Source organism: Pantoea sp. R13S299, assembly GCF_048515925.1.
Lineage (GTDB): Bacteria > Pseudomonadota > Gammaproteobacteria > Enterobacterales > Enterobacteriaceae > Pantoea.
Genome location: NZ_JBLYEF010000005.1, coordinates 56,299 through 170,104 on the forward strand (window position 1 = coordinate 56,299; position 113,806 = coordinate 170,104).

Here is a 113,806-nt window from a genome sequence, read left to right on the forward strand (position 1 = left end):
CCATATCGAAGCGAACCATGGCCGTTTCCCTGCCGAGGTCAATGCGCAGGTGGAAGAGGTGGCACGCGGTGGCGGCACGCCGCTGGTGGTGTCAGAGGGCGCGAACGTGCTGGGCGTGGTGGCGCTGAAAGATATCGTAAAAGGCGGCATCAAAGAGCGTTTTGCCGAGCTGCGCAAAATGGGCATCAAAACGGTGATGATCACCGGCGATAACCCGCTAACCGCCGCGGCGATTGCTGCAGAAGCGGGCGTGGATGACTTCCTGTCGGAGGCCACACCCGAAGCCAAACTGGCACTAATCCGCCAGTATCAGGCAGAAGGACGTTTAGTGGCGATGACCGGCGACGGCACCAACGATGCGCCTGCCCTGGCGCAGGCGGATGTGGCGGTAGCGATGAACTCCGGTACGCAGGCGGCGAAAGAGGCGGGCAACATGGTCGATCTCGACTCGAACCCGACCAAGCTGCTGGAAGTGGTGCACATCGGTAAACAGATGCTGATGACGCGCGGGTCGCTGACCACTTTCAGTATCGCCAACGACGTGGCGAAATATTTCGCCATTATTCCGGCGGCGTTTGCGGCGACCTATCCGCAGCTCAACATGCTCAACGTGATGCATCTGCACTCGCCCGCCAGCGCGATTCTGTCAGCGGTTATTTTTAATGCCCTGGTGATTGTGTTCCTGATCCCGCTGGCCCTGAAAGGCGTCAGCTACCGCCCACTGAGTGCTGCTGCGCTGCTGCGCCGTAACCTGCTGATTTACGGTCTGGGTGGCCTGCTGGTGCCGTTTATCGGCATCAAAGCGATCGATCTGCTGTTAGTGCTTTCAGGCATGGCCTGAGGAGAAAAAAATGAGTCAGTTACGTCCGGCAATTTTACTGTTGTTGCTGCTTACGCTTGTCACCGGCGTGGTTTATCCTTTGCTCACCACCGGTCTGGCACAGTGGCTGTTTCCATCACAGTCCAGCGGCTCGCTGCTGGAGGAAGATGGCGTGGCGCGCGGGTCAGCACTGATTGGCCAGAACTTTACCCAGCCCAACTATTTCTGGGGCCGTCCTTCAGCCACCGGTGATAAACCCTATAACCCGCTCTCCTCAGGCGGCAGCAACCTGGCCGCCAGCAACCCGACGCTGGATAAAGCGGTAGCCGACCGCGTCGCTGCGCTGCGGGCCGCGAACCCGCAGGCACCGGCAGCCGTACCGGTTGAGCTGGTCACTGCTTCTGCCAGCGGGCTGGACCCGGATATTTCGCCACAGGCGGCTCTCTGGCAGGCTCCCCGTGTCGCCGCCAGCCGCAAGGTGCCGGTGGAGCAGGTCGAGGCGCTGATTGAGAAGATGACGCATCGTCCACTGATGCCATTCCTCGGCACACCGACCGTCAACGTGTTGCAGCTGAATATGGAGCTCAACGAACTGTAATGGTGTTAAGAGCCTATCCCATTAGGCTATTTTATTTGTCAGTCTGAACCTGGGCAGTGCTCACAATCCTCACGTACTACGTGTACGCTCCGGTTGTTCCGCGCTGTCCGTGTCCAGACTGTCTGCAACAATTACGCCTACTGGCATAGGCTCTAAGGAAGCGATGAACCACGACGAACCCCAGCGTCCCGATCCCGACGCGCTGCTGCAGGCTAACCGCGAAACGCATCGCGGGCAGCTGAAAATTTACTTTGGTGCCTGTGCCGGCGTGGGCAAAACCTACGCCATGCTGCAGGAGGCACAGCGGCTGCGTGCGCAGGGTCTGGATGTGCTGATCGGCGTGGTAGAGACCCATGAACGGCCGGAAACCGCTCAGCTACTGACAGGATTAACCCTGCTGCCGCGTCGCGCGACCGGCCGTTCGCGTCATGCGGAGTTTGATCTCGATGCCGCGCTGGCCCGCCATCCGGCGGTGATCCTGATGGATGAGCTGGCGCACACCAACGTCAAAGGCTCGCGCCATCCCAAGCGCTGGCAGGATATCGAGGAGCTGCTGGAAGCGGGCATCGACGTCCTGACCACCGTCAACGTACAGCACCTTGAGAGCCTCAACGATGTGGTCGGCGGCGTCACCGGCATTCAGGTGCGCGAAACCGTGCCCGATCCCTTTTTCGACAGCGCCGACGAAGTGGTGCTGGTCGATCTGCCACCCGACGATCTGCGGCAGCGGCTGAAAGAGGGCAAAGTCTATATTGGTGACCGCGCTGAGCGCGCCATCGAAAACTTTTTCCGCAAAGGTAACCTGTTCGCCCTGCGCGAGCTGGCCCTGCGCCGCACTGCTGACCGGGTCGATGATCAGATGCGCGCCTGGCGCGATCAGCAGGGACGGGAACGCGTCTGGCACACCCGCGACGCCATTCTGCTCTGCATTGGCGACGACAGCGGCAGTGAAAAACTGGTGCGCACCGCCGCCCGGCTGGCAGCGCGACTCGGCAGTGAATGGCACGCGGTCTATGTCGAAACGCCCCGGCTCAACCGGCTGCCGGAAGCGCGGCGACGGGCAATCCTGCGCACGTTACAGCTGGCGCAGGAGCTGGGCGCGGAAACCGCCACCCTCTCTGAACCGGATGAAGCGGAAGCGGTACTGGGCTACGCCCGCGAACACAATCTGGGCAAAATCGTCACCGGTCGCCGCCCGCTGCGGCGCTGGCGGCGTGACAGTTTTGCCGAACGACTGGGTCAGCTGGGCCCGGATCTCGATCTGCTGGTCGTCGCACTGGATGAGCCGCTGAAGGATGCGCCGCATCCGCTGCCGGATGGCCGCGTCAACAGCGAGAAATGGCGTATTCAGCTGCGCGGCGTAATGATGGCGCTGGTGCTCTGTATCCTTGTGACCGCCGCCGGACAGTCTGTGCTGATCGGTTTCGATCCCGCCAACTGCGTGATGATCTACCTGCTGGCAGTGGTGATCGTGGCGCTGCGCTACGGGCGCTGGCCGTCGGTGATCGCCACGGTGATGAACATCATCGCCTTCGACCTCTTCTTTGTGGCCCCTACGGGCACGGTGGCCGTCTCCGACCTGCAATACCTGGTGACCTTTGGCGTGATGCTGGCGGTCGGCGTGATCGTCGGCAATCTCACGGCAGGCGTGCGTTATCAGGCACGGGTGGCGCGCTACCGCGAGCAGCGGGCGCGCCAGCTCTATGAGATGGCGAAATCGCTGGGCAGCGCGTTGACGCCGCAGGATATCGCCGCCACCAGCCAGCGGGTGCTCGACGCCACCTTACAGGCACGCTGCCTGCTGCTGCTGCCGGATGATCAGGGCGAGCTGAAGCCGGTGGGCGATGCGCTACCGGCCAGCGAGCCGGATCGCGCGATTGCGAAATGGAGTTACAGCAAAGGCCAGCCGGCGGGTGCGGGCACCGATACCTTACCCGCGGTGCCTTATCAGATCCTGCCGCTGAAAAGCGGGGCTCACTGCCGGGGATTGCTGGTGGTGGAGCCGCAGAACCTGCGTCAGCTGATGATCCCCGAACAGCAGCGGCTGGTAGAAACCTTTACCGTGCTGATCGCCAACGCCCTGGAGCGGATGGCGCTGTCGCACAGCGAGGCGGCCTCCCGTCTCTCGGCTGAGCGTGAACAGCTGCGCAATGCGCTGCTGTCGGCGCTGTCTCACGACCTTCGCACCCCGCTGACCGTGCTGTTTGGTCAGGCGGAAATGCTGATGCTCGACCTGGCCAGCGACAACTCAAAATATGTGCCGCAGGCCAGCCAGATCCGCGAGCAGACGCTGAGCACCATCCGGCTGGTGAGCAACATGCTGGATATGGCGCGCATTCAGTCGGGTGGCCTTAATCTGCGGGAAGAGTGGCTGGCGCTGGAAGAGGTGATTGGCGGCGCGCTGAGCAGCATGGCACCGTCGCTGAAAGGGCATGAGGTCCAGCTCGATCTGCCGGACGACATCGTGCTGATCAAAGGCGACAGCACGCTGCTGGAGCGGGTCTTCACTAACCTGATCGAGAACAGCCTGAAGTATGCCGGTAACAGCGCCCCTCGCGGCATCCGCGCCTGGCGGGCAGCGACACGGCTGGAGATTGCGGTCTGGGACAGCGGACCGGGGATTGCGGAAGAGGATTTAACCCGGATATTCGATAAGTTCTGGCGCGGCAATAAAGAGTCGGCGGTGCCGGGCGTCGGGCTGGGTCTGGCGATCTGTAAAACCATTGTCGAGAGCCACGGCGGTCAGATCTGGGCCGAAAACCGGCCCGAAGGTGGCGCGGCATTTCGTCTCTCGCTGCCGCTGCCGCCCGCCCCTGAAATTTCTGACGAAGGGCTGAAATAACTTCACAGTTGATCGGTTATACTCCCGGACCTGTTTGATTATTCGTGGGATTGTATGGAACGTTTTACCGAAAACCTGATGTATGCATCGCGCTGGTTGCTGGCCCCGGTTTACATTGGACTTTCGCTGGGATTGCTGGCGCTGACCATTAAATTTTTCCAGGAAATTTTCCACCTGCTGCCCAACATTTTCAGCATTGCGGAAAACGATCTGATCCTGCTGCTGCTGTCGCTGGTCGACATGACACTGGTGGGCGGTCTGCTGGTGATGGTGATGCTGTCGGGTTATGAGAACTTCATCTCTAAACTCGATATCGACGAAGACAAAGAGAAGCTGAGCTGGCTGGGCAAGATGGACTCCGGCTCGCTGAAAAACAAAGTCGCTGCCTCCATCGTCGCCATCTCCTCGATTCACCTGCTGCGGGTGTTTATGGAAGCGCGCAACGTCGAAAACGACAAGTTGATGTGGTACGTGATTATCCACCTGACCTTTGTGCTTTCCGCCTTTGTGATGGGCTGGCTGGATCAGATGTCGCGCGGCGACAAAAAACTGAAGTAACCCCTCTGGCGGCCCGCTGACGCGGGCGCCTGCTTTATCCTTTCCGCTCTGTTCCCCCTGAACGACCGGCTGGCTGCGAGGCCGGGCGCGTGCCCGCCAGTTGCGGCATCACCTCTTTGATCATCGCAAAAAAATGCTGCAGCCTGGCCGGGTAGTAACTCGCCCAGGGATAGGTCAGCCACACCGGCAGCGGTGGTGCCTGCCACGCGGGCATCAGCTGAACCAGACCGCCATCCGCTAAATCTTCCTGCACCGCCCATGATGAGACAATCGCCGCGCCCATACCGGCCAGCGCCGCTTTGCGCACCGCATATAAGCTGTCGCTGCTCAGCCGGGGCGTAATCGCCAGATTCACCGGCTGGCCGTCGTCAATCTTCTGCAACGCCACTTCGTTACGGTAAAAGCTGGTCAGCGCCAGCCACGGCAGATCGCGCAGCTGTTCAATCTGTTCTATCGGCGAATGCTGCGCCAGCAGGTGCGGTGCCGCCACCACAATCCGCGGCACTTCTGCCAGCAGAACCGCTACCACCGAGGGATCGGTTGGCGCGCCGACCTGAATGGCGCAGTCTACGTTCTCCGCCATAAAGTCGGGCGTGCGGTCATTCAGCATCCACTCGATATTGAGCCGGGGATAGCGGTGCAGATAATCCACCAGCGGGGCGATCAGCTGATCCTGACCAAAGGCGTGCGGGGCGCGCACCCGCAGCGTACCAACCGGGTCGGCACTGGCCCCGGTCAGCTCATCTTCCAGCGCATGCCAGGTCGCCAGCAGCTGCCGTGCCTGGGCATAGCAGCGTTCGCCATCATCGGTAAGCTTCAGCGCATGGGTGGTGCGCAGGATCAGCTTTAGCCCCAGCCGCTGCTCCAGGGTCTGCAGCCGACGGCTGACGGTGGGCTGTGTCGTACCGAGCTGGGCGGCGGCGGCGGATAAGCTGCCGCTCTCGACGATACGGATAAAGGTCTGCATCAGGTCGATGCGATCGCTGCTGTTAGGATTGTTCATACGTACCACGCATAACGGTTTTGCCTGTTGTCAGTCTACCGCGTATAACCGCGATGCGCTTTAATGGTGGTACGAAATGATGAGGATTACAGCATGTCAGCCATACAAACCCAGACTCAAAATGAATCGCTCTCTACGCCGCTGGTGTTTACCCTGGCCGCCGGTGCCGGACTCAGCGTTGCGTCGATTTACTACAGCCAGCCGATGCTGGATATCATCAGCAGGCAGTTTAACGCTGGCATTGGCGCAGTCGGCATGGTGCCGATGCTGACCCAGGCGGGCTATGCGCTGGGTATTCTGCTGCTGGCCCCGCTGGGCGATCGCCACGACCGCCGCACCATTATCTTTATCAAAGGTTTACTGCTGGTCGCGGCGCTGCTGCTGTGTGGTTTTTCCGGCGGACTCAGCGCGCTGCTGGTTGCCAGTTTTATCACCGGCCTGACTGCCACCGTGGCGCAGGATATTGTGCCCGCCTCGGCGGCGCTGGCCCCGGAACGCAGCCGGGGTAAAATCGTCGGCACGGTGATGACCGGGCTGCTGGTAGGCATCCTCTTGTCACGGGTAGTCAGTGGGGTGGTGGCGGAGTATTTCGGCTGGCGCACCATGTATATGATCGCCGCGCTGGCGGTGCTGCTGATTACGCTGACGCTGTGGCGGGTGCTGCCGCGCTTTGCACCCGGCACCTCGGTGAGCTATCCGCGCCTGTTGCTGTCTCTGGTGCATCTGTGGCGTCACCATCAGACGCTGCGCCGCGCCGCGCTGGCCCAGGGTCTGCTCTCCGTCGCTTTCAGCGCCTTCTGGTCAACGCTGGCGTTGATGCTCAGCGACCGCTTTCATCTCGACAGTGCGGTGGCTGGTGCCTTTGGCTTAGCCGGGGCAGCAGGCGCGATGGCGGCACCGCTGGCGGGCAGTTTTTCTGACCGCATCGGTCCGGCAAGAGTGACGCAGGCCGGTGCCGCGCTGGTGACGATCTCTTTTGCGCTGATGTTCCTGCTGCCGCTGCTGCCCATGCCGGCGCAGCTGGCGCTGATAGTCCTCTGTACCATCGGCTTTGATTTAGGGGTGCAGGCCACGCTGGTGGCACATCAGACGCTGGTCTACGGTCTGGCACCGGAAGCACGTAGTCGCCTGAATGCACTGCTGTTTACCGTGGTGTTTATCGGTATGGCGACCGGTGCGGCGTTGGGCAGTCTGGCGCTGGCTCACTGGGGCTGGAATGGCGTGGTTGCGCTCGCCACTTTAGCCGGTGCCGCGGCTCTCGCGGTCCGCTTCGCCAGTCGCCACCTGAAAAACTGACACCTCGCCCGTCAAAAAATGTGCCAGGCTTATTCATAAACCCGAAATATTGTGGAGTGTTATGAACTTTTTAGCCTGGACAGCAGCGACGGGCGGCCTTCTGCTGCTGATGTCGCTGGCTTCCGGTTGGATTCACCGGGGGCCAGTCACCTCATTTGGTCTGTTCCTGATCGCGGGCATGCTGTGCGGCCCGTGGGGATTTGATGTTATCCATCTCGATATCGTCACCCATTCCGAAGCCGTGGCCCATATCACTGAAATCACCATGGCGGCCTCGCTGTTTATCACCGGTCTCAAGCTGCGTCAGCCGCTGCAGAACAACTGCTGGCACACCGGGCTGAAACTGGCTTTTCCCGCCATGCTGCTCACCGTCGGCGCGATGACCCTGCTGGCGCACTTCCTGGTAGGATTAGACTGGCCGGTTGCGCTGGCGTTTGGGGCCATTGTCGCGCCCACCGATCCGGTGCTGGCGAGCTTAATCTCGGTCAACGATGCGCAGGATGATGACTCGCTGCGGGTGGCGATCTCCAGTGAAGCGGGCATGAACGATGGCTCCGCATTACCCCTGCTGATGCTGGCGCTGCTGCTGTTTAATGGCGAGAGCCTGAGTGGCGCGATGCTGGCGCACTGGGGCGCGGTCGAAGTGCTCTGGGCGATTGGCGGCGGTCTGATCATTGGCTTTGTTCTGGGGCAATTGATCGGCATGCTGGCGACCCGGCTGCGCAATGCGAATGGCGACGTTGCGCCCAATGATTTCCTGGCGCTGGCGCTGATTGCGCTGAGTTATTCGCTGGTGGAGTACCTGGGTGCCTCCGGCTTCCTGGCCGCCTTTGCCGCCGGACTGGGGTTACGCCGTGCCGAGCTGGGCGTGTTCCGTCGCCATCAGCCTGACGATCTCTCTGACGACGAGCGCGTGTTGCCCTCTGAGGCGCTGGTGAACCCTAACAAACGTCTGGCGCATCAGGGCGACAACAATATGGTGAAGTCGATTGGGTTTGTAGTAGGCGATGCCCTCTCTTTTGGCGATACTATTGAACGTTTACTGGCGGCTGGCATGATGGTGGTGCTGGGCGTCACACTGGCGCAGCACTGGAACATCTATGGCGTGCTGATTGGCCTGGTGCTGTTTGCGGTGGTGCGACCGCTGGCCGTCTGGCTGGTGACCGTGCGCGCCGGACTGCCACTGGGGCAGCGTCTGCTGATTGGCTGGCTGGGCATCCGGGGAATTGGCAGCCTGAACTACATCGCCTATGCCTGGACGCACGGCATGCAAGGCCCGCAGATGGAAATTATGACGAATATAGCGTTAACGCTGGTGGTCTGCAGCGTGGTGGTTCACGGCACCACCGTGACGCCGCTGCTGAACTGGCGTCAGAAGCGCCTCGAAGCCCGTCAGCGCAAGGTTTAACCCGAACGAACAGGAGTTAATAATGAAAGTGACTCAGATAGTGCTGCTGAGCATCCTCGCCACCGGCAGCGCGCTGGCAGCGGACGACACTGATACTGAGCAGAATGTTTATGCCAGTCAGTTGTGCCACATTGTCAGTGGCGAGAAAAAGGTCGCGAGTGCGGATCAATATGTTGAACAGATGAAATCTTCAGTGGCGAGCAGTCAGTCGTCATCGGCGATGAATCAGCCCGAATTCGATGAAGAGTCTGCGCGTGAAGTCGCCAGTGCCTGGCTGCAACTGGGTGACGATGAGCGTGCCAAACTGCGCGTTAACGAACAGCAGTGTGAGCAGGCCGTGATGGCGCAGTTCCAGCAGGAAGATTAACCACACGGAATGAAATAAAAACGCGCCTGCCGGGCGCGTTTTTTTATGGCTTTCCTGGGTCCATTGCGTACATAATCGCCAGCCATGGCACCAGACTTGCATTTGTTCATACTTCTTTAGCCTACCGCAACGGTTTGCTGACACTTCAGGCATCACACAACAGGCATTATGATTACGCGTCGACGCTTTATTCTCGGCACGGGAGCGCTCGGGCTCTCCATGACCACCGGCAAATTATTTGCCCGCGATGATATTATTCCCCTCTGGCCGGATGATCCGCCCGGCGGTGGCGGCCCATCCGGCCAGTTGCATATTAACAGCACCGGTTCCTGGTCAAATATCGTCAGCCCGGCAATTCAGCGCTTTAAACCGGAAAATCCGAATGGCGAAGCGGTATTAATTGCGGCGGGTGGCGGTTATCGCTGGATCGGCATGGGACGCGAAGCCTGGCCGGTGGCGCGCTGGCTCAATGCCAGTGGCTATACCGCCTATGTGCTCAGCTACCGGTTGCCGCATGAGAAGTGGCAGGCGGGTCGGCTGGCACCGCTACAGGATGCGCAGCGCGCCATCCGACTGGTGCGCTCTTTTGAGCGCAAGGTGCATGTGCTGGGCTTCTCGGCAGGTGGACATCTGCTGGGGCTGGCAGCGGCGCGGCCGGATTTTGAATCTTATCCGGCCATCGATCCGCTGGATGAAGTGGTGCCGAAAGTCGACAGCGTCGGCCTGATCTATCCGGTTATTACGCTGGAAGCGCCTTATCAGCATACCAACACACATCTGATGATGGTGGGCAAAAATGCCACCCCGCAGGATGAGGCGAACTGGTCAGTGCAGAACTTCGTGACCCGGCAATATCCGCCGACATTTCTGGCGCAGGCCGAGGACGATCACACCTCCAATCCCTTTAACACCGAGCTGATGCGTGACACCTGTCGCCGCAACCGCGTGCCGGTTGAGCTGATTCAGATTAGCAAAGGCGGGCATGGCTTTGGTCTTGGCAAGGCGGGAACGCCCGCGGCGCTATGGGATCAGGCGTATGTTCGCTGGCTGGATCGGGTTAGCTGAGTTGCACTGGCACGGTGCGTCACTGCACGTTACGGCCTGAAAACGGTTGTGAATACGGCAAAAAAACAGGCGACCTGAGTCGCCTGTCTTGTTTCTGAAGTCTGGTGCGGATTAACGCATTGTCACAAACTCTTCCGCTGCGGTCGGGTGGATCGCCACGGTGTTATCGAAGTCTTTCTTGGTGGCACCCATTTTCAGCGCCACGGCGAAGCCCTGCAGCATCTCATCCATACCGAATCCGATTCCATGAATGCCGACAATCTTCTCATCAGCGCCCACACAGACCAGCTTCATGCGGCACGGCTGACGATGCTGGGTGACCGCGGTGTACATGGCGGTAAACGACGATTTATAGACCTTCACCTGATCGTCGCCATACTGTTCGCGCGCCTGCGGCTCGGTCAGTCCCACGGTGCCAATCGGCGGATGGCTGAACACCACGGTCGGCACATTGCTGTAATCCAGATGCTCGTCCGGCTTGTTATTAAACAGACGCTCAGAGAGACGACGGCCTGCAGCAACCGCCACCGGCGTAAGCTCAACCGCACCGGTGTTGTCGCCCACGGCATAGACGCCTGACACGCTGGTGTTCTGGAATTTATCGACTTTGATATAGCCTTTGTCGTTCAGCGCCACGCCCGCGGCCTGAATATTGAGATTATCCGTTTCTGGCTCACGGCCAATCGCCCAGACCAGACAGTCGACGGTATAGTCATTGCCGTTTTCCAGCTGCAGCGTCAGGCTGCCATCGCTGTTTTTAATCACAGCTTTTGGAACAGATTCGGTGTGCAGCGCCGGGCCTTCGGTGTTCATCACTTCGACCAGCGTCTCGGTGAGCAGCGGATCGAAGCTGCGCAGCGGCGCATGTTTACGCACGAACAGGAGGGTTTCTGAACCCAGCGCATTTACCACGCCCGCCAGTTCGACCGCAATGTAGCCTGCGCCGATCACGGCGGTGCGTTTTGGCAGGGCATCCAGCTCGAAGAAGCCATCGGAATCAATACCGTACTCCGCACCCGGAATGTTGGGGTGAACCGGACGACCGCCGGTGGCGATCAGAATATGGTTAGCCGTGATAATCTCGCCGTTAACTTCAACGCTGTGCGCATCGACAAAGCGGGCAAAGCCTTTGATCACTTCGACTTTGTTTTTACCCAGCACGTTGTCGTAAGAGTTGTGGATGCGATCGATGTAGGCGCTGCGGTTTTTCACGAGCGTGGCCCAGTCGAAGCAGTTCACGGTGGTGTCGAAGCCATAGTCCGGCCCGTAGAGATGGATAGCTTCGGCGATTTGCGCGGCGTGCCACATGATTTTTTTCGGCACGCAACCCACGTTCACGCAGGTGCCGCCCAGCTCTTTCGCTTCAATCAGGGCACATTTCTGGCCATACATAGCTGCACGGTTAATCGAGGCGATGCCGCCGCTGCCGCCGCCAATGGCGAGATAGTCGAAATGTCGGGTCATTGAAGTATCCATCCGGTTGCATAAAAAATTGGGGTTGAGTGTAACGCTGCGGGTCGAAATGACGCAAAGTTTGCGCCTATGATTGTAATAGGGTTCTGTTTTTTATTCGCTTACAGGGAAGCATACCATGCACCTTACTTTTCTCGGCACCGGCGGCGGTGCTCCCAGCCTGCAACGTAACGTGACGTCCATTGCTTTTACCCGCGCGCTGAGTGGTGAAACCTGGCTGTTCGACTGCGGGGAAGGCACGCAATTACAGTTTATGCGCTCCAGCCTGAAACCAGGCAAGCTGGATAAGATTTTTATCACCCATCTGCATGGCGATCATATTTTCGGGCTGCCGGGATTACTCACCAGCCGGTCGATGGCCGGACTGGCCTCACCGATGACGGTTTATGGCCCCAAAGGATTAAAAACCTTTGTTGAGACGGCGCTGTCGATCAGCGGCTCCTACACCGACTATCCGCTGACCATTGTTGAGATTGAGGCGGGCTGGACGCTGGATGATGGTGAGTTTCGTATCAGTGCCTGGCCGCTGAGCCATCCGGTGGAGTGCTTTGGCTATCGCATTGAACAGCACGACAAACCCGGCCTGCTGAATGCCGCGCGGCTGAAAGCGGAAGGGGTACCACGCGGTCCGTGGTTCCAGCAGCTGAAGCAGGGGGAATGTGTGACGCTGGAGGATGGACGGGTCGTTAACGGTGCTGACTATCTTGGCCCGGCGACGCCCGGCAAAAAGCTGGCTATCTTTGGCGATACGGCACCCACGGAGGTCGCGCTGAAACTGGCGGCGGATGTTGACCTGATGGTGCATGAAACCACGCTGGAGGCGGCGATGATGGAAAAAGCCAACGGACGCGGGCACTCCACAACGCTGCAGGCAGCGGAAGTGGCAAAGCGCGCCGGGGCAAAACGGCTGATCGCCACCCATTTCAGCTCCCGCTATCTGGCAAAGGACATGAGCCGCCTGCTGGCAGAGTGCCAGACCATTTTCCCCTGCACCGAACTGGCCTCGGACCTGGCCGTATTCACTGTTTAGTGATGCAGTGCCGGATAAGTAAACAGCAACAGATGGGTGATATTCAGGGCAAAGTGCAGGGCGGTCGCCAGCCATAACCGGCCGCTCCAGTGCCACGCCAGACCGTAAAGCAGGCCAGCCAGGGAGGCGAACACCACCAGCAGCACGCCACCCTGGACATGGGCCAGTCCAAACAGCAGCGCGCTAATCAGCAGCGCGGGCATGCCGCCCAGCACCGCTCTCAGCCGCTGTTGCAGATAGCCCCGGAACAGCGCCTCTTCGGCCAGCGAGACAAAGAACAGATTCGCCAGCATAAACGCGGGCAGCCATGGTGGATTGTGAGGCTCAAAAGCCAGGCCACCCAGCAGCACCGCGCTACCCAGCAGCAGCGGCACGGCGGCGATTAACGCCAGCGCGGCGATCCACGGATAACGCGGCGGGCAGGCACGGGCGCGGAACAGCGTCGGCAGGCAGGCCAGCAGCACAAAGGGGATCAGCGCTTTATCGAAGTTGAAGGAAAAACTGAACGGCACGCTCTGCGCGCCAGCCTTCACCTCATCGACCTGCAGGGAGCTGTTAAAGCCGGGAAAGAGATGGAGAAACAATCCCAGCGAAATCAGCACCAGCAGTGCTTCGCTCAGTATTTGCTTTCGGGAATGAATCGGGTCAAAGCGGCGCAGTGCGACCAGTGCGGCGATCCCCGCCAGCAGGGGTAACACCGGCCACGTCAGGACCTGATGATAAAATCCCAGCAGCGCGGCGAGCGCTAACAGCAGTAGCGCCAGCCGCCGGGCGGGTTGCAGCGCGCCGAGCGCGCCTGCCAGCAGAATCCACATGGTGGTTTATTCAGGAACGATCTGGTTCACCACGAAGTGACCGGTACCGGCCGGAACCAGTTTTTTGTGCAGCCAAGGCAGCAGGGTATTCATCTGCTGGGCCAGCTTCCACGGCGGGTTAATCACGATCATGCCGGAGGCGGTCATGCCGCGCTGATCGCTGTCCGGACGGGCCGCCAGTTCGATCTGCAGAATATTTCGGATGCCAGTCGCTTCCAGGTCGCGCAACATATGTTTGATCTGCTGGCGTAACACCACCGGATACCACAGCGCAAAGACGCCGGTGCCAAAACGCTTATGGCCTTCCTGAATGCCTTTCACTACCGCCTGGTAGTCGCTTTTCATCTCATACGGCGGATCGATCAGCACCAGACCGCGACGCGACGGAGGTGGCAGTTTCGATTTTAACTGCTGATAGCCGTCGGCACGATCGACGCGCGCGCGGTCATCTTTGCTGAATTCGTTACGCAGCAGCGGGTAGTCGCTGGAGTGCAGCTCAGTGAGTTGCAGTCTGTCATCTTCACGCAGCAGATGACGGGCAATCAGTGGCGAGCCGGGATAGTAGCGCAGCGTGCCGCTACGGTTCAGCGTACGAATCGCATCAAAATAGGGTTGCAGCAATTCCGGCGCATCGGGCTGCTGCCAGATACGTGAGATGCCTTCCAGATATTCACCGGTACGCTCGGCGTGCTCGCCACTCAGCTGGTAGCGGCCTGCGCCCGCATGGGTATCCAGGTAGAAAAACGGTTTCTCTTTCTCTTTCAGCGCCGTGATGATCAGGCTCAGAACGGTGTGCTTCAGCACGTCGGCGTGGTTGCCAGCATGGAAGCTATGGCGATAACTCAGCATTGTTTATCCTGTTGAATGTATAAGGTTTTAATTGATGGAAAATCAATTTATACCAATTATTACCCCACGTATTACCCACAGAACGACGCACAGCAACCGACGCAGGAAAAGCATGAGAATCCGCGATTATATCAGGGATGACCCGCTGATGGGCCAGAAGCGTGATAACAAATCGGGATTGCAGGGCGGGGAGTTTAGTTTGTGGTTTTCTGGCGCGAAAAGCAGCCGCAAAACCTGCCCGGTGCACCAGCCAGATTTCGGGCATCAGACAAAAGCAGGCATCTTCCGTGCGGTGATCCGCGCGTTTCTTCCCCACCTCATCCTGGCTGCCATTGATTTTCGCTACACTAAGCCGCATGTTACTTAGATTGCGTTGCGCGACCCGCTGCGCCCCATACATCGATAAAGGACTGCGCTATGACCAATCCGCTACTGACATCTTTTACGCTACCCCCTTTTTCTGCCATTAAGCCTGAACATGCGGTGCCTGCCGTGACGGAAGTGCTGAGCCACTGTCGCGCTGAAGTCGAAAAAGTCGTGGCGCAGGGTGCGCCGTACACCTGGGATAATCTGGTTCAGCCGCTGGCGGAAACCGACGATCGCCTGAGCCGTATTTTCTCACCGGTCAGCCATCTTAACGCGGTAAAAAACAGCCCGGAACTGCGTGAAGCCTATGAGCAGACGCTGCCGCTGCTCTCTGAATACAGCACCTGGGTCGGTCAGCATGAAGGCCTCTATCAGGCGTATCGCAACCTCAAAGAGGGTGAACAGTACGCGGCTCTGGATCTGGCGCAGAAGAAAGCGGTCGATAACGCCCTGCGTGATTTCGAACTCTCCGGTATCGGCCTGCCAAAAGATAAACAGCAGCGCTTTGGCGAAATTGCCGCGCGCCTCTCTGAGCTGGGTTCGGCTTACAGCAACAACGTGCTCGATGCGACCATGGGCTGGAGCAAGCTGATCACCGATGAAAGCGAGCTGGCCGGTATGCCGGAAAGCGCGATGGCGGCGGCGAAAGCTCAGGCTGAGGCCAAAGAGCAGGAAGGCTGGTTGCTGACGCTGGATATCCCAAGCTATCTGCCGGTCATGACCTACTGCGACAACGCCGCGCTGCGCGAAGAGATGTATCGCGCCTATGCGACGCGCGCTTCCGATCAGGGCCCGAATGCCGGTAAGTGGGATAACGGTCCGATCATGGCGGAAGAGCTGGCGCTGCGTCATGAGCTGGCACAGCTGCTGGGCTTCGACACCTACGCCGATAAATCGCTGGCGACTAAGATGGCGCAAAGCCCGTCTCAGGTCATCGACTTCCTGAATGACCTGGCTGAGCGCGCCCGTCCGCAGGGTGAAAAAGAGCTGGAGCAGCTGCGCGCCTTTGCGCAGAAAGAACATGGCGTTGAGCAGCTTAATCCGTGGGATCTCACTTATTACGGTGAAAAGCAGAAGCAGCATCTTTATACCATCAGCGATGAGCAGCTGCGTCCTTACTTCCCGGAAGAACGTGCGGTCGCCGGTCTGTTTGAAGTGGTAAAACGCATTTACGGTATCACTGCGAAGCAGCGTACCGATGTCGAGGTTTACCATCCTGATGTGAAGTTCTTCGATCTGTTCGACGAAACCGGCGAACTGCGCGGCAGCTTCTATCTCGACCTCTATGCCCGCGAGCACAAACGTGGCGGTGCGTGGATGGATGACTGCGTTGGGCAGATGCGTAAAGCCGATGGCAGCCTGCAGAAGCCTGTTGCCTACCTGACCTGTAACTTTAACCGTCCGGTGAAAGGCAAACCTGCGCTGTTCACCCATGACGAAGTGATCACCCTGTTCCATGAGTTTGGTCATGGCCTGCACCACATGCTGACCCGCATCGAAGCGCCTGGCGTTTCCGGTATCAGCGGTGTGCCATGGGATGCGGTCGAACTGCCAAGCCAGTTTATGGAAAACTGGTGCTGGGAACCGGATGCGCTGGCATTTATCTCGGGTCACTTTGAAACTGGCGAACCCCTGCCGAAAGCGTTGCTGGATAAAATGCTGGCCGCCAAGAACTATCAGGCCGCGCTGTTTATCCTTCGTCAGCTGGAGTTCGGCCTGTTCGATTTCCGTCTGCACACCGAGTTTAACCCGGAGAAAGGCGCTCAGATTCTGGAAACCCTGCGCGAAGTGAAAAGCCGCGTGGCAGTCGTTCCGAGTCCGGAATGGGGCCGTTTCCCGCACGCTTTCAGCCACATCTTTGCCGGTGGCTATGCGGCGGGTTACTACAGCTATCTCTGGGCAGACGTGCTGGCGGCAGATGCTTACTCCCGCTTCGAAGAGGAGGGCATCTTCAACCGCGAAACCGGTCAGTCCTTCCTGGATAACATCCTGACGCGTGGCGGTTCTGAAGAACCGATGGAGCTGTTCAAACGCTTCCGTGGGCGTGAGCCGCAGCTCGATGCGATGCTGGAACATTACGGCATTCAGGGATAAGTCAGTTTGTGAAAATCTGTTTACTCGATGAATCAGGCGCCGGAGACGGCGCCTTATCACTTTTAGCGCAGCGCTGGCAGCTGGAGCACGATGAAGAGTCGCTGCTGGCGCTGGTGCAGACCCCAACGCACCTTGAACTGCGCAAGCGTGATGAGCCTAAGCTGGGCGGTATTTTTGTTGATTTCGTCACTGGCGCGATGGCACATCGCCGTCGCTTCGGTGGTGGACGCGGTGAGGCCGTCGCCAAAGCGGTTGGCATTAAAGGCGGTTATCTGCCGGATGTGGTTGATGCGACTGCGGGACTGGGCCGTGATGCGTTTGTGCTGGCGGCGCTCGGCTGCCGGGTGCGGATGCTCGAGCGTCATCCGGTGGTGGCAGCGCTACTGGAAGATGGTTTGCAGCGTGGTTATCAGGATGCGGAAATTGGCCCCTGGCTGCGTGATCGCCTGACGCTGATTCATGCGGCCAGCGCGCAGGCGCTGGGGGATATCACGCCGCAGCCGGATGTGGTTTATCTCGATCCGATGTATCCCCATCGCCAGAAAAGTGCGCTGGTGAAAAAGGAGATGCGGGTATTCCAGTCGCTGGTCGGGCCGGATGAAGATGCAGATGCATTACTGGAACCAGCGCGTCGGCTGGCGAAGAAACGGATTGTGGTAAAACGTCCAGACTATGCTCCGCCGCTTGCGGGTGTGGTAACGCAGGCGGCCGTGGTCACGAAAAGTCATCGCTTCGATATTTATCCCCCGCTGGTCGGTTCGGTTTAAGCGAATGATAATCTGAAGCGGTTGCTTCAGATCATAATATCTGGCCTGGATATTCACGGGTACGTGATCTGAAAGCGAACGGTTTATACTATTACGCTAAAACTATTGCGCTAAATAAAAAGCCTGCCTGAAAGAGTATCAGGCAGGCTTTAATTAACCGCATTTAAAATAATACGGTGACGCTGATTCTATCAGGCAGCTAATTTAGTCAGGAAACCTGAAAATGCGCTCAGGAAGCCTTTGGCAAAATTCAGGCCAATCGCTTTGTAAGTCAGACCCAGAGTCTGGCCCAGATCAGTGCTTTCCTTGATTGATGCGAAGGTGCTGTCGTATAAACCTGAAACCTCAGTCAGTGCAGTATTAACTTCACCCAGGAATTCAGTCAGGCCCGCGCCGCTAACTGCAGCAATTTCTGTCTGGTTGATTTCTCTCATTTTTAATATCCTTATTGGTTTTTTAAAATAATGGGGATCATTATTCTGCTTTATCTGTTGCCTGCGCAGCAGATAAGCCAGTGAAAGATAACGGATGCATTAACCTTTTCCTATAGTAAAGTTTTGATAAATCCCGCATTGCTATTAATAAAATTTTTCTCATTAGCGACTGGATGAATCAGCAATGTAACGATTGCTTTGGATTTATGTAGAGGGTTGTAAGTCAAAGCGCTAAAGGGAGAGGGTGTTAATGTATTTCAGGAATTAAAAATAAGTGTGTTCTTAGTTTTATTTTAATTCAGGCGGAGCTGATCAGGAATTAAAAGTTTAAATAGCGGATGTGAGAAAAGCGTAAATCTATTCAGGCCGATAAAAAAGCCGGCTTGCACCGGCTTTAATAACAGCGATTACTCGTCGTCTTCATCGCGCAGCGGCACGATCAGCATGTCGATGTGCACGGTGTTGATCAACTGACGGGCTGAGGACATCAGCTTGCTCCAGAAATCCTGATGATAACCACACACCACCAGGTCAACGTCATATTTCTTGATCGCATCAACCAGAACCTGGCCGAGGTCGCCACTGCCGCTCAGCGTTTCACTGATCGGATAGCCCGCCGCATCTGATAACCCTTTCAGCGCCGCATGCGTCTCTTCAGAGATGCGCTTCTGCATATCCCCTAAGTTGACATCAATCAGACCGGTGTAGAGGTCGGAGTAATTCACATCAACGTGAATCAGGGAAATTCTGGCATCGTACGGACGAGCCAGTGAGACGGCCTTATCCACCAGCAACTGGCTTTCGGGAGAAAGGTCGACTGCAATCAGGATGTGTTTATAAGCCATGATAAAACTCCTTTCACGAGATTAAGGATGGCATCCGGTGTTCCTGCCGCGTCACAGCTTAGCGAAATCCTTTGCGCGAGCGGGCGATGAGCGCCACCAAAGTGTTTACCTGCGATACAGGTGATGATGTTGTTATGTCCTGAGTATAGCCTTCTCTGACTGCAAATGCTGCCGTTGCCGCCTGGCTTATGAATAAGATCAAGGCTATGCCGGATTTACTCGCGCTGAACGAAAATCATCGTTGGAAAAAATGTAAAGAAATCTCCTACACTGAAAAAAGGCGGACCGGTTCACAGCCGCTCAGGGGGTCGAAAACTTTCGCAGTCCGGTGATTCAGTGGCTGGTTTTTTCTGCAGGCGGGCACAGTGTCTGACGCTGAGTCTGTTGCTGCGATGCCAGCCGGGAGGGGAGAATATGATCAGCACTATTGCGCTTTTTTGGGCTCTTTGTGTGGTGTGTATCGTGAATATGGCGCGCTATTTTTCGTCTCTGCGCGCGCTGCTGGCGGTATTACGGGGTTGTGATCCACTGCTGTATCAGTATGTCGATGGGGCAGGTTTTTTCACCTCTCACGGTCAGCCGAGCAAGCAGGTGCGTCTGGTGACCTATATCTGGGCAAAACGCTATCTTGATCATCACGACGATGAGTTTATCCGGCGCTGCGAGCGGGTGCGGGGGCAGTTTGTTCTGACCAGTGCGCTGTGTGGACTGGTGGTCATCAGTCTGGTCGCGCTGGCGATCTGGCATTAAAAAAGGGCGACTTGCGTCGCCCTCTGTTTTGCTGGCATCACACCAGTTTTAAAGCAATCCAGTAGAGCGAACCTGACAGCAGAATACAAACCGGCAGGGTGAAGATCCACGCCATGGCGATGTTCTTGATGGTCCGGCTCTGCAATCCGCCACCGTCAACCAGCATAGTACCGGCTACCGATGAAGAGAGGATGTGCGTGGTGGAAACAGGCATGCCGGTATAGCTGGCAACGCCAATCGACAGCGCTGCGGTTACCTGTGCTGACATTCCCTGTGCATAGGTCATGCCTTTTTTACCAATCTTCTCACCGATGGTGGTGGCAACACGACGCCAGCCAATCATGGTGCCGATGCCCAGCGCCAGTGCCACGGCCACAATAATCCAGATCGGCGCATACTCGATGGTGCCAAGCAGGTCGCTTTTCAGCTTATTGAGGAAGCGTTTGTCATCTGGCGAGGTCTCTTCCAGACGGGCTGCTTTATCGGCGGTATCGGAGATACACAGCAGCAGACGACGCATCTGACCGCGCTGATCAACCGTCAGCTGATCGTAGCTCTGCAGGTTATTCAGCAACACCTGCGCACCCTGTACCGCCTGCAATGCGCGCGCGCTGTCACAGTGGAACTCTTTCGGGCTGGTCGCTGGCACTTCTTCCGGCGTTGGCAGCTTAGGTGGTGCCATCTGGATGATGTGGTTCAGCGAGGCGTTGTGCTGCTGATAATACTGCTCCAGGTGATTGACCGCATCGCGGGTACGCGTGATGTCATAACCGGAGGCATTCATATTCACCACGAAACCGGCCGGTGCCACGCCGATCAGGACCAGCATGATCAGGCCAATGCCTTTCTGACCGTCATTCGCACCGTGCGAATAGCTCACGCCAATTGCCGAAACAATCAGGGCAATCCGGGTCCAGAACGGCGGCTTTTTCTTGCCGTCGATCTTCTCGCGGTCAGCAGGCGTCATATGAATACGCGCACGCTTTTTGGTATTGCTCCAGTAGCGACGCAGAATAAAGATTAAGCCGCCCGCCATCACCAGGCCGACAATTGGCGACAGGATCAGAGAAAGGAAGATGTTCAGGACTTTCGGGATGTTGAGCGCATCAACCACCGAGGTTCCGCTCATCAGGGCGTTGGTCAGACCGATACCAATAATGGCGCCGATCAGGGTATGGGAGCTGGAGGCCGGCAGACCGAGATACCAGGTGCCGAGGTTCCAGATAATCGCCGCCAGCAGCATAGAAAACACCATGGCGAGACCGTGAGCCGATCCAACATTTAACAACAGATCGGTGGGAAGCATATGAACAATAGCGTAAGCGACACTCAATCCACCGAGCAGCACGCCAAGGAAGTTGAATACACCCGCCATCACCACAGCAAGCTGGGCACGCATGGCACGCGTATAGATGACCGTCGCAACTGCGTTGGCCGTGTCGTGGAAACCGTTGATTGCTTCGTAAAACAATACAAACAGCAGGGCAAGAACCAATAACAGGCTAGTACTGAGGTCTAGACCAGCAAACAGATGTAGCATAAACGTTACGCCATTTTTGGAGGACATGAACGCGGCGCATTATCCGCGACAACGTGCTGTATGGGAAAGGAAAATATAGCGCTAATTTAACCTTTCGTCGTAAGGCTTAAGGGTAACTCAGCGAAAAAGGGTTAGATATTAGACAGATACAATATGACACATTTACGGCAATTTTTTGACGCTGGCGTCTCAGTGAGCAGATCACTACAATCTGCGCCTTTCCAGTTAAGTGAGTGAACCGCAGTGGAACAGTTTGACGTTATCATCATTGGTGCCGGAGCCGCAGGGCTGTTCTGTGCCGCGCAGGCCGGACAGCGCGGGCGCCGCGTGTTACTGCTGGATAACGGCAAAAAGCCAGGACGCAAGATTCTGATGTCTGGCGGTGGCCGCTGCAACTTCACCAACCTCTATACCGAACCGGCGGCGTATCTGTCGCACAATCCGCATTTCTGTAAATCGGCGCTGGCGCGTTATACCCAGTGGGATTTTATCGATCTGGTTAATCGCCACGGTATCGCCTGGCATGAGAAAACCCTGGGCCAGCTTTTCTGTGACGACTCTGCCCAGCAGATGGTCGATCTGCTGCTGGCCGAATGTGACAAAGGCAATGTCACCCTGCGACTGCGCAGTGAAGTGCTCAGCGTGGCGCGCGATGAAAGCGGTTATACCCTCCAGCTCAACGGCAGCACGGTTCAGGCAGAGAAGCTGGTCATCGCCAGTGGCGGTCTGTCGATGCCTGGCCTGGGCGCTTCGCCGTTTGGTTACAAAATTGCGGAGCAGTTCGGACTAAGCGTCTTTCCGACGCGGGCGGCGCTGGTACCCTTTACTCTGCACAAGCCGCTGCTGGAGCAGTTGCAGACGCTGTCAGGCGTCGCGCTGGAAACCACGATCGATGCGCAGGATGGCACCCGCTTCAAAGAGGCGATGCTCTTTACCCACCGTGGTCTCTCCGGCCCGGCGGTATTGCAGATTTCCAGCTACTGGCTGCCGGGTGAGTTCGTCACCATCGATCTCTCGCCCGCCACGCCACTTGAGGCGTTTCTGGCGGCGCAGCGTGAAGCACATCCGAATCTCAGCCTGAAAAACAGCCTGGCGAAAATCCTGCCGAAGCGTCTGGTGGAAGTTCTGCAGGCGCTGAATGTGGTGCCGGATATCACCCTGAAGCAGCTCAACAGCAAACAGCAAACCGAGCTGGTGCAGACGCTGCACGCCTGGCGTATCCAGCCAAATGGCACCGAGGGATATCGGACTGCGGAAGTGACGCTGGGCGGTGTGGATACCACGCAGCTCTCCTCGAAAACGATGGAGGCGCGCGCGGTGCCGGGGCTTTACTTTATTGGTGAGGTGGCCGATGTCACCGGCTGGCTGGGGGGATATAACTTCCAGTGGGCGTGGAGTTCCGCCTGGGCCTGCGCCCAGGCGTTGTAACGCGCAATTACCAGCGCTGATGGACGTGAGGCGCGATCTTCTCCTGATAGATCTGCTTCAGCGCCGCCATCGACTCTGCAGACAGCGCATCGACGTCGCTGGCGCGGGCATTGGCTTCAGCCTGTTCACGGTTTTTCGCGCCAGGAATGACCACGCTGACATCCTCGTTCATCAGGATCCAGCGCAGCGCAAACATTGCCATGGTAGTGTCGCCGGTGACAAAGCGGCGAATCTCCTCGACCGCTTCCAGCGCCACCTCATAAGGCACGCCGGAAAAGGTCTCGCCTTTATCGAACGCTTCGCCATTACGGTTAAAGGTGCGATGGTCGTCAGCGGCAAACACGCTGTCGGCGCGCATTTTGCCGGTCAGCAGGCCAGATGCCAGCGGTACACGGGCGATGATCGCCACATCACGGCGTTTCGCTTCACGCAGCAGCAGTTCCGCCGGACGCTGACGGAAAATGTTGTAGATCAGCTGAATCGACGAGACGTTGGGAAATTCCAGCGCCTTGAGACCTTCCTCGACTTTCTCAACGGAAACGCCGTAGTGACGGATTTTTCCGGCAGCGACCATCTCATCCATCACGGCAAACACATCCGGGTTGTAGTAGACCTCGGTCGGCGGGCAATGCAGCTGCACCAGATCCAGCGTTTCGGTCTGCAGATTTTCCCGTGAGCGTTCGATAAACGCGTTGAGGTTTTCGGCGTTGTAGCCCTCCGCGACGTGCGGAGAAAGACGACGCCCCAGTTTGGTCGCCACAAACGGGCGTTCCCCGCCGCGCTGATTCAGCACCTCTGCGATGATCTTTTCGGAGCGGCCATCGCCATAAACATCGGCGGTATCAATAAAGGTGATGCCTGCATCCAGCGCGGCGTTCAGCGCGGCTTTGGCATCCTCCATGCTCACTTCTCCCCAGGTTCCGCCAATAGCCCATGCGCCAAAGCCAATTTCAGAGACGCGCTGACCGGTACGGCCCAGTGTTCGTAGTTTCATGCAAACATTCCTCGATGCGTTTCAGACAGGGTGACAGAAAGCGGCTAACCATTGAGCTTAGCGCTTCCTGGCGGAGAGGCGATTTCACGTCGACGCAGGCCTGCACGGTAAAAATGCGATGCCGCGACGCCAGGCTGCTGGTTACGTTGAAGATTTCAGCGAGAAACGGCTGCGGCTATGTGGCTACCGCTTCGCTAATCAATTGATTTTAAGATATTTCACCCGAAATTAAACAGGCGAGAGTGTCGATTCGGTCACATACTTCAATTTTCAGGCCAACAATGGGATCGCTATGTTCAAATTTGTTAAGTCGGTCTTTGCCAGTCCCGAGAAATTCCTGCAGATCATGACCCGTCAGGATATCAACGACTCAATCGCTGAGGGTGAGCGCATCATTATTGATGAAAACGGCAATATCTCGGTCAACACGCTGAGCGAGGAAGTCCACGAAGATTTTGCCCGGCATGTGAATATGTTAAAGGGAGTGTGAGGTGGGTACCGCAATATTTATGGTGCTGATGGTCAGTGGTTACTGGTACACCAGCCGCGATTTAAACAGCCGCTTTAAAATCCGCCGCTCGTCGGGCTGGGATGTCTATTTCCTGGTCGCGCTCTACGGCTGTATTTTCGTTCTGCAGGGTGTATTCGCGACCGGCATCATCTGGTTGCTGCTGCTCTGCATCTCCGGCATCGCCAATGCCGTCCAGATGATCCCTGGTGTTCATCTGAAGTGGCAGGTCGAGTTTATGAACTGGAGCTTCCTGGGCATTCAGGCGCCGGTTGTGATCATGCTCTTCTTTGCCATTCTGCTCTGCCTCTATCGCTCAAACTGGGCAGGCAGCGCACGACTCAACGTCTCCGGTCGTAAAGACCTCTATCAGCAGCTGTCGCGCTCCAATGGCGTGGAGCAACTGCTGTTTCAGTGCATGGAAGAGGGCGAGCTGGCGTGGATTACCCTGAAGTCGCGCCGTATTTACATCGGCATGGTGCATGCCTCGACCTTTGAATATGAGAGCACCAAAAATATCGTGCTGATCCCGATGCTGAGCGGCTACCGCGACAGCAAGACGCTGAAGCTGGCGGTGGAACATAACTACAGCAAGTGGTACGCAGAGCATGGCATTACGCTCGACTCTAAACCCAAAGATGCGATGTCGTTCCGTAAAGTGATCATGGTTGACCAGATTGAGAGTCTGTCACTGTTCGATCCGGCCAGCGCCACGGCGCTTTCGATGGGGCATCCGCAGGAAGTGGAGAAGAGTCAGGGCAAAGACGATGGTGACAGCCCGGACGATAAAAGCCGGGACGAGCAGGATTAAAAAGCCTGATCGGTTTCCCCTGATGATGTGACTTCATCAGGGGAAACCGATCCCCCCTCACACCATATTTTCCGCCGTAAACAGCCGAAACGCGACTTTACCCGCCTGATACACATCCGGTTCATAGCCGGTTTCCAGATGCCTCAGTATCAGATCAATCGCCAGCCGGGCATGCTGTTGAGCATGCTGATCCAGCGTAAACGCTACTTCATCGTTCAGTAGCAGCTGGCGGGTCACATCATAAAGCTCATGGGTAATGTAAGTGCATTTACCCAGCAGTTGATGGGCGCGCAGGGTGTCGCTGACATCGGTATTACCCATGCCGGTGTTATAGACGCCCGCAATCGCCTGCGACGATTTCAGGTTGCGGGCCAGCACGCTGCGAATCGTTTCCCGCTGGTCCTGACCCGACAGCACCTCACGCAGATGACGCTGCGGCGCGCGCTGCTCCATCGCCTCACGGAAACCGGCAATACGCTGACGGTGGGCGCGATAATCAAAGCGACCGCTGACCATTAGTATGTCGCCAGGCTGATTTACTGTTTTGCTCATCAGCAGTCCCGCCGTGCGGCCCGCCTGATACTGGTCAATGCCGACATGACAAAGGCGGTCGGCATCGGGCAGATCGGTGACGATAGTAATCACCGGCACATTGCGGCTGCGGCACAGCGCCAGTGCGCGATAAATGGGCGGCGAGTCGTGTGCAAACACAATGATGCCGTCACGGTTACTGCTGCGGGCGATAATGCTTTGCGCCAGCTGCTCAGGCTGCGCTTCGGCCACCAGAGTTTTGTGCAGTTTCAGGCGGCGATAGCCAAGCTGACTGGCGACCTCGCTGAAATGGGTGGTGAGCTGCTGAAAAAAGGATGAGCCGTTATTGCTGAGGAACACCTCGATTTGCCACGGATGCTGGTACTCCTCTGGCAGCAGACGCTTCAATCCCACTTCGCGCGCGGCTTTCAGGACTTTGCGGCTGGTCTCCAGCGACACGCCACCGCGCTCATTCAGCACCCGATCGACCGTCGCAATCCCGACGCCCGCCATTTTTGCCACCACTTCTAAGGTGAGCTTCTTCATTCCGACTCCACGCGAAAAATGGCGATTAGCTGCTGCCTGCCCGACTGTTTATCTCTTCTAACCGGTTAAAAGTAAAAGATAAAGCGATTTATTGATGGAAAACCATCAACAACGCTGTGCCGCCATGTTTTTACCGACAGTGCGGTCGTCAGGCTAAAAAGCACAGCGGGCCGCTGTCCTGGCGGAATAGCCGTTAAGCTTGTAGCGAGACAATTAACGAGGAATGAATATGGCTCAGCAAAAAGAGGTTCTGATTATTGGTGCTTCGCGCGGTATCGGTCTGGCGGTGGCACAGGCGTTTGCCGGTGAGGGCTGGCAGGTCACGGCTACGCATCGCAGTGGCATCCCGGAGCAGGGCAAACAGCCAGATATTCACTGGCATGCGCTGGATATGACCCACGCATCCGCGGTTCAGCAGCTTGCCAGCCAGCTCAGTGGCAAAACGTTCGATGCGATTCTTATCAACGCCGGGATTTCCGGGCCTTCACATCAGAAGGTGTCGCAGAGTGACGATCAGGAACTGGCACAGCTATTCCTGACCAATGCGATAGCGCCGGTTCGCAGCGCAGAGATTTTGCTGCCGCTGCTGAAGCCGGAAGGTGTGCTGGCGCTGACTTCATCCCAGCTCGGCAGCCTGAATGAAAATCCGGACGCGCAGATGCCAATTTACTCGGCCAGTAAAGCCGCACTGAACATGCTGAGCCGCACGCTGACCCCGGCAGTAGACGCGCAGAGCGGGACGCTGCTGACGCTGCATCCCGGCTGGGTGAAAACGGATATGGGCGGTGAGAGTGCGCCCCTGACGGCTGAAGAGAGTGCGGCCGGTATCGTCCAGCAGCTGACCCAGTGGCGCGGACGCGGGGGTCATCACTACGTTGATTACGCCGGCCAGCAGCTGCAATGGTAAGTTGATACGGGGCGGTTACGCCCCGATGTCACGCAGTGCCTTACCCTTCATCAGGTTGCGTTCAATGTGCTCCAGCGTCACGTGTTTGGTCTCAGGCACCAGCATCATCGTCAGCACGATAAACACCAGATTGAGCGCACCGTAGAACCAGAAGGTGTTGGCATTCCCCAGTTGATCCAGCATCGTCAGGAAGGTCGCACCCACAATCATATTGCCGACCCAGTTGGTGGTGGTAGAGGCCGTAATCCCAAAGTCACGCCCTTTCAGCGGCTGGATCTCTGAACAGAGCAGCCAGATCACCGGTCCGGCCGCCATCGCAAAGCCGACGATAAACATCAGCAGCATCGCGACAGCAAAGTATTTGCGGAAATCTGTTTCAACGCCCATGTGCAGCAGCGTGCCCAGCACGCCCATTCCTACCGCCATCACCAGAAAACTGGTGGTGAGCATAGGTTTGCGACCCCAGCGATCGACAAAGAAAATCGCAATCAGCGTGGCCAGCATGTTGACCAGCCCGACAATCACCGTGCCCCACATCTGCTCACTGGTGCTGGAGAAGCCGGCAATATTGAAGATTTTCGGGGCGTAATACATCACCACGTTCATGCCGGTAAACTGCTGCATCACCTGTAGCAGCATCCCCAGCCAGACCGCGCGGCGGAAATTACTGTTAGAACGGAACAGTGACCAGCCGCGCTGTTTCACCTGCAGGCTCTCACGGATCTCTTCCAGCTCCTCACGCGCCTGCTCGCTGCTGTTACGCAGCCGATCCAGCACCCGCTGCGCCTCGTTAAAACGTCCGTGCGCCGCCAGCCAGCGCGGACTGTTGGGCAGAAACAGCACGCCGATAAACAGGATCACCGCCGGAATGGCGATAACGCCCAGCATCCCGCGCCAGTTACCGCTGTAGCTAAACGCGGTGTCAGAGAGATACGCCACCACAATGCCGGTGGTCAGCATCAGCTGATACATCGAAATCATTGAGCCACGAACGCGTTCCGGCGCAATCTCCGCCAGATAGAGTGGCGCAGTGTAAGAGGCGATTCCCACCGCCAGACCCAGCATTACGCGGGCGCAGACCAGCGACTCCACATCGGGTGAAAAAGCTGACCACAGCGAGCCAATCACAAACAGCGTCGCGCCCGCCAGCATACTTTTCTTACGTCCCAGCTTCGATGACATCCAGCCCGCCGCCAGCGCGCCCAGCGCTGCACCAAACATCATCGAACTCACTACCCACTCCTGCTGATGGTTAGTGATCTGCAGATCCTTCGCCAGAAACGGCAAGGCGCCTGCAATGACGCCGATATCCAGACCAAACAGCAGGCCGGAGAGCGCCGCCATAAAACAGACGAACCAGGTAAAACGGTTCTGTTGATTTCCCGATTTTTTTGCCGCAGCCATGCCGGTCTCCTTGCAGTGATTCAATGTCAATATTGTTAATGTTATGTAAACATAGACGATACCAGTGTGGGGCCGATCACACTTCCGGCCATCGCCGGCGTCACACAGCTTTACCGCGAGAAGAAAGCATTGGAGATCAGGGGAGTGGCGCAGCGGGGAGAAACCACGGCAGAGGCACGAATACGCAAAGCAGGGCGATTCGGGGCAGATTTTGCAACTGTCCGCCTGCGGCATTACACTGCCGCTTTTCTGCCATTGATTGAAGGTGCTTATGTCTGAACCTTTCCAGCGTCAGCCGCTGCCCTTGCCGGGCGGCCATAAAAAAGTCCTGCTGCACTCCTGTTGCGCGCCCTGTTCGGGTGAAGTGATGGAAGCGATGCTGGCATCCGGCATTGAATACACCATCTATTTCTACAACCCGAATATTCATCCGCTCAAAGAGTATGAGCTGCGCAAAGAGGAGAATATTCGCTTTGCCGAAAAATATGGCGTGCCGTTTGTTGATGCGGATTACGACCGGGATAACTGGTTTGAGCGGGCGCGCGGGCTGGAGTGGTCACCGGAACGGGGTGAACGCTGCACCATGTGTTTTGATATGCGTTTTGAGCGCACGGCACTCTATGCCCATGAAAATGGCTTCCCGGTGATGACCAGTTGCCTGGGTATTTCACGCTGGAAAGATATGAAGCAGATTAACGGCTGTGGTGTTCGCGCAGCGGCGGCGTATCCGGATCTGATGTACTGGGATTTTAACTGGCGTAAAGGCGGCGGGTCGTCGCGTATGATTGAAATCAGCAAGCGCGAGAGTTTCTATCAGCAGGAATATTGTGGCTGTGTCTATTCACTGCGCGACACCAATCGTCATCGCGTCACCCAGGGACGTGAGCGTATTCAGATTGGTGTGCAATATTATCAGCCGGATGAATCCTGATTAACTGAAATCGCGGAAAGCCTCTGCCTGCGCATATCCGCGCACTGAGGGCGTAACAGGCCGGACTGTTACGCCACAGCTCGAATTTATGCTTCCTGGCCGTGCGTAACTGCATAGCGCACAGGGATCATCAACCCCGGACATCTGCTGCTTCGCCTCGTCATTCATCAGACGTTTGCGACAGGCGCTCGGCGTGCAGCCCAAAATCTGCTTAAAAGAGCGGGTAAAAGACTGCTGGCTTTCAAAATGGTATTTCAGCGCCAGGCTGATAATAGGCGTGCGGCTGTTTTTTAAATCATTCACACTGGCGTTAAGCTTTTTCTTGCGAATATATCGCGCCAGCGTTTCATTATGGTAACGGGCAAAGAGTTTCTGTAAGTACCATTTTGAGTAACCCGCCTTTTCTGCAATATCATCAACGCTTAAACGCTGATCCAGATTATTATTAATCCACTCAGTGATAGAGACGATCACGCTTTCGTTATATTTATTTTCGTTCATAGATACCCCCCGTTCAATTTAGGAGGATTCTAATTAATTTATCTTAATGTGCTTATTCTTTGCGTAAAGTTTTTTCAGTATTTGAATCGTTATCTCTGATGATATTCATTTGAAGGGTGGTTATTAATAAATAAGATGAATTGTGATTAATCTGTTGTTAATTATAGGTGAATAGATAATTGATGCAGGCAGAGAATAATTAAAGCGAGGTGTTATTCTGCCGCCCGCCTCCGGGTTAAGCCTGCCAGCGCCAGTGTAATCAACACGATAGCACAGCTCATCAATAGATTTTTCGCGGTGACCTGCCAGGCTTACGACTTACCTTTAAACTGGAGACCCCGGATGAGCCCGACATCTGCGCTGAAAAAACCGCTTGCCGCCTTGCTCACCTCGCTGGCTTTATTTGCGCATGTATCGGCCAGCGCCGCGCCTGTTTATGGCGAGCAGCTGGAAGGATTTCACTATCCTTATCCTCTGCAGCATTTCGATTTTCAATCCCAGCAGCAGTCGCTGAGCATGGGCTATATGGATGTGAAACCGGCGCAACGGGCCAACGGCAAAACCGTGGTGCTGATGCACGGTAAAAACTTCTGTGGTGCGACCTGGGAAGAGACTATTCGTGCACTGAGTCAGCAGGGATATCGCGTGATTGCGCCCGACCAGATTGGCTTCTGCAGCTCGACCAAGCCCGCCAGCTATCAATACACCTTCCAGCAGCTGGCGGAGAACACCCATCTGCTGCTTGTCCGGCTGGGTGTGGAGAAGGCGGTAATTGTCGGTCACTCTACGGGCGGGATGCTGGCAACGCGTTATGCGCTAATGTACCCGGAACAGACGCAGAAGCTGGTGCTGGTCAACCCGATTGGGCTGGAGGACTGGAAAGCCAAAGGCGCGCCGTGGCGTTCGGTGGATCAGTGGTATCAGCGTGAACTCAAACTCCACGCAGCAGGCATTAAGAAGTATGAGCAGCAGACTTACTATGTCGGGCGCTGGAAACCGGAATATGACAAGTGGGTCGATATGCTGGCCGGACTCAACAGCGGACCGGGTCATCAGAAGGTAGCGTGGAACTCCGCTTTAATCTACGACATGATTTTCGCGCAGCCGGTATTTTATGAATTCGCCGATCTGAAAGTGCCGACCACGCTGATGATCGGCACCTCAGACACCACGGCCATCGGCAGTGATATTGCCTCTGCGGAGGTGAAAGCCCGGCTGGGTGATTACGCGGTACTAGGGAAAGAGACGGCAAAACGTATTCCGGGCGCGCGCTTAATTGAGTTCCCCGGCATGGGGCACGCGCCGCAGATGGAAGAACCGGCAAAGTTTAATCAGACGCTGCTCGACGATCTGGCCCGGCCCTGATCCGTCAGGCGCTGCGGCGCCTGATCTTACACCGCGATGCGTTTCTGATTTTTACTGAGGTACATCTGCTCATCGCTGTCGTGCAGCAGCTGTTCCAGCGTCTGCGGATTCGCCGCGTCAAACTCCACCACGCCGGAAGAGAATTGCAGACGGTAACGACGGTTCAGGCTGATGGACTGCTGCAGCAGATAATGGTCGAACTGCATGAGCAGCGCTTCACTCTGCTGCTGCTGCAGGCCATTAAACAGCACCACAAACTCATCACCGCCCAGACGGGCAAACAGATCGGAGTGCTTAAACACCACTTTCATCGCATCGGCGAAGTCCATCAGCGCGCGGTCGCCTTCGCGATGGCCCAGCGTGTCATTAATCTGCTTAAACTTGTCGAGATCGAGGAAGGTCAGGCAGGCGGGGCGATTTTTCATCCGGCACTCATTCAGCACCATCTGGCCCAGCGTCATAAAGCCACGGCGATTGGTAATCTGCGTCAGTTCATCACAGGTGGCGGTCTGAAAGGCGACCAGTTCCGCTTCGGCCATCGCGGCCAGGTCGCGCATTGTGGCCTGGTCTTCTTCGTTAAACTGACGCGGCTCACGACCAATAATGCAGAGCGTACCCATTTTGGCACCGCCCGGCGCCCGCAGCGGACAACCGGCATAAAAGCGAATATGCGGATCGCCGGTCACCAGCGGATTATCATGAAAACGTTCATCTTTTAACGCATCTTCAACGATCATGATCTCATCCTGCAGGATGGCATGACCGCAAAAGGAGATATTCCGGGGCGATCCCTTGGGTTCATAACCCTGTGCGGATTTAAACCATTGATGGTCTGCTTCCAGCAGGCTGACTAAAGCGATCGGAACGTCATACAGGCGGCGCGCCAGGCGGGTTAAGCGATCAAAACGCTCTTCCGCTGGGGTATTCATTATGTTCAGCGCACGCAACTGCGATAAACGTTGTGCCTCGTCGGCAGCGATTTCAGGTGCTTTCATCACAGAGCCCTTTGTTTTTTTAGCTTAAGCCAGGTTCTGGTGTTTGCCTTACGGCGAAGAAGAAGAGCGTGACATAGCGTTCACGCTCTTTATGAGGAGGGGATCAGAGCACTTTTTGTTCTGCGAGATCAAGGGCGAAATAGCTGAAAATGAGGTCTGCACCGGCGCGTTTAATCGCTCCGAGACTCTCCAGCACGACATTGCGCTCATCAATAGCACCGGCCTGTGCGGCAAATTTGATCATCGCGTATTCGCCGCTCACCTGATAAGCCGCCAGCGGCAGTTCGGTGCGTTCGCGGATGTCGCGCAGGATGTCCAGATAAGCGCCTGCCGGTTTCACCATCAGTGAATCCGCACCCTGCGCCGCATCGAGCAGCGATTCACGGATCGCTTCACGACGGTTCATCGGGTTCATCTGGTAGGTTTTACGGTCGCCTTTCAGCGCTGTTCCTGCCGCTTCACGGAACGGACCGTAGAACGATGAAGCGAATTTAGTGGAGTAGGACATGATGGCAGTCTGGGTAAAACCCGCGGCGTCCAGTGCCCGGCGAATCGCCTCGACCTGACCATCCATTGCCGCTGATGGAGCGATGAAATCCGCACCGGCTGCGGCGGCAACCACGGCCTGCTTGCCCAGGTTTGCCAGAGTGGCATCGTTATCGACGCCGTGATCACAGAGCACGCCACAGTGGCCGTGGCTGGTGTATTCACAGAAGCAGGTGTCAGACATCACGATCATTTCCGGCACGGTATCTTTGCAGATGCGCGACATACGCGCCACCAGACCGTTTTCGTTCCAGGCATCGCTGCCGGTGGCGTCGGTATGGTGCGAAATACCAAAGGTCATCACTGAGCGGATACCTGCTTTGGCGATACGCTCAATCTCAAACGCGAGACGTTTTTCCGGAATACGCATCACGCCAGGCATCGCCTGAATCGCTTTGTAATCGTCGACTTCTTCTTCAACAAAGATAGGCAGAGCCAGATCGTTCAGGCTCAGTGAAGACTCCTGGAACATTTCACGCATTGAGGCGCTGGCGCGCAATCTTCTTGGGCGCTGGATAAGGGAATAATCAGACATTTTCATTCTTACGCAGGTGAAAAAAGTAACAACAGTTTACTCCCTTTGACCGCGAGGGATGAAGGTTTGTGTGCGGTAAGAGAGGGGGAAAAGGACTCTCCCGCCGGGCGGCGGGAGAGCAGAACGATTACTCGTTGATATCCGGATGCTGCTGCACCAGGTTTTTACGTTTCGCTTCCAGACGGGAGATCTCTTCGTCGATATCTTCGATTTTGTGCTCGATGTTATCGTGATGCTCCTGCAGGATTTCGCGCGCTTCTTCCATGTCAGAAGCCGCCGGTGTCGCGCCTTTCAGCGGCTTATTGGCCGTTTCTTTCATGTACAGACCGGTAATCAGACCAATGACCGCCACCACCATCAGATAGTAGGCTGGCATGTAGAGGTTATTGGTCGTTTCTACCAGCCAGGCGGCCAGCGTTGGCGTCAGACCGGCAACCAGTACCGAGATGTTAAACGCACTCGCCAGCGCACTGTAGCGGATGTGGGTCGGGAACATCGCAGGCAGTGACGATGCCATTACGCCGGTAAAGGCGTTGAGGATCACCGCCAGCAGCAGCAGACCACCAAAAATCAGTCCCAGCACGCCACTGTTGATCATCATAAAGGCGGGAATCGCGAAGATCATCAGGGCGATACTGCCGATGATGACAAACGGACGACGGCCAAAACGGTCACTCATCATGCCGATCATTGGCTGTACAAACAGCATACCGATCATGATGGCGATGATAATCATCACGCCGTGATCTTCGCTGTAGTGCAGGTTGTGCGACAGGTAGCTCGGCATGTACGTCAGCAACATGTAGTAGGTGACGTTCGTGGCGATAACCAGACCGACACAGGAGAGCAGGCTGCGCCAGTGTTTGGTCGCGATCTCTTTAAATGAAACCTGCGGACCATCCTGCAGACCTTCGCGGTCGCCCTGTTCCAGTTTGTCCACGTGCTGCTGGAATGCCGGGGTCTCTTCCAGCGCATGACGCAGATAAAGACCGATAATACCCAGTGGCAGTGCCACGAAGAACGGCAGACGCCAGCCCCACTCAAGGAAGCTCTCTTCCCCGATAATGGAGGAGATCAGCACCACCAGGCCCGCGCCGAGCACGAAGCCCGCGATCGAGCCAAAGTCGAGCCAGCTTCCCATAAAGCCGCGTTTGCGGTCAGGCGAGTATTCGGCCACAAAGATTGAAGCACCAGTATATTCACCGCCCACTGAGAAGCCCTGAGCCATCTTCGCTAACAGCAGCAAGACAGGTGCCCAGATGCCGATGGAGGCATAGGAAGGTATCAGGCCGATACAGAAGGTACTGACTGACATGATGATAATGGTGATGGAGAGGATTTTCTGACGACCATATTTGTCGCCCAGCATCCCGAAGAACAGTCCACCCAGCGGGCGAATCAGGAATGGAACAGAGAAGGTGGCGAGTGCCGCGATCATCTGAACACCCGGCGAAACGTCCGGGAAGAAGACTTTACCCAGCGCATAGGCGACGAAGCCATAAACACCGAAGTCGAACCACTCCATCGCGTTACCCAGAGAGGCCGCGGTGATGGCTTTACGTAAACGGGTATCATCGATGATAGTGACATCATCGATCCCAATTGGTTTTACACGCTTCCTACGCAATTTCATAGAATTACCCTGTAATGGAACACGAAAGTTCTCAACGGCGCGAGCCGCGGTGAGTCATCAGACCGCTGCGTTGAGAAATTTAAGCATAGCCCTAAATAAGCGCTGTTTACGCGCCGGCTGACACAATAATTACTGTTGTGATTATTGAGAACAGCGACAGAGTATACCGTTTTTGTGTGATATCTGTCATGTTTGAGCTAAAAATGGCCTTAAGGCACGCGAGTTTTCGCTTTTTAGCTCCGCAAAAAAATTATCACTCTGCGTGACGACCGCCGTTTTTTTCAGCAAATTTGAGGGCGTGACAGGCTATTAAGGGAAGGGCAGACGCCGCAGGTGGTTATCCGGTGTACAAAGCAGGGCCGCAGGGAAAGCCGGGCAGACCACAAACAGGAGGAAAAGCAGATTGAAGGGCTATTCAGCCGGGAACCTGGCCAGATCAGATTCAGTTCAGACACAGCCCTTCTGCTGAGCATTGAGGAGGTTGTCCTGCTCAACCGGCTGGTCACCCTGATCGGCCAGCCAGGCGATCAGCGCCTCGTTGTCCATCGGGCGGGCATAATAATAGCCCTGGATATAGACCACGCCACGCCGTTGCAGATAGTTGAACTGTAACGCGGTCTCGACGCCTTCCCCCAGCACTTCCAGCTCCAGCTCATTGCTGAGCTGGATAATCGCATCGAGCACCGGGGTTCTGCCTTCCAGGGATTCAATGGCGTTGATAAAGCCGCGATCGATCTTCAGGTAATCCAGGGTGAAAGTCTGTAAATAGCTCAGCGAACAGTGACCGGTTCCAAAATCATCAATCGCGACCTTCATTCCGCAACCGCGAAGCTGCTCCAGCTTGCGTGCCACCTCAGCGCCATCCTTGATCAGGCTGCGTTCGGTCAGCTCCAGGGTAATCAGGAACTGCTTATCTTTGACCCGCTCGGCAAACTGCAGCATATCGTCGACAAAGTCAGGATGCTGCAGATGATCCGCTGCCACGTTAATGGCCAGGTGAAAATGGGGCTCAACCTGCCACTTCTGCACATCCTCCGCGATTAAATCGAGCAGGTGACGGGTCAGCGGCACAATCATGCCTTCCGCTTCTGCCGCGCCGATGAAAATATCGGGCCGCACGCCGTTACCGTCGGGTGTAGTCCAGCGCAGCAGGGCTTCTGCACCGCTGCAGCGTTGCAGCCGGTTGTCATAGACCGGCTGATAGTGCGCCCTGAACTGGTCGCTGGTGATGGCCCGGCGAATCTCATCGCGCCATGAAATACGTCGCTGAAGCCAGGTCGACATCAGCATCATCAGCAGAATAGAGAAAATAGCGGCCATCGGCATGATGATAAACATCACCTGACGCCAGGCGGAGATCAGCTCAGAAGGTGAGGCAATCAGAGTGACAGAGAGCGGATAACGGTTTGAATTGGCCTGATAAATCATCGGTTCAAACCAGCTGGATGCAGCGATTTGCGGATCGCCAAACGAGATCGGCGCGCCGTCGCTGAAGTCCATGCTGAAATGATAGAGGTGGGTGCTGCTGATAGCGCGCATAAAATCGATCAGATACTGGCCATCAATCACTGCCCAGAATCCTTCGCCATCGGGCAGGTCGCGCATAAATATCACTGCCGGACGGTCGGGTACGCCGGATGTTCCGGCAATCGACAGGCTCCACCAGGCTTTTCCGGTGACGGGTGCATCGCGCATGATCATATCTTTCAGAAAGCCTGGCTCCATACCATAAGCCGAAGAGCAGGCGATTCTGTTTTCTTCCATTTTACCGACGCCGCGAAAATAGGGATTCAGTGAGCCGATGCGCTGCAACTGGTTTTGAATCTGACTGCAGGGCTGGTGCTGAAACTGGCGCAGCTCGGTGATCATATCCCAGGCGCTGTCGCTCATTCTCTCAGCCTGAGAAAGCAGGGTATTTGCTGCGCTCACCTGCTGCTGCTGCACGGTGTGGCGCGCATCCAGGGCGGTGAAAAAAATGCCAATAATCAGAGGCAGCACGCCGGAGATAATAATCACCAGCCTGGCGTAGTCGCGTTTTCGTTTCAGTAGCGGCACCGCTGAATCCTCTGAGTATTATTGGTTTTATGCAGGGGCTGATGAGTCGCGCAGCATAGCATTTCTCCGGGCCGGGCAGATTAGCGTTTTTGCGATCAACAGAACTGACTCAGGTCAATTATCGACCAGACATTGCAAATAATGACAGGTTGTTTTGCTTTCATTGGTATTCAGCAAAAGAAATCAGGCGAGAACGGGTGACGGTCGGGAGAGACCCTGGCCCGTCAGCGGGCGGGCGCAGGGTAAACATTAACTTAATCGGCAAAGTAGATCTGTTTCAGCGCCACTTCGACGCCGCGCAACTCAGCAAGTCCTTTCAGACGGCCAATCGCGGAATAACCCGGATTGGTGCGCTTATGCAGGTCATCCAGCATCTGGTGGCCGTGATCGGGGCGCATCGGTATTGCCCGCGGGTTGCCCGCACGACGACGGCGCTGTTCTTCCGCCAGAATGACCCTGATGACGCCGACCATATCGACATCACCCGCCAGATGCGCCGCTTCATGGAAGCTGTTGGGGTTATCCTCACGCTTCGTGGCGCGCAGGTGGATAAAGTTGATGCGGTCAGCATAGGTTTCCGCCATCTCAACCAGCGCATTGTCGGCACGCACGCCATAAGAACCGGTGCAGAAACAGAAACCGTTGTGCAGGCTGTCCACGGTTTCTTTCAGCCACTGCATATCTTCCTGCGTAGAGATAATGCGCGGCAGGCCGAGAATAGGACGTGGTGGATCGTCCGGATGCACCGCCAGTTTAATCCCGACCTCCTCCGCAACCGGCACGATGGCGCGCAGGAAGGTTGCCATATGCTCGCGCAGTTTCGCTTTGTCGATGCCGTCATACTGTGCCAGCTGCGCCTGGAACTGCTCCAGGGTGTAACCCTCTTCGGCACCGGGCAGACCGGCGATAATATTGCGCACCAGGGTGCTTTTCTCTTCTTCGCTCATGGCGGCAAAGCGCGCTGCGGCGGCCTGCTGCTCAGCCGCGCTGTAATCCTGTTCCGCACCAGGACGCTTCAGCAGATACAGCTCGAAGGCGGCGAAAGCGTCGGCGTCAAAGCGCAGGGCTTTTGCGCCGTCCGGCAGCGTCCAGGCGAGGTCGGTGCGCGTCCAGTCCAGCACCGGCATGAAGTTGTAGCAGACAGTATCAATGCCGCAGGCGGCCAGATTGCGTATCGACTGCTGATAACTGGCGATATAGCGAAGGTAGTCACCACGCTGGGTTTTGATCGCCTCATGGACCGGGATGCTCTCCACCACCGACCAGACCAGACCTTTTTCCGCCAGCAGAGCCTGACGCGCTTTAATCTCCTCAACCGGCCACACCTCGCCGTTAGGGATATGGTGCAGGGCCGTCACAATGCCCGTCGCGCCCGCCTGACGCGCATCATCCAGTGAGACCGGGTCATTCGGGCCGTACCATCGCCATGTATGTTCCATTTTTACTCCTTACTGTGATGTGGCCCAGTGGTCAGGCCGCTGGGCCAAGAGTATGATAGTGAACAAATCAGGGCCGTGATCCGGATCGCAGCATGACAAACTGCATTGGTGACGTGAGCGGTTTTAAATGCAATTCAGAGGAGAGGGTGATGACGCTACCTGTCATAAAAACCGAGCGACTGTACCGCCAGATCGCCAACGTCATCATGGCTGGCATCACGCGCGGTGATTTTGTGGCCGGAGGCCTGCTGCCACCGGAGCGCGAGCTGGCGAAACAGCTAGGTGTGAGTCGCTCGTCAGTGCGTGAAGCATTGATTGCGCTGGAGATGACCGGCTGGGTGGATATCCGCACCGGCAACGGCGTCTATGTCGCCCAGCCGCTGCCGCAGGCCGCCGTTCCGCAGGAGAGTGAGACCTGCAGCCTGCAGGATCTGCTTCAGGCGCGTGAAGCCTTTGAGGGGATGCTGGCAGGATTTGCTGCCCGTAACGGCACCGCCGCGCAGCGGGAGGCACTGCTGGCGCTGACCGCTGAACTGCAGCAGTACAATGAAAACGACGCAGCTTTTCTGGAGCAGGACAAGCGCTTCCACCTGCTGATCAGCGAGATGAGCGGCAATGATGTGTTACGCGATCTGCTGGAGCAGTTATGGAACCGGCGTCACAGCCCGCATGTGCAGCGACTGGAACGCCATTATGCCGATAACAGCTTTGCGCAGGAGATGAACGCTGACCATCAGCAGATCGCCGACGCGATTGTGGCGGGCGATGAAGCAGCGGCCCGCCAGGCGATGGAGAGCCATCTGCAGCACGTGCAGCAGCGGCTACTTGGTTAATGCTCGCGCCCGCTTAGGGCGTCCGGTGCCCAGCATAATCGCCAGACGGCTGCCGCCTGGCGTGGTCTCCATCAGGATTTTGGTAATGCTGGTCAGCGGCACTGAGAGCAGCATGCCGACCGGCCCGAGCAGCCAGCCCCAGAACACCAGCGACAGGAACACGACCAGCGTTGATAAGCCCAGACCACGCCCCATCAGGCGGGGTTCCAGCATATTGCCGAACACCATGTGAATCGCGCTAAACAGCGCCGCCACCATCGCGGCATCAAACAGGCTGTTCAGTAATAGCGCCTGCAGAAAAGGCGGGATACCGGCGATAATCGGGCCAATATTGGGAATAAAGTTGAGGATAAATGCCACAACCGCCCACAGCAGCGCGAACTTCACATCCAGCAGATAGAGACTCAGCCAGACGGCGATGCCGGTGATCAGACTGACCAGGGTTTTCAGCGCCAGATAGTGCGTCACGCCTTTCAGCGCCTTATGCAGCCCGGCGATTCGAATTTTGGGGTTCACCAGCGCGTTTCGCATTTTGTAGGGCAGGTGATGGACTTCAAACAGCATAAAGACCACGGTCAGTACCAGCAGCACGGTATTGGTCATCGCGCCGGAAAAGCCGCTCAGCGCCACGCTCGCCAGGTTCATCATGGTGTTCGGGTCGAAGCGCTGAACCAGCGCATCGGTTGAGATATTGAGATGAAAGCCTGCTGCCAGATGCTGCAGCACCGTCATTTTCTGCTCCATGGTGGCGCGCAGTTGCGGGTAGAGATCTGAAAACTCGCTCATCGAGCTGGCAATAATGGCACCCAGCAGCAGGATACCGCAGAAGATCACGGTGATGACCAGCCCAATCGCCAGTCCACGGCGGAAGCCGCGACGCATCAGCATCGTCACCAGTGGATTCAGCACAATGGCAAAAAACGCCGCCAGCAGAAGCGGAACCAGAATATCGGACGCTGCCCGAACCCCGGCGAGAATGATGACCAGCATCGCCAATTTTATCAGAATATTTTGTCCAATCTTTTCCCGTTGCAGCTCGCTCATTCTCTCTCTCGTAACGTAATTTGGCTGTTGAAAGTGTAGCTGAAAGAAAATTAACAATCTGATTTATCAGAGAAACGGTAAAGCGCGGCGGCAAAAGGGCGAGGTAATCAGCGCCACGTCACTCAGCTAAAACGGTAGAGCAGCATCCTGCTTTTCCCGCTCTTCCGGCCGCATTCAGCTGCCCGATAACCGTGCCATAGTGATGCGTGGGTGGCAAAAGTGGGTATAGTTAAAGGATAAACCTTATCATTCAGCCAAATACGAGCGCGAGGACTCATGCCTGAACAGCCTGCAGCGGAACAGAACGTCCCATCCGGAAACCTGAATATCTCTCTGCTAATCCTCTCTATCGTGGCCTACAACTTTGCCAGCTATCTCACCATTGGCCTGCCGCTGGCCGTATTGCCAGGCTGGGTGCATGACCAGCTGGGATTCAGCGCATTCTGGGCGGGCCTGGTGATCAGCCTGCAATATGTGGCGACGCTGCTGAGCCGGCCACACGCCGGACGCTATGCCGATATCTGGGGACCAAAGAAAGTGGTGGTGACCGGCCTGGTGGGCTGTCTGATCAGCGGATTATGTATTCTGCTGGCGGCGCTGATTGCATCACCGATGTGGAGCCTGACGCTGCTCTGTGTGGGCCGGTTGATTCTGGGTGTAGGCCAGAGCTTTACCGGCACCGGCACGTCGTTGTGGGGCGTGGCGCGGGTCGGTTCGCTGCACATTGGCCGGGTCATCTCCTGGAACGGCATCGTCACCTATGGCGCGATGGCGATTGGTGCGCCGCTCGGTGTGGTCATCTTCCAGGCAGGTGGCCTGCTGTGGCTGTCTCTGGTGATTGTGGCTATCTGCGTGGTGGGTATCGTCTGCGCCGTACCACGTCCGGCCGTAAAAGCCAGCCGCGCCAGACCGCTGCCGTTTCGGGCGGTGCTGGGGAAAATCGCTGGTTTTGGTACGATTCTGGCGATGGGATCGGCAGGTTTCGGCGTCATTGCCACCTTTATCACGCTGTTCTATCAGGATAAAGGCTGGGAAGGGGCCGCCTTTGCGCTCTCCCTGTTCAGCGTGGCTTTTGTCGGCGCGCGGCTGCTGTTTCCCAATGCGATTAACCGCCACGGCGGCCTGCGGGTCGCCAGCGTTTGTCTGGCAGTTGAGGCTGCCGGACTGTTTATGGTCGCTGCTGCGGGTAATCCCTGGATGGCAAACGCAGGCGCCTTTCTGACCGGTGCCGGGTTCTCGCTGGTGTTTCCGGCGCTGGGCGTGGTGGCGGTTAAAGTGGTGCCACAGCAGAATCAGGGCAGTGCGCTGGCAACCTATACCGCCTTTATGGATCTGTCACTGGGGATAACCGGGCCACTGGCCGGATTCATCATGAATTATGCGGATGTTTCACGTGTCTATCTGCTCACGGCATTGCTGGTCTGTATCGCGTTTTTCTGCACGCTGCGTCTGCAGCGACGTCAGGTATCACTGCCAGCGGCAGACGGTTCTTCAGAATAAAAAAAATGGCCCAGCAGCGGGCCATAACGTCTTTTCAGACACAGATAAACTGATAAATTCTGGGTGCAACAGGCTTCAGGCCTGCAGCAGTTCAATACTGTGGCGGATCTGGTGCTCAATCTCCGCCGGGGTCCAGCTGTTGAGCTGACCAGAGAACGGCTCAAAAGCGTAGATGCCCTTATAGCCGAGCCTTTCCAGCCGTTTAACCTGCGCTACGCTTTTCAGCACATCGTTATCACTCAGCATGATGCGTTCGTCGTCGGTCAGCTCAGCGGTCGGACGTTGATCTTCCACGCCTGAAAGGTGCACCAGTCCAATCTGATCAATATCGATACCCGCCGGAAATTCCTGTTCAGCATTCTCATAGAGATGATGGTGAAAGGTATCCAGCAGCAGCTTAAAGGGCACGCCCGCCTCTGCGATCAATTCCTGCGCCTGCACGATCGAACGCAGTGAGCTGACTGGAAATCCCAGCGGCTCCACCAGCCCCTGAATGCCATAGTGGGCAAAGCGCGGAGCCAGCGCCTGCATCGCCGCCTGAGTCTGCTGAGGCGACACGGTCATCCCCTCATTCAGCGGACACATCACCAGCGCTTTCGCCCCAATCTGTTGTGCTGTCCTTAACAGCGCCTCGGCCCGGCTGAGCAGCGCGTCATCAATGCGGTTAAACGGATAGAGCGCATTAATAGTGACGATATCAATGTGATATCGGTCGGTCAGGACACGCAATTCATCGGGGCTGAGATCGTCAGTAACGCTGCCGCCCGGCATGTCATTACGCAGTTCAACCTTGCTCAGGCCCAGACGCTGAACCAGTTGAAAGAAGGCCTCCAGCGAGAGCCGGGGCGCAATTTTGCGGTTGATACAGAAACGGGTGGGATCAATAGCCATGCGCTGACTCCGGGACAGGAGAGTGTTGCGACTAAAGAAAACATTTATTTCATTAATAGTGAATTATGAAATGCAGATTATTAGATCAGCCTCGCATTAATTTCATATTTCGTTTCACCCATATGCATAATCGCTGGAGGGACTTCGCAGAAATACCCCCGATCCGCATGACGGTGATTCCCCTGCTGTGCTTAGGCTGGACGCTGTTAACAGCCACCTCTCCTCATCAAGCTATCCGTCACTGACGGGCGGGAAAAATGCGATCTGTGCCGCTAAAAGCAAATTTTTCAAAAAGAACTATTTGAAAAATTTATTCCACTGTAATAGCTTCATAGCACGCTTTCAGGTTTGCCTGGTCAGGCAGTGTGGCAGGCCACAGGGTCTGTCTGCAGCGAACTTAACCATCTTAAGAGGCAACATCATGACAATCATAGGTAACTTTATTGGCGGTAAAACCACTTTCAGCGCCAGCAACGAAACCATTCCTGTTTACGATCCGGCAACCGGCAAAGTGGTCCGTGAACTGACGCAAAGTACCGCTGATGAAGTGGCCCAGGCGATTGGTGTCGCGCATGACGCGTTTGCAGCCTGGTCGAAAACCTCGCCGCTGCGTCGCGCTCGCGTTCTGTTTAACTTTAAAGCCCTGATGGAGCAGCACCGTGATGAGCTGGCGGCGCTGATTGTCTCTGAACATGGCAAAGTCTGGTCTGATGCACTGGGTGAACTGACGCGCGGCATTGAAGTGATTGAGTTTGCCTGCGGCATCCCTCATCTGCTCAAAGGCGAATATTCTCCGAACGTCGGCGGCGGCGTTGACAGCTTCTCACTGATGCAGCCAGTTGGCGTCGTGGCGGGCATTACACCGTTTAACTTCCCGGCGATGGTGCCACTGTGGATGTTCCCGATCGCGCTGGCCTGCGGTAACACCTTTGTGCTGAAGCCACCGGCGCTGGATCCTTCAGCGGCCGTGCGTATGGCTGAACTGCTGACTGAAGCGGGCCTGCCGGATGGCGTATTCAACGTGGTGCACAGCTCCAACGAAGATGCTGAACAGCTTTATAAGGATCCGCGTATCGCCGCGGTGAGCTTCGTCGGCTCTTCAGGCGTGGCCGAACATATCTATAAAACCGCCAGCGCCCATGGCAAGCGCGTGCAGGCGTTTGGTGCGGCGAAAAACCACGCCATCGTCATGCCGGATGCCGATCTGGATGCCACCGTTAACGCCATCATGGGCGGTGCGTTTGGCTCTGCTGGTGAGCGCTGCATGGCGCTGCCGGTTGTAGTCGCCGTAGGCGATGACACCGCTGACAAGCTGATTGCCCGTCTGACACCGCTGGTGAAAGCGCTGCGTATCGGCCCGGGAATGAGTCAGGGTGCCGATGAAAATGAGATGGGTCCGGTCGTCTCAGCTGCGCACCAGAAGAAAGTGCTGGGTTATATCGACAAAGGCGAGCAGGAAGGTGCGAAGCTGGTGGTCGATGGCCGTAACGTGCAGGTGGCGGGTCACGCCGAAGGTTACTACGTTGGCGGCACGCTGTTTGATAACGTCACCTCTGAGATGGTGATCTGGCGTGAAGAGATTTTTGGACCGGTGCTGAGCATCATGCGCGCTCCGGACTACGACAGTGCGCTGCAACTGGTTAACAGCCATGAGTTTGGTAACGGCAGCGCGATTTTCACCAGCAACGGTCACACCGCACGTGAGTTTGTGCAGAACGTTGAAGCGGGCATGGTCGGTGTCAACGTGCCGGTTCCGGTGCCGATGGCATTCCACAGCTTCGGCGGCTGGAAACGCTCTGTGTTTGGTGCGCTTAACGTCCACGGGCCGGATGGCGTGCGCTTCTATACGCGCATGAAAACCGCCACCGTGCGCTGGCCGTCCGGTCAGCAGACCGTGTCTGAATTCAGTATGCCAACCTTAGGCTAATTCATTTCAACGCTGATCACGACCGGCAGGATAATCTGCCGGTCGTTTTGTTCGCTGGCATCGCGCCCGCGAAACGACCGCAGCGTCAATCGTGACAGAGAGGAGGATCAGGATGTCTTTACTGTCGAAAGCACAGGCCCCTGACGCACAGGGCCGTATTCAGCATGTCACGCCTGAGCGCGCTGGCTGGCGTTATGTCGGCTTTGATGCCTATATGCTGAAGAAAGGGGAAACCCTGCGCCTCAACAGCGGTGACAAAGAGCTGTGTCTGGTGCTGGTGGCCGGGCTGGCCTCCGTGAAAACCCGCCATGCTGACTTTCCCGGTATCGGTAAGCGCATGTCGCCGTTTGAGCGCGTGCCGCCTTATTCCGTTTATGTACCGCATGATGATGAAGTGGAAGTTTACGCTGACAGCGATCTTGAGCTGGCGGTCTGTAACGCGCCCGGTCAGGGAAATCTGCCTGCACGACTGATTGCGCCATCTGATGTCGGCGTTGAGCAGCGCGGAAAAGGGCGCAACCAGCGGCTGGTACATAACATCCTGCCTGACACTGAACCTGCTGACAGCCTGCTGGTGGTGGAGGTCTATACCAACGAGGGTGATACCAGCTCTTATCCCAGCCACAAGCATGACCAGGAGGAGAGTGAAAACGAAACCTACCTGGAAGAGACTTACTATCACCGTTTCGATCCCGAGCCTGGCTTTGCCATGCAGCGTGTCTACACTGACGACCGCTCACTGGATGTCTGTATGGCACCCTATAATCGCGACGTGGTGATGGTGCCGCGCGGCTATCATCCGGTGGCGACGCTGGCGGGTTACAACAACTACTATCTGAACGTGATGGCAGGGCCGGTGCGGCTATGGAAATTCACCTGGGAGAAAGATCACGCCTGGGTGAACAGCGACAGCTATCCGCGCAAAGCGTAAGTCACCGCGGTTTTATCCGTGTGAGCATAGTGCGGAGAGCATCAAAAAGGGCAGCCGATGAGGCTGCCCTTTTTACTGTGCGAAACGCAGGTTACTGAGCGGAACTATCGGCGTTGTTCAGCGCCAGTGACACCGCCAGCGTCTGCGCCAGACAGAGCGAGGCGACCTGCGAACGGAAACCATCGACCTGCGCTTCACGCACCACAAAGCAGACATCGCTGAAAGCGGCCAGCGGGCTGACCTGGCTGTCGGTAATAGCAATCTGATGCGCGCCACGCTTGGCACCCATTTCGACCACTTCGACCGCTTCACGCGCATAAGGCGAGTAGCTGATCGCAATCACCACATCTTTCGGGTTTACCAGGCTGAGCTGCTCGGTAAACATTCCACCCAGGCCATCAATCAGAAAAGCGCGACGCTCCAGGTGACGCAGCGCGTAGACCAGATAGGAGGCGACGCTGAACGAGCGACGCAGGCCGATGACATAGATGTTTTCAGCCTCATTCAGCAGTTTCACCGCTTTGTTCAGCTGCTCAGGATTAACCTGCATCGCCAGCTGCTGCAGCGCCTGGCTGTTCACCATCGTAAAGACGTTGAGGATTTCCGCCGGACTCTCAGGCGCACTGGCGCTGTCGTCCGTTGAGGTCTGACGAAACAGGCGAGCGCGCTCGGTGTAGTTGACCGTCTCTTCCATCAGGTGCTGGCGAAAAACCTGTTTCATTTCGTTGAAACCGCTGAAGCCAAACGCATTCGCAAAACGGATCAGCGTCGACGGCGGCACATCGGCCTGCTGGGCAATCGAGGCGACGGTATCGAAAGCAATACTGTTACTGTTATCAAGGATGTAGCGCGCAACCTGTTTAAGACGCTTGCTCAGTGTTTCATAACGGCGACGAATATCGTCCTGCAAGAGAGAAAGTTGGGTGGGATTATTGTTCATCACTTCTGCCCGTATAATTAGAATAATGGCTGCATAATGAGCGCTATATTACCAGATGGATGGAAAATTTCATTTCTTTGCGTCAACGATGCGGTTTATTTCATGGCTTTATGAAATGGTTCACAGATTAGCTTTAGCGCCCGAGGTGCCCATCTTCGCGGGCAATGCCAGGGTGAAAATCGGGATGAAATGACAGGAGGAATGGAAGTATGCAGTCTTACACCATTCAGATTGGAATGGCTGCAGATTGCTGAAAAATCGGGTCTGGTAGCAACACATTAGCTAAACGAGCAGGGAACACGGTCAGAAGAGGAAAGCGTCCCGCACCAGGACAAAAACGCCGGGAGCGTTTTTGAACAACGCAAAGCGTTGGCCCGGCTACGGGCGCACCTCAGGGATGAGGTGCGTAATGGTGCGGGCCGAGCGTGCCATGGATGGCGGCTTTTGCGTCTTTCCGATCTGACCGTGTTCCCTGTGACTGCACGGTCTAAAAGCGGCTTTTTGGCAGAGCAGCAAATCACGCGCGGGCAGCGCGCCAGTACTCAATCAGCCGCAGATAGTTGCCTTTTACGGTCTCAATCAGCGCCTGATCGTCCAGTTCACCCTGCAACCACTGGCGCGAAGGCTGACCAAAGATGGTGCGACCCACCGCAAAGCCTTTAACCCATGGCGCTTTGGCCGCCGCCGCGAAGCCCGCTTTAAGCTTCTCTTCGGGCGCATCCAGACCAAGTAACAGAATGCCGCGACAGTGGGGATCCTGCTGCTCAATCAGCGTGCTGATCGCCTGCCAGCTCTCCGCCGACAGCGGTGGCAGTTTCCACCAGTCAGGCTGGATGCCCAGACTGTAGAAATGAGTCAGCATTTCAAGGTAATAGGTTTCGTTCTTATCCGGATTGCTCTCGGGCAGAATCACTTCCAGCAGCAGTTCATGACCGCTTTTATTACAGCCGTTCCAGACATCGAGCACCACATCATCCTGCTCTTTACGCAGTTCAGCACTGTCATGAGGATGATAGAAGACCAGACATTTCACTACGTGTTCAGCGGGCCAGTCGATCAGCTGCGAGCCGATGTTGCCATGCTCCAGGCGCAGCGGACGTGAACTGGGCAGCTCAATCGGACGGCCAATCCACCAGTTCTTACCGGTAATGGCATTCAGCGCCTTCTGACCATACGTGGTATCTGCCAGAATGCCGCTCTTATTCTCTAATCCCGCCTCGCTGGCCGCCTGCTGAGCGGCTTCCAGCAGCAGCAGTTTCAGCTGTGGAATGCGGCTTTCATCCACGCCCGCTTCCTGCGCCATGTCCGCCAGCTGTTTACGGTGGTCAAAGGCGAAAACATTCAGCTCCGGCCACTCTTGCCTGCGGGTGGTTACGCGGTGCAGGTGGTTCAGACGACTGTCGAGATCGGGACGTTTCACCTCTTTGTCGCGGCTCAGGAAATCATCCAGCTCCGCTTTGGTTGGCATGGCAGGGGCACAGCCGTGGCGTGAAACCACCAGCGCTCCGCAGGCGTTGGCGTAACGGCATGCCTGCTCCCAGCCTTCATCATTCAGCCAGCCGCGCAGCAGGCCAGACATAAAGGCATCGCCTGCGCCCAGCACGTTAAGCACTTCGACACGCACGCCGGTGTGCAACTGAGTCTGTTCCCAGCTATCCGGAATATCACCTTCAAACACCACGCAACCCAGCGGGCCGCGTTTGCAGACCAGTGTCGCCTGGCTCGCCTTACGTACGTTCTTCAGGGCGGTCAGAGTATCGGTACTGCCACCGGCAATATGAAACTCCTCTTCGGTGCCGACGATCAAATCGAAATAGTGCACCACTTCCTGCAACTGCTGCGTGACCTGAGACGACTCAATGAAACGCGTTTCACCGTCGCCTAAAGAGGTCAGTCCCCACAACACCGGGCGGTAATCGATATCCAGCGCCGTGCGCAGGCCGTTACGGCGGGCGATATCCAGCGCTTTCAGCACCGCTTCACGGGTCTGTGGATGCGATAAATGCGTCCCGGTTACCGCCACCGCACGGGCAGAAGAAATAAAGGTTTCATCGATATCTTCCGGCACCAGCCCCATATCAGCGCAGTTATCACGGTAGAAAATCAGCGGAAAAGTCTCTTCGTCTTTGATACCGAGGATCACCAGTGCGGTCAGACGCCGCGGATCGGTGATCAGGGCATCGGTATTACAGCCCACGCGCTGTAACGATTCACGCAGAAAGCGACCATTATGCTCATCTCCCACCCGCGCCAGCATCGCCGATTTCAGCCCCTGAATCGCGGTGCCATAGGCGACGTTGCCTGACGATCCCCCCAGATACTTCGCAAACGAAGTGACATCTTCCAGCCGCGCTCCGATTTGCTGGCCATAAAAATCAACGGCGATGCGCCCGATACAAATCACATCAAGCGGCTTCTGTTGTGTACTCATACCTGTGGTTTCCTTCTGTGATTAGCAGAGCTGGCGGGCGAAAAGACCGACACCAGGTGCGCTCTGCTTCCGGGTCTGTGGGTGTCTGACTGGCTATGAGGGGAGTATGAGGAATAAAAATTCCATATTCAACACGAAATGAAATATCCATCGCAATTTTGTGAACCAGGTAAAACTCCTGATTGTCGTCCGCCTGCGCGGTCTCTGCCATCGTGATGTGCGGTGTGTCAGGGTTGTGAAGGGGATCGCAGGAATCCGCACGCCAGTCAGGCAAGCTGCTGCATTGAAATGAATTTTTTCATCATGGTCCACTCTCTGTTAAACGTTCCAGATTTTCCCTCTGTCAGCGCCCGCCAGACCTGTAGTCGCCTTTAAATTTGATCTCACTCGCAAAATGAAATGTTTCTTCTGTAATCGTGTTTTATGAAAAATATATTTGTTTATAATCGCCTCACGTTTCAGTTATTCCGGTCGCCTTTTCCGCCGATGACAACGCCTGGCGCGCTGTCGCGGAAGTCGGGGTCCACCAGCATGTAAGGAAGAATATGAGCACGATCAGACTCACCACGGCACAGGCGCTGGTTAAATTTCTTGATAATCAATTCATTGATGTCGATGGCGTTGAAACGAAGTTCGTCAAAGGCATCTTCGCGATCTTCGGACATGGCAACGTGCTGGGGCTGGGCCAGGCGCTGGAACAGGATAGTGGCGATCTGATTGTCTATCAGGGCCGTAATGAGCAGGGCATGGCCCATGCCGCCACCGGCTTTGCCCGCCAGTCACTGCGTCGCCAGATTATCGCCTGCAGTTCATCCGTGGGGCCGGGTGCGGCCAATATGATCACAGCCGCCGCGACGGCTACCGCTAACCGCATTCCTCTGCTGCTGCTGCCTGGCGACGTCTTCGCCACCCGCCAGCCCGATCCGGTACTGCAACAGATTGAGCAGAGCTACGATCTCAGCATCAGCACCAACGACGCCTTCCGCGCCGTCAGCAAATACTGGGATCGCGTCAGCCGCCCGGAGCAGCTGATGTCCGGCTGTATCAACGCCATGCGCGTACTGACCGATCCGGCAGAAACCGGTGCGGTCACGATCTCTCTTCCGCAGGATGTGCAGGGTGAAGCCTGGGATTACCCGGACTACTTCTTCCAGAAACGCGTGCACCGTCTGGATCGCCGCCTGCCGGTGGCGGCCCAGCTGGCAGATGCCCTGACGCTGATTAACCGTAAGCGCAAGCCGATGATTATCTGCGGCGGCGGCGTGAAATACTCCGAAGCGGGCGAGGCGCTGCGCCAGTTTGCTGAACGCTATCAGATTCCCTTTGCCGAGACGCAGGCGGGCAAAGGCACGCTGGTCTCTGACCATCCGCTGAATGTCGGCGGCGTGGGTGAAACCGGCTGTCTGGCCGCTAACCTGCTGGCAAAAGAGGCCGATTTAGTGATCGGCATCGGCACCCGCTACACCGATTTCACCACCGCATCGAAATGGATTTTCCAGCATCCCGATGTCAGCTTCCTGAACATCAACGTCAGTAACTTCGACAGCTATAAGCTGGATGGCGTGCAGCTGCTGGCCGATGCCCGCGAAGGGCTGACCGCGCTCACCGCTGCACTGGCCTCACAACATTACAGCAACGACTGGGGCGATCAGATTGAGCAGGCGCAGAGTCAGTTGCTGAAAGAGACGCAGCGCGTCTATCAGGTGGAATATCACGATGGCGACTTTGTGCCGGAAATTGCGGACCATCTCGACCGCGAAGCGGTGTTTGCTGAATTCAATCGCCTGACCCAGTCGCTGCTGACGCAAAGCAGTGTGCTCGGCACCTTAAACGAGCAACTGCCGAAAGACGCGGTGGTTGTGGCGGCGGCGGGCAGTCTGCCGGGCGACCTGCAGCGCGTCTGGCGCACCAAAGATTACAACGCCTACCACGTCGAATATGGCTACTCCTGCATGGGCTATGAAGTGAATGCTGCGCTGGGTGCGAAGCTGGCGCAGCCGCAGCGCGAGGTCTATGCGCTGGTCGGTGATGGCTCCTTCATGATGCTGCACTCAGAGCTGGTCACCTCGATTCAGGAAGGGGCAAAGATCAACGTGGTGCTGCTGGATAACATGACCAACGGCTGCATTAACAACCTGCAGATGGAACACGGTATGGACAGCTTCACTACCGAGTTTCGCTTCCGTAATCCGGAAGGCGGCAAGCTGGATGGTGGCTTTATCCCGGTCGATTTCGCCGCGATTGCTGCCGGTTATGGCTGCAAAACCTATCGTGTCACGACGCTGGAGCAGCTCAAAGCGGCGCTGGAAGATGCCCGCACTCAGACGGTTTCTACCCTTATCGACATCAAAGTGCTGCCTAAGACGATGATTCACAAATATTTCAGCTGGTGGCATGTCGGCGTGGCGCAGGCGTCAAAAACCGAACGCGCTCAGGCGGTAGCGGACAAGCTCAACAGCCATCTGGATCAGGCGCGCAAATATTAATTTCCGGGCCGTGCTGCGGCCCGTTTTCCTCTTCTCCGTACGAACCCTACACAGGTGTAATTATGACTTTGAAACTTGGCGTCATCGGTACAGGTGCAATTGGTCAGGAACATATTCGCCGCTGCAGCCATGTGCTGCAGGGTGCCCAGTTAGTCGCCGTCTCTGACATCAATGTCGACGGCGCGCGTGCCGCACTGCAACGCCTGAACATTGAGGCGGAGGTGTTCGAAAATGGCCACGATGTGATTCAGTCACCGAATGTTGATGCGGTGCTGGTTACCTCATGGGATCCGACCCACGAAGAGTTCACCTTAGCGGCCATTGCGGCCGGTAAACCGGTCTTCTGTGAGAAGCCGCTGGCGATGAGCGCCGAGGGTTGCCGTCGGGTGGTGGATGCAGAGATTCAGGCGGGTAAACGCCTGGTGCAGGTTGGTTTTATGCGTCCTTACGATGCGGGCTATCGTGCCCTGAAAAAAGTGATCACCGATGGCGATATCGGTGAGCCGCTGATGCTGCACTGCGCGCACCGTAACCCGACCGTGCCAGAGAACTACACCACGCCGATGGCGATCACCAACACTCTGATCCACGAGCTGGATGTACTGCGCTGGCTGACAAACGACGACTATAAAACGGTGCAGGTGATCTTCCCGCGCGTGACGTCAAAGTCGCACGGTCAGCTGAAAGACCCGCAGATCGTACTGTTCGAAACCCACAAAGGGGTGCGCATCGACGTCGAGATCTTCGTTAACTGCGCTTACGGCTATGACATTCAGTGTGAGGTCGTCGGTGAAGAGGGCATTGCCCGCCTGCCAGAGCCATCTTCAGTGCAGTTGCGCAAAGATGCGCGCCTGTCGAACACCATTCTGGTGGACTGGAAAGATCGCTTTATCGAGGCGTATGACGTTGAGCTGCAGGCGTTTATCAACGACATCAAAGCGGGCCAGCTTACCGGTCCTTCTGCCTGGGATGGTTTCGCCGCCTCCGTGGCCGCCGATGCCTGCATCAAAGCGCAGAACAGTGGTGCGATTGAGCCGGTAGAGATGCCGCCGCGTCCTGCTTTCTATAACTGATTTAGCTCTCTCTGCGGCCTGGCCGCTCTCCGCCTGGGAATAAGAAGATGAACAAAGAGAACGTAAAACTGGCGATCGCGCCGATCGGCTGGACCAACGATGACATGCCGGATCTCGGCAGTGAGAATACCTTCCAGCAAACCGTGAGTGAGATGGCGCTGGCTGGCTTTACCGGCAGCGAAGTGGGCAGCAAATACCCACGCGATCCGGCGATTCTGAAACCGATGCTCGACATTCGCGGCATCGAAATCTGCAATGCCTGGTTCAGCACCTTTTTTGCTAACGGCGACAAAGAGAAAACCATCGAACAGTTCATCGAGCACATGAACTTCCTGCATGCGATGGGCGCGCGGGTGATTGGCTGTTCTGAGCAGAGTAAAAGTATTCAGGGCACCACGCTGGCGGTATTTGAAGAGAAAGCAATTTTCAGCGATGAAGAGTGGCGGTTGACTGCAGAGGGCTATAACGAACTGGCCCGCATCGCAGCGGACAAGGGGATGCGCGTGACGCTGCATCACCACATGGGCACCGGCATTCAGACCACTGAAGAGATCGACCGGTTTATGGCGATGACTGACGAGCAGGTTGGTTTGCTCTATGACACCGGCCACGTCTACTACTCCGAAGGCTCCCAGCAAAAGATGCTGGCGGTGCTGGAAAAATATCTGCCGCGTATCTTCCACGTGCATCTCAAGGATGTGCGTGATGAGGTGGTCGCCGAGGTGCGTGAGAATCATCTCTCGTTCCTGGAAGGCGTCAAAAAGGGCACCTTTACCGTACCGGGCGATGGCGTGATCGACTTCAAACCGGTGTTTAAAATCCTGGATGATTACGGCTACAAAGGCTGGATGGTGGTGGAGGCGGAGCAGGATCCTGCGCTGGCCAATCCATTTGAGTATGCGGTGAAAGCGCGGAAATATATCCGGGAAAATACCGGTTTATAACGTGTTCTGAACAAAGGCTGGCTTCCCTGTGGGAAGCCAGCCTTTTGTTTTACTTCAGCGTAATGCTTTTCACAATGTTGTCAGCATCGCTCTGCGCCTGCTGCTGATTATCGCCTGGCAGCGTAATCTGCAGTGTCACCAGCTTGCCATCCACTTTTGCCAGAACCACGGAAGACCATGAGGTCTGGTTGTTGGCAGAAATCACCGTATCCAGCTGCTGTGCCGGCTGATCTTTCAGCGTCACAGATTTGTTCGACACCACCTGCAGCTGCGGGTCGCGGTTACGCTGCTGCTGTTCCATGCGCTTCGACAGCACATCCAGCCCATCACTGGTCGGGTCGCCAGCAATCACAATAATGGCGCGGGCACCGGTTTCATCCGCGTAAACGTGCATGTTCGTAGTCTGTGAACCCAGTTTACCGCTTTTATCTGACATGCCTGGTGGCAGCGAGAAGCTCAGTTTGCCATCCATCAGCGTGACGGTCTGCGCCGACTGACTGGCGCTGACGCCGTTGTCATTCGCCGCTTCATCTTTCTTCTGGTCACAGGCCGCCAGGCCAAGTACCAGTAAACCCATTCCTACATATTTCACCAGGTTGCGCATCAGAATCCCTTTTTAAGTTTCCAGTCAGGCATTAATACAACAGGAATCAGGTTGCAAACGCAACCTGATGATTGTCAGAAGATCTTAGCGGAAAATAGTGGAAACCGTATGGGCTATTAGAGCCTGGCCAATCAGACTATTTCATTTGTCATTCTGAACCAGGGCAGTGCTCACAATCCTCACGTACTACGTGTACGCTCCGGTTGTTCCGCGCTGTCCGTGTCCAGACTGCCTGCAACAATAACGCCTGATAAACCAGGCTCAGCCGAAATTGACCTGGCGGGCGGTCTGACGTTCAGCCAGACGCTTGAGCGCGGCGTTGAGCAGCACGCCATAGGCAGGCAGGAAGAAGACCATGCAGATCAGCACTTTGAAGCTGTAATCCACCAGGGCGATCTCAACCCAGTGCTGCGCCATAAACGCATCGGGGCTTTTATAAAAGGCGATAAAGAAGAAGGCCAGCGTATCGCTGATATTCCCCAGAAACATCGCGCAGCCCGGTGCTATCCACCACTGCGGCAGACGACGCAGACGGTTAAACACATGAACGTCGAGGATCTGACCGAGCGCATAAGCCATAAAGCTGGCGCAGGCGATACGGGCAACAAACAGATTCATCACTTCCAGTGCCTGCCAGCCCTGCCATTCACCCTGATAAAACAGTGCCGAGACGCCGTAAGAGATAAACAGCGCCGGGATCATCACGGCCAGAATAATGCGTCGGGCCAGCGGTGCGCCAAAAATTCGCACGGTGAGATCGGTCGCCAGGAAGATAAACGGGAAGCTGAACGCACCCCAGGTAGTGTGGAAGCCAAAGACGGAAATTGGCAGCTGAACCAGATAGTTACTAGATGTGATCACCAGCAGGTGAAACAGCGACAACCAGAAAAGCGCATGCATGCGCTGACGTGAAGAAAATGCGAGCATATTCAACCTTTTTAATGTTGGGGTGAGGGAACCCATTGCGGGACGTCGTTCGAGCGGCGTCTGGCAGTTTTATGAGCAAAAAGCGGCGGCATCTTACCGCGTTGTGCTTTTTATGCAATGGTTAATTTTAGCGCAATCGTTATCGCCTTGCTTCACCGCCAGCACGCGCTAGAATGAGCGCCCTTTACCTGAACCGAGTTGATTATGAGCGATGTTTTTTCCTCTGCCGACCATCAGCTGGATGCCCGTGGCCTGCGCTGCCCGGAGCCGGTGATGATGGTGCGCAAGACCGTACGCGGGCTGCAGGATGGCGAGACGTTGCTGATCATCGCCGATGATCCGGCGACGACCCGCGATATTCCCGGCTTCTGCCGCTTTATGGAACACGGCCTGCTGGCGCAGCAGACCGACACGCTGCCCTACCAGTTTCTGATCCGCAAAGGCATGGCGGGTTAGCGACAGCCGTTCGGGCCGTCGTTAACCTCACTCATCGATCAGAAGCCTCACACTCAGGCGCGACGACGCAGTAACCGTAACGCGTTGGCGGTGACCAGCGCGGTCGCACCGGAATCCGCCAGCACCGCCAGCCAGAGTCCGGTCAGACCCAGCAGGGTGGTGACCAGGAAAATTGCCTTCAGACCCAGCGCAATACCGACATTCTGGCGGATGATGCGTCGTGTCCGGCGTGCCAGCGCAATCATCGGGGCCAGATTGCTGAGCTGATTCCGCGTCAGAGCCGCATCGGCTGCTTCCAGCGCCACATCGGTGCCGCTGCCCATCGCAATACCCAGCGTCGCCGCTTTCATCGCCGGAGCGTCGTTAATACCATCTCCGACCATCGCCAGCGGCTGCTGCTGACTCAGTTCACGGATAGCTGCGACTTTATCGGCGGGCAGCAGGCTGGCGCGATAATCAATATCCAGCTGGCGGGCAATCGTTGCTGCGGCGCGCGGGTTATCGCCAGTCAGCATCAGGCTCTCAATACCCAGCTTTTTCAGTGCCTTTAACGCCTCCACGGCATCGTCGCGCAGCTGATCGCGCAGGGCCAGCGCACCCAGCGCCTCGCCATCGCGCATCACCACCACCAGGGTTTCACCTTCGGCTTCCTGCTGAGCAATCTGCTCGCTTTGTTGCGGCGTCAGACCGGGAGTATGGCCGGGCGTCAGCAGCTGAATCTGCTGGCCTGAGACCTGCGCACTGATGCCGCGTCCCGCCTGCACCTGCTGATCCTGCGCTTCAGGAATCACCAGATCACGCGCCTGCGCGGCCGCTACGATAGCGCTGGCCAGCGGATGGGTTGCACCCTGTTCCGCAGCGGCGCTCAGCGCCAGCATCTCTGACTCACTGGCCTCGCCAAACCGCAGGATCTGCGTCAGCTGTGGCTTGCCCAGCGTCAGCGTGCCGGTTTTATCAAACGCTATTCTGCGCAGCGAACTCAGGCGCTCCAGCGCCGCACCGCCTTTAATCAGCGCGCCCTGGCGCGCAGCCGCAGCCAGCCCGGAGGTAATCGCAGCGGGAGTTGAGATCACCAGTGCACAGGGGCAGCCAATCAGCAGCAGCGTCAGACCTTTGTAGATCCACGGCTGCCAGTCGCCTGCGAAGAGCAGGGGTGGCACCACCATCACCAGCAGCGACAGCAGCATGACCAGCGGCGTGTAGATGCGGCTGAACTGATCGATAAAGCGTTCAACCGGCGCACGGTGCGTTTCCGCTTCCTCAATCAGTTGCAGGATACGGTCAATCGCGCTTTCACCTGGCTTCGACACCACTTCCAGCATTACCAGCCGATCCACGCTGGTGGCCCCGGCAAGGATCTTTTCGCCACTGGCTCGCGTGACCGGCAGCGATTCACCGGTCAGCGCGCTCTCATCGAAACTGGCGAGCGGGCTGATTAAACGGCCGTCGACCGGCAGGCGGCTGCCCGCCGCGACTTCAATCACATCGCCGGGTTGCAGCGCCGCCAGCGACACTTCAAGACGTTTGCCCTGTTCAAGGCGAATTGCCGATTCAGGCCGCAACGCCATCAGGCTGGTTACGCCGCTGCGCGCCCTGGAGGCGGCATAGCTTTCCAGCTGTTCGCCCAGCTGAAACAGCACCAGCACCATCGCGGCTTCAGCGTGCGCGCCAATAATCAGCGCACCGGCTGACGCCACGGTCATCAATGTCTCAATGGTAAAAGGCGATCCGCTGCGAATGCGCTGCCATGCCCCGCGCGCTACGGGGATCAGGCCGACCAGCGTGGTCAGCACAAACAGCCGATCGCCCCAGGCGGGCGCGAACTGGCTGAGAATGCTGCTGGCGAGGACCAGCAGTGCCAGCAAAATCAGCATGCGGTTCTGCTGCCAGCCCGGACTGGTGGCCGGGGTGGCTGACGAAGGTGATGGGGAGGCGAGCTGGAAACCGGCTTTTTTCACCGCATGTTCAACGGCGCTTTGCACATCGTTGTCAGCGTTGACGACCAGCTTCTCGCTGCTGAACAGCACGCGGGCGTCTGTCACGCCTTTTACCTGTCGGACGGCGGTTTCAATGGTGCGGGCACAACTCGGGCAATCCATCCCGCTGACCTGCCAGCTATAGGGATAAGTGGAACTTCGCCGGTCGCTTTCCTCAGCGGTGTCGGCGTCATTGCCAGGGCTGCTGTTACTGTCACAGCAACAGCCTGCGGTATCCGCCGTCACCGGCGTCGCAGCATGAATGGAAAGGGAGAGGGGACGGGCCTGACGAACCTGGCACAGCGGTTTTGCTGCGGCGTGGCTGGCACGCGGTTTGCCGCAGCCACAGGCGTGATGTTGATGCATATGACCTCCAGAGTGTAAAAATAGCGGGATGAGCAACGCAGCCCATCCCTTATCCTACACTCTGGAGTGAACTCCAGAGTCAAGACTATTTTCTCAGACGACCCACAATGAGCGCACGATCATGAAGTGACCGGCAAAGTAGCAGGCGGCAACAATCGCGCTGTCAGCGGTGAAGCGACGGCGATAGTGCGAGATAAACCAGACGGCGTTTGCCAGTAGCAGCAGACCGGCACCGACCATGATCGAGAAGCTGTAATCGGTCGGGCGGAAGAAGTACTGCTCGGTCGCTATCCAGGTCATCACCAGCGTCATGCCGATGAAGGTGCAGACAGGCCAGCGCAGATCTTCCAGTCGGCTCCAGATGATGCCAATCAGGGCGGCACCGATGATCAGCAGCGTCAGCGGAATCGGCCAGAAGAAGGTCATGGTCATGCTGGCAGCGAAGCAGAGCGTATAGAGCAGGTGCGACAGGAAGAAAGCCCCGACGGCATAGAGCATCTGCTGACGCGGCAACAGCGTTAACGCATCACCGACCAGCGTCGCGACCAGACCGGCCAGAATCAGGTAGTCCGTGGTTTGCAGTACCGGTGCCTGCCAGGCCAGCCCGACAAGCAGCAGCAGCGTGACCGGTTTAAACAGCCAGCGTTGCCACTGAGGGCCGCGATAGGTGGCATCGACATAGAGCCAGCCGGAGAAAAGTACAGCGAGGAAAGACCAGAGCATTGTTTCTCCCTTTTTTTACTCAAAATGGTGAAAGATCCCAAAATATCACTTCCAGTTTAGGTTAAGCCTCTGAGATGTGACAATCAGGCAACTCTGGTTGTATGCTTTGCCGCCTGATTCATTATCCCCGCAGGCACGAGAGCGTTATGAGTAAACCGCCGCTAATTTTTATCATCGTCCTGGCGATTATCGCCGTGCTGGCGACACGTCAGTTCATCAAGCAACGCCGTGAAGTGGCGGTTAACGACGCGTCACCGGAGCGTTCTTTGCAGGCTGAGGTCAGAACCAAACGTGAATTTCCTTCGCCCAATCGCCGTTCACGGCAGCGCGAAGTGATTGCCGGGGAAGAGATGCGCTATGAGGTGCTGTTTCATCCGCTGAACGGAGCCAGCGACATTAAAGTGCAGCTGAAAGAGGCGGAATATCATCAGCTGGATAAAGGCGCGCGAGGCGAGCTGAAGATGCAGGGCACGCGCTTTATCAGCTTCACGCCCCTGCCGTAACCGGCGGGCATTGCGCCCGCCCGACACTATTTTTTGCGTGGGAAGTTTTTCTTCTGCCAGGCGACCAGCTCAAACACCCCGAACAGAAACACTTTGGCCTGGGTGACGCGGTCAATCGGCGGCGCATCTTTAGTCTGCGTCGTGCGCAGTAATACCAGCTGCAGACCATGCATCAGGATCATGAAAATCAGCGCAACGTTGATAAAATAAGTCAGCGGTTTCGGGTAGGGATGAACCAGGTTAGCCAGTAAAAATCCCCACACGCATAGCATCAACAGACGCCCCAAATTAAGTAACATCCTGCGTCTCCTGTTGACGTTGATACAAACGATAAGCCACTTGTCCGGCTATTTTCTCGCGATAAAGATCCCACTCTGGCGGCACCGGCGGCGCGCCATTTTCCACTTCACTTTCGACGTAAATCAGCGCCTGATCGGCCAGCCAGTGATTCTGCTCCAGCAACTGCAACGTCTGTTCCAGCAATCCCTGACGAAACGGCGGATCGATAAACACCACATCGAACGGTGTGCCCGGCTGTGCCAGCCAGTTTAACGCATTGGTCTGAATCACGGTGCCATTACTGGCGCGCAGCGTCTGCAGATTTTTTGTCAGCTGTTGTGCCACCGGACGCTCCAGCTCCAGCAGCGTGGCCGATCCGGCGTATCGCGACAGCGCTTCCAGTCCTAATGCGCCGCTTCCGGCAAAGCAGTCAAGGCAGCGAGCCTCTGGCAGTACCGGGGCCAGCCAGTTAAACAGCGTCTCACGCACCCGATCGGTGGTCGGGCGCAGTCCGGCACTGTCCGGCACCGGCAATTTGCGTCCGCGCCACTGGCCGCCAATGATGCGAATCTGCCCGGCACCGCCTGTACTGCGGGGGTTTTTATTCATCTTGCTCACAACTCGTCATAATTTGTTGCGTAGTTTAACGGGCGAATCGGTGAGAAGAAACGTTAAAAAAGGGTGCTGTGGTGAGCTGGCTGGAAAGTGTTAGACTACTGAGTTGCTGAAGTCATGCATTATTCTGCGGTTTACGCCGGTCTGGCGCTGACCGACTTTCATTGATTTACCCCTGGAAACCACGCGCGACCGGGACAAAGCCATCGAGGAGTGTCGTCACACAATGGCAAAAGAGAAAAAACGTGGCTTTTTTTCCTGGCTGGGATTTGGCAAAGAGGAAGAGAAACAACCTGTCGCGGAGGAGCAGACACACGAGGTCGCTGAACCCGCACAGCAGCAGACAGAACAGGAAGCCCCGGCTTTAAGCCAGGCTGAAGCGCAAGCGGAAGAGACTGTCGTCATCACCGAAACGGTGGCCGGACAGCAGCGTGAGGCGGAAGTCACCGCGGCAGCGCCGCATGAATCAGCACCCGCAGTGCTCGATGCGGCTGAGCCGATTGAGGCCGATACTGAAGCGTTACTGGAAGTCTCCGCACCTGAACATGACGCGACACCGGTTATCGACGCCGACGACGTGGTTACGCCGATCGCTGAAGAGGCACCTGCAGACGCACCTTTAAGCGAAGAAGAGCTGACCGCGCTGGCGCTGGATGACGCCCCGATCGTTGAAATCCTGGACAGTGAAGCAGACGCGCCATTAAGCGACGAAGAGCTGACCGCGCTGGCGCTGGATGACGTCGGGATCGTTGAAACGCCGCACAGCGAAGCGGAAGTGCCGATAAGTGAAGACGCGCAGACGCTGGATGATGCTCCGATCGTTGAAACGCCGGACAGCGAAGCGGAAGCGCCGCTGACCGAAGAAGAGCTGACCGCGCTGGCATTAGGTGAAGCTGAAGTCACTGACGCGGAACCGGCTGATGCGTTATCCGATACCGTCAGCGATCTTCCGCTGGCCGCCGCGCCACTCATCGTGCAGGAGCAGGAGCGTCCCAGCAAAGAGGGCTTCTTTGCCCGCCTGAAGCGCAGCCTGGTTAAAACCCGTCAGAACCTCGGTTCCGGTTTTATCAGCCTGTTCCGTGGCAAAAAGATTGATGATGAGCTGTTTGAAGAGCTGGAAGAGCAGTTGCTGATTGCAGATGTCGGTGTGGATACCACGCGCCGCATCATTACCCATCTGACCCAGCAGGCAAACCGCAAGCAGCTACGTGACGCGGAAGCGCTCTACGGCCTGCTGAAAGCGGAAATGGCCTCGATTCTGGCGAAAGTGGATGCGCCACTGGAAGTTTCAGGCAAAACGCCGTTTGTCATCCTGATGGTTGGCGTCAATGGCGTGGGTAAAACCACCACCATCGGTAAGCTGGCGCGCCAGTATCAGGCTGAAGGCAAAACGGTGATGTTAGCGGCCGGTGATACTTTCCGTGCAGCGGCGGTTGAGCAGCTACAGGTGTGGGGCCAGCGTAATAACATTCCTGTGATTGCTCAGCATACTGGCGCAGATTCCGCTTCGGTGATCTTCGATGCCATTCAGGCCGCGAAATCGCGTGGCGTTGACGTGCTGATTGCCGATACCGCTGGTCGTCTGCAGAACAAATCGCACCTGATGGAAGAGCTGAAAAAAATCACCCGCGTGATGAAAAAACTGGATGATTCAGCGCCACACGAAGTGATGCTGACGCTGGATGCCAGCACCGGACAGAATGCGGTCAGCCAGGCCCGACTGTTTAACGAAGCGGTTGGCGTGACCGGTATTGCACTCACCAAGCTGGATGGCACCGCCAAAGGCGGCGTGATCTTCTCGGTGGCCGATCAGTTCGGTATTCCGATTCGCTACATCGGCGTCGGTGAAGGCATTGAAGATTTACGGCCGTTTAAGGCGGAAGATTTTATTGAGGCACTGTTTGCCCGAGAGGACTAATTAGGATGATTCGCTTTGAAGAGGTCAGTAAGGCATATCTCGGCGGACGTCAGGCGCTACAGGGGGTAGATTTCCGTCTGCGTCCTGGCGAAATGGCGTTTCTGACCGGCCACTCCGGTGCCGGTAAAAGTACCTTGCTGAAGCTGATTTGTGGCATTGAGCGCCCGAGTGCCGGAAAAATCTGGTTCAGCGGCCATGACATTTCCCGCCTGCGTAACAGCGAGGTGCCTTTCCTGCGTCGTCAGATTGGCATGATCTTCCAGGATCACCACCTGCTGATGGATCGTTCGGTTTATGACAATGTGGCGATCCCACTGATTATTTCCGGTGCCAGCGGCGAAGATATCCGTCGTCGCGTTTCGGCGGCGCTGGATAAAGTGGGCCTGCTCGACAAAGCGAAAAGTTATCCGATTCAGCTTTCGGGCGGTGAACAGCAGCGTGTGGGCATCGCCCGGGCGGTGGTGAACAAGCCGGCCGTTCTGCTGGCCGATGAACCGACCGGTAACCTTGACGACGCGCTGTCAGAAGACATTCTGCGCCTGTTCGAAGAGTTTAACCGCGTCGGCGTCACCGTTCTGATGGCGACGCATGACAGTGGTCTTATCGCCCGACGCAATTACCGGATGATGACACTGAATCAGGGACGTCTGCACGGAGGCCACGATGGTCAATAAACGCATTAAACGTCCGGCTGCGCCGAAACCGAAGCAGCAGTCGAAAAGTAAAGCGCTGAAGGGCGGCTGGCAGGAGCAGTGGCGCTATGCGCTGCGCGGCACGCTTTCTGATATGTGGCGTCAGCCGCTGGCTACCCTGCTGACGGTCATGGTTATCGCTATCTCCCTGACGCTGCCCAGCGTCTGCTACATGGTGTGGAAAAACGTCAGCCAGGCGGCCACGCAGTGGTATCCGGCGCCGCAGTTAACCGTTTATCTCTCCAAAACGCTGGATGATACGGCGGCAGAAAACGTGGTGGCGCAGCTCAAGCAGGTTGAAGGCGTGGATAACGTCAACTACCTGACGCGGGAAGAGGCGCTGAACGAGTTCCGCAACTGGTCTGGCTTTGGCGGCGCAATGGATATGCTGGAGCAGAATCCGCTGCCTGCGGTGGCCATCATCACGCCTAAGCTCAATTTCCAGAACTCAGACACCATGCAGAGCCTGCGCGATCGGGTGAGCAAAGTGCAGGGCGTGGATGAAGTGCGGATGGATGACAGCTGGTTTGCAAGACTGGCGGCGCTGACCGGGCTGGTGGGGCAGATCGCCTCAATGATTGGCGTGCTGATGATTGTGGCGGTGTTCCTGGTGATCGGTAACAGCGTCCGTCTCAGCATCTTTGCCCGCCGCGACACGATTAACGTGCAGAAGCTGATTGGTGCTACTGACGGCTTTATCCTGCGTCCTTTCCTCTACGGCGGGGCGCTGCTGGGATTCAGCGGGGCGGTGCTATCACTGCTGCTGTCAGAAGTGCTGGTGCTGCGTCTGCAATCCGTTGTCGCCAGTGTGGCGACCGTATTTGGTACCACCTTCTCGCTGGAAGGCTTCTCCTGGGATGAGGCGCTGCTGCTGTTACTGATTGCTGCCATCATCGGCTGGGTAGCTGCGTGGCTGGCAACAGTACAACATTTACGTCGATTTACGCCGCAGTAAACGCCTGCAACATTTTTTTGTTATAATGGTCCTCTGCTACCGATGGTGGGTGCAGAGGATTTTTCTCCCTCTTCCCTTCCTGTCATCTGTGTGTAAAATATTCACTGCTACAATTGAACTTGTGGATAACTTTATCACTCTAAGTAGCACAGATTGCTTTCGGATTTCGCGCGACGTTGACTTAATGTATCGTCTGCGCAGGGAAATGTGCGGCAATTCCACTGAATTTGTGAGGGTTTGAATGACCAAAGAAATGCAAACTTTAGCTATTGCTCCTCTTGGCAACCTGGAGTCTTACGTCCGGGCTGCGAATACCTGGCCGATGCTCTCGGCTGAAGAGGAAAAAGCGTTGGCTGAACGGCTGCATTACCAGGGCGATCTGGATGCAGCAAAGACGCTGATCCTGTCTCACCTACGCTTTGTAGTTCATATCGCTCGTAATTACTCCGGCTACGGTCTGCCACAGGCTGACCTGGTCCAGGAAGGCAACATCGGCCTGATGAAAGCGGTGCGTCGCTTCAACCCTGAAGTGGGCGTGCGTCTGGTTTCGTTTGCCGTGCACTGGATTAAAGCGGAGATTCACGAATACGTGCTGCGTAACTGGCGTATCGTGAAAGTCGCGACCACTAAAGCACAGCGTAAGCTGTTCTTTAACCTGCGTAAAACCAAGCAGCGTCTGGGCTGGTTCAATCAGGACGAAGTCGAGATGGTTGCGCGTGAGCTGGGCGTAAGCAGCAAAGATGTGCGTGAAATGGAATCGCGTATGGCCGCGCAGGACATGACCTTTGATATGTCTGCCGACGACGAGAGCAGCGAAGGCCGTTCGATGGCGCCAGTGCTTTATCTCCAGGATAAAACCTCTGACTTTGCCGACGGCATTGAAGAGGATAACTGGGACGCGCACGCCGCTGACAAGCTGAGCTATGCGATGGAAGGTCTGGATGAGCGTAGTCAGCACATCATTCGCGCCCGCTGGCTGGATGAAGACAACAAAACCACGCTGCAGGAGCTGGCCGATCAGTACGGCGTATCAGCCGAACGAGTCCGGCAGCTGGAAAAGAACGCCATGAAGAAACTGCGTATGGCGATCGAAGCGTAATATGACCTCAAGGGGCGACAGATGATGTCGCCCTTTTTGTTTTCTTCGTCTGCCTATTCTACGGCCCGTATCCAGCCATCACTCTGTGCCCTGAAACCACATGCCTGCATAAACGTCGCCCGTACCTGCTGATCGTCACTGCCATCATCGGCTATCCACCAGTCAGATATCGACCCGTTCTGCCTGATTGTCTCCTCCAGCAAATACTGTCCCACGCCGCGTCGCCGGGTGACATCGCGCACCGTCAGCCGGTGAATCTTGCCATGCATCCCCGAGATTTCCAGCTGCAAACCCGCCAGCAGCCGATCATTAAAGCGTGCGGCGTAGAGGCGATGTCGCTCACTCAGACTCTGTTCCAGTTGTTCAATCTCCAGATCCGGCCAGATTTTGCCAAGATCGATGCGGTCCTGCGCGGTCAGCGTGGTTAAACGCTGAATAGTGAGCTTCATAACAAAAACCTCTGTAATAGGGGAAAGTGCAGCGAAAGTATACAACCAGAGTGCTACCACATTTTCATCAATAAAACAGGTCAAAAGATGGCCTGGATGCCAGGATGATAGTTGTAAACAGGGATAGCAGGCGATCAATCCAGCATAACGCGCTGGCAAAGTGGTGAAAAACCGGCCGTTGCCTCCAGTGTATTATGCTGTTTCACTCAGTCAATTCTGAATATGTCAGTTGATTTACAGAAGAAACTTCCTGTTTAATAACCTGAAAAATAAAGCCTTATTACTAAAAAATGCCAGAAAAGTACGCTAACTCCTTCAAGATTAATCAGTTTTCGGCTTTATCTGGCAACGCAAGCACTCACAACATACACGACAAAACAAATGGGGTAGTCAGGATGAAAATGAAAGGTCGCGCATTACTGGCGGGATGTGTAGCACTGGCGATGAGCCATGCGGCGCTGGCTGAAGATATCAAAGTGGCGATTGTTGGCGCAATGTCGGGTCCGGTCGCACAGTACGGTGACATGGAGTTCGCGGGTGCAACGCAGGCGATTGAAGACATCAACGCCAAAGGCGGCGTTAACGGTAACAAGCTGGTTGCGGTGAAATATGATGACGCCTGCGACCCGAAACAGGCGGTTGCGGTAGCGAACAAGGTGATTAACGACGGCATCCATTACGTTATTGGCCACCTCTGCTCTTCCTCCACCCAGCCCGCGTCTGACATCTATGAAGATGAAGGCGTGCTGATGATCACCCCGGCTGCGACCGCACCTGACCTGACTGCCCGTGGCTATAAGCTGATTATGCGCACTACTGGTCTCGACTCTGACCAGGGTCCGACCGCCGCGAAATATGTGATGAGCGAGCTGAAACCTAAGCGCATCGCTGTCGTTCACGACAAACAGCAGTATGGCGAAGGCCTGGCGCGCTCCGTGCAGGAGAGCCTGAAAAAGCAGGGCGCCAATATCGTGATGTTTGAAGGTATCACCGCAGGCGACAAAGATTTCTCTACCCTGGTCGCACGCTTCAAGAAAGAGAACGTCGATTTCGTCTATTTCGGCGGTTACTACCCGGAAATGGGCCAGATCGTGCGTCAGGCACGTGCTGCTGGTCTGAAAACTCAGTTTATGGGACCAGAAGGCGTGGGTAACGCCTCGCTGTCGAACATCGCCGGTGCGGCTTCTGAAGGCATGCTGGTGACTCTGCCGAAACGCTACGACCAGGTTGAAACCAACAAACCGATCGTTGACGCGCTGAAAGCGAAGAAACTGGATCCAACCGGCCCGTTCGTCTGGACCACCTATGCAGCTCTGCAGTCGCTGGCAACCGGTATGGAGCGCAGCAAGAGCGCTGAGCCGGACGCTATCGTGAAAAACCTCAAGGAAGGCGCTGCCGTGCCAACCGTGATGGGCAACCTGAACTGGGATGAGAAGGGCGATCTCAAGGGCTTTGAATTCGGCGTCTTCAAATGGCATGCCGATGGCACCTCGACCGCAGTGAAATAAACCAGGCTGTTTTGTGGTGAGCGGGAAGCCGGGTAACCGGTTTCCCCTGACCAGCGACACGAACGCCTGGTGCTCGTCTGCCAGGCGTTTTTTGTACCCCGATCGCCTGCGATCGGTTAAGTAAGGGTCAAGGTATGTCCGAGCAGTTCCTCTATTTTATTCAGCAGATGTTTAACGGTGTGACCCTGGGTAGCACCTACGCGCTGATCGCCATCGGTTACACCATGGTTTACGGCATTATCGGCATGATCAACTTCGCCCATGGCGAGGTCTACATGATCGGTAGCTATGTTTCCTTTATCGTGATTGCCGCCCTGATGATGATGGGCATCGACACGACCTGGCTGATGATTGCAGCTGGCTTCGTGATGGCGGTGATTATCTCCAGTGCCTACGGCTGGAGCATCGAGCGTGTCGCCTACCGGCCTGTGCGCTCATCCAAGCGCCTGATTGCGCTGATCTCCGCCATCGGAATGTCGATATTCCTGCAAAATTACGTCAGCCTGACGCAGGGTTCACGCGACCTGGCGCTGCCGAGCCTGATTACCGGACAGTGGACGGTCGGTGAGAGCAACGGTTTTGCCGCCACGATTTCTACCATGCAGATTGTGATCTGGGTGGTGACGTTCCTGGCGATGCTGGCGCTGACCACCTTTATCCGCTATTCCCGCATGGGCCGCGCCTGTCGCGCCTGCGCTGAAGACCTGAAAATGGCCAGCCTGCTGGGAATAAACACCGACCGCGTGATCTCGCTGACTTTTGTGATCGGTGCCGCGATGGCGGCAGTCGCAGGTGTGCTGCTGGGCCAGTTCTATGGGTCGATTAACCCTTTCATCGGCTTTATGGCAGGCATGAAAGCCTTCACCGCTGCCGTACTGGGCGGGATTGGCAGTATTCCGGGCGCAATGATTGGCGGCCTGGTGCTGGGCATTGCTGAAGCGCTGACCTCGGCGTATCTCAGCACGGAATATAAAGATGTGGTCTCGTTTGCTCTGCTGATTGTGGTGCTGCTGGTGATGCCAACCGGGATTCTGGGTCGCCCGGAGGTCGAAAAAGTATGAAGTCTTCCTTTATCAACGCCCTGATCTCCTCGGTGATGCTGCTGGTGCTCGCCACCTTCTTTATGGGACTGCGCCTGAATCTGGACGGCACCAATCTGGTGGTGCAGAACGCCGGTAGCGTGCGCTGGAACTGGATCGCCGCAGGCTGTGCGGTGGTGTTTCTGTTCCAGCTGCTGCGTCCGGTCTGGCAAAGCGGCCTGAAGAAAATTTCCGGTCCGGCACTGGTGTTACCCGGCCTGGATGGCTCGACGCCAAAGCAGAAGCTGGTGATGGCGGTGATGATTATCGCGGCGATTGCCTGGCCATTCCTGGTGTCACGCGGCACCGTTGATATCGCCACCATGACGCTGATCTACGTGATGCTCGGTCTGGGCTTAAACGTAGTGGTCGGACTCTCTGGCCTGCTGGTGCTGGGTTATGGCGGCTTCTACGCCATCGGTGCCTACACCTTTGCGCTGCTGAACCACTATTACGGTCTTGGCTTCTGGCAGTGTCTGCCGCTCTCCGGCATGGTTGCTGCGCTGTTTGGTCTGCTGCTGGGATTCCCGGTGCTGCGACTGCGTGGCGACTATCTGGCGATTGTGACGCTGGGCTTCGGTGAGATCGTGCGTATTCTGCTGCTGAACAATACCGCGCTGACCGGCGGCCCGAATGGCATCAGCCAGATCCCGAAACCGACGCTGTTTGGTCTGGAGTTTGGCCGTACGCCACGTGAAGGCGGCTGGGATACCTTCCATAACTTCTTTGGGCTGAAGTACGATCCCAGCGACCGCATTATTTTCCTCTACCTGGTGGCGCTGCTGCTGGTGGTGCTGACACTGTTCGTGATCAACCGGCTGCTGCGGATGCCGCTGGGCCGGGCCTGGGAAGCGCTGCGCGAAGATGAGATTGCCTGCCGTTCACTGGGCCTGAGTCCGACCCGCATCAAGCTGACCGCCTTTACCATCAGTGCCGCGTTTGCGGGCTTTGCTGGCAGTCTGTTCGCGGCGCGTCAGGGCTTTGTCAGTCCGGAATCCTTTACCTTTGTCGAATCCGCCTTTGTGCTGGCGATTGTGGTACTGGGCGGGATGGGCTCGCAGTTTGCGGTGATTCTGGCCGCCATTCTGCTGGTGGTGTCACGTGAGCTGATGCGCGATCTTAATGAGTACAGCATGCTGGTGCTGGGTGGCCTGATGGTGCTGATGATGATCTGGCGTCCGCAGGGATTGTTGCCGATGAAGCGTCCGCATCTGAAGCTCAGAGCCGCTAAAAAAGGAGAGCAGGCATGATTCAGCCTTTATTAGCCGTTGAAGGCCTGATGATGCGCTTCGGCGGTCTGTTAGCCGTGAACAATGTGGCGCTGGAGCTGCGTCCGCAGGAGATCGTTTCACTGATTGGTCCCAACGGTGCCGGTAAAACCACCGTGTTCAACTGCCTGACCGGCTTTTACAAGCCTACCGGTGGCACGATCAAATTGCGTGAGCAGCATCTGGAAGGATTGCCGGGCCAGAAGATTGCGCGGATGGGCATCGTGCGCACTTTCCAGCACGTGCGTCTGTTCCGTGAGATGACGGTCATTGAGAACCTGCTGGTTGCTCAGCATCAGCATCTGAAAAGCGGCGTGTTTTCCGGCCTGCTGAAAACCCCGGCGTTTCGCCGCAGTGAGAGCGAGGCGCTGGATCGTGCGGCGACCTGGCTGGAGCGGGTCGGTCTGCTGGATCTGGCAAACCGTCAGGCGGGCAATCTGGCCTATGGTCAGCAGCGTCGGCTGGAGATTGCGCGCTGCATGGTGACGCGCCCGGAGATCCTGATGCTGGATGAACCGGCGGCGGGTCTTAACCCCAAAGAGACCCACGAGCTGGACGCGCTGATTGCGGAACTGCGTGGCGAACACAAGGTGTCGGTGCTGCTGATTGAACATGATATGAAGCTGGTGATGGGTATTTCTGACCGTATTTACGTGGTTAATCAGGGAACGCCGCTGGCTAACGGAACGCCGGAGGAGATTCGCAATAATCCGGATGTCATTCGTGCCTATTTAGGAGAGGCCTGAGATGGCAAATGCGATGTTAACCATTGAAAACGTCAGCGCCCATTACGGCAAAATTCAGGCGCTGCACAACGTCAGCCTCTATATCAATCAGGGCGAAATCGTCACCCTGATTGGCGCTAACGGAGCCGGAAAGACCACGCTGCTGGGCACGCTGTGCGGCGAGCCGCGCGCGACCCAGGGCACCATTACCTTTGATGGCAAAGCGATTACTGACTGGCAAACGGCGCGCATCATGCGTGAAGCGATCGCCATCGTGCCAGAGGGACGGCGGGTGTTTTCGCGCATGACGGTAGAAGAGAACCTGGCGATGGGCGGCTTTTTTGCCAGCCGGCCGGACTATCTGACGCGGATTAAGCGCGTGTATGAACTCTTCCCGCGTCTGGAAGAGCGCAAAATCCAGCGCGCCGGGACGATGTCAGGCGGCGAGCAGCAGATGCTGGCGATTGGCCGTGCGCTGATGAGCCAGCCGCGCCTGCTGCTGCTGGATGAGCCTTCGCTGGGACTGGCACCGATCATTATTCAGCAGATTTTCGACACCATTGAGCAGCTGCGCAGCGAGGGGATGACAATTTTCCTGGTGGAGCAGAATGCGAATCAGGCGCTGAAGCTGGCGGATCGGGGCTATGTGCTGGAGAACGGGCATGTGGTGCTCGAAGATACCGGTGCAGCTCTCCTATCCAACGAAGCCGTCCGCAGCGCGTACTTAGGTGTCTGATGGGGCACGGCCTGGCTTACTTGCCAGGTTGCGGTTGGGCAGTGCTCGCCATCCTCACGTACTATGAGTACGCTCCGGTGGCTGCGCACTTTGGTGTGCATGGGCCTGGCTTACTTGCCATTTCGACACCGGGCAGTGCTCGTAATCCTCACGTATATTTATACGCTCCGGTTACTGCGCGCTGGCCGGTGCCGAACTGCCTGCGACGCCGACGGCCTTGAGTGTTGGTTTGAGAGGTTCTGAGAATAAAGCCAGGGGCAACTTACCCCCCCTGACCCTGCGCTCTTTTATGTAACTAAAAACTGGCAGCGCGGGCGGTTTGCCGCCGCGCTGCCAGCGTCCTCTTTTCCTCAATAAAGCCTGTCATCCGGCTGTCATCTGGTTGTTATTAATCCGTCATTTCCCCGTGTCATGTTACTTCGCGAAACAGAAATCCGTGATTTCACGCGTATTTACCTGCACAGGAAAATTCTATGTCCGTCGTTACCTTTCGTCGTAGCCTGATGAGCGCGCTGCTCGGTCTGACGCTCAGCAGCCATGCCATGGCCGCCACTGAGATTCCTTTCTGGCACTCCATGGAAGGCGAGCTAGGCAAAGAAGTGGATTCGCTGGCACAGCGTTTTAACCAGACGCATCCCGATTACAAAATTGTTCCGACCTACAAAGGTAACTACGAGCAGAGCCTGGCAGCAGGGATCGCGGCGGTGCGCAGCGGCAAAGCGCCTGCGGTGCTGCAGGTCTATGAAGTCGGTACGGCGACCATGATGGCCTCTAAATCGATTGTGCCGGTGCATCAGGTCTTCAAAGATGCCGGCATTCCCTTCGATGAAAAACAGTTCGTGCCAACGGTGGCGGGCTACTACAGCGACAGCAAAGGCCAGCTGATCTCCCAGCCGTTCAACAGCTCGACGCCGGTGCTCTACTACAACAAAGACGCCTTTAAAAAAGCGGGTCTGAATCCGGACCAGCCACCTAAAACCTGGCAGGAGCTGGCGACGGATGCCGCCGCACTGCGTAAATCGGGCATGAGCTGTGGCTACGCCAGCGGCTGGCAGGGCTGGATCCAGATTGAAAACTTCAGTGCCTGGCATGCTCTGCCGGTAGCGACGGAAAACAACGGATTTGACGGACTGGACGCGGTGCTGGAGTTCAACAAGCCGGTACTGGTTCGTCATATCGAACTGCTGGAAGCGATGAACAAGAAAGGGGACTTCACCTACTTTGGCCGCAAAGATGAGTCCACCGCCAAGTTCTACAACGGCGACTGCGGCATCACCACCGCTTCATCCGGTTCGCTGGCCGATATCCGTCATTACGCCAAATTCAACTTCGGCGTTGGCATGATGCCGTATGACGACACCGTGCCGAATGCGCCGCAGAACGCCTTGATTGGGGGTGCGAGCCTGTGGGTGATGAAAGGCAAAGATGCGGCAACCTACAAAGGCGTGGCCGAATTCATGCAGTTCCTGGCTAAACCGGAAATCGCTGCGGAATGGCATCAGAAAACGGGCTATCTGCCGATTACCACCGCCGCCTATGAGCTGACTAAACAGCAGGGCTTCTACGATAAGAATCCGGGTGCGGATATCGCCACTCGCCAGATGATGAACAAGCCACCATTGCCGTTCACTAAAGGGATGCGTCTGGGCAACATGCCGCAGATTCGTACCGTGATCGACGAAGAGCTGGAAAGCGTCTGGACCGGCAAGCAGTCGCCGCAGGATGCGATGGATAACGCAGTGAAACGCGGCAACGAGCTGCTGCGCCGCTTCCAGCAGCAGGTGAAGTAATCTCCTCTTGCGGGCCAGCCTGGCTGGCCCCTCTTTTCTGACGTCAGGTACGCCATGTCTTCATCTCGTCCGGTCTTTCGCACCAGTCTGTTGCCCTATCTTCTGGTGCTGCCGCAACTGTTGATTACCGCTATCTTCTTTCTCTGGCCTGCCGGTGAAGCGTTGTGGTATTCGCTGCAAAGCCTCGATCCTTTTGGCATCTCCAGCAGCTTTGTCGGGCTGGAAAACTTCAGACGACTGTTTGCCGATCCCTATTATCTCGATTCGTTCTGGACCACCATAAAGTTCAGCGGCATGGTAACGGTGTTCGGCATGGTCTTCTCGCTGCTGCTGGCGGCGCTGGTGGATTATGTGGTGCGACTGCGCCGCCTCTATCAGACCCTGCTGCTGCTGCCCTACGCCGTTGCGCCCGTGGTGGCCGCGGTGCTCTGGATGTTCCTGTTTAATCCCGGTCTGGGCCTGTTCAGTTACCTGCTGAACCACGTCGGCTACAACTGGAACTACGCGCAGAACAGCGGTCAGGCGATGTTCCTGGTGGTGCTGGCATCGATCTGGCAGCAGATGAGCTACAACTTCCTGTTCTTCTTCGCCGCACTCCAGTCTATTCCCAAATCCCTGGTGGAAGCCGCCGCGATTGACGGTGCCGGACCCGTGCGTCGCTTCTTCAACCTCTCACTGCCGCTGATTACGCCGGTCAGCTTCTTCCTGCTGGTGGTGAACCTGATATACGCCTTCTTCGATACCTTCCCGGTGATCGATGCCGCAACCGGCGGCGGGCCAGTGCAGGCGACCACCACGCTGATCTACAAAATCTATCGCGAAGGCTTTACCGGGCTGGATCTCTCCTCGTCCGCGGCACAGTCGGTGGTGCTGATGCTGCTGGTGATCGGGCTGACGGTGCTCCAGTTCCGCTTTGTTGAACGTAAGGTGCAATACCAATGATTGAGAATCGACGCGGACTGGATATCTTCAGCCACATCGTACTGGTGCTGGGCGTGCTCACCATCCTGTTTCCGCTCTATGTCGCCTTTGTGGCGGCGACGCTGGATAACGAGGCGGTCTATCAGGTGCCGATGACGCTGGTGCCCGGTTCGTACCTGTGGGAGAACATTTCGCACATCTGGACGCACGGCGTCAACGGCAGCGGACCGGCGTTTGGCCTGATGCTGCTCAACAGCATGATCATGGCGCTCGGCATCACCTTCGGCAAAATCACGGTGTCGATGCTGTCGGCGTTTGCGCTGGTCTGGTTTCGTTTTCCGCTGCGCACGCTCTTTTTCTGGCTGATCTTCATCACCCTGATGCTGCCGGTGGAGGTACGTATCTTCCCCACGGTGCAGGTGATTGCCGATCTTAACCTGCTCGACAGCTACAGCGGATTAACCCTGCCGCTGATGGCTTCGGCCACCGCCACCTTCCTGTTCCGTCAGTTCTTTATGTCGCTGCCGGATGAGCTGGTGGAAGCAGCGCGCATCGACGGTGCCAGCGCGATGCGCTTCTTCATCGACATTGTGCTGCCGCTGTCGAAAACCAATCTGGCGGCGCTGTTCGTCATCACCTTTATCTACGGCTGGAACCAGTATCTCTGGCCGCTGCTGATCATTAATGACGCCAGCCTCGGCACGGCGGTGGCGGGGATCAAAAGCATGATCTCCACCAGCGGCTCACCGACCCAGTGGAACGAAGTGATGGCGGCAATGTTATTAACCCTGATCCCGCCGCTGGTGGTGGTGTTAGTCATGCAGCGTGCCTTTGTGCGCGGTCTGGTTGAGAGTGAGAAATAAGATGGCAGGCGTAACCCTTCAGGCAGTAACCAAGTCCTACGATGGCAAAAATCAGATCATTCAGCCGCTGAACGTCACCATCAATGACGGCGAGTTTATGGTGATGGTCGGGCCTTCCGGCTGCGGGAAATCGACCCTGCTGCGCATGGTAGCCGGACTGGAGCGCGTCTCCTCTGGCGATATTTATATCGACAACCGGCGTGTCACCCAGGAAGAGCCGAAAGATCGCGGCATTGCGATGGTGTTCCAGAACTACGCGCTCTATCCCCACATGTCAGTGGAGGAGAACATGGCCTATGGCCTGAAAATCCGCGGGATGGGCAAAGAGCAGATCCGCCAGCGGGTGCTCGACGCGGCGCGCAGTCTGGAGCTGGATCACCTGCTGATGCGCCGGCCTCGCGAACTCTCGGGCGGACAGCGCCAGCGCGTGGCGATGGGTCGCGCCATCGTGCGTGAACCGGCAGTGTTTCTGTTCGATGAGCCGCTGTCGAATCTCGATGCCCGCCTGCGGGTGCAGATGCGGCTGGAGCTGCAGCAACTGCATCGCCGCTTACAGACCACCAGCCTCTATGTGACCCACGATCAGGTCGAGGCGATGACGCTGGCGGAGCGGGTAATGGTGATGAACAAAGGCGTGGTCGAACAACTCGGCACGCCGGTTGAAGTGTATGAGCGTCCCGCCAGCCAGTTTGTTGCCTCGTTTATCGGCGCGCCCGCCATGAACCTGCTGCATGGGCAGTTCAGCAGTGACGGCTCGCGCTTCGAGCTTGACGCCTCGCATGCACTGCCGCTCAGCGACACAAAAGCGAAATGGGCTAACCGGCCGGTAGTATTAGGTATCCGGCCAGAGCATATCCAGCTCAGCAGCCGCGAGCAGGGTGGCATCCCACTGCGAGTCGATACGCTGGAGATGCTGGGTGCCGATAATCTGGCACATGGTCGCATCGGTGACACGCCACTGGTGGTACGCTTAGCCCACAGCGAACGGCCGCAGCCTGGCAGTTCGCTGTGGCTGCATCTGCCGTCAGATGCGTTACACTTCTTCGATTCAACCCATGGAAAGCGTCTGGAATGAGCACACAACACTGGCCCTATCCCCGCATCGTTGCCCATCGCGGCGGCGGTAAACTGGCACCGGAAAACACGCTGGCAGCGATCGACACCGGCGCGAAATATGGTCATCAGATGATTGAGTTTGATGCCAAATTATCGGCGGATGCACAGATATTTCTGCTGCATGACGACACGCTGGATCGCACCAGTAATGGCTGGGGCGTGGCGGGTCAGCTGCCGTGGGAGAAGCTGTCGCAGCTCGACGCGGGCAGCTGGTTTGGCAATGCGTTTAGCGGCGAGAAACTGGCGCGGCTGGATGAAGTCGCGGCCCGCTGCCGTCAGCATCAGATGATGGCGAACATCGAAATTAAACCGACCACCGGCAGTGACGCCGAAACCGGACGCGCCGTGGCCCAGGCTGCCGCGATCCTGTGGCAGGGCCAGACCGCACCGTTGCTCTCTTCGTTCTCTTTTGAAGCACTGGAAGCGGCGATGCAGGTCGAGCCGCAGCTGCCGCGTGGCCTGCTGTCGCACAGCTGGGATCCAGAGTGGCAGGAAAAAACGACTGCGCTGGCGTGCGTGTCGATTCATCTCAATCACAAGGTGCTGACTGCGGAGCGGGTCGCCGAACTGAAAGCAGGCGGACTGAAGATTCTGGTTTATACCGTGAACAGCCCGGATCGGGCGCAGGAACTACTGAAGTGGGGCGTCGATGCCATCTGTACCGACAGCATCGACATCATCGGCCCCGATTTTAGTTAGTTCTGGTTCTGGCTTTGATTCTGCTGGCCCGGCTGCGAGGTAATCACCCGCTGCTGGGCGCTGTTCCGCTGTTCCTGCATTTTACGCTGCATGTCCTGCGTCTGACGCTGCTGATCCTGGCGCAGCTTGAGCTGTTGCTGCTGCTGGTCGGTCTGCATCTGCGACTGCATCCGCTGCTGACTCGGGTTATAACCCGGTTTGTTCGGATCGTTGGTGCTGTTCAGCGTATTCGCCTGGCTGGCGAAAGGCAGCAGGGCGGCTAAAACAATCATCCACTTTTTCATCACTCCTCCTTCCTTAACGCGACAGGGTTTTGGGTGCACGACGGCGCACACCGATATCAGGGTCGCACCCATAAGTTTACCCGATATCACAGACCTTACTTTCAGATGTATTCCTGATTTGACTTAACCCCGGTTAATTTGCTGTATTTGTAGACACTTGCAGAAATGATAAAAAAATGTAAATAACAATACGGGATGGTGGCAGGATGAAAATGCAGCAAACAGTGCGTCAGCTTAGCTGGTCGCTGGTGATGAGTTTCACCGTAGTGGCGGGTGCTAACGCTGCTCCTGTTCAGGCTCCGCCGGTCTCCTACGGCGTAGACAGTGATACTTTTCACCCGGTAAAAGCGCAGCATGGCATGGTGGCGTCGGTGGATGCGATGGCAACCCAGGTCGGCGTAGAGATCCTGCGTCAGGGCGGGAATGCGGTGGATGCCGCGGTCGCCGTGGGCTTTGCGCTGGCCGTGACCCATCCGCAGGCGGGCAACCTAGGTGGCGGTGGCTTTATGCTGCTGCGCACCGCCTCGGGTCGCGCTACCGCCATTGATTTCCGTGAAATGGCACCGGGCCACGCATCGCGCGATATGTTCCTGGATAAGCAGGGCAACGCCGACAGTAAGCTGTCGCTGACGTCACATCTGGCCTCTGGTACGCCGGGCACCGTCGCCGGACTGGCGCTGGCCGCGCAAAAATATGGCACTCTACCGCTAAGCACCCTGCTGGCACCGGCGATCAAACTGGCGCGTGACGGTATTCCGGTCAACGATGCGCTGGCGGATGACCTGAAAACCTACGGCAAAGAAGTACTGATCACCCATCCCAACAGTAAAGCGATTTTCTACAAACCTGACGGCACGCCGTGGCAGAAGGGTGATCGGCTGGTGCAGAAGAATCTGGCTCATAGCCTGCAACTGATTGCCCGTCAGGGGCCGGATGCCTTTTACAAAGGTGCAATCGCGGATGAGATCGCCGGAGAGATGGCGCAGCACGGCGGCCTGATCAACAAAGCTGACCTGGCGGCCTATCGTGCGGTCGAGCGTAAGCCAATCAGCGGCACCTACCGTGGCTATGAAGTCTTCTCAATGCCGCCTCCGTCATCCGGTGGTATCCACATCGTGCAGATCCTGAATATTCTGGAGAACTTCGATCTGGCGAAGATGGGCTTTGGCAGCGCTGACGCCATGCAGGTGATGGCGGAAGCGGAAAAATATGCGTATGCGGACCGCTCAGAATATCTCGGCGATCCTGATTTCGTGAAGGTGCCGTGGCAGGCGCTGACCAGTAAAGCCTACGCCAAAACGCTGGCGCAGCAGATCGATGTGGCGAAGGCGCGTCCTTCCAGCGAGATCAAACCTGGCAAGCTCGAACCTTACGAAAGTAATCAGACCACGCATTTCTCGGTGGTGGATAAGCAGGGCAATGCGGTTGCGGTGACCTACACGCTGAACACCTATTTCGGCAGCGGAATTGTGGCGGGTAAAAGCGGCATCCTGATGAATAACGAGATGGATGACTTCTCAGCCAAGCCAGGCACACCCAATGTCTATGGGCTGGTCGGTGGGGAAGCGAATGCGGTGCAGCCAGCGAAACGTCCGTTGTCATCAATGTCGCCGACGATCGTCGCCAAAGGCGGCAAAACCTGGCTGGTGACCGGCAGTCCTGGCGGCAGCCGTATTATCACGACGGTGTTGCAGATGGTGGTTAATAGCATCGATTTCGGGATGAACGTGGCGGAAGCTACCAATGCGCCGCGCTTCCATCATCAGTGGCTGCCGGATCAGCTACGGGTGGAGAAGGGCTTCAGCCCCGATACGCTGCGTCTGCTGGAAGCTAAAGGTCAGCATGTGAAGGTGCTGCCGTCGATGGGCAGTACGCAGAGCATCATGATCGGGCCAGATGGCATGCTGTATGGCGCTTCCGATCCGCGCAGCATTGATGATTTGAGTGCGGGATACTGATATCTGAGAACAAAGTGGCGGCTGGGTCGAGCCTGCTCAGGGAACACGGTCAGAACGGAAAGACGCAAAAGCGTTATCCCTTGTATGTCGCTAATGGGCATACAGGGGATGATGTGCAATTCTTTAAACGAGCCAGAAAGTCAGGCCTATGACCAGAACGGCAAAGACGGCTGTTGAGCTCCATGCAAAGGCTGGCCAGAAGGTGACGGCCAGCATGCCGAATCCGATAATAAGCACTGCCGGGATTAGGGTGGCCGCAAAATAGCGGAACTGCCGGTGCAGCCATTTGATAAAATAATTACTCATCTAAGAACTCGCATGATGGCGTTGGCGATTTCGTCCTCTGAAGACAAAGTAGAAATCAGATGTACATTCTGATTGATTACCGGCTCAATGATGAAATAAAGCATTTCTAACTTTTCAGCGTAAAGCGCGCTGTAATAAATGGGGCTGAGCTGCAACAACCTGTGTGCAGCCTCTGCCGCTTCCTGAACATAACCGTAATAGCTTGCAAGAGTGACTGATACAGCAGAGATTTTGGCAAGTTTGGTATCTACGGATATTTTCATCCCGAAGCTGAAACCCAGAGCAGCGACGATAGCAGAACTAAGCCCCTGATTGGTCAGTGAGGATGACGCGATAGTCGCCCCTTTTTTTATCAGAGCCTGCTGAATTCTGCGTGTGCTTTCAGAGGAGCGATTACTCAGAAGGTGCTCAACGTAGATCTGAAACATTCTTTTGATGACATCATGACGCTTTACTAACTGAACCAGTGCTTCCATAAAACGCACGTCTTCACTTTTCTGCGCTGCACATACGTCCTGATAATTATCGGTAAAACATGAGCTGTAGAAAGCCAGACGTGTGACACTCATGTTGACATGCCGAGCCTGATCCAGAACGGCATCTTTTACGTCGTCCAATGCCTTATCAAGGCGCACTCCCAGCAGACTGTCAGCCTGCATTTTTGTAATAACTGTATAATTATCAATCATAAATAATCATCCTCTTTCACTACCCTGGTTCCGTTTTTTTGTAATCTGCAGCCAGGTCTGCAGTGCCCTCAGATTTCATTACTACTGATCGTTCCAGAACTCTGAGCAAAGCGCTCTATGCTGGTATATAAGTCAGCGCGACTGCGCATCACCTGCATCCGAAATAATTTGCAGCTTATCAGAAACATTCTGCATGACGTCAGCCATAGCAGGTGATCAGTGCGGCGTGATCCTCACAAACATCGCCTGACGGGCGTGCCAGGCGTAGCCGGGCCAACGCATTGCGTTGTTCAAAAAAGCTCCGGGCGTTTTTGTCCCAGGCGCGGGACGCTTTCCTCCTATGCCCGTGTTCCCAGCGCGTTAAGCTAATCAGTTACTTTCAGATTCACCGGACTTTAGATTTGTCATCAATCTGAAGTGCACCTTCGGTGCCCTTTCTGCTTCCACACGTCAGGCTTTAACCCGCGCCATATAATGCGCGTCGATCAGTTCACCGTGACGCAGTGCGAAGCCTTTGGCCGTTCCCTCAATCTTAAAACCGAAACGCTGATAAAGGGCGATGGCCGGGCCATTATCCACGAACACCGTCAGCTCCATGCGGCTCACCTGTAGCCAGTTGTCGCATAAAGAGACCATTTCACGCATGAGTGCGGTACCGACGCCTCGCTGCCGGTAGCGTTCATCCACGCCCATGCCCAGAGAGGCGACGTGACGGCGTCTGGGGCGCGCTTCGACATGCAGCGCACACTGACCGACGACCTCTTCATCGATACAGGCTACCAGCAGATGCGCATCAGGCTGAGGCGCAGCGAGACGGGTTTGCCACATCTGTAGTGAGGAGTGAGGAAGATGCAGTGTGCTGGCCTGGGTATCCGGCTGCCCGTAGATCCTGTGCAGCGCTTCGGCATCATCTGGCATGACGTGGCGGACAACTATTTCACTCATGGTCTCTCCTTTAGTCCAAAAAAACCTTTTAAACATCAAGGTATTCACCACACTAATCAAGGTAAAAAATGTGAAAAGCGCTTTACAGATACGAATGATAATGATTATTATTGTCATGCGGTCCCGGGAGGTCATCGACAGCCCGGGAAAGCACGACATTGCTCACATTGCTTCCAGTATTATTTAGCCAGCTTATCCGCTGGCTTTTTTTTGCCTGCTCTCCATCAATCCTTTTCAGCCACCGGCTCACACTCATTCAATGAATTTGAACAGAGGAGTGAAGTTTTTCAGCTATCAATCAGACCGCCTCAGGGACACACTATAAAAAACATTGAGGAGATTTGAACATGATCTATGTACGCAAAGCTGAAGAACGCGGTCACGCAAACCATGGCTGGCTGGATAGCTGGCACACCTTCTCTTTCGCCAGCTATCACGATGCGAACTTTATGGGTTTCTCCGCGCTGCGGGTCATCAATGAAGATGTGATCGATGGCGGTCAGGGGTTTGGCACCCATCCTCATAAAGATATGGAAATTCTGACCTACGTGCTCTCCGGTACGGTTGAGCATCAGGACAGCATGGGCAACAAAGAGCAGATCCCGGCAGGGGAGTTCCAGATCATGAGCGCCGGCACCGGTGTCCGTCACTCTGAGTACAACGCCAGCGAAAGCGAGCCGCTGCACCTCTATCAGATCTGGATCATTCCTGAGCGTACCGGCATTGAGCCACGCTACGATCAGCGCCGCTTCCCGGATGTACAGGGACGTCAGCTGGTGTTAAGCCCGGATGCCCGTGAAGGGTCGCTGAAAGTTTTTCAGGACATGACCTTATCGCGCTGGGTGCTGGCTGCCGGTGAGCAGGACAACGTCGCGATTAATGCGGGACGTCGTATCTGGATTCAGGTGGTTAAAGGTGATGTGACCGTTAACGGTAACGCGGTTGCCACCAGCGATGCCCTGGCGATCTGGGACGAAAGCGCGCTGACAATTGAAGCCAGCTCGGCTGCAGAAGTCCTGCTGTTTGATCTACCACCGGTCTAAGCAGATAACGGGCGCGACTCGTCGCGCCCAGTTGGCAATTTTGTGACAGAAAAGTGATAGACTCATCGTACTTTAGCTTTCAGGGCGATCCCAGGCGCTACGATGAAGAAGAAAAGACCGGTATTACAGGACGTTGCCGATCGCGTCGGCATTACAAAAATGACCGTCAGCCGTTACCTGCGCAATCCTGAGCAGGTCTCTGTTGCTCTGCGGGACAAGATTGCAGTGGCACTGGATGAGCTGGGTTATATCCCCAATCGCGCCCCCGATATGCTTTCTAACGCCACCAGTCGCGCCATTGGCGTGCTGCTGCCGTCACTCACCAACCAGGTTTTTGCCGACGTCTTGCGCGGCATCGAAGCCGTCACCGACGAAGCTAACTATCAGACGCTGGTCGCCCACTTTGGTTACAACCCGCAAAAAGAGGAGCTGCAACTGCGCTCGCTGCTGGGCTGGAACATTGATGGCGTCATCCTCACCGAACGTACCCATACGCCGGGCACGCTGCGCATGCTGGAAGTGGCCGGTATTCCGGTGATTGAGATGATGGACAGCGTCACGCCCTGCCTGGATATGGCGGTCGGCTTTGATAATGTCGAAGCGGCCCGGCAGATGACGCGGGCGATCCTCAGCAAAGGTCATCGTCACACCGTCTACCTCGGCGCACGTCTTGATGAACGTACGCTGCAGAAGCAGCGCGGTTACGAAATCGCGATGCGTGAAGCGGGGCTGACGCCGCGCAGCGTGATGATGGAAGATGCCTCTTCATTCAGTGCCGGTGGTGATTTGCTGCGTGAGGCGCAACGTCTCTATCCTGAAACGGATAGCCTGTTCTGTACCAATGATGATCTGGCGGTCGGCGCGATGTTTGAGTGCCAGCGCCAGGGATTGCAGGTGCCTACTCAGATGGCGATTGCCGGTTTCCACGGCCATGACATCAGCCAGGTGGTGACGCCACAGCTGGCGACGGTGCTGACGCCGCGCGACCGCATGGGGCGTGAAGCCGCCGCTGTGCTGCTGGCCCGTATCGCTGGTGAAAAGAGTGAAAATGCGCTGCTGGATGTCGGTTTTGAGATCAGTGAAGGCGGCAGCATCTGATTGTGGTGTTTTTATGAGTCAGCTCACACTTTCACGCTTTTCCTGGTAAAAAGGTTGCCAGGCTGTTAACCGGCCAGGAGAATGAGAAACGACATTGTTATCGGTAACATTGGCAAATTCTCACCTGCCGGAGCAGAAAAATGACAACGCAATCCCCGTCACATCACGTCTTTATCCTGATGGGCGTTTCAGGCAGCGGAAAATCTGCCGTCGCCAACCAGGTTTCTCACCAGCTCAATACGGCCTTTCTTGACGGTGATTTTCTCCACCCCCGCGCCAACATCCTGAAGATGGCCGATGGTCATCCGCTGGATGACAACGATCGCCAGCCATGGTTACAGGCACTGAACGACGCCGCGTTTGCCATGCAGCGCACCCAGGCGATTTCCATCATTGTCTGTTCAGCACTGAAGAAAAGTTATCGCGACATCCTGCGTCAGGGAAATGACAACCTGCGTTTCGTCTACCTGAAGGGCGACTTCGACACCATCGAAGCCCGCCTGAAAGCGCGTAAAGGCCACTTCTTCAAGCCGCAGATGCTGGTGACGCAGTTTGCGACGCTGGAAGAGCCAGGGCGGGACGAGTCGGATGTACTGGTGGTGGATATCGCGCATTCACTGGACGATGTGGTGGCGGCTACGGTTGCGACTATCCAGGACGCTATCAGCCAGGGTTAGAGATGAATACCGCAACACTCGTTTTGACCGCAGCGGGCTCCGTCCTGCTGCTGCTTTTCCTGGTGATGAAGGCCCGTATGCACGCCTTCGTCGCATTGATGTTAGTGTCCATCGGTGCCGGGCTGTTCTCCGGCATGCCACTGAATCAAATCGCTGAAACCATGCAGAAGGGGATGGGCGGCACGCTCGGCTTCCTCGCGATTGTGGTCGCGCTGGGCGCGATGTTCGGCAAAATCCTGCATGAAACCGGCGCAGTTGATCAGATCGCCATCCGGATGCTGAAAACCTTTGGTCAGAGCCGTGCCCATTACGCGATGGGCATTGCCGGTCTGATCTGCGCGCTGCCGCTCTTCTTTGAGGTGGCAGTCGTGCTGTTGATCAGTATCGCTTTTGCGGTGGCACGGCGTACCGGCGGCAATCTGGTGAAGCTGGTGATCCCGCTGTTTGCCGGTGTGGCCGCAGCGGCGGCGTTCCTGCTGCCCGGACCGGCCCCGATGCTGCTGGCTTCGCAGATGCACGCAGATTTTGGCTGGATGATCCTGCTGGGTCTCTGTGCAGCGATCCCGGGCATGCTGATTGCCGGGCCACTGTTTGGCAACTTCATTGGCAACCACGTCTCGTTCAGCGCGCCGCCGGAAGATCATCAACCGGATGTCGATGAGAGCAAGCTGCCGTCGTTTGGCTTCAGCCTCTCACTGATTCTGTTTCCGCTGGTGCTGGTTGGCCTGAAAACCATCGGCGCACGCTTCACGACCGAAGGCACCACCCTGTATGAGTGGCTGGAATTTATCGGCCATCCTTTCACCGCAATCCTGCTGGCGCTGCTGGTGGCGATTTATGGCCTGGCTTACCGTCAGGGTATGGATAAAGAGCGGGTAATGCAGGTGTGTGGCAGCGCATTGCAACCGGCCGGGATTATCCTGCTGGTGATTGGCGCGGGCGGCGTGTTTAAGCAGGTGCTGGTGGACTCCGGCGTGGGTCCGGTGCTGGGCAATGCGCTGACCGGCGCAGGACTGCCAATTGCGCTGGCCTGCTTTATCCTGTCGGGTGCGGTGCGGGTGATTCAGGGATCGGCGACGGTCGCCTGTCTGACCACGGTGGGCTTAATCATGCCGGTGATTGAACCGCTGCACTACAGCGGCGCTCAGCTGGCGGCGCTGTCGATCTGCATCGGCGGTGGCTCAATCATTATCAGCCATGTGAACGATGCCGGGTTCTGGCTGTTTGGTCGCTTCACCGGGGCCAGCGAAGCGGAAACGCTGAAGACCTGGACACTGATGGAAACCATTCTCGGCACTACCGGGGCTATCGTAGGTATGATTGCTTTCGAACTGCTTTCCTGACCAACCCGACGGGCTATCGGCCCGTCAGGTTTTTTTCCCGCGAGCGGGGGAAGAGTAAAAAAGGGAACAGCAGATAAGGCGCCACTACCAAAAGAACAATGATGCCGCGTGAATAGCCAGAGTCATTTATTCTCCTCACCCCACAGGAAAAAACAGGCAAAATAAACAGCAGCAGCGCGATTAAGCCTATTTCATGTTGTGGCCCGGTAAACCATTGCAGATAACTGCAGAACCAGACCAGCTGAAACAGCAGGAAAATAAAATAGCTCGTCCTTCCTTCACGCCCCTCATAGTTAAACGTGCTCAGCAGACAGCTTTTGATAATCTGCAGCAGCCTGTTCATGCCCATTTTCTTCTTATCACAGCAAAAACAACCAGCGTAATGGCGGCGGCAAGTAAGTAAACCCAGGCAAAATCAGTGACGTCAACTTGTATCAGCTGCACGTCATTCAATGCCGCTTTCCGGCCCGAGACGGATAATACGGTCAGTCCAGCCAAACAGAGTATATTTGCCAGAAAGAATAGTGCCTGAAAGGCTGTTTCTTTAGCCGCGGACAGAAAGGCAATTTTTCTGAAACCCCACCAGGCTACCAGATAAACCAGCAGCCAGAGCAACGCGCAGAGTAGCGGGGCAACCAGATAACTGCACATATCGGTGATCACTCCTGAATGGCCGCCATTGGCATACTGCAGCACTTCCTGAAGGGAGAAGTAACCTGTTATCAGATAGAGCGCACCGAAAAAAAAGGGTAATAACAACCTCATTGCATTTCCCTCCGGGTTTTCAGACGCTGCATCAGCTGCGGCAGCTCTTTTCCGGGGTCCACCATCACCAGCTGTTTACTTTTTGCATCGTATTTCGCGGCGGCGGTCGGGTCACCTTTACCACCCTCCGCCATCACAAAGCGGGCATCTGAACGGCCATAAAGGCTGACATGCGGAAAGGGATCGCTGCCAAAGGCCAGCACGTTGCGGCCAGGCAGGGTATATTCTCTGGTCAAAAAATCCGGGATTTTTTTTGAATCAATGCCTGAGAAAGGCGTAGTGACAAAGCGGGAACCTGCATAGTCGAGAGAAAAGCAGGTACTGTTATCGGCTGCATTTTTCTGCACCAAATCCGCGCCAAACAGGATTTTTAAACGCTGCCAAACCGTCGCGCTGTCGGGTTCGATCTTCTTGCCTTCCAGATAAACATCTTGCTTATGATAAAGTTGGTAAACCATTTTGTGAATCTGCACCATGGAGGCGCCAACACCGTGCCAGTTCGGCGCATCCCTGCTGTAAAGCCGCTCAACGAAAATAAAGACGCCTGTCCCGGCATAATTTTCGATACTGCCCGCCATAGATATCTCCTTTTTTACAGCATTATATAAATAATATTGTTCATTTCAATGCCGTAACTTTGTGATAAACAGGCTGAATTAATGCGGCTGCCTGCCAGCCTGTCAGGGCAAAAGGACAAAGGTGCGCTTATAACTTCAGATAAGCCCGAATGCCGTCCAGGAACATCTGTGTGGCCAGCATAATCAGTATTAATCCCATCAGCCGCTCCAGCGCATTCACGCCTTTATCACCCAGCAGCCGCAGGAACAGACCTGACATCAGCAGAATACCCACCGTCACGCCCCAGGCGATCAGCAGCGCGCCGACCAGGTGCGACATCTGATGCGGATATTGATGCGACAGCAGCATCAGCGTCGCCAGCAGCGATGGCCCGGCCACCAGTGGGATCGCCAGCGGCACCAGGAAGGGCTCTTCACCCGCCGGTAAACCAGAACTGCTGCTTTCCGCCGACGGGAAAATCATCTTAATGGCGATAAGAAACAGGATGATCCCGCCGGAAATCGACACCGTTTCAGTACGCAGATTCAAAAATGCCAGGATGCGTTCACCGGTAAACAGGAACAGCAGCATGATGATCAGGGCAATCAACATTTCACGGATCAGCACCACTCGCCGCCGTTTCGGCTCCAGATGCTTTAAAACCGACATAAAAATCGGCAGATTGCCCAGCGGATCCATAATTAACAACAATAATATTGTCGCTGAAATCATTTCAGTCATCGGTTTTACGCCATGTTGTTCACGAAAAAGCGGAGTTATTAGTTACGCTGCTGAAAAAGTTAGCGTAATCGAATTAATTCACTTGCTACCCGGCCTGCATTTTGTAGAGTGAAGGGACACAGGTAAATCTTATTATTACGCAGAGCGGCGTGAAAATAGCACGCCGCTCTCTCCTCTGAAATGAAAAGCAGGTGTAACTGCCTTAGACGGACACGACATGAAGAATGTAGGTTTTGTTGGTTGGCGCGGTATGGTCGGCTCCGTGCTGATGTCCCGCATGAGTGAAGAGCGTGATTTTGATGCAATCAATCCGGTCTTCTTCTCGACGTCGCAGCATGGTCAGGCGGCACCCGCATTTGCGGGCAAACAGCAGGGCACACTGCAGGATGCGTTTGATATTGAGGCGCTGCGGGCGCTGGATATCATTATTACCTGCCAGGGTGGCGACTACACCAGTGACGTCTATCCAAAGCTGCGCGCCAGCGGCTGGCAGGGATACTGGATTGATGCGGCCTCCACGCTGCGCATGAAAGATGATGCCATCATCATCCTCGATCCGGTCAACCATGCGGTGATTCGCCAGGGCATCGACAGTGGGATCAAAACCTTTGTCGGCGGTAACTGTACCGTCAGCCTGATGCTGATGTCGCTGGGCGGCCTGTTTGCTCAGGACCTGGTGGAGTGGGCTTCGGTTGCCACCTATCAGGCGGCCTCTGGCGGCGGCGCGCGCCACATGCGTGAACTGCTGACCCAGATGGGCATGCTGCACGATCACGTTGCGCCTGCGCTGCAGAACCCGGCCTCCGCCATCCTCGACATCGAGCGTAGCGTGACCGACTTCACCCGTTCCGGTACCCTGCCGACCGATAACTTCGGCGTGCCGCTGGCGGGCAGCCTGATTCCGTGGATCGACAAACAGCTGGAAAACGGTCAGAGCCGCGAAGAGTGGAAAGGCCAGGCTGAGACCAACAAGATCCTCGCCACCCGTAACGTCATCCCCGTTGATGGATTGTGCGTGCGCGTCGGGGCACTGCGCTGCCACAGCCAGGCCTTTACGCTGAAGCTGAAACGCGACCTGCCGCTGGCTGAAATTGAGCAGCTGCTGGCCTCTCACAATGAGTGGGTCAAAGTGGTGCCGAATGACCGCGAACTGACGATGCGTGAACTGACGCCTGCCGCTGTCACCGGTACGCTGACCACGCCGGTTGGCCGGTTGCGTAAACTGAATATGGGGCCGGAATATCTCTCCGCCTTCACGGTGGGCGACCAGCTGTTATGGGGCGCAGCCGAACCGCTACGTCGCATGCTGCGGTTGTTAACCAGCTAAACAGAAAACATCGCCAAAGGCCGGATTTATCCGGCCTTTTTTGTTTTTGTCGTACACGAAACAATCTGCCGTTTCGCTTACTCAGTGATCAACTTCCCTTTTTTGCCGGTCGGTAAAGATTATTTTGCTTTAGTCCATGGCAAGTGCCGTGACCAAGCTATGATTTAACCATGATGTGCCACAGGTAACTCTTGTGCTTTCCGGATTAAATGGTTGTGGTACACGGCAAAAACACTTTTCCCACGGAATGGCCTGACTTCTTTGTCGTTGTACGTATGGCTCAATGAAGAGCAGCGCAGGTGAACCGCGACAGGCTGTGTCGCGTTCATTTCGGCTGCCAATTATCACAGGAAGAAAGTCATGTCAGAGCTTCCCGATCGCGATGCGATCAATGCCCTGTTTGCGGGTAATTATGCCGACCCTTTTTCGTTACTAGGGATGCACCGAACTCAGCAAGGCCTTGAAGTCAGGGCATTGCTCCCCGAAGCGCTTGAAGTGTGGGTCATTGAAACCTCCACCGGGCGCAAACTGGCTCAGCTGGTGTGTGAAGATGCACGTGGCTTCTTCAGTGGCGTTATTCCACGCCGCAAAAACCCGTTCCGCTATCAGCTGGCGGTGAACTGGCACGGCCAGCAAAACCTGGTAGACGATGCCTATCGCTTTGGTCCGCTGCTGCAGGAGATGGATCTGTGGCTGCTGGCAGAAGGGACGCACCTGCGCCCTTATGAGACGCTGGGCGCGCACGGTGACGTCATCGATGGCGTCTTCGGCACCCGCTTCTGCGTATGGGCACCCAACGCCCGTCGCGTGTCAGTGGTTGGCGATTTCAACTTCTGGGATGGCCGCCGTCATCCGATGCGTCTGCGTCAGGAGCTGGGCATCTGGGAGCTGTTTGTACCGGGCGCGGTCAATGGCCAGCTCTATAAGTATGAAATCATCGACGCCAATGGCGAACTGCGCATCAAAGCGGACCCGTACGCGTTTGAGGCGCAGATGCGTCCGCAGACTGCGTCGATGATCTGTGGTCTGCCGGAGCCGGTTGAGATGAAAGCGGAGCGCAAGGCGGCCAACGCCTTTGACGCGCCGATCTCCATCTATGAAGTGCATCTGGGCTCCTGGCGTCGTCACACCGACAACAACTTCTGGCTGAGCTACAAAGAGCTGGCTGAACAGCTGGTGCCCTACGTCAAAGAGATGGGCTTTACCCATATCGAACTGCTGCCGATCAACGAACATCCGTTTGATGGCAGCTGGGGCTATCAGCCGCTGGGCATGTATGCGCCGACCCGACGTTTTGGTACCCGTGACGAGTTCCGCGCCTTCATTGACGCCGCCCATGAAGCGGGCCTCAACGTGCTGCTCGACTGGGTGCCGGGCCACTTCCCTAGCGACGATTTCGGTCTGGCAAGATACGACGGCACCGAGCTCTATGAGCACAGTGACCCACGTGAAGGCTTTCACCAGGACTGGAATACCCTGATCTACAACTTTGGTCGCCGGGAAGTGAGCAACTACCTGTCGGGCAACGCGCTCTACTGGACGGAGCGCTTTGGCATTGATGGCCTGCGCGTGGATGCGGTGGCGTCGATGATCTACCGCGACTACAGCCGCAGCGAAGGGGAGTGGGTGCCGAATCAGTACGGTGGCCGTGAGAACCTGGAAGCGATTGAGTTTCTGCGTCACACCAACCGTACGCTCGGCACCGTGGCATCCGGTTCGGTGACCATGGCCGAAGAGTCGACAGACTATCCTGGCGTGACGCGTCCCACCGAAGACGGCGGGCTGGGTTTCTGGTTCAAATGGAATCTGGGCTGGATGCACGACACACTCGACTACATGAAGGTCGATCCCATCTACCGTAAGCACCATCACGATCTGATGAGCTTCGGCATGATGTACAACTACACCGAAAACTTTGTGCTGCCGCTGTCGCATGACGAAGTGGTGCACGGTAAGCGCTCGATTCTCGATCGTATGCCGGGCGATGCATGGCAGAAGTTCGCCAACCTGCGTGCTTACTACGGCTGGATGTGGGGCTTCCCCGGCAAGAAACTGCTGTTTATGGGCAACGAATTTGCCCAGGGTCGCGAGTGGAACCACGACGTCAGCCTTGACTGGCATCTGCTGGAAGGGGACGACAACTGGCACCACGGCGTTCACCGTCTGGTGCGCGATCTCAACCACACCTATCAGTACTACACGCCGCTGCATCAGCTCGACTTCGATCCGGCAGGCTTTGAGTGGCTGGTGGTAAACGATGCGGAACACTCCGTCTTCGCCTTTGTCCGTCGTGACCGTGAAGGCAACGAAGTGATCGTGGTCAGTAACTTTACGCCGGTGCCGCGTCCGGGCTATCGCTTTGGCGTTAACCAGCCTGGCTACTGGCGTGAAGTGCTGAATACCGATCAGCATGAGTATCACGGCAGCGACGTGCGCAACCATCGGGTGCATACCGATGAGCAGGAGAGCCACGGGCGACCGCAGTCGCTGAGCCTCAATCTGCCGCCGCTGGCAACGGTATGGCTGGTGCGGGAGGCTGAATGACCATCACTGCCGGAGATCCCGAACCGCTGGGTGCCAGTTACGATGGCAAAGGCGTTAACTTCACCCTGTTCTCACAGCATGCCGGGCGCGTAGAGCTCTGCCTGTTTGATGAGCAGGGCGCAGAACAGCGTCTTGACCTGCCTGGCCGCAGCGGGGATATCTGGCATGGTTATGTTCCGGCGTTAAAACCGGGACAGCGCTACGGCTACCGGGTGCATGGCCCCTGGTCGCCGCAGCAGGGACATCGTTTTAATCCGGCGAAGCTGCTGGTTGACCCGTGCGCCCGCGCGGTTGAAGGCGATGTACCTGATGATCCGCTGTTTCACGGCGGCAAAGCGCAGCCCGACCCGCATGACAACGCGGCGATTGCGCCGAAGTCATGTGTGGTCGCGGAGGATTTTGACTGGCAGGACGACGTCGCACCGGGTATTCCCTGGGGTAACACGGTGATTTACGAAGCCCACGTGCGCGGCCTGACGCAGCAGCATCCGGAAATTCCGGAAACGCTGCGCGGGACTTACGCGGCGCTCGGTCATCCTGTTATGGTGAATTACCTGCGCAGTCTGGGGATTACCACCCTTGAGCTGCTGCCGGTGGCGCACTTCGCCAGCGAGCCGCGACTATTGCAGCTCGGTCTCAGCAACTACTGGGGCTATAACCCCTTTGCGCTCTGGGCGGTGGATCCCCGTTACGCCTCCGGTCAGCCGGGCGTGACGCCGTTGCAGGAGTTTCAGCAGGCGGTCAAAAACCTGCACGCCGCGGGTATCGAGGTGCTGCTGGATGTGGTGTTCAACCACACCGCTGAACTGGATGAGATTGGCCCGACAATCTCCATGCGCGGCATCGACAACGCCAGCTACTACTGGCTCGATGAGCAGGGCGATTATCAGAACTGGACCGGCTGCGGCAACACGCTGAATATCCATCATCCGCAGGTGATGACGTGGGCTTTAGAGGCGCTGCGCTACTGGGTGCGTGTCTGCCACGTCGACGGCTTCCGCTTTGACCTCGCGCCGGTGCTGGGCCGCACACCGGATTACCAGCGTGATGCGCCATTTTTTGAGGCGATACGCGCCTGTCCGCTGCTCTCTCAGGTCAAGCTGATTGCTGAACCCTGGGATATCGGCCCTGACGGCTATCAGGTTGGTCGTTTTCCGCCGCCGTTTGCCGAATGGAACGATCAGTTTCGCGACACCGCGCGTCGTTACTGGCTGCACGGCGACATAAGCAACGGCGAGTTCGTCCGCCGCTTTGCCGCCTCCAGCGATCTCTACCAGCATGATGACCGGTCGCCACACGCCACGGTTAACCTGATCACCGCCCACGACGGCTTTACGCTGTGGGATGTGGTGAGCTTCGAACGTAAACACAACGAAGCGAACGGGGAAGATAACCGTGATGGTCACGGCGATAACTACAGCCACAACCACGGCAAAGAGGGGCTGAACGTCAGCTTCGACGTGATTGAACGTCGCCGTCGCAGCGTGCGGGCACTGCTGACGACGCTGCTGCTGTCACAGGGCACGCCGATGCTGCTGGCAGGCGATGAGCGCGGCCACACCCAGCGTGGCAATAACAACGCTTACTGTCAGGACAACGCCCTGAGCTGGCTTGACTGGCAGGCGGATGAGAAGGGATTAGTCGGATTCACCGCTGCACTGATCGAGCTGCGCCAGCGCATTCCGGCGCTGACGGCAGATCGCTGGTGGCAGGACGGTGACGGCAATGTGCAGTGGCTCAATGCCGGTGGCCAGCCACTGCAACACGATGAATGGGCACAGGGGATGCACAGATTGCAGATCCTGCTGTCCGGCCGCTGGTTAATAACAATAAACGCCACGGATACGGTGAATGACATCGTGTTACCAGACGGAGAATGGCGCGCCCTTCCTCCTTTCGCCGGGGACGACAACCCCATCCTGCTAACTGTCTGGCATGGTCCCGCACACGGTGTGTGCGTGTTCCAAAAGCAATCATAAGGAGTCAGACATGGTTAAGTTAGATAGAACAGATCACCTGATGCTGGCCCGCCAGCTCCCTACACAGACGGTTGCTCTGATCCTCGCCGGCGGACGCGGCACGCGCCTGGTCGATTTAACGGCCAAACGTGCCAAACCGGCGGTGCATTTCGGCGGCAAGTTCCGCATTATCGACTTTGCCCTCTCCAACTGCGTCAACTCCGGTATCCGACGGATTGGCGTGATTACTCAGTATCAGTCTCATACCCTGACTCAGCACATCCAGCGTGGCTGGTCGATCTTCAATGAAGAGATGAATGAGTTTGTCGATTTGCTGCCAGCGCAGCAGCGATTTTCGACCGAACAGTGGTATCGCGGGACGGCCGATGCCGTGACGCAAAACCTTGATGTGATTCGCCGCTATCAGGCGCAGTACATCGTGATCCTTGCCGGGGACCACATTTATAAGATGGATTATTCACGCATGCTGCTGGATCACGTGGTCAACGAGGCGAAATGTACCATCGCCTGTTTACCGGTGCCGGTGCATGAAGCCACTGCGTTTGGCGTGATGGCGGTGGACGAAGAGAACATGGTGATCGACTTCGTGGAGAAACCCGCGAAACCGCCCACCATGCCGGGTGATGACACTCAGGCGCTCGCCAGCATGGGGATCTACGTTTTCAACGCAGACTATCTCTATGAACTGCTGGAAGAGGATCTGCAGACGCCAGGCTCTAACCACGACTTCGGCAAAGATATCCTGCCGAAAATCGTGGCAAGCGGCGAAGGCTATGCGCACTCCTTTGCGCTCTCCTGCGTACAGAACGATGACAATGCGCCGCCTTACTGGCGCGACGTCGGGACGCTGGAAGCCTACTGGCGCGCCAATCTCGACCTGGCATCGGTGATGCCTGAACTCGATATGTATGACGTCACCTGGCCGATTCGTACCCACATGGAGCCGCTGCCGCCGGCCAAATTTGTTCAGGATCGTTCCGGCAGTCACGGGATGACTATGAACTCGCTGGTTTCGGGGGGCTGCATCATCTCCGGTTCAGTGGTGGTCAATTCGGTGCTGTTCCCGCGGGTACGCGTTAACTCTTTTTGCAATATAGATTCAACTGTACTGCTGCCTGATGTGGTAGTGGGCCGATCGTGTCGTCTGCGTCGCTGCGTCATTGATCGTGCCTGCGAGTTACCGGAAGGCATGGTCATTGGCGAAAACCCGGATGAAGACAGTCGCCGGTTTCACCGTTCGGATGAAGGCATCGTACTGGTAACCCGCGCCATGCTGGCCAGGCTGGCCAAAGCGGGGCTGTAAGCGATAAGCGAAACTTACGCAATCGGCACGCGGAGCGTGTCGGATAACTTAATGAGGTCGAGGATGCAGGTTTTACATGTCTGTTCGGAACTTTTCCCGCTGCTAAAAACGGGCGGACTGGCTGATGTAGTCGGGGCATTACCTCAGGCACAAATTGCGGGCGGCACGGATACGCGGGTACTACTGCCCGCTTTTCCCGCATTGCGCAAAGGCATACCTGATCTCCAGGTCGTGACAGAGCGAGAAACATTTGCCGGTCATGTACGTCTGCTATTTGGTGAATTTAACGGTGTGGGCATCTACTTGATTGATGCTCCCGGCCTCTACGATCGTCCGGGTAGTCCCTACCATGACGAATCGCAGTTTGCGTATGTCGACAACTATCTGCGCTTTGCGCTGCTGGGTTGGGTCGGCTGTGAACTGGCGTGCGGCATGGACGCGATGTGGCGTCCCGATATTGTGCATGCCCATGACTGGCATGCAGGCCTGACCTGCGCCTATCTGGAAGCGCGTGGTCGTCCGGCTAAATCGGTCTTCACCGTGCACAACCTGGCGTATCAGGGGCTGTTCATGGCGCACCACATGGAAGAGATTGGCCTGCCATGGTCGTTCTTTAACATGCACGGGCTGGAGTTCTTCGGTCAGATCTCCTTCCTGAAAGCGGGACTTTTTTACGCCGACCATATCACGGCGGTCAGCCCGACTTACGCCCATGAAATTACCTCTGCCGAATATGCTTACGGCATGGAAACCCTGCTGGCACAGCGGATGCGTGAAGGCCGTCTTAGCGGCATTCTCAACGGCGTTGATCCCTCTATCTGGGATCCGGCGCACGATCTGCTGCTCAGCGCGCGTTATAACCGCGACACGCTGGAAGCAAAAGCGGAGAACAAACGCCAGCTGCAGGTGGCGATGGGTCTGAAGGTGGATGATAAAGCGCCGGTGTTCTGCGTGATCAGCCGTCTGACCAAACAGAAAGGGCTGGACCTGGTGCTGGAGGCGCTGCCCGGCTTGCTGGCGCAGGGCGGTCAACTGGTGCTGCTGGGCCAGGGCGATGCTGAACTGCAGCAGGGCTTCCTGGCGGCGGCGGCAGAGCATCCGGGCAGCGTCGGCGTGCAGATCGGCTATCACGAAGCGTTCTCACACCGCATTGTCGGCGGCGCGGACGTGATTGTGGTGCCGAGTCGCTTTGAGCCCTGTGGTCTGACACAACTTTATGGCCTCAAGTATGGTACGTTGCCGTTAGTGCGCCGCACCGGCGGGCTGGCCGATACCGTGAATGACAGCTCACTGGAGAATCTGGCCGACGGCATCGCCAGTGGATTCAGTTTTGAAGATGCCAACGCCTGGTCACTGCTTCGGGCTATCCGGCGCGCGTTTGTGTTGTGGTCCCGTCCTTCGCTCTGGCGCTATGTTCAGCGCCAGGCAATGGCGATGGACTTTAGCTGGCAGGTGGCAGCACAAGCCTACCGTGATCTCTACCAACGTTTGATGTAACGGATTGGGAAAACTGGATATGAATGCACCTTTCACTTACGCCTCACCAACGTTGACGGTTGATGCCTTAAAGCATTCGATTGCCTACAAACTGATGTTTACCATCGGCAAAGATCCCTCTATCGCCAATAAGCATGAGTGGCTTAACGCCTCACTGCTGGCGGTGCGCGACCGGATGGTGGAGCGCTGGCTGCGTTCCAGCCGTGCTCAGCTGTCGCAGGATGTCCGGCAGGTCTATTACCTGTCGATGGAGTTCCTGATGGGCCGCACGCTGGGCAATGCGCTGCTGGCGATGGGGATTTATGACGATCTCAACCAGGCGCTGGATGAGATGGGTCTGGATCTGGCCGAGCTGATGGAAGAGGAGAACGATCCGGGGCTGGGCAACGGTGGTCTGGGTCGCCTGGCGGCCTGTTTCCTCGACTCGCTGGCGACGCTGGGCATGCCGGGCCGTGGCTATGGCATCCGGTATGATTACGGCATGTTCAAACAGAACATTGTGGAAGGTGAGCAGAAAGAGTCGCCGGATTACTGGCTTGAATATGGTAATCCGTGGGAATTCCAGCGTTTCAATACCCGTTACAAAGTGCGCTTTGGTGGCCGCGTCCAGCACGAAGGCGCGAAAGTGCGCTGGCTGGAGACCGAAGAGATCCTGGCGATGGCCTATGACCAGATCATTCCGGGCTTTGATACCGACGCTACCAACACCTTACGGCTGTGGGGCGCGCAGGCCAGCAACGAAATCAACCTCGGCAAGTTCAACCAGGGCGACTACTTTGCGGCAGTGGAAGATAAAAACCACTCCGAGAACGTGTCGCGCGTGCTCTATCCGGATGACTCGACCTACTCAGGCCGTGAACTGCGCCTGCGTCAGGAATATTTCCTGGTCTCCGCGACGGTGCAGGACATTCTGAATCGTCACTGGCGGATGCATCAGACCTGGGACAACCTGGCGGATAAAATCGCTATTCACCTGAATGATACCCATCCGGTGCTGGCGATCCCCGAACTGATGCGCCTGCTGATCGACGATCATAAATTCAGCTGGGACAACGCTTTTGACGTCTGCTGTCAGGTCTTCTCCTACACCAACCATACGCTGATGACCGAAGCGCTGGAAACCTGGCCGGTCGATATGATCGGCAAGATCCTGCCGCGTCACCTCAGCATTATTTTTGAAATTAACGACTTCTTCCTTAAGACCATTCAGGATCACTATCCCGATGACCTGGATCTGCTGTCGCGCATTTCGATCATCGACGAAAACGATGGCCGCCGGATACGCATGGGCTGGCTGGCGGTGGTGGTCAGCCACAAAGTAAACGGCGTTTCGGAGCTGCACTCCAATCTGATGGTACAGTCGCTGTTTGCCGATTTCTCCCGTCTGTTCCCTGGTCGCTTCTGTAACAAAACCAATGGCGTCACTCCGCGTCGCTGGCTGGCGCTGGCGAACCCGGCGCTGTCAGAGGTGCTGGATGAGGAGATTGGCCGCAACTGGCGCACCGATCTCAGCCAGCTGGGCGAGCTGAAGGCGCAGATCGACTATCCGGCGTTTATTGAAAAAGTGGCGGTCGCCAAGTATCAGAACAAGCGTCGGCTGGCCGACTGGGTGGCGAAGAATCTGGACGTGGTGCTCGACCCGAACGCGCTGTTTGATGTGCAGATCAAGCGCATTCACGAGTACAAACGCCAGCTGCTCAACGTGCTGCATGTGATCACCCGATACAACCGTATCAAGGCCGACCCACAGGCGGACTGGGTGCCGCGCGTGAATATCTTTGCCGGTAAAGCGGCATCGGCCTATTACGTCGCCAAGCACATCATTCATCTGATCAACGATGTCGCGAATGTGATCAACAACGATCCGCAGGTGAAGAACAAGCTCAAAGTGGTCTTCATCCCGAACTACAGCGTGAGCCTGGCGCAGATCATCATCCCGGCGGCCGATCTCTCTGAGCAGATCTCGACCGCAGGGACGGAAGCGTCCGGCACCAGTAACATGAAGTTTGCCCTGAATGGCGCGCTGACTATCGGCACGCTGGATGGTGCCAACGTTGAGATGCTGGATCACGTCGGTGAAGAGAACATCTTTATTTTCGGTAATACCACGCCGCAGGTCGAAGCGCTGCGTAAGGGCGGCTATAACCCGCGTGACTATTACGAAAAAGATGAAGAGTTGCATCAGGTGCTGACCCAGATTGCTTCAGGTCTGTTCAGTCCGCAGGATCCGGGCCGCTACCGCAATCTGTTCGATTCTCTGGTTAACTTCGGCGATCACTACCAGTTACTGGCGGATTATCGCAGCTATGTGGATACCCAGGATAAGGTGGATGCGCTCTACCGTAAACCGGATGAGTGGCAGCGCCGCGCAGCGAAAAACATCGCCGGAATGGGCTATTTCTCGTCGGACCGTACCATTCAGGAGTACGCCGATGAGATCTGGAATATCTCGCCGGTAAGACTGTAAGGCACGTGCAGTAAGCTGTTCTGACTCTCTCTGCGGCCGATGGATCGGCCGCACTCTCCACTCCGCACTCCTCCAGAAAATTCAGCCGCTTATCCTCTCTTCGCCCGTAAATGCCCGTTGTGCGAACCAGATCATTACACCCTGGCTGAGAGTCGCTACTATGCGGGAAAGCAAAATGACCCTACAGGCAACAGCAGCAATGAGTGACAACATCAACCAGGAAATTACCTTCCGTAAACTCAGCGTCTTCATGATGTTTATGAGCAAGGGCAATATCGCCCGTACGGCGGAAGCGCTGGCGCTGAGCAGCGTCAGCGTGCATCGCGCACTGCATACGCTGGAAGAGGGCATCGACTGCCCGCTGTTTATCCACAAGGGCCGCAACCTGGTGCCGCTGCCTGCCGCCTGGACACTGCTGGACTATTGCCGCGACGTGACCACGCTGATGGGCAAAGGCATTGAAGAGGCGCGCAAGGTCGCGGGCATCGGCGGAGGCCGCCTGCGGCTTGGCACGCTCTATTCGCTGACGCTTGAGACCATTCCCCGGCTGATCATGGGCATGAAGCTACGTCGCCCCACGCTGGAGCTTGATCTCACCATGGGTTCGAATCAGATGCTGCTGAATATGCTGGAGGATGACGCGCTGGATGCGATTCTGATCGCTACCGATGATGGCGAACTCAGTGACGCGCATTTCGATGTGATTCCGCTGTTTGAAGACGGAATTTTTCTGGCCGCACCGGCAGGGGAAACGCAGAACAAAACCGGTCCGGTGGATCTGCGTGATTATGCCGATCGTGATTTTGTCTCGCTGGCGGAGGGATTTGCCACCTATGCCGGTTCGCAGGAGGCATTTCAGATCGCCGGATTTGAACCGCGCATGGTTACCCAGGTGAATGACATCTTCTCGATGATCAGCCTGGTGCAGGCGGGTGTTGGCCTGGCGCTGATTCCAGGACGGATGAAGAAAGTCTATGAAAACAACATCCAGTTGCTGACGCTCGCGGAGCCATATCAGATGCGTCAGCAGATCTCGATTGTCTACTCACATCACCGCGAACGGGATAATGACCTGCTGGCGCTGGCGGCAGAAGGGCGGATGTACGCCCGCAGCCTTACTGACTCAGCCGTTTAGCCAGATGCAGCGCCACCTCGATGCTGTTGCGTTCCAGACAGATCGCTTCACCCTGCCAGTTCGCCTGTAGCGTCAGGCCGGTCAGCACATTGCCGGGCGGCATCTCAATCGCCAGCCGGGCATCGCGCTGATTAGCGGAAACAATCGCATCATTCCACTGCACTGTGCGCGCCATATTAAAGGCCAGATCGTCGGCAATCTTCTCCGGCTCCCAAATCACCCGAGCGCTTGAGCCACTGAGGTAGGCGCAATCGGGGCGGGATAGGGTGACGGACTCAAACGCGCGAGCCAGTTCGGCGGCGGGCTTATCCAGCAGCGCGCAGTGCGACGGCACGCTCACCGCGAGTTTAATCGCCTTACTGGCACCGGCATCCAGCGCCCTTTGCGCCACTATCGCCATATCCTCATCACGACCAGCAATCACAATCTGCGTTTCCGCATTTAAATTGGCGATGTAGGCATTGCTGCCGGGCAGCAGTTTCTCCAGCTGGCTCAGCGTTAAACCAGTAATCGCGGTCAGGCCATATCCCTGCGGATACGCCTGCTCCATCAGGTCGCCGCGCAGCGCAACCAGCCGCAGGGCGTCGCTGAAATCCAGCGCACCGGCGATTACCGCAGCAGGAAACGCGCCAATCGACAGACCGCTAACAATATCCGGCTTCACTCCACGGCGGATCAGCTCCTGCGCCCAGGCGATACCGGAAATCAGCAGACAAAGCTGCACGGCGCGTGTGTGGCGCAGCGCATCAGCGCTGTCGAGCCGGTCAGTTTCGTCGCCCAGCACCGAACGCACGCGGCTTAATATCGCATCACCCTCAGGCAGATGCTGCAGCATTCCGGCACGCTGGGTGCCCTGGCCAGGAAAGGTAAAGAGTATTTTCATGGATTCTCCCTGCTCCAGGGTGAAGCGGTCAGTATCGGTCCGGTATCGGTTTTTAACAGCACGCGACCCTCGCGCAGCCACTCGTTTAGCGCAAACGCGCCAGAGGGCGTTTCCACCTGGGTATCCACCCGGCAGTTCAGCGCGTCGGTCTCTGTCTGCCACCGTTGCAGCGCGTCATGGGGCAGCGGCTGCGGGGCGCGGATGATTAAATCCAGATCGCTGGCGGCGTGCAGCACAGGGCGCTGCGTCGCCAGCGCATAACCGGTGCTGCCGGTAATGCCCCAGCACCACGGCCAGACGGTCTCGCTAAGCGCTATCGCCGCACTGACCGGCGCATAAGCCGTAAAGGGCGACGCCAGCAGCAGAGTGCGTTCCGCCAGACTCTCTGGCGTCGCCATCCGGATGATATCGTCTGGTGTGATCCAGCCGGCGGCGCGCTGCTCACGACGCTCACCGCGCACGCCAATCGGGATCAGGCCTGATTCACGGTGATCGCGCCGCACCACCACGGGCAGTCCGGGATGCCACAATGGGCTGACCCAGCTCTCTTTGATCGTCGCTAACGCGCTGCTGTTTCGCAGCCAGAGCAGATCGTGGGGGCGCGGCGCACTCATATTACATTCCTGATGTCAGCGTAATGAACAACGGTAAAGATAAAATACACAGAATCGAGCTTAACAGCAGCACGGCTTCAGCATCGGGTGACTGCACGCCAAAGCGGTTGCCAAACACCACGCCAAAGAAACCGGCCGACAGCGCAATCATCAGGATAGCGGTGATGGCCACTGAACCGTTCAGACCCAGCGCCAGCACCAGACCCCAGGCAACCAGGGGCTGAATCAGCAGCTTAGCCACCGTACCCACGCCAACGACAGCGTTAAGTTTCAGCTGACGTGCTGAGAGGATCACGCCGGTCAGGAACAGCGCGGCGGCAGTGGCCGCCAGGCCCAGCGGTTTAATAGCTGAGATGACCAGCTCTGGCATTCTGAAGCCCAGCGCCGACAGCACCACACCCAGCAGCGGACCCAGGACGATCGGCTTCTTGATCGAGCGCCACATCAGTACCGGCAGCATAGTCAGTGTCGAACCCACATTCTCACCGGCAATACGCGCTTTTTCACGCTCCAGAATCAGCAGACAGAATGGCGTCATCAGCACGGAGCCGCAGGCAATCGAGACCGCAACAGACAGTGAGGTTGATGAACCTTCTCCCAGTACGCTGCCCAGAATCGGCAGCCCCAGCGCGGCGTAATTCGGTAAGGCGACAGTCAGCGTTAATACTGCCGCATCCTGAGGCGACTTTTTAAATACGCGGGTCGCCAGGAAATAGATCGCCGCATAGGTAATCCACATCGCGCCGGTTAAGACCACAATCAACGGCGACTGAGCCACGATGCCCGACCAGGGCGTCTGTACCGTGGCACTGAACAGCGCGGCGGGCAGCGCAAAATCCATCACGAATATATTGAGCAGTGAAACATCTTTGTTATTGACCATCCCGGCCTTACCAGCCCAGAAACCTAACAGCATAATGACAAAGATTGGAGCAAGGGCATGAACAATTATGTAAATCATAAATCACCTGTAATTAAGAAAAAATTCTTTAAAAACAGCGATGTTTATAATTCTGAACACGGCCACTGCTCCGGGGCGCAATTAGCGATGCGCCCCGTCAGACCGGTTTCGGCAGGATTATTTTTTTATTTAGTTACCAGGCTGCGCGCATACGTTCGCGAACCAGGGAAGAGCTGTGACGATTGGATGCACCAAGGCGGTTTTTCAGGCTCGGGTCCTGACGTGCGTCGCTGATCGCCTTGTGCAGCGCAATCTCAACCATCGCCACATCGGCGTCAGAGGGCGCATCAGGGCTGGCGACATTCAGCAGATCGGAGAGCAGGCCCAGCGTGGCGAAATTATTCACGTCGTACGCCATCGGTGGAATGGTGGCGGCCAGTTTTTCCAGCGCCTCCACTGAACGCAGCGTAATGCGTGCTGCGGACGCTTTGCCCATGGCATGCACCAGCACGCCCTGATCGTTGAGCGCGATCAGGCGGTTAGCCTGATAACCGTGTGCCAGGAACGCACCGGACATCGCTTTACCGACAATCAGGCCAATCACCGGATGACCATCAAGGCGTGCACCGGCATAGGCTCCTGCTGCGCCCGCCAGCGCCTGGTGAATACCAAACGCTTCTTCGCGGCGGCCATAGGCCTGACTCGGCACGTCAATCACCGCCACAATCGGGCGCTTCACGGCGCTGTTTTTGTCAGCTTCGCGCGTTTCATTCACCACTTTTGCCAGCGTCCAGCCTTCCAGCAGACCGACTTCACCCTGCGCGGCGCGCGGATAGTGGTTCTGTGCATCGGGCACCACAGCGATAAAGCGGACTTTTTCGCCATTGAGCTGGCCGTCAGCCACCTGAACAGAGGCGCACAGGCCATCAAGGCGCTGGGCATTGGGTGCAAGTTTTTCCAGCCAGGTTGCACCGCGGCTGCTTGTCTGCGTCATTATTTCTCCTCCCGGGCGAAAAGCTGTTTAATCTGCGCCGTATCCACCTGCTGGCGGGTATCGAACTGCGTCAGACGTGACAGGAAATCGGCATATTTATCGCTGCGGTTCTGCGCCGGAACGCCTCGGGCAATAAACTCATGCATCGAAGTTTTTACCGCGTTGATGCCGTCATTAACCAGCGCATCGACCAGGCCGCTGGCGTAGCGGATTTCGCCGCCGGTCATGCTCCAGATAAACGGACGATCGCGCGAGTCATACTCTTCAATGCCTGCTTCCTGCTCAATCACCTGCGGGCCGTTCAGTCCCAGACGGGCTTCACGCGTCACGATCAGGTAGCTGCAGAGCGCGGCGGCGATAGACATCCCGCCGAAGCAGCCAACGGTGCCGCTAACGATGCCGATCACCGGGGTGTAGCGACGCAGATCGACAATCGCCGCATGGATATCGGCAATCGCCGCCAGTCCCAGATTCGCTTCCTGTAACCTTACGCCGCCGGTCTCCAGGCAGAGCACCGCCTGAGTCGGAATACCGTTACGGTTGTCTTCTGCCGCCAGCTCCAGCGCCGCCGCCATTTTTGCCCCGGAGACTTCACCCATGCTGCCACCCTGGAAGGTGCCTTCGATGGCGATCACCACCGCAGACTGACCGTTCAGCGTGCCGCGTGCCACGACCATGCCGTCGTCTGACTGAGGTACTACGCCCTGGGGGGCCAGCCATGGCGACATGATGCCCTCAAAGGGATCCAGCAGTTCGCGATAGCTGCCCGCATCCAGCAGCGCATGGGCGCGTTCACGGGCCCGTAATTCAATAAAACTGGCATCGTTACGCATGGCTCACCTCTTCAAAAACCTGTTCAATACGGATACGCGCCACGCCGGGTGTCGCCCCGAAATCGTGAATAATCATCTTTCCGGCGGGCAGGCCGTTGATTAAGTTCAGGCGGTCGAACAGCGCTTTCCAGCGGGCGTCGCTGTTATCCAGTGAGGTGGTGATATCGATGTTCAGTGTCTGGCCTTCAGTTGCGGTGTACAGCACTTCCATATCACCGGAACCAACGACCCCGGCCAGCGCTCTGCCACTGAGCAGGCGGTTAGCAGGTAGAGATAATGTGATGTGTTCCATAATGGCCTCTAAAAATAAGTATGTTCAGGCGAACAGACGCGATCGATAAACAGCGTCGCGGCCAGCAGGTCGGCGGCCCCGCCAGGCGAGGCGTTGAGCGCCAGCATCCGGCGGTCGAGCTGCGCGAGCGCCACCTGACCTGCGGCGGTGCGGCAGCCGCCCGCCAGCAGCACGGCACGTGCTCCCTGCTGCATGGCATCGAGTCCGGTCATGCCGGCACGTGACAGCACGCAGGTATCGCTGAGCGAGGTCATGATCGCCATCAGCGCATCCAGTCGGGCTTCGCATTCACTGGCTCCCACTGCACGGCTGGTCAGCAACTGCGGCAGCGCCAGCTTCATCACGTGAGGAAACGCCTGTTGCGCCTCTTCGCGTGCACCGGGCACCTGATAGCGGTGCGTCGCTTTTAACCCTTTGCTGAAGACTCTGGGGGCGTGGCTGTCGGGCAGGCTCGCCAGCGCGGCAGCGGTGCGGGTCAGATGGTCAGCACTGACTGCACCACCCTGCATCGCTGCGGCACTTACCAGCAATCCCAGCGCCCAGATCGCGCCCCGATGGGTGTTCACGCCGCCGGTTGCCGCCATCATCTGCTGTTCGCCGTCGCGGCCCAGCCGACCCACCGTTTCGCGCAGGGCGATATCGGCGGGACGTAGCCAGCTGTGACGGGCCAGCGCCAGAAAGGTCGGCATCAGGCTGTGAGCGGAACGCTCCATCAGCGCCAGCGTCAGATCCCGATGCGCGCCATTTCCCCGACTGTCAACCAGACCCGGCTTCGGGCTCAGACGTGCTTCATCGATCAGACAATCGCGCGCCATTGTCGCCAGCTGACTGGCCTGCGCCTCGGCATGGGTCTGTGACAGGAGTTTCATTACCAGCTCCGGAATTTAGCAGGCGGGTTGTACAGGCCATCTGACCATTCAACCAGGTCAGCGACGCTGCCCGCTGCCAGCAGTGAACGCGTGGCGTCGGAGCGGCGGATACCCATATCTTCCGGGTAAACCACTTTGCCGCTTTTACGCAGGGCCGTGACGCGCGCGGCATCCACGCCCAGACCGATATCGGTGATCCCGGCGACCGCGGCGACCATGGCGCGACGCTCTTCAAGGCTCTCTGCACGATAGAGATAGGCGATGCCTTCCTCGGTCAGCACGTGCGTGACGTCATCGCCGTAGATCATCACCGGGGCCAGCGGCATACCGGAGGATTTCGCGACTTCAACCGCATCAAGCGTTTCAACGAAGGTCGGTTTGGCACCGGCCTGGAAGGTCTCGACCATCTGCACCACCAGTTTTTTACCGCGCTGCATCGGGTCTGGCTCGGTGATCATATTCAGCCAGGCGGGCGTCGCGTGACGGCGACCATGCGGGTCGTGACCCATATTTGGCGCGCCACCGAAGCCGGAAAGACGACCACGGGTGACGGTAGAGGAGTTCGCCAGCCCATCAACCTGCAGGGTGGCGCCGATAAACATATCGACCGCGTACTGACCCGCCAGCTGGCAGAAGGCGCGGTTAGAGCGCATCGAACCGTCGCTGCCGGTAAAGAAGATGTCGGGACGGGCGCGGATATACTCTTCCATACCCAGCTCGCCGCCGAAGCAGTGCACGCTCTCCACCCAGCCGCTCTCAATCGCCGGGATCAGCGTCGGATGCGGGTTCAGCGCCCAGTGCTTACAGATTTTGCCTTTCAGGCCGAGCTGTTCGCCGTAGGTGGGCAGCAGCAGTTCGATGGCGGCGGTGTTAAAGCCGATACCGTGGTTCAGCGACTGCACCTGATGTTCAGCGTAAATGCCTTTAATCGCCATCATCGCCATCAGGATGTGCTCCTGCTTAATCAGGCGCGGATCGCGGGTAAACAGCGGTTCGATAAAGAAAGGTTTGTCAGCGACTAGGATGTAGTCGATCCAGGAGCCGGGAATATCAACGCGCGGCAGGTCGGTTTCGTCATCGACCAGCTCATTGACCTGGGCTATCACGATACCGTCACGAAACGCGGCGGCTTCGACCAGCGCCGGGGTATCTTCGGTACTCGGGCCGGTATAGAGGTTGCCTTTGCGGTCGGCTTTGTAGCCGGCAATCAGCGCCACATTCGGGCTGAGATCAACGTAGAGACGGGAATAGAGTTCGATATAGGTGTGGATCGCGCCGATTTCCAGCTGGCCATCCTGCAACAGCTGAGACATGCGCAGGCTCTGCGGACCAGAGAAAGAGAAGTCGAGTTTGCGGGCGATGCCTTTTTCAAAAATATCGAGATGTTCGCTGCGGCCGACGCTGGGCATAATCATATGCAGGTCGTGAATCTTTGAAGGATTCACCGCCGCCAGAGTGCGGGATAAAAAGTCCGCCTGTTTCTGGTTATTCCCTTCCAGCACCACGCGGTCGCCCGGCGCAATTAACTGTTCAAATGCTTCAACGGCTCTTTCTGCAGGAATGACTTTGCCATCAAGGGGAAAGGAGGCCATACGACGCGCTTTTTCACTGCGGCGTGTGTTCCACTCCCGGGCAGGCGTTTGGCCTGTGTTCATTTCAACCTCCGGATTTGAATCGCTCTGTTGACGTTTATGCTGAGGGAAGTCTGAGCTTTCTTAAAACGGTGTTCAATTAAGCAAAAAAGCGGAACGTTAGATTTAAGGTAACGATGGAGAAAGGGCGATGAATGCGCGAAGCGTTGAGTTTAGGCTCTGAGAGATGAAGTAAAGGTTACAGCGGTGAATATTTCTGGCCGGGACTAATTATGGAAATAAAAGAGGGGTGAAAGTAAATCTTCAGCTAGCGTTTAACAGGCACAAGGGGCGAATAGCCGGCAAGCAGACAATAAAAAAGCAGGCCGGAGCCTGCTTTCTGATCGGTTACTGCCCGCTTAAGATGCCAGCGACAGGGCCGGTTTCGCTTTCGCGGCCAGCCACTCTGCCACGCGAGCCTGCTGCTCTTTGGTCAGCCACATGCCCTGTTTGGTACGACGCCAGATCGCATCATCCAGTTCACGCACCCACTCATGCTGCACCAGGTAGCGTAACTCCGCCTCATAGAAATCGTGACCGAAGTTCTCACCCAGGTCGTCCAGGCTTTTCGCGCCGCTCAGCAGGGTTTCAGTGCTGCTGCCGTAAGTGCGCGAGAAGTGGCGCGCCATATTCTCGGTAATGAACGGATAGCGACGACGCAGGCTGGCCGCGTAATCATCGCTGGTGCCGTTGATATTCCCGCCCGGTAACACGCAGTTCTTCGTCCAGGCCGGACCGGCGTTCGGATAGTACTTCGCCAGTTTTTCCAGCGCATGTTCTGCCAGCTTACGATAGGTAGTCAGCTTACCGCCAAACACGGAAAGCAGTGGAGCCTGACCGTTATCGTCACGCACATCCAGCGTGTAATCACGGGTAATCGCCTGCGGTGAATCAGATTCGTCATCACACAGCGGACGGACACCCGAGTAAGACCAGACGATATCGTCAGCGGTCAGCTGCTTTTTAAAGTGTCCGTTGAACACTTTCAGCAGGTACTCGGTTTCGCTGTCATCGATATGGACGCTTTTCGGATCGCCTTTGTACTCTACGTCGGTGGTGCCGATGATAGAGAACTCATCCATCCACGGGATGACAAACACGATACGGTTATCTTCGTTCTGCAGGATATAAGCCTGCTTCTCGGTATGGACGCGCGGCACCACGATGTGGCTGCCTTTGATCAGGCGGATACCGTAAGGCGATTTCAGCTTCAGGCTGTCATCGAACAGCTGCTTAACCCACGGGCCAGCGGCGTTGACCAGGCCTTTCGACTGCCAGGTAAAGGTCTTACCGGTATCGACATCTTCCGCTTCAACCTTCCACAGGCCGCCTTCACGCCAGGCGCGGGTCACACGGGTGCGGGTACGCACTTCGCCGCCACGCTTCACCACTTCCTGGGCGTTCAGAACCACCATGCGGGCATCATCGACCCAGCAGTCTGAATATTCGAATCCGCGCGTAATTTCCGGCTTCAGGGCCGAATCCGCGCCAAATCGCAGGCTTTTACTGCCTGGGAGGCTGGTACGCTTGCCCAGATGGTCATACATAAACAGACCGGTGCGGATCATCCACGCCGGACGAAGATGCGGACGGTGCGGCAGACGGAAGCGCATCGGAAATGCCAGATGCGGGGCCATTTTCAGCAGCACTTCACGTTCGGCCAGTGCTTCACTGACCAGACGGAATTCGTAATGTTCAAGGTAGCGCAAGCCGCCGTGAATCAGTTTTGAACTGGCAGAGGAGGTCGCGCAAGCCAGATCCCGCGCCTCCAGCATTAACACCGACAGTCCGCGTCCTGCAGCGTCTGCTGCAATGCCGGCACCGTTGATGCCGCCGCCGATCACGATCAGGTCTTTGGTTTCCACGTCATCTCCTCCGATGTTCGGAATAGTTCATTAATGTTCGTTTTCGAGCATAATCATAATCGCAAACCAACATTGACGCCAGCTTTTAACCGGGTAAAAACATTTTTGCGTGATATAGCTAACATTCTGCCCACCAAAAAAACAGATAGCCGTAACGATTGTCAGGTTATCGGCGTGGATTCTCGGGTTACACTACGCGCTATTGTGACGCTGTTATGAGAGATCCCATGGAAACGTTCGAATGTATTGATGTGCAGCAGGCGCAGGCGCGTCTGGCGCAGGGTGCGCTGCTGGTGGATATCCGCGATCCGCAAAGTTATGCCCTGGGCCATGCGGCGGGCGCGCTGCATCTGACCAACACCAACCTCAGCGAATTTGTCAGCGGTGCCGATCACAGCCTGCCCGTGCTGGTGATGTGCTATCACGGCAACAGCAGCAAAAGCGCGGCACAATATCTGCTGGGACAGGGCTTCAGCGCGGCGTACAGCATCGATGGCGGCTTCGATGCCTGGCGTGCCGCCTTCCCTCAGCAGGTTGCCCTCGGCAGTGAATAGATGGCTGCTCGTCACATGGAGAGTTACTGATGCGCATTACCCAATTTAATCAGCCCCGCATGGCGCAGGCGTTTGTTGACTACATGGCGACGCAGGGCATCACGCTGCGTATTGAGCATGAAAATCACTACGTCATCATGCTGGATGATGAGAGCAAGATTTCAGTGGTCGAAAACGAACTTCAGCAGTTTTTACACGACCCTAATCATCCGCGCTATCAGGCTGCCAGCTGGCACAGCGGCAAGACCGACAGCGGCCTGCGCTATGAGCGCAGCAATATCTGGGCGAATATCCGCGAGCGTGCCGGTCCGCTGACCATGACCCTGATGGTGCTCTGCATCGCGGTCTTTATTCTGATGCAGGTCATGGGCGATCAGGCCGTGATGGCGTGGCTCTCGTGGCCGGATACCGACCAGCATCTTCAGGTCTGGCGCTGGTTCAGCCATGCGCTGCTTCACTTCTCACTGTTGCACATCCTGTTTAATCTGATGTGGTGGTGGTATCTGGGCGGCGTGGTTGAGAAGCGTCTTGGCAGCGGCAAACTGTTCGTCATCATGCTGATTTCGGCGCTGCTCAGCGGCTGGCTGCAGGCGAAGTTCAGCGGCATCTGGTTTGGTGGTCTGTCGGGCGTAGTCTATGCCCTGATGGGTTACTGCTGGCTGCGCGGTGAGCGCGATCCCGACAGCGGCGTCTATCTTGAACGGGGATTGATCGGTTTTGCGGTGGTCTGGCTGGTGATTGGCTGGTTCGGCGTCTTTGGTCTGGCGATTGCCAACGCGGCGCACGTCGCCGGTCTGGTGGTCGGACTGGCGATGGCGCTGGTAGATACGCGTAACGTTACGCGTCGATAGACAGGTATAAGCGGGTTAACAGGAGAGGAACGTGAAGCAGACGCAACGTCATGACGCGATTATCGATTTAGTCCGTCGTCAGGGATATGTCAGTACTGAGGAGCTGGTGGATCATTTTGAGGTCAGCCCGCAAACCATTCGTCGCGATCTCAACGATCTGGCCGATCAGAATAAAATTCAGCGCCACCACGGCGGCGCGGCGCTTCCTTCCAGCTCTGAGAATACCGCCTGGCACGATCGTAAAATGATGTGGTCAGCGGAAAAAGCGCGGATTGCGCAGCGCGTTGCCAGCCAGATCCCGGATGGGGCCACGCTGTTTATCGACATCGGCACCACGCCGGAAGCGGTGGCGCATGCGCTGCTCAACCACAGCGACTTACGCGTGGTGACCAACAACCTCAACGTCGCAATGCTGTTGATGGGCAAGCCCGATTTCCGGGTGATTATCGCAGGCGGTGAAGTGCGGACCCGCGATGGTGCGGTGATGGGGGAAGCGACGCTCGACTTTATTTCCCAGTTCCGGCTCGATTACGGCATTCTGGGGATCAGCGGCATCGACATGGATGGGTCGCTGCTGGAGTTCGATTATCACGAGGTCCGGACCAAGCGCGCCATCATTGAAAATTCACGCTGTGCGATGCTGGTGGTGGATCATTCGAAGTTTGGCCGCAACGCCATGGTTAACCTCGGCAACATGAGTCTGCTGGACTATCTCTACACCGACAAAATGCCGCCAGCCAGCGTGATGAAAGTGATTGAGCAGCATGAGGTTCACCTCGAACTCTGCTGATTCCTGCCACGCCAGCCTCCCGGCTGGCGTTTTTCTTTGATTGTTGTCGCTTTTTCCCCCACTCGCGTCTTAACTTAACGGTTGCTGGCACCCGGTTGCCAGCCCGTGCGCTTTCTATTTTTGCTTCACCTCATTGCGTAACAGAAGGGAGTGATATGCCGCAGCAAAAATTTAATAAAGCCCGTTTTAACGCTGCACTGACCCGCCAGTGGCAACAGTTGAGTCTCGACTCCGCCCAACAGATGACCCCGCATCAGGCGTGGCAGGCGGTCAGCGCGGCACTGGCAGAGCTGCTGGACACCCAACCGGCACCGCGCCCGGCTAAGCAGCAGCGCCACGTAAATTACCTGTCGATGGAGTTTCTGATTGGTCGTCTGACCGGCAACAATCTGCTTAATCTCGGCTGGTATGACGAGGTCAAAGCGGCGCTGGCTGAGCAGCAGCTCGATTTAACGGAACTGCTGGAGCAGGAGGTCGATCCGGCACTCGGCAACGGCGGACTGGGACGACTCGCCGCCTGCTACATGGATTCGATGGCAACGGTGGGACAGTCCGCCACCGGCCACGGCCTGAATTATCAGTACGGCCTGTTCCGCCAGTCTTTCGATGAGGGGAAGCAGATTGAAGCGCCCGATGACTGGCAGCGCGAACGCTATCCCTGGTTCCGCCACAACGCGGCACTGGATGTTGAGGTCGCGATGGGCGGTCGGGTAGAGAAGCTGGAAAACGGCGGCATACGCTGGCTGCCCGATTTTACGCTGCGCGGCGAGGCCTGGGATTTGCCGGTAACCGGCTACCGCAACGGCGTGACATTGCCGCTGCGTCTGTGGCAGGCAGTCAGTGCGCATCCGTTTGATCTCACGGCCTTTAACGACGGCAACTTCCTGCAGGCGGAGCAGCCGGGCATCGAGGCGGCAAAACTCACCAAGGTGCTCTATCCCAATGACAACCATCAGGCCGGCAAGCGGCTGCGCCTGATGCAGCAATATTTTCAGTGCGCCTGTGCCGTGGCCGATATCCTGCGCCGTCACCATCTGGCGGGACGCAGCATTCACACCCTGCCTGACTTCGAAGTGATTCAGCTTAACGATACCCATCCGACCATCGCCATCCCGGAGATGCTGCGCGTGCTGCTGGATGAGCATCAGCTGAGCTGGGATGAGGCGTGGCAAATCACCAGCCGGTTGTTTGCTTACACCAACCACACGCTGATGCCGGAGGCGCTGGAGCGCTGGGATGAGAAGCTGATGCGCAGTCTGCTACCGCGCCACATGTTGATCATCAAAGAGATTAACCAGCGGCTGAAAAAATTGGTGAAGCAGCACTGGCCGGATGACAAAGCGATGTGGCACAAGCTGGCAGTCGTCGCCGACGGTCAGGTGCGGATGGCGAATCTCTGCGTCGTGAGCGGGTTCGCGGTCAACGGCGTGGCGGCACTGCACTCCAGCCTGGTGGTCAGCGATCTCTTCCCCGAATATCACCAGCTCTGGCCGCAAAAATTTCACAACGTCACCAACGGCATTACGCCGCGTCGCTGGCTGAAGCAGTGCAATCCGGCGCTGGCCGGACTGATCGATGAGACGCTGAAAACCGAATGGGCCAATAATCTTGATGTGCTGAGCGGTCTTGAAAGCTACGCCGACGATCAGGCGTTTCGCCAGCGCTATCGCAGCATCAAACAGCAGAACAAAGCGCAGCTCACGGAGTATATCGCCCGCCACACCGGCATCATCGTGAACCCGGCCGCGCTGTTTGATGTGCAGATCAAGCGTCTGCATGAGTACAAGCGTCAGCACCTCAGCCTGCTGCATATTCTCTACTGCTATCAGAAGCTCTGCGATAACCCGGCGGATGTCACCTTCACGCCACGGGTGTTTCTGTTTGGGGCCAAAGCCGCGCCGGGTTACTACCTGGCGAAAAACATCATCTACGCCATTAACAAGGTCGCGGAGGTGGTGAACAACGACCCGCGGGTTGGCGACCGACTCAAAGTGGTGTTTATCCCCGACTACCGCATCACCGTGGCTGAACTGATGATCCCGGCGGCCGACCTCTCCGAGCAGATCTCCACCGCCGGTTATGAAGCCTCCGGCACCGGCAACATGAAGCTGGCGCTGAACGGCGCGCTGACCATCGGCACGCTGGATGGTGCCAATGTCGAGATTGCCGAACAGGTGGGCGAGGAGAATATCTTTATCTTCGGGCACACCGTGGATGAGGTGAAGGCGCTTAAGGCGAAAGGCTACAACCCGAAAAAGGTGCGTAAACAGAACAAGCCGTTGGACGATTTACTGAAATCGCTGGAGAAGGGCAAATTCAGCGACGGGGATAAACATGCGTTTGACCTGATGCTGGAGAGCCTGACGAAACATGGCGATCCCTGGCTGGTACTGGCCGATTTCCAGGCCTATATCGAGGCGCAGCAACGGGTGGAAGCCCTGTGGCGTGACCCGGAAGGCTGGACCCGCGCCGCCATCCTCAATACGGCCCGAACCGGCATGTTCAGTTCGGACCGTTCCATTCGTGACTATCAGCAACGTATCTGGCAGGCACCGCGCTAAGGAGCAGCAATGAAGCAAAATGCACTCGATCAGGCCGCCCGTGCCGCGGGAATTTCACTGGATTACATCAACGTCAACGGCGAGAAAGAGGCGATCAGCGATGAGACCAAACGCGCGCTGCTGGCAGTGATGGACGATCCGCAGGACACTAAAAAATCACCGCTGCCGCCGGTTGCGGTGTTCACCGGCAGTGGCAAGCGGCAGCTGACGCCACAGGGCAGCGGCGTCTACAGCTGGCAGCTGCAGACCGAAAAGGGCAAGCAGCTCAGCGGCGAGTTGACCGCTGGGGAACCTTTTACACTGCCTGGCCCGCTTACGCAGGGTTATCACCAGCTGACGCTCAGCAAAGGGAAGAAAAGCTGGCAGACGCGGATTATCGTCGCGCCGCGCCGCTGCTATCTGCCGCCGGCGCTGGAAGCGGGAGAGAAACGCTGGGGCGCGCTGGTGCAGCTCTACACCGTGCGATCTGAACAGAACTGGGGCATTGGCGACTTCGGCGACCTCGACCAGCTGCTGGTGCAGCTGGCTGAGCGCGGCGGCGATTTCGTCGGGCTGAATCCGCTGCATGCGCTCTATCCCGCCAGCGCCGGTTTCGCCAGCCCGTACAGTCCGTCGTCGCGCCGCTGGCTGAACGTGATTTATATCGACGTCAGTCAGGTGGCCGATTTTCAGCAAAGCGCGGCGGCACAGAAGTGGTGGAAAAGCGCCAAAACCCAGAAGGCGCTGACCAAAGCGCGCGAGGCGGAGCGGGTCGACTACGAGGCCGTAATGGCCCTCAAGCTCGCTGCGCTGCGGCACGCCTGGGCCCACTTCCAGGCGCGTGATAGCCAGAGCGAAGAGCATCAGTCCTGGGCAGCCTTTGTACATGAAGGCGGCGACAGCCTGCGTTATCAGGCTGCCTACGATGGCATCCAGCTGGAGCGGCAGGCGGACAAGACGCAGCAGGGCGGCTGGCCTGCGTGGCCGGAAGCGTGGCGCAATAGCCAGTTGCCGGAGGTACAGCAGTGGTGTGAGCAGCATGAAGAGGAGATCGCCTTCTGGCAGTGGCTGCAATGGCTGGCACAGCAGCAGTTCTCGGCCTGCTGGACGCAGAGTCAGGCACTGGGCATGAGCGTCGGTCTCTATCGTGACCTGGCGGTAGGCGTGGCGGAAGGCAGCGCGGAAACCTGGCACGATCCGCAGCTTTATCGTCTTAAGGCTTCAGTCGGTGCGCCGCCTGACCGTCTGGGTCCGCTGGGACAAAACTGGGGCTTACCGCCGATGGATCCGCATGTGATGCAGGCGCGCGGCTATCAGCCGTTTATTGACATGCTGCGCGCTAACATGCGCGACTGCGGCGCGTTGCGCATCGACCATGTGATGTCGCTGCTGCGTCTGTGGTGGGTACCTGCCGGGGAAACGGCGGATAAAGGCGCCTACGTAGCCTATCCGGTGGACGATCTGCTGGGCATCCTGGCGCTGGAGAGCCACCGTCTGCGCTGCATGGTGATTGGCGAAGACCTTGGCACCGTGCCTCAGGAGATTGTCAGCCTGCTGCGCAAAAGCGGCGTCTTTTCATGGAAGGTGCTGTGGTTTGAGCAGGATAAAGATCAGCGCTATCGCGCGCCGCAGGACTATCCGCGTCAGTCAATCGCCAGCGCCAGTACCCATGATCTGCCGACGCTGACCGGTTTCTGGGAGCAGGGCGATCTGGAACTGGGGGAGAAGCTGGGTCTCTATCCGGGCGATGCGGTGAAAGCGTTACATCAGCAGCGGGCCGCGCAGAAGCAGGCGCTGCTGGATGCGCTGCATCAGGCGGGTGCCTTACCGGCACGCAGCCAGAAGAAGGCGGAGAAGCTGACCATGACGCCTGCGCTGAACCGGGCGATCCATCGCTTCCTGGCGGACACCGACAGTGCGCTGCTTGGCCTGCAGCCTGAGGACTGGCTCGGCATGACCACGCCGGTCAACGTGCCGGGCACGGTGGATCAGTACCCTAACTGGCGACGTAAGCTGAGCAAAACGCTGGAGGAGATCTTTGCGGACAAGGAAGTGAATGCACTGCTGAAGGTGGTCAGCGAGCAACGTCAGTCAGGACAGAAAGGGGAGTAAGAAAGGGCAATAAAATAGCGCGGCAGTCAGGCTGCCGCGCTTTATCATCAGTAGAACGAATGTTCGCCGCGCTGATGCTCGGTAATATCCCGCACGCCTTTC

General features: G+C 56.9%; 104 protein-coding genes (2 of these 104 running past the window's edge). 59 read left to right on the top strand and 45 right to left on the bottom strand.

Features of this window, described 5'->3' with window-relative positions:
• The 4 genes from kdpB to ACN1CO_RS19385 form a co-directional block, all read left to right on the top strand.
• Positions 1-841, top strand: the end of a protein-coding gene (gene kdpB / locus ACN1CO_RS19370) for a potassium-transporting ATPase subunit KdpB (protein ID WP_419140327.1). The gene continues 1,208 nt to the left of window position 1, outside the view; 841 of the gene's 2,049 nt are visible here — the last part of the coding sequence; its start codon lies beyond the left edge, outside the window; its stop codon occupies positions 839-841.
• Positions 842-851: 10 nt separating this feature from the next.
• Positions 852-1,418, top strand: coding sequence for a potassium-transporting ATPase subunit KdpC (gene kdpC, locus ACN1CO_RS19375; RefSeq protein WP_419140328.1), 567 nt, complete (start codon positions 852-854; stop codon positions 1,416-1,418).
• Between the two features lie 163 nt (positions 1,419-1,581).
• Positions 1,582-4,260: a two-component system sensor histidine kinase KdpD gene (gene kdpD / locus ACN1CO_RS19380; protein WP_419140329.1), complete on the top strand. Its 2,679-nt coding sequence runs from the start codon at positions 1,582-1,584 to the stop codon at positions 4,258-4,260.
• A gap of 54 nt (positions 4,261-4,314) precedes the next feature.
• Complete coding sequence (locus tag ACN1CO_RS19385) at positions 4,315-4,818, top strand: TIGR00645 family protein (protein WP_419140330.1); 504 nt, start codon at positions 4,315-4,317, stop codon at positions 4,816-4,818.
• A 34-nt stretch (positions 4,819-4,852) separates the two neighbouring features.
• Here ACN1CO_RS19385 and ACN1CO_RS19390 read toward each other — a convergent pair whose 3' ends face one another.
• Positions 4,853-5,821 (bottom strand): LysR family transcriptional regulator, encoded by a 969-nt coding sequence (locus ACN1CO_RS19390; protein WP_419140331.1) that lies wholly within the window; start codon positions 5,819-5,821, stop codon positions 4,853-4,855.
• A 93-nt stretch (positions 5,822-5,914) separates the two neighbouring features.
• On the opposite strand from ACN1CO_RS19390, the gene ACN1CO_RS19395 reads away from it, so the two are divergent.
• From ACN1CO_RS19395 to ACN1CO_RS19410, 4 genes are all read left to right on the top strand, one after another.
• Positions 5,915-7,117 (top strand): MFS transporter, encoded by a 1,203-nt coding sequence (locus tag ACN1CO_RS19395; RefSeq protein WP_419140332.1) that lies wholly within the window; start codon positions 5,915-5,917, stop codon positions 7,115-7,117.
• Between the two features lie 61 nt (positions 7,118-7,178).
• Positions 7,179-8,525 (top strand): cation:proton antiporter, encoded by a 1,347-nt coding sequence (locus ACN1CO_RS19400; protein WP_419140333.1) that lies wholly within the window; start codon positions 7,179-7,181, stop codon positions 8,523-8,525.
• Positions 8,526-8,547: 22 nt separating this feature from the next.
• On the top strand, positions 8,548-8,892 hold the full coding sequence (locus ACN1CO_RS19405; RefSeq protein ID WP_090966944.1) for a hypothetical protein: 345 nt from the start codon (positions 8,548-8,550) through the stop codon (positions 8,890-8,892).
• Between the two features lie 168 nt (positions 8,893-9,060).
• Positions 9,061-9,957: an alpha/beta hydrolase gene (locus ACN1CO_RS19410; RefSeq protein ID WP_419140334.1), complete on the top strand. Its 897-nt coding sequence runs from the start codon at positions 9,061-9,063 to the stop codon at positions 9,955-9,957.
• Positions 9,958-10,068: 111 nt separating this feature from the next.
• On the opposite strand, the gene gorA is transcribed toward ACN1CO_RS19410, so the two are convergent.
• Positions 10,069-11,421: a glutathione-disulfide reductase gene (gorA, locus tag ACN1CO_RS19415; RefSeq protein WP_419140335.1), complete on the bottom strand. Its 1,353-nt coding sequence runs from the start codon at positions 11,419-11,421 to the stop codon at positions 10,069-10,071.
• Positions 11,422-11,548: 127 nt separating this feature from the next.
• On the opposite strand from gorA, the gene rnz reads away from it, so the two are divergent.
• Entirely contained in the window at positions 11,549-12,460 is a 912-nt protein-coding gene (gene rnz / locus ACN1CO_RS19420) for a ribonuclease Z (RefSeq protein ID WP_419140336.1), read from the top strand.
• On the opposite strand, the gene ACN1CO_RS19425 is transcribed toward rnz, so the two are convergent.
• Together ACN1CO_RS19425 and ACN1CO_RS19430 are read right to left on the bottom strand one after the other, a co-directional pair.
• On the bottom strand, positions 12,457-13,275 hold the full coding sequence (locus tag ACN1CO_RS19425) for a lysostaphin resistance A-like protein (protein ID WP_419140337.1): 819 nt from the start codon (positions 13,273-13,275) through the stop codon (positions 12,457-12,459). The two genes, rnz and ACN1CO_RS19425, sit on opposite strands and share 4 nt — an antisense overlap.
• A 6-nt stretch (positions 13,276-13,281) precedes the next feature.
• Positions 13,282-14,124: a 23S rRNA (adenine(2030)-N(6))-methyltransferase RlmJ gene (locus ACN1CO_RS19430; RefSeq protein ID WP_419140338.1), complete on the bottom strand. Its 843-nt coding sequence runs from the start codon at positions 14,122-14,124 to the stop codon at positions 13,282-13,284.
• Positions 14,125-14,158: 34 nt separating this feature from the next.
• Between ACN1CO_RS19430 and ACN1CO_RS19435 the strand changes: the two genes are divergently transcribed.
• The 3 genes from ACN1CO_RS19435 to rsmJ are packed head-to-tail and all read left to right on the top strand — an operon-like array spanning position 14,159 to position 17,351.
• On the top strand, positions 14,159-14,491 hold the full coding sequence (locus ACN1CO_RS19435; protein ID WP_419140339.1) for a hypothetical protein: 333 nt from the start codon (positions 14,159-14,161) through the stop codon (positions 14,489-14,491).
• A 50-nt stretch (positions 14,492-14,541) separates the two neighbouring features.
• Positions 14,542-16,584, top strand: a complete 2,043-nt coding sequence (gene prlC, locus ACN1CO_RS19440; protein WP_419140340.1) for an oligopeptidase A — start codon at positions 14,542-14,544, stop codon at positions 16,582-16,584.
• An 8-nt stretch (positions 16,585-16,592) separates the two neighbouring features.
• Positions 16,593-17,351, top strand: coding sequence for a 16S rRNA (guanine(1516)-N(2))-methyltransferase RsmJ (rsmJ, locus tag ACN1CO_RS19445; RefSeq protein WP_419140341.1), 759 nt, complete (start codon positions 16,593-16,595; stop codon positions 17,349-17,351).
• A gap of 191 nt (positions 17,352-17,542) precedes the next feature.
• Here rsmJ and ACN1CO_RS19450 read toward each other — a convergent pair whose 3' ends face one another.
• Both ACN1CO_RS19450 and uspA read right to left on the bottom strand, forming a co-directional pair.
• Positions 17,543-17,785: a hypothetical protein gene (locus tag ACN1CO_RS19450; RefSeq protein WP_419140342.1), complete on the bottom strand. Its 243-nt coding sequence runs from the start codon at positions 17,783-17,785 to the stop codon at positions 17,543-17,545.
• Positions 17,786-18,192: 407 nt separating this feature from the next.
• Positions 18,193-18,630, bottom strand: coding sequence for a universal stress protein UspA (gene uspA, locus ACN1CO_RS19455; protein WP_419140343.1), 438 nt, complete (start codon positions 18,628-18,630; stop codon positions 18,193-18,195).
• Positions 18,631-19,044: 414 nt separating this feature from the next.
• Between uspA and uspB the strand changes: the two genes are divergently transcribed.
• A complete protein-coding gene (gene uspB / locus ACN1CO_RS19460; RefSeq protein WP_003852126.1) occupies positions 19,045-19,380 on the top strand; it encodes a universal stress protein UspB in 336 nt (111 codons plus the stop codon).
• A 37-nt stretch (positions 19,381-19,417) separates the two neighbouring features.
• On the opposite strand, the gene pitA is transcribed toward uspB, so the two are convergent.
• Entirely contained in the window at positions 19,418-20,920 is a 1,503-nt protein-coding gene (gene pitA / locus ACN1CO_RS19465) for an inorganic phosphate transporter PitA (RefSeq protein ID WP_419140460.1), read from the bottom strand.
• Positions 20,921-21,163: 243 nt separating this feature from the next.
• Between pitA and ACN1CO_RS19470 the strand changes: the two genes are divergently transcribed.
• Positions 21,164-22,348, top strand: a complete 1,185-nt coding sequence (locus tag ACN1CO_RS19470; RefSeq protein WP_419140344.1) for an NAD(P)/FAD-dependent oxidoreductase — start codon at positions 21,164-21,166, stop codon at positions 22,346-22,348.
• A gap of 7 nt (positions 22,349-22,355) precedes the next feature.
• Here the strand turns inward: ACN1CO_RS19470 and ACN1CO_RS19475 are convergent, their stop codons facing one another.
• Complete coding sequence (locus ACN1CO_RS19475) at positions 22,356-23,342, bottom strand: aldo/keto reductase (RefSeq protein WP_419140345.1); 987 nt, start codon at positions 23,340-23,342, stop codon at positions 22,356-22,358.
• Between the two features lie 292 nt (positions 23,343-23,634).
• Here ACN1CO_RS19475 and ACN1CO_RS19480 point away from each other — a divergent pair, with 292 nt between their 5' ends.
• Positions 23,635-23,832 carry a hypothetical protein gene (locus ACN1CO_RS19480; protein WP_419140346.1) on the top strand — a complete coding sequence of 66 codons (198 nt, stop codon included), beginning with the start codon at positions 23,635-23,637 and terminating at the stop codon, positions 23,830-23,832.
• A gap of 1 nt (position 23,833) precedes the next feature.
• Complete coding sequence (locus ACN1CO_RS19485) at positions 23,834-24,661, top strand: hypothetical protein (RefSeq protein ID WP_419140347.1); 828 nt, start codon at positions 23,834-23,836, stop codon at positions 24,659-24,661.
• A gap of 57 nt (positions 24,662-24,718) precedes the next feature.
• Here the strand turns inward: ACN1CO_RS19485 and ACN1CO_RS19490 are convergent, their stop codons facing one another.
• Positions 24,719-25,738, bottom strand: a complete 1,020-nt coding sequence (locus ACN1CO_RS19490; RefSeq protein ID WP_419140348.1) for a LacI family DNA-binding transcriptional regulator — start codon at positions 25,736-25,738, stop codon at positions 24,719-24,721.
• A gap of 229 nt (positions 25,739-25,967) precedes the next feature.
• On the opposite strand from ACN1CO_RS19490, the gene ACN1CO_RS19495 reads away from it, so the two are divergent.
• Positions 25,968-26,645: an SDR family oxidoreductase gene (locus ACN1CO_RS19495; protein ID WP_419140349.1), complete on the top strand. Its 678-nt coding sequence runs from the start codon at positions 25,968-25,970 to the stop codon at positions 26,643-26,645.
• 15 nt (positions 26,646-26,660) lie between these two features.
• Here ACN1CO_RS19495 and ACN1CO_RS19500 read toward each other — a convergent pair whose 3' ends face one another.
• Positions 26,661-28,049, bottom strand: coding sequence for a sugar porter family MFS transporter (locus ACN1CO_RS19500; RefSeq protein ID WP_419140350.1), 1,389 nt, complete (start codon positions 28,047-28,049; stop codon positions 26,661-26,663).
• 271 nt (positions 28,050-28,320) lie between these two features.
• Here ACN1CO_RS19500 and ACN1CO_RS19505 point away from each other — a divergent pair, with 271 nt between their 5' ends.
• Positions 28,321-28,980 (top strand): epoxyqueuosine reductase QueH, encoded by a 660-nt coding sequence (locus ACN1CO_RS19505; RefSeq protein WP_419140351.1) that lies wholly within the window; start codon positions 28,321-28,323, stop codon positions 28,978-28,980.
• On the opposite strand, the gene ACN1CO_RS19510 is transcribed toward ACN1CO_RS19505, so the two are convergent.
• Positions 28,981-29,481 (bottom strand): helix-turn-helix domain-containing protein, encoded by a 501-nt coding sequence (locus ACN1CO_RS19510; protein WP_419140352.1) that lies wholly within the window; start codon positions 29,479-29,481, stop codon positions 28,981-28,983.
• A 342-nt stretch (positions 29,482-29,823) separates the two neighbouring features.
• On the opposite strand from ACN1CO_RS19510, the gene ACN1CO_RS19515 reads away from it, so the two are divergent.
• Positions 29,824-30,846, top strand: a complete 1,023-nt coding sequence (locus ACN1CO_RS19515) for an alpha/beta fold hydrolase (RefSeq protein WP_419140353.1) — start codon at positions 29,824-29,826, stop codon at positions 30,844-30,846.
• A 26-nt stretch (positions 30,847-30,872) separates the two neighbouring features.
• On the opposite strand, the gene ACN1CO_RS19520 is transcribed toward ACN1CO_RS19515, so the two are convergent.
• The 5 genes from ACN1CO_RS19520 to uxuA all read right to left on the bottom strand — a co-directional run bounded on the left by ACN1CO_RS19520 (position 30,873) and on the right by uxuA (position 38,049).
• Complete coding sequence (locus tag ACN1CO_RS19520; RefSeq protein ID WP_419140354.1) at positions 30,873-31,841, bottom strand: diguanylate cyclase; 969 nt, start codon at positions 31,839-31,841, stop codon at positions 30,873-30,875.
• 103 nt (positions 31,842-31,944) lie between these two features.
• Entirely contained in the window at positions 31,945-32,922 is a 978-nt protein-coding gene (gene hemB / locus ACN1CO_RS19525; RefSeq protein WP_033784223.1) for a porphobilinogen synthase, read from the bottom strand.
• 127 nt (positions 32,923-33,049) lie between these two features.
• Positions 33,050-34,555 (bottom strand): glycine betaine/L-proline transporter ProP, encoded by a 1,506-nt coding sequence (gene proP / locus ACN1CO_RS19530; protein ID WP_031594158.1) that lies wholly within the window; start codon positions 34,553-34,555, stop codon positions 33,050-33,052.
• 447 nt (positions 34,556-35,002) lie between these two features.
• Complete coding sequence (locus ACN1CO_RS19535) at positions 35,003-36,610, bottom strand: EAL domain-containing protein (RefSeq protein ID WP_419140355.1); 1,608 nt, start codon at positions 36,608-36,610, stop codon at positions 35,003-35,005.
• Between the two features lie 254 nt (positions 36,611-36,864).
• Entirely contained in the window at positions 36,865-38,049 is a 1,185-nt protein-coding gene (gene uxuA, locus ACN1CO_RS19540; protein WP_419140356.1) for a mannonate dehydratase, read from the bottom strand.
• Between the two features lie 149 nt (positions 38,050-38,198).
• Here uxuA and ACN1CO_RS19545 point away from each other — a divergent pair, with 149 nt between their 5' ends.
• The gene (locus ACN1CO_RS19545) at positions 38,199-38,882 is read left to right on the top strand and encodes a FadR/GntR family transcriptional regulator (RefSeq protein WP_419140357.1); all 684 of its coding nucleotides are present in this window, start codon (positions 38,199-38,201) and stop codon (positions 38,880-38,882) included.
• Here the strand turns inward: ACN1CO_RS19545 and ACN1CO_RS19550 are convergent.
• Complete coding sequence (locus tag ACN1CO_RS19550; RefSeq protein ID WP_419140358.1) at positions 38,871-39,926, bottom strand: AI-2E family transporter; 1,056 nt, start codon at positions 39,924-39,926, stop codon at positions 38,871-38,873. The two genes, ACN1CO_RS19545 and ACN1CO_RS19550, sit on opposite strands and share 12 nt — an antisense overlap.
• A gap of 276 nt (positions 39,927-40,202) precedes the next feature.
• On the opposite strand from ACN1CO_RS19550, the gene ACN1CO_RS19555 reads away from it, so the two are divergent.
• Entirely contained in the window at positions 40,203-41,426 is a 1,224-nt protein-coding gene (locus tag ACN1CO_RS19555) for an MFS transporter (protein ID WP_419140359.1), read from the top strand.
• 75 nt (positions 41,427-41,501) lie between these two features.
• Here the strand turns inward: ACN1CO_RS19555 and ACN1CO_RS19560 are convergent, their stop codons facing one another.
• Positions 41,502-42,317 carry a TIM barrel protein gene (locus tag ACN1CO_RS19560; protein WP_419140360.1) on the bottom strand — a complete coding sequence of 272 codons (816 nt, stop codon included), beginning with the start codon at positions 42,315-42,317 and terminating at the stop codon, positions 41,502-41,504.
• Between the two features lie 421 nt (positions 42,318-42,738).
• On the opposite strand from ACN1CO_RS19560, the gene ACN1CO_RS19565 reads away from it, so the two are divergent.
• Positions 42,739-44,244: a CoA-acylating methylmalonate-semialdehyde dehydrogenase gene (locus ACN1CO_RS19565; RefSeq protein ID WP_090966892.1), complete on the top strand. Its 1,506-nt coding sequence runs from the start codon at positions 42,739-42,741 to the stop codon at positions 44,242-44,244.
• A gap of 112 nt (positions 44,245-44,356) precedes the next feature.
• A complete protein-coding gene (gene iolB, locus ACN1CO_RS19570; RefSeq protein ID WP_419140361.1) occupies positions 44,357-45,175 on the top strand; it encodes a 5-deoxy-glucuronate isomerase in 819 nt (272 codons plus the stop codon).
• Between the two features lie 91 nt (positions 45,176-45,266).
• On the opposite strand, the gene ACN1CO_RS19575 is transcribed toward iolB, so the two are convergent.
• Together ACN1CO_RS19575 and ACN1CO_RS19580 are read right to left on the bottom strand one after the other, a co-directional pair.
• Positions 45,267-46,115, bottom strand: a complete 849-nt coding sequence (locus tag ACN1CO_RS19575) for a MurR/RpiR family transcriptional regulator (RefSeq protein WP_033784214.1) — start codon at positions 46,113-46,115, stop codon at positions 45,267-45,269.
• Positions 46,116-46,632: 517 nt separating this feature from the next.
• On the bottom strand, positions 46,633-48,546 hold the full coding sequence (locus ACN1CO_RS19580; RefSeq protein WP_419140362.1) for a bifunctional 5-dehydro-2-deoxygluconokinase/5-dehydro-2-deoxyphosphogluconate aldolase: 1,914 nt from the start codon (positions 48,544-48,546) through the stop codon (positions 46,633-46,635).
• Positions 48,547-49,091: 545 nt separating this feature from the next.
• On the opposite strand from ACN1CO_RS19580, the gene iolD reads away from it, so the two are divergent.
• The 3 genes from iolD to iolE all read left to right on the top strand — a co-directional run bounded on the left by iolD (position 49,092) and on the right by iolE (position 53,049).
• A complete protein-coding gene (iolD, locus tag ACN1CO_RS19585; protein ID WP_419140363.1) occupies positions 49,092-51,032 on the top strand; it encodes a 3D-(3,5/4)-trihydroxycyclohexane-1,2-dione acylhydrolase (decyclizing) in 1,941 nt (646 codons plus the stop codon).
• 62 nt (positions 51,033-51,094) lie between these two features.
• Positions 51,095-52,105, top strand: a complete 1,011-nt coding sequence (locus ACN1CO_RS19590; protein ID WP_419140364.1) for a Gfo/Idh/MocA family protein — start codon at positions 51,095-51,097, stop codon at positions 52,103-52,105.
• A 47-nt stretch (positions 52,106-52,152) separates the two neighbouring features.
• The gene (iolE, locus tag ACN1CO_RS19595; protein WP_419140365.1) at positions 52,153-53,049 is read left to right on the top strand and encodes a myo-inosose-2 dehydratase; all 897 of its coding nucleotides are present in this window, start codon (positions 52,153-52,155) and stop codon (positions 53,047-53,049) included.
• Positions 53,050-53,098: 49 nt separating this feature from the next.
• On the opposite strand, the gene ACN1CO_RS19600 is transcribed toward iolE, so the two are convergent.
• Positions 53,099-53,653, bottom strand: coding sequence for a DcrB family lipoprotein (locus ACN1CO_RS19600; RefSeq protein ID WP_003852180.1), 555 nt, complete (start codon positions 53,651-53,653; stop codon positions 53,099-53,101).
• Between the two features lie 261 nt (positions 53,654-53,914).
• Positions 53,915-54,580, bottom strand: a complete 666-nt coding sequence (locus tag ACN1CO_RS19605; protein WP_003852182.1) for a 7-cyano-7-deazaguanine/7-aminomethyl-7-deazaguanine transporter — start codon at positions 54,578-54,580, stop codon at positions 53,915-53,917.
• A gap of 204 nt (positions 54,581-54,784) precedes the next feature.
• Here ACN1CO_RS19605 and tusA point away from each other — a divergent pair, with 204 nt between their 5' ends.
• On the top strand, positions 54,785-55,036 hold the full coding sequence (gene tusA, locus ACN1CO_RS19610) for a sulfurtransferase TusA (RefSeq protein WP_419140366.1): 252 nt from the start codon (positions 54,785-54,787) through the stop codon (positions 55,034-55,036).
• A 53-nt stretch (positions 55,037-55,089) separates the two neighbouring features.
• Here tusA and ACN1CO_RS19615 read toward each other — a convergent pair whose 3' ends face one another.
• Positions 55,090-57,378 (bottom strand): zinc/cadmium/mercury/lead-transporting ATPase, encoded by a 2,289-nt coding sequence (locus ACN1CO_RS19615; RefSeq protein WP_419140367.1) that lies wholly within the window; start codon positions 57,376-57,378, stop codon positions 55,090-55,092.
• Positions 57,379-57,471: 93 nt separating this feature from the next.
• Positions 57,472-58,101 (bottom strand): lysoplasmalogenase, encoded by a 630-nt coding sequence (locus ACN1CO_RS19620; protein WP_179898785.1) that lies wholly within the window; start codon positions 58,099-58,101, stop codon positions 57,472-57,474.
• A 146-nt stretch (positions 58,102-58,247) separates the two neighbouring features.
• Here ACN1CO_RS19620 and ACN1CO_RS19625 point away from each other — a divergent pair, with 146 nt between their 5' ends.
• A complete protein-coding gene (locus ACN1CO_RS19625; RefSeq protein WP_419140368.1) occupies positions 58,248-58,604 on the top strand; it encodes a DUF2500 domain-containing protein in 357 nt (118 codons plus the stop codon).
• Between the two features lie 26 nt (positions 58,605-58,630).
• On the opposite strand, the gene ACN1CO_RS19630 is transcribed toward ACN1CO_RS19625, so the two are convergent.
• Complete coding sequence (locus ACN1CO_RS19630) at positions 58,631-58,903, bottom strand: DUF1145 family protein (protein WP_003852192.1); 273 nt, start codon at positions 58,901-58,903, stop codon at positions 58,631-58,633.
• Positions 58,893-59,492: a 16S rRNA (guanine(966)-N(2))-methyltransferase gene (gene rsmD / locus ACN1CO_RS19635; RefSeq protein WP_003852194.1), complete on the bottom strand. Its 600-nt coding sequence runs from the start codon at positions 59,490-59,492 to the stop codon at positions 58,893-58,895. Before rsmD ends, ACN1CO_RS19630 begins: the two co-directional genes overlap by 11 nt.
• 232 nt (positions 59,493-59,724) lie before the next feature.
• Here rsmD and ftsY point away from each other — a divergent pair, with 232 nt between their 5' ends.
• From ftsY to rpoH, 4 genes are all read left to right on the top strand, one after another.
• A complete protein-coding gene (ftsY, locus tag ACN1CO_RS19640; protein WP_419140369.1) occupies positions 59,725-61,416 on the top strand; it encodes a signal recognition particle-docking protein FtsY in 1,692 nt (563 codons plus the stop codon).
• Positions 61,417-61,421: 5 nt separating this feature from the next.
• On the top strand, positions 61,422-62,090 hold the full coding sequence (ftsE, locus tag ACN1CO_RS19645) for a cell division ATP-binding protein FtsE (protein ID WP_003852197.1): 669 nt from the start codon (positions 61,422-61,424) through the stop codon (positions 62,088-62,090).
• Positions 62,080-63,063 (top strand): permease-like cell division protein FtsX, encoded by a 984-nt coding sequence (ftsX, locus tag ACN1CO_RS19650; RefSeq protein ID WP_283546862.1) that lies wholly within the window; start codon positions 62,080-62,082, stop codon positions 63,061-63,063. The genes ftsE and ftsX overlap by 11 nt, the downstream gene beginning before the upstream one ends.
• A gap of 241 nt (positions 63,064-63,304) precedes the next feature.
• The gene (gene rpoH / locus ACN1CO_RS19655) at positions 63,305-64,162 is read left to right on the top strand and encodes an RNA polymerase sigma factor RpoH (RefSeq protein WP_010253314.1); all 858 of its coding nucleotides are present in this window, start codon (positions 63,305-63,307) and stop codon (positions 64,160-64,162) included.
• A 53-nt stretch (positions 64,163-64,215) separates the two neighbouring features.
• On the opposite strand, the gene panM is transcribed toward rpoH, so the two are convergent.
• Positions 64,216-64,611: an aspartate 1-decarboxylase autocleavage activator PanM gene (gene panM / locus ACN1CO_RS19660; protein ID WP_419140370.1), complete on the bottom strand. Its 396-nt coding sequence runs from the start codon at positions 64,609-64,611 to the stop codon at positions 64,216-64,218.
• 395 nt (positions 64,612-65,006) lie between these two features.
• On the opposite strand from panM, the gene ACN1CO_RS19665 reads away from it, so the two are divergent.
• The 10 genes from ACN1CO_RS19665 to ugpQ all read left to right on the top strand — a co-directional run bounded on the left by ACN1CO_RS19665 (position 65,007) and on the right by ugpQ (position 75,316).
• Positions 65,007-66,119 carry a branched-chain amino acid ABC transporter substrate-binding protein gene (locus tag ACN1CO_RS19665; RefSeq protein ID WP_090966866.1) on the top strand — a complete coding sequence of 371 codons (1,113 nt, stop codon included), beginning with the start codon at positions 65,007-65,009 and terminating at the stop codon, positions 66,117-66,119.
• Between the two features lie 134 nt (positions 66,120-66,253).
• Positions 66,254-67,180, top strand: coding sequence for a high-affinity branched-chain amino acid ABC transporter permease LivH (livH, locus tag ACN1CO_RS19670; protein WP_009087789.1), 927 nt, complete (start codon positions 66,254-66,256; stop codon positions 67,178-67,180).
• Positions 67,177-68,448 carry a high-affinity branched-chain amino acid ABC transporter permease LivM gene (locus ACN1CO_RS19675; RefSeq protein WP_419140371.1) on the top strand — a complete coding sequence of 424 codons (1,272 nt, stop codon included), beginning with the start codon at positions 67,177-67,179 and terminating at the stop codon, positions 68,446-68,448. Before livH ends, ACN1CO_RS19675 begins: the two co-directional genes overlap by 4 nt.
• Positions 68,445-69,212: a high-affinity branched-chain amino acid ABC transporter ATP-binding protein LivG gene (livG, locus tag ACN1CO_RS19680; RefSeq protein ID WP_013359342.1), complete on the top strand. Its 768-nt coding sequence runs from the start codon at positions 68,445-68,447 to the stop codon at positions 69,210-69,212. Before ACN1CO_RS19675 ends, livG begins: the two co-directional genes overlap by 4 nt.
• A 1-nt stretch (position 69,213) precedes the next feature.
• The gene (livF, locus tag ACN1CO_RS19685) at positions 69,214-69,927 is read left to right on the top strand and encodes a high-affinity branched-chain amino acid ABC transporter ATP-binding protein LivF (RefSeq protein ID WP_419140372.1); all 714 of its coding nucleotides are present in this window, start codon (positions 69,214-69,216) and stop codon (positions 69,925-69,927) included.
• Between the two features lie 473 nt (positions 69,928-70,400).
• Positions 70,401-71,717: a sn-glycerol-3-phosphate ABC transporter substrate-binding protein UgpB gene (gene ugpB, locus ACN1CO_RS19690; protein ID WP_419140373.1), complete on the top strand. Its 1,317-nt coding sequence runs from the start codon at positions 70,401-70,403 to the stop codon at positions 71,715-71,717.
• A 54-nt stretch (positions 71,718-71,771) separates the two neighbouring features.
• Positions 71,772-72,659 carry a sn-glycerol-3-phosphate ABC transporter permease UgpA gene (ugpA, locus tag ACN1CO_RS19695; RefSeq protein ID WP_275771073.1) on the top strand — a complete coding sequence of 296 codons (888 nt, stop codon included), beginning with the start codon at positions 71,772-71,774 and terminating at the stop codon, positions 72,657-72,659.
• Positions 72,656-73,501 (top strand): sn-glycerol-3-phosphate ABC transporter permease UgpE, encoded by an 846-nt coding sequence (gene ugpE / locus ACN1CO_RS19700; RefSeq protein ID WP_419140374.1) that lies wholly within the window; start codon positions 72,656-72,658, stop codon positions 73,499-73,501. The genes ugpA and ugpE overlap by 4 nt, the downstream gene beginning before the upstream one ends.
• Position 73,502: 1 nt before the next feature.
• Positions 73,503-74,576: a sn-glycerol-3-phosphate import ATP-binding protein UgpC gene (locus ACN1CO_RS19705; protein WP_419140375.1), complete on the top strand. Its 1,074-nt coding sequence runs from the start codon at positions 73,503-73,505 to the stop codon at positions 74,574-74,576.
• Complete coding sequence (gene ugpQ / locus ACN1CO_RS19710) at positions 74,573-75,316, top strand: glycerophosphodiester phosphodiesterase (RefSeq protein ID WP_419140376.1); 744 nt, start codon at positions 74,573-74,575, stop codon at positions 75,314-75,316. Before ACN1CO_RS19705 ends, ugpQ begins: the two co-directional genes overlap by 4 nt.
• Here ugpQ and ACN1CO_RS19715 read toward each other — a convergent pair.
• Entirely contained in the window at positions 75,313-75,600 is a 288-nt protein-coding gene (locus ACN1CO_RS19715) for a DUF2756 domain-containing protein (RefSeq protein ID WP_419140377.1), read from the bottom strand. The two genes, ugpQ and ACN1CO_RS19715, sit on opposite strands and share 4 nt — an antisense overlap.
• A 206-nt stretch (positions 75,601-75,806) precedes the next feature.
• On the opposite strand from ACN1CO_RS19715, the gene ggt reads away from it, so the two are divergent.
• Positions 75,807-77,558 (top strand): gamma-glutamyltransferase, encoded by a 1,752-nt coding sequence (gene ggt, locus ACN1CO_RS19720; protein ID WP_419140378.1) that lies wholly within the window; start codon positions 75,807-75,809, stop codon positions 77,556-77,558.
• Positions 77,559-77,681: 123 nt separating this feature from the next.
• Here ggt and ACN1CO_RS19725 read toward each other — a convergent pair whose 3' ends face one another.
• The 3 genes from ACN1CO_RS19725 to ACN1CO_RS19735 form a co-directional block, all read right to left on the bottom strand.
• Positions 77,682-77,864 carry a hypothetical protein gene (locus ACN1CO_RS19725; protein WP_419140379.1) on the bottom strand — a complete coding sequence of 61 codons (183 nt, stop codon included), beginning with the start codon at positions 77,862-77,864 and terminating at the stop codon, positions 77,682-77,684.
• Complete coding sequence (locus tag ACN1CO_RS19730; protein ID WP_419140380.1) at positions 77,861-78,553, bottom strand: hypothetical protein; 693 nt, start codon at positions 78,551-78,553, stop codon at positions 77,861-77,863. Before ACN1CO_RS19730 ends, ACN1CO_RS19725 begins: the two co-directional genes overlap by 4 nt.
• A 450-nt stretch (positions 78,554-79,003) precedes the next feature.
• Positions 79,004-79,498 (bottom strand): GNAT family N-acetyltransferase, encoded by a 495-nt coding sequence (locus ACN1CO_RS19735; protein WP_419140381.1) that lies wholly within the window; start codon positions 79,496-79,498, stop codon positions 79,004-79,006.
• A gap of 347 nt (positions 79,499-79,845) precedes the next feature.
• On the opposite strand from ACN1CO_RS19735, the gene ACN1CO_RS19740 reads away from it, so the two are divergent.
• From ACN1CO_RS19740 to gntU, 4 genes are all read left to right on the top strand, one after another.
• Positions 79,846-80,541, top strand: coding sequence for a pirin family protein (locus ACN1CO_RS19740; RefSeq protein WP_419140382.1), 696 nt, complete (start codon positions 79,846-79,848; stop codon positions 80,539-80,541).
• Between the two features lie 102 nt (positions 80,542-80,643).
• A complete protein-coding gene (gene gntR, locus ACN1CO_RS19745) occupies positions 80,644-81,639 on the top strand; it encodes a gluconate operon transcriptional repressor GntR (protein ID WP_419140383.1) in 996 nt (331 codons plus the stop codon).
• A 140-nt stretch (positions 81,640-81,779) separates the two neighbouring features.
• On the top strand, positions 81,780-82,316 hold the full coding sequence (gene gntK, locus ACN1CO_RS19750) for a gluconokinase (protein ID WP_010671537.1): 537 nt from the start codon (positions 81,780-81,782) through the stop codon (positions 82,314-82,316).
• Between the two features lie 2 nt (positions 82,317-82,318).
• The gene (gene gntU / locus ACN1CO_RS19755) at positions 82,319-83,659 is read left to right on the top strand and encodes a gluconate transporter (protein WP_010671538.1); all 1,341 of its coding nucleotides are present in this window, start codon (positions 82,319-82,321) and stop codon (positions 83,657-83,659) included.
• A 13-nt stretch (positions 83,660-83,672) separates the two neighbouring features.
• On the opposite strand, the gene ACN1CO_RS19760 is transcribed toward gntU, so the two are convergent.
• The 4 genes from ACN1CO_RS19760 to ACN1CO_RS19775 form a co-directional block, all read right to left on the bottom strand.
• Positions 83,673-84,002, bottom strand: coding sequence for a DUF805 domain-containing protein (locus tag ACN1CO_RS19760; protein ID WP_081113823.1), 330 nt, complete (start codon positions 84,000-84,002; stop codon positions 83,673-83,675).
• Entirely contained in the window at positions 83,999-84,424 is a 426-nt protein-coding gene (locus ACN1CO_RS19765; protein WP_419140384.1) for a hypothetical protein, read from the bottom strand. The genes ACN1CO_RS19760 and ACN1CO_RS19765 overlap by 4 nt, the downstream gene beginning before the upstream one ends.
• Positions 84,421-85,002 (bottom strand): hypothetical protein, encoded by a 582-nt coding sequence (locus ACN1CO_RS19770; protein WP_157353903.1) that lies wholly within the window; start codon positions 85,000-85,002, stop codon positions 84,421-84,423. The genes ACN1CO_RS19765 and ACN1CO_RS19770 overlap by 4 nt, the downstream gene beginning before the upstream one ends.
• 127 nt (positions 85,003-85,129) lie before the next feature.
• Positions 85,130-85,723, bottom strand: a complete 594-nt coding sequence (locus ACN1CO_RS19775) for a YhgN family NAAT transporter (RefSeq protein WP_003853054.1) — start codon at positions 85,721-85,723, stop codon at positions 85,130-85,132.
• A gap of 217 nt (positions 85,724-85,940) precedes the next feature.
• On the opposite strand from ACN1CO_RS19775, the gene asd reads away from it, so the two are divergent.
• The 7 genes from asd to ACN1CO_RS19810 all read left to right on the top strand — a co-directional run bounded on the left by asd (position 85,941) and on the right by ACN1CO_RS19810 (position 97,975).
• Complete coding sequence (gene asd / locus ACN1CO_RS19780) at positions 85,941-87,050, top strand: aspartate-semialdehyde dehydrogenase (RefSeq protein ID WP_010671542.1); 1,110 nt, start codon at positions 85,941-85,943, stop codon at positions 87,048-87,050.
• A gap of 360 nt (positions 87,051-87,410) precedes the next feature.
• Positions 87,411-89,594, top strand: coding sequence for a 1,4-alpha-glucan branching enzyme (gene glgB, locus ACN1CO_RS19785; RefSeq protein WP_010253252.1), 2,184 nt, complete (start codon positions 87,411-87,413; stop codon positions 89,592-89,594).
• A complete protein-coding gene (glgX, locus tag ACN1CO_RS19790) occupies positions 89,591-91,573 on the top strand; it encodes a glycogen debranching protein GlgX (RefSeq protein WP_419140385.1) in 1,983 nt (660 codons plus the stop codon). The genes glgB and glgX overlap by 4 nt, the downstream gene beginning before the upstream one ends.
• Before the next feature lie 10 nt (positions 91,574-91,583).
• Positions 91,584-92,876 (top strand): glucose-1-phosphate adenylyltransferase, encoded by a 1,293-nt coding sequence (glgC, locus tag ACN1CO_RS19795; protein ID WP_010253246.1) that lies wholly within the window; start codon positions 91,584-91,586, stop codon positions 92,874-92,876.
• A gap of 63 nt (positions 92,877-92,939) precedes the next feature.
• Positions 92,940-94,373 carry a glycogen synthase GlgA gene (gene glgA, locus ACN1CO_RS19800; RefSeq protein WP_010253243.1) on the top strand — a complete coding sequence of 478 codons (1,434 nt, stop codon included), beginning with the start codon at positions 92,940-92,942 and terminating at the stop codon, positions 94,371-94,373.
• Between the two features lie 19 nt (positions 94,374-94,392).
• Positions 94,393-96,840: a glycogen phosphorylase gene (gene glgP / locus ACN1CO_RS19805; RefSeq protein WP_010253240.1), complete on the top strand. Its 2,448-nt coding sequence runs from the start codon at positions 94,393-94,395 to the stop codon at positions 96,838-96,840.
• A 199-nt stretch (positions 96,841-97,039) separates the two neighbouring features.
• Positions 97,040-97,975: a LysR family transcriptional regulator gene (locus tag ACN1CO_RS19810; RefSeq protein WP_419140461.1), complete on the top strand. Its 936-nt coding sequence runs from the start codon at positions 97,040-97,042 to the stop codon at positions 97,973-97,975.
• Here the strand turns inward: ACN1CO_RS19810 and mdcH are convergent.
• The 9 genes from mdcH to glpD all read right to left on the bottom strand — a co-directional run bounded on the left by mdcH (position 97,956) and on the right by glpD (position 106,857).
• Complete coding sequence (gene mdcH / locus ACN1CO_RS19815) at positions 97,956-98,858, bottom strand: malonate decarboxylase subunit epsilon (protein ID WP_419140386.1); 903 nt, start codon at positions 98,856-98,858, stop codon at positions 97,956-97,958. The genes ACN1CO_RS19810 and mdcH overlap by 20 nt on opposite strands.
• Entirely contained in the window at positions 98,855-99,472 is a 618-nt protein-coding gene (locus tag ACN1CO_RS19820) for a malonate decarboxylase holo-ACP synthase (RefSeq protein WP_419140387.1), read from the bottom strand. Before ACN1CO_RS19820 ends, mdcH begins: the two co-directional genes overlap by 4 nt.
• 1 nt (position 99,473) lies before the next feature.
• Positions 99,474-100,433, bottom strand: a complete 960-nt coding sequence (locus tag ACN1CO_RS19825) for an AEC family transporter (RefSeq protein ID WP_419140388.1) — start codon at positions 100,431-100,433, stop codon at positions 99,474-99,476.
• Between the two features lie 133 nt (positions 100,434-100,566).
• Positions 100,567-101,367, bottom strand: a complete 801-nt coding sequence (mdcE, locus tag ACN1CO_RS19830) for a biotin-independent malonate decarboxylase subunit gamma (protein ID WP_419140389.1) — start codon at positions 101,365-101,367, stop codon at positions 100,567-100,569.
• Entirely contained in the window at positions 101,367-102,200 is an 834-nt protein-coding gene (locus tag ACN1CO_RS19835; RefSeq protein WP_419140390.1) for a biotin-independent malonate decarboxylase subunit beta, read from the bottom strand. Before ACN1CO_RS19835 ends, mdcE begins: the two co-directional genes overlap by 1 nt.
• Entirely contained in the window at positions 102,193-102,492 is a 300-nt protein-coding gene (mdcC, locus tag ACN1CO_RS19840; protein ID WP_283546887.1) for a malonate decarboxylase acyl carrier protein, read from the bottom strand. Before mdcC ends, ACN1CO_RS19835 begins: the two co-directional genes overlap by 8 nt.
• An 8-nt stretch (positions 102,493-102,500) precedes the next feature.
• Positions 102,501-103,361 (bottom strand): triphosphoribosyl-dephospho-CoA synthase, encoded by an 861-nt coding sequence (locus ACN1CO_RS19845; protein ID WP_419140391.1) that lies wholly within the window; start codon positions 103,359-103,361, stop codon positions 102,501-102,503.
• A complete protein-coding gene (gene mdcA, locus ACN1CO_RS19850; RefSeq protein ID WP_419140392.1) occupies positions 103,361-105,016 on the bottom strand; it encodes a malonate decarboxylase subunit alpha in 1,656 nt (551 codons plus the stop codon). The genes ACN1CO_RS19845 and mdcA overlap by 1 nt, the downstream gene beginning before the upstream one ends.
• A 335-nt stretch (positions 105,017-105,351) precedes the next feature.
• On the bottom strand, positions 105,352-106,857 hold the full coding sequence (glpD, locus tag ACN1CO_RS19855; RefSeq protein ID WP_419140393.1) for a glycerol-3-phosphate dehydrogenase: 1,506 nt from the start codon (positions 106,855-106,857) through the stop codon (positions 105,352-105,354).
• Positions 106,858-107,084: 227 nt separating this feature from the next.
• Here glpD and glpE point away from each other — a divergent pair, with 227 nt between their 5' ends.
• The 5 genes from glpE to malQ all read left to right on the top strand — a co-directional run bounded on the left by glpE (position 107,085) and on the right by malQ (position 113,704).
• Positions 107,085-107,411: a thiosulfate sulfurtransferase GlpE gene (gene glpE, locus ACN1CO_RS19860; protein WP_283546891.1), complete on the top strand. Its 327-nt coding sequence runs from the start codon at positions 107,085-107,087 to the stop codon at positions 107,409-107,411.
• A 29-nt stretch (positions 107,412-107,440) separates the two neighbouring features.
• Complete coding sequence (gene glpG / locus ACN1CO_RS19865) at positions 107,441-108,262, top strand: rhomboid family intramembrane serine protease GlpG (protein ID WP_090966801.1); 822 nt, start codon at positions 107,441-107,443, stop codon at positions 108,260-108,262.
• 31 nt (positions 108,263-108,293) lie between these two features.
• Positions 108,294-109,052, top strand: a complete 759-nt coding sequence (locus tag ACN1CO_RS19870; protein WP_090966799.1) for a DeoR/GlpR family transcriptional regulator — start codon at positions 108,294-108,296, stop codon at positions 109,050-109,052.
• A gap of 155 nt (positions 109,053-109,207) precedes the next feature.
• Positions 109,208-111,613: a maltodextrin phosphorylase gene (malP, locus tag ACN1CO_RS19875; protein ID WP_419140394.1), complete on the top strand. Its 2,406-nt coding sequence runs from the start codon at positions 109,208-109,210 to the stop codon at positions 111,611-111,613.
• Between the two features lie 9 nt (positions 111,614-111,622).
• Positions 111,623-113,704, top strand: coding sequence for a 4-alpha-glucanotransferase (malQ, locus tag ACN1CO_RS19880; protein WP_419140395.1), 2,082 nt, complete (start codon positions 111,623-111,625; stop codon positions 113,702-113,704).
• Positions 113,705-113,751: 47 nt separating this feature from the next.
• Here the strand turns inward: malQ and nfuA are convergent, their stop codons facing one another.
• Positions 113,752-113,806: the 3' end of a Fe-S biogenesis protein NfuA gene (gene nfuA, locus ACN1CO_RS19885; protein ID WP_419140396.1), read on the bottom strand. The gene runs 521 nt beyond the window's last position; only the last 55 of its 576 coding nucleotides appear in the window; the start codon falls outside the window, past its right edge — the gene reads right to left on this strand; it ends in the stop codon at positions 113,752-113,754.

Bases quoted from the DNA above. Each gene is read 5' to 3' on its own strand.
- asd (WP_010671542.1), top strand. From the start codon at position 85,941: ATGAAGAATGTAGGTTTTGTTGGTTGGCGCGGTATGGTCGGCTCCGTG.
- ACN1CO_RS19810 (WP_419140461.1), top strand. From the start codon at position 97,040: ATGAGTGACAACATCAACCAGGAAATTACCTTCCGTAAACTCAGCGTC.
- iolB (WP_419140361.1), top strand. From the start codon at position 44,357: ATGTCTTTACTGTCGAAAGCACAGGCCCCTGACGCACAGGGCCGTATT.
- ACN1CO_RS19735 (WP_419140381.1), bottom strand. From the start codon at position 79,498: ATGAGTGAAATAGTTGTCCGCCACGTCATGCCAGATGATGCCGAAGCG.
- glpE (WP_283546891.1), top strand. From the start codon at position 107,085: ATGGAAACGTTCGAATGTATTGATGTGCAGCAGGCGCAGGCGCGTCTG.
- glgC (WP_010253246.1), top strand. From the start codon at position 91,584: ATGGTTAAGTTAGATAGAACAGATCACCTGATGCTGGCCCGCCAGCTC.
- rsmD (WP_003852194.1), bottom strand. From the start codon at position 59,492: ATGAATAAAAACCCCCGCAGTACAGGCGGTGCCGGGCAGATTCGCATC.
- glgA (WP_010253243.1), top strand. From the start codon at position 92,940: ATGCAGGTTTTACATGTCTGTTCGGAACTTTTCCCGCTGCTAAAAACG.
- ACN1CO_RS19500 (WP_419140350.1), bottom strand. From the start codon at position 28,049: ATGGCTGCGGCAAAAAAATCGGGAAATCAACAGAACCGTTTTACCTGG.
- gntU (WP_010671538.1), top strand. From the start codon at position 82,319: ATGAATACCGCAACACTCGTTTTGACCGCAGCGGGCTCCGTCCTGCTG.
- ACN1CO_RS19495 (WP_419140349.1), top strand. From the start codon at position 25,968: ATGGCTCAGCAAAAAGAGGTTCTGATTATTGGTGCTTCGCGCGGTATC.
- ftsX (WP_283546862.1), top strand. From the start codon at position 62,080: ATGGTCAATAAACGCATTAAACGTCCGGCTGCGCCGAAACCGAAGCAG.
- ugpE (WP_419140374.1), top strand. From the start codon at position 72,656: ATGATTGAGAATCGACGCGGACTGGATATCTTCAGCCACATCGTACTG.
- ACN1CO_RS19740 (WP_419140382.1), top strand. From the start codon at position 79,846: ATGATCTATGTACGCAAAGCTGAAGAACGCGGTCACGCAAACCATGGC.
- ACN1CO_RS19770 (WP_157353903.1), bottom strand. From the start codon at position 85,002: ATGGCGGGCAGTATCGAAAATTATGCCGGGACAGGCGTCTTTATTTTC.
- ACN1CO_RS19600 (WP_003852180.1), bottom strand. From the start codon at position 53,653: ATGCGCAACCTGGTGAAATATGTAGGAATGGGTTTACTGGTACTTGGC.
- iolD (WP_419140363.1), top strand. From the start codon at position 49,092: ATGAGCACGATCAGACTCACCACGGCACAGGCGCTGGTTAAATTTCTT.
- ACN1CO_RS19725 (WP_419140379.1), bottom strand. From the start codon at position 77,864: ATGAGTAATTATTTTATCAAATGGCTGCACCGGCAGTTCCGCTATTTT.
- ACN1CO_RS19825 (WP_419140388.1), bottom strand. From the start codon at position 100,433: ATGATTTACATAATTGTTCATGCCCTTGCTCCAATCTTTGTCATTATG.
- ugpA (WP_275771073.1), top strand. From the start codon at position 71,772: ATGTCTTCATCTCGTCCGGTCTTTCGCACCAGTCTGTTGCCCTATCTT.
- gntK (WP_010671537.1), top strand. From the start codon at position 81,780: ATGACAACGCAATCCCCGTCACATCACGTCTTTATCCTGATGGGCGTT.
- ACN1CO_RS19625 (WP_419140368.1), top strand. From the start codon at position 58,248: ATGAGTAAACCGCCGCTAATTTTTATCATCGTCCTGGCGATTATCGCC.
- ACN1CO_RS19760 (WP_081113823.1), bottom strand. From the start codon at position 84,002: ATGAACAGGCTGCTGCAGATTATCAAAAGCTGTCTGCTGAGCACGTTT.
- ACN1CO_RS19730 (WP_419140380.1), bottom strand. From the start codon at position 78,553: ATGATTGATAATTATACAGTTATTACAAAAATGCAGGCTGACAGTCTG.
- panM (WP_419140370.1), bottom strand. From the start codon at position 64,611: ATGAAGCTCACTATTCAGCGTTTAACCACGCTGACCGCGCAGGACCGC.
- ftsE (WP_003852197.1), top strand. From the start codon at position 61,422: ATGATTCGCTTTGAAGAGGTCAGTAAGGCATATCTCGGCGGACGTCAG.
- malQ (WP_419140395.1), top strand. From the start codon at position 111,623: ATGAAGCAAAATGCACTCGATCAGGCCGCCCGTGCCGCGGGAATTTCA.
- pitA (WP_419140460.1), bottom strand. From the start codon at position 20,920: ATGCTACATCTGTTTGCTGGTCTAGACCTCAGTACTAGCCTGTTATTG.
- livH (WP_009087789.1), top strand. From the start codon at position 66,254: ATGTCCGAGCAGTTCCTCTATTTTATTCAGCAGATGTTTAACGGTGTG.
- ACN1CO_RS19405 (WP_090966944.1), top strand. From the start codon at position 8,548: ATGAAAGTGACTCAGATAGTGCTGCTGAGCATCCTCGCCACCGGCAGC.
- ACN1CO_RS19605 (WP_003852182.1), bottom strand. From the start codon at position 54,580: ATGCTCGCATTTTCTTCACGTCAGCGCATGCATGCGCTTTTCTGGTTG.
- prlC (WP_419140340.1), top strand. From the start codon at position 14,542: ATGACCAATCCGCTACTGACATCTTTTACGCTACCCCCTTTTTCTGCC.
- ACN1CO_RS19520 (WP_419140354.1), bottom strand. From the start codon at position 31,841: ATGAAAGCACCTGAAATCGCTGCCGACGAGGCACAACGTTTATCGCAG.
- ACN1CO_RS19615 (WP_419140367.1), bottom strand. From the start codon at position 57,378: ATGCATCAACATCACGCCTGTGGCTGCGGCAAACCGCGTGCCAGCCAC.
- glgX (WP_419140385.1), top strand. From the start codon at position 89,591: ATGACCATCACTGCCGGAGATCCCGAACCGCTGGGTGCCAGTTACGAT.
- ACN1CO_RS19545 (WP_419140357.1), top strand. From the start codon at position 38,199: ATGACGCTACCTGTCATAAAAACCGAGCGACTGTACCGCCAGATCGCC.
- ACN1CO_RS19620 (WP_179898785.1), bottom strand. From the start codon at position 58,101: ATGCTCTGGTCTTTCCTCGCTGTACTTTTCTCCGGCTGGCTCTATGTC.
- ACN1CO_RS19430 (WP_419140338.1), bottom strand. From the start codon at position 14,124: ATGCTGAGTTATCGCCATAGCTTCCATGCTGGCAACCACGCCGACGTG.
- ACN1CO_RS19515 (WP_419140353.1), top strand. From the start codon at position 29,824: ATGAGCCCGACATCTGCGCTGAAAAAACCGCTTGCCGCCTTGCTCACC.
- mdcA (WP_419140392.1), bottom strand. From the start codon at position 105,016: ATGAACACAGGCCAAACGCCTGCCCGGGAGTGGAACACACGCCGCAGT.
- ACN1CO_RS19385 (WP_419140330.1), top strand. From the start codon at position 4,315: ATGGAACGTTTTACCGAAAACCTGATGTATGCATCGCGCTGGTTGCTG.
- ACN1CO_RS19715 (WP_419140377.1), bottom strand. From the start codon at position 75,600: ATGAAAAAGTGGATGATTGTTTTAGCCGCCCTGCTGCCTTTCGCCAGC.
- ACN1CO_RS19425 (WP_419140337.1), bottom strand. From the start codon at position 13,275: ATGTGGATTCTGCTGGCAGGCGCGCTCGGCGCGCTGCAACCCGCCCGG.
- glgB (WP_010253252.1), top strand. From the start codon at position 87,411: ATGTCAGAGCTTCCCGATCGCGATGCGATCAATGCCCTGTTTGCGGGT.
- proP (WP_031594158.1), bottom strand. From the start codon at position 34,555: ATGAAATTGCGTAGGAAGCGTGTAAAACCAATTGGGATCGATGATGTC.
- kdpD (WP_419140329.1), top strand. From the start codon at position 1,582: ATGAACCACGACGAACCCCAGCGTCCCGATCCCGACGCGCTGCTGCAG.
- ftsY (WP_419140369.1), top strand. From the start codon at position 59,725: ATGGCAAAAGAGAAAAAACGTGGCTTTTTTTCCTGGCTGGGATTTGGC.
- tusA (WP_419140366.1), top strand. From the start codon at position 54,785: ATGAGCGATGTTTTTTCCTCTGCCGACCATCAGCTGGATGCCCGTGGC.
- ggt (WP_419140378.1), top strand. From the start codon at position 75,807: ATGAAAATGCAGCAAACAGTGCGTCAGCTTAGCTGGTCGCTGGTGATG.
- ACN1CO_RS19510 (WP_419140352.1), bottom strand. From the start codon at position 29,481: ATGAACGAAAATAAATATAACGAAAGCGTGATCGTCTCTATCACTGAG.
- ugpQ (WP_419140376.1), top strand. From the start codon at position 74,573: ATGAGCACACAACACTGGCCCTATCCCCGCATCGTTGCCCATCGCGGC.
- ACN1CO_RS19775 (WP_003853054.1), bottom strand. From the start codon at position 85,723: ATGACTGAAATGATTTCAGCGACAATATTATTGTTGTTAATTATGGAT.
- ACN1CO_RS19475 (WP_419140345.1), bottom strand. From the start codon at position 23,342: ATGAAACTACGAACACTGGGCCGTACCGGTCAGCGCGTCTCTGAAATT.
- ACN1CO_RS19590 (WP_419140364.1), top strand. From the start codon at position 51,095: ATGACTTTGAAACTTGGCGTCATCGGTACAGGTGCAATTGGTCAGGAA.
- ugpB (WP_419140373.1), top strand. From the start codon at position 70,401: ATGTCCGTCGTTACCTTTCGTCGTAGCCTGATGAGCGCGCTGCTCGGT.
- gntR (WP_419140383.1), top strand. From the start codon at position 80,644: ATGAAGAAGAAAAGACCGGTATTACAGGACGTTGCCGATCGCGTCGGC.
- uspA (WP_419140343.1), bottom strand. From the start codon at position 18,630: ATGGCTTATAAACACATCCTGATTGCAGTCGACCTTTCTCCCGAAAGC.
- iolE (WP_419140365.1), top strand. From the start codon at position 52,153: ATGAACAAAGAGAACGTAAAACTGGCGATCGCGCCGATCGGCTGGACC.
- ACN1CO_RS19505 (WP_419140351.1), top strand. From the start codon at position 28,321: ATGTCTGAACCTTTCCAGCGTCAGCCGCTGCCCTTGCCGGGCGGCCAT.
- ACN1CO_RS19630 (WP_003852192.1), bottom strand. From the start codon at position 58,903: ATGTTACTTAATTTGGGGCGTCTGTTGATGCTATGCGTGTGGGGATTT.
- ACN1CO_RS19835 (WP_419140390.1), bottom strand. From the start codon at position 102,200: ATGCGTAACGATGCCAGTTTTATTGAATTACGGGCCCGTGAACGCGCC.
- glpG (WP_090966801.1), top strand. From the start codon at position 107,441: ATGCGCATTACCCAATTTAATCAGCCCCGCATGGCGCAGGCGTTTGTT.
- rpoH (WP_010253314.1), top strand. From the start codon at position 63,305: ATGACCAAAGAAATGCAAACTTTAGCTATTGCTCCTCTTGGCAACCTG.
- ACN1CO_RS19450 (WP_419140342.1), bottom strand. From the start codon at position 17,785: ATGAGAGAAATCAACCAGACAGAAATTGCTGCAGTTAGCGGCGCGGGC.
- ACN1CO_RS19820 (WP_419140387.1), bottom strand. From the start codon at position 99,472: ATGAGTGCGCCGCGCCCCCACGATCTGCTCTGGCTGCGAAACAGCAGC.
- ACN1CO_RS19675 (WP_419140371.1), top strand. From the start codon at position 67,177: ATGAAGTCTTCCTTTATCAACGCCCTGATCTCCTCGGTGATGCTGCTG.
- ACN1CO_RS19845 (WP_419140391.1), bottom strand. From the start codon at position 103,361: ATGAAACTCCTGTCACAGACCCATGCCGAGGCGCAGGCCAGTCAGCTG.
- ACN1CO_RS19555 (WP_419140359.1), top strand. From the start codon at position 40,203: ATGCCTGAACAGCCTGCAGCGGAACAGAACGTCCCATCCGGAAACCTG.
- ACN1CO_RS19705 (WP_419140375.1), top strand. From the start codon at position 73,503: ATGGCAGGCGTAACCCTTCAGGCAGTAACCAAGTCCTACGATGGCAAA.
- uxuA (WP_419140356.1), bottom strand. From the start codon at position 38,049: ATGGAACATACATGGCGATGGTACGGCCCGAATGACCCGGTCTCACTG.
- ACN1CO_RS19395 (WP_419140332.1), top strand. From the start codon at position 5,915: ATGTCAGCCATACAAACCCAGACTCAAAATGAATCGCTCTCTACGCCG.
- ACN1CO_RS19390 (WP_419140331.1), bottom strand. From the start codon at position 5,821: ATGAACAATCCTAACAGCAGCGATCGCATCGACCTGATGCAGACCTTT.
- ACN1CO_RS19665 (WP_090966866.1), top strand. From the start codon at position 65,007: ATGAAAATGAAAGGTCGCGCATTACTGGCGGGATGTGTAGCACTGGCG.
- malP (WP_419140394.1), top strand. From the start codon at position 109,208: ATGCCGCAGCAAAAATTTAATAAAGCCCGTTTTAACGCTGCACTGACC.
- rnz (WP_419140336.1), top strand. From the start codon at position 11,549: ATGCACCTTACTTTTCTCGGCACCGGCGGCGGTGCTCCCAGCCTGCAA.
- livF (WP_419140372.1), top strand. From the start codon at position 69,214: ATGGCAAATGCGATGTTAACCATTGAAAACGTCAGCGCCCATTACGGC.
- mdcE (WP_419140389.1), bottom strand. From the start codon at position 101,367: ATGACGCAGACAAGCAGCCGCGGTGCAACCTGGCTGGAAAAACTTGCA.
- ACN1CO_RS19765 (WP_419140384.1), bottom strand. From the start codon at position 84,424: ATGAGGTTGTTATTACCCTTTTTTTTCGGTGCGCTCTATCTGATAACA.
- ACN1CO_RS19565 (WP_090966892.1), top strand. From the start codon at position 42,739: ATGACAATCATAGGTAACTTTATTGGCGGTAAAACCACTTTCAGCGCC.
- ACN1CO_RS19560 (WP_419140360.1), bottom strand. From the start codon at position 42,317: ATGGCTATTGATCCCACCCGTTTCTGTATCAACCGCAAAATTGCGCCC.
- ACN1CO_RS19480 (WP_419140346.1), top strand. From the start codon at position 23,635: ATGTTCAAATTTGTTAAGTCGGTCTTTGCCAGTCCCGAGAAATTCCTG.
- ACN1CO_RS19435 (WP_419140339.1), top strand. From the start codon at position 14,159: ATGGAAAATCAATTTATACCAATTATTACCCCACGTATTACCCACAGA.
- mdcH (WP_419140386.1), bottom strand. From the start codon at position 98,858: ATGAAAATACTCTTTACCTTTCCTGGCCAGGGCACCCAGCGTGCCGGA.
- uspB (WP_003852126.1), top strand. From the start codon at position 19,045: ATGATCAGCACTATTGCGCTTTTTTGGGCTCTTTGTGTGGTGTGTATC.
- ACN1CO_RS19550 (WP_419140358.1), bottom strand. From the start codon at position 39,926: ATGAGCGAGCTGCAACGGGAAAAGATTGGACAAAATATTCTGATAAAA.
- glgP (WP_010253240.1), top strand. From the start codon at position 94,393: ATGAATGCACCTTTCACTTACGCCTCACCAACGTTGACGGTTGATGCC.
- ACN1CO_RS19400 (WP_419140333.1), top strand. From the start codon at position 7,179: ATGAACTTTTTAGCCTGGACAGCAGCGACGGGCGGCCTTCTGCTGCTG.
- gorA (WP_419140335.1), bottom strand. From the start codon at position 11,421: ATGACCCGACATTTCGACTATCTCGCCATTGGCGGCGGCAGCGGCGGC.
- ACN1CO_RS19575 (WP_033784214.1), bottom strand. From the start codon at position 46,115: ATGAACAATAATCCCACCCAACTTTCTCTCTTGCAGGACGATATTCGT.
- ACN1CO_RS19580 (WP_419140362.1), bottom strand. From the start codon at position 48,546: ATGAGTACACAACAGAAGCCGCTTGATGTGATTTGTATCGGGCGCATC.
- ACN1CO_RS19490 (WP_419140348.1), bottom strand. From the start codon at position 25,738: ATGAAGAAGCTCACCTTAGAAGTGGTGGCAAAAATGGCGGGCGTCGGG.
- livG (WP_013359342.1), top strand. From the start codon at position 68,445: ATGATTCAGCCTTTATTAGCCGTTGAAGGCCTGATGATGCGCTTCGGC.
- mdcC (WP_283546887.1), bottom strand. From the start codon at position 102,492: ATGGAACACATCACATTATCTCTACCTGCTAACCGCCTGCTCAGTGGC.
- kdpC (WP_419140328.1), top strand. From the start codon at position 852: ATGAGTCAGTTACGTCCGGCAATTTTACTGTTGTTGCTGCTTACGCTT.
- hemB (WP_033784223.1), bottom strand. From the start codon at position 32,922: ATGTCTGATTATTCCCTTATCCAGCGCCCAAGAAGATTGCGCGCCAGC.
- ACN1CO_RS19410 (WP_419140334.1), top strand. From the start codon at position 9,061: ATGATTACGCGTCGACGCTTTATTCTCGGCACGGGAGCGCTCGGGCTC.